The organism is Lysobacter solisilvae, from assembly GCF_016613535.2.
Taxonomy (GTDB): Bacteria; Pseudomonadota; Gammaproteobacteria; order Xanthomonadales; family Xanthomonadaceae; genus Agrilutibacter; species Agrilutibacter solisilvae.
Window position 1 is genome coordinate 1,874,863 of record NZ_CP071518.1, and the last position, 112,965, is coordinate 1,987,827.

General features: G+C 67.6%; 100 protein-coding genes, 5 tRNA genes and 12 pseudogenes (1 of these 117 only partly in view). 90 read left to right on the plus strand and 27 right to left on the minus strand.

The features are described from left to right. Positions 1–1,223: the 5' portion of a winged helix-turn-helix domain-containing protein gene (locus I8J32_RS08235; protein WP_200610594.1), read on the minus strand. The gene continues 1,744 nt to the left of window position 1, outside the view; 1,223 of the gene's 2,967 nt are visible here — the first part of the coding sequence; it begins with the start codon at positions 1,221–1,223; its stop codon lies beyond the left edge, outside the window. A gap of 468 nt (positions 1,224–1,691) precedes the next feature. On the opposite strand from I8J32_RS08235, the gene I8J32_RS08240 reads away from it, so the two are divergent. From I8J32_RS08240 to I8J32_RS17630, 10 genes and pseudogenes are all read left to right on the plus strand, one after another. Beyond that, positions 1,692–3,572: a S8 family serine peptidase gene (locus I8J32_RS08240; protein WP_200610596.1), complete on the plus strand. Its 1,881-nt coding sequence runs from the start codon at positions 1,692–1,694 to the stop codon at positions 3,570–3,572. A gap of 234 nt (positions 3,573–3,806) precedes the next feature. Next, positions 3,807–5,555 (plus strand): annotated as a pseudogene (locus I8J32_RS08245) (S8 family peptidase); the annotation flags it as partial. Then, positions 5,535–5,915: a proprotein convertase P-domain-containing protein gene (locus tag I8J32_RS08250; RefSeq protein WP_207526883.1), complete on the plus strand. Its 381-nt coding sequence runs from the start codon at positions 5,535–5,537 to the stop codon at positions 5,913–5,915. The pseudogene I8J32_RS08245 and the gene I8J32_RS08250, both read left to right, overlap by 21 nt. Before the next feature lie 108 nt (positions 5,916–6,023). After that, the gene (locus I8J32_RS08255; RefSeq protein WP_200610616.1) at positions 6,024–8,348 is read left to right on the plus strand and encodes a proprotein convertase P-domain-containing protein; all 2,325 of its coding nucleotides are present in this window, start codon (positions 6,024–6,026) and stop codon (positions 8,346–8,348) included. A gap of 145 nt (positions 8,349–8,493) precedes the next feature. Further along, positions 8,494–9,768: pseudogene (locus I8J32_RS17940) on the plus strand (M12 family metallo-peptidase); the annotation flags it as partial. Positions 9,769–9,774: 6 nt separating this feature from the next. Beyond that, positions 9,775–10,374, plus strand: coding sequence for a proprotein convertase P-domain-containing protein (locus tag I8J32_RS17945; protein ID WP_343225255.1), 600 nt, complete (start codon positions 9,775–9,777; stop codon positions 10,372–10,374). A gap of 546 nt (positions 10,375–10,920) precedes the next feature. Beyond that, positions 10,921–12,633: pseudogene (locus tag I8J32_RS08265) on the plus strand (S8 family peptidase); the annotation flags it as partial. Positions 12,634–12,816: 183 nt separating this feature from the next. Then, a pseudogene (locus I8J32_RS17625) lies at positions 12,817–12,996 on the plus strand (proprotein convertase P-domain-containing protein); the annotation flags it as partial. Between the two features lie 391 nt (positions 12,997–13,387). After that, positions 13,388–14,935, plus strand: a pseudogene (locus I8J32_RS08270) (S8 family serine peptidase); the annotation flags it as partial. 180 nt (positions 14,936–15,115) lie between these two features. Next, positions 15,116–15,667, plus strand: a complete 552-nt coding sequence (locus I8J32_RS17630) for a proprotein convertase P-domain-containing protein (RefSeq protein ID WP_245156503.1) — start codon at positions 15,116–15,118, stop codon at positions 15,665–15,667. A 726-nt stretch (positions 15,668–16,393) separates the two neighbouring features. Here I8J32_RS17630 and I8J32_RS08275 read toward each other — a convergent pair. The 4 genes from I8J32_RS08275 to wrbA form a co-directional block, all read right to left on the minus strand. Continuing rightward, positions 16,394–16,852 (minus strand): hypothetical protein, encoded by a 459-nt coding sequence (locus tag I8J32_RS08275; RefSeq protein WP_200610637.1) that lies wholly within the window; start codon positions 16,850–16,852, stop codon positions 16,394–16,396. A gap of 337 nt (positions 16,853–17,189) precedes the next feature. Next, positions 17,190–17,675 carry an asparaginase domain-containing protein gene (locus tag I8J32_RS08280; protein ID WP_200610640.1) on the minus strand — a complete coding sequence of 162 codons (486 nt, stop codon included), beginning with the start codon at positions 17,673–17,675 and terminating at the stop codon, positions 17,190–17,192. A 68-nt stretch (positions 17,676–17,743) separates the two neighbouring features. Beyond that, on the minus strand, positions 17,744–18,091 hold the full coding sequence (locus tag I8J32_RS08285; protein WP_200610643.1) for a DUF2069 domain-containing protein: 348 nt from the start codon (positions 18,089–18,091) through the stop codon (positions 17,744–17,746). A gap of 52 nt (positions 18,092–18,143) precedes the next feature. Beyond that, on the minus strand, positions 18,144–18,734 hold the full coding sequence (gene wrbA, locus I8J32_RS08290; RefSeq protein WP_207526866.1) for an NAD(P)H:quinone oxidoreductase: 591 nt from the start codon (positions 18,732–18,734) through the stop codon (positions 18,144–18,146). Positions 18,735–18,909: 175 nt separating this feature from the next. Here wrbA and I8J32_RS08295 point away from each other — a divergent pair, with 175 nt between their 5' ends. Genes I8J32_RS08295 through I8J32_RS08305 form a run of 3 tightly spaced genes read left to right on the plus strand, consistent with a single transcriptional unit; the run spans position 18,910 to position 21,047 of the window. Beyond that, complete coding sequence (locus I8J32_RS08295; protein WP_200610649.1) at positions 18,910–20,178, plus strand: YihY family inner membrane protein; 1,269 nt, start codon at positions 18,910–18,912, stop codon at positions 20,176–20,178. A gap of 4 nt (positions 20,179–20,182) precedes the next feature. Beyond that, the gene (locus tag I8J32_RS08300; protein ID WP_200610652.1) at positions 20,183–20,770 is read left to right on the plus strand and encodes a TlpA family protein disulfide reductase; all 588 of its coding nucleotides are present in this window, start codon (positions 20,183–20,185) and stop codon (positions 20,768–20,770) included. Between the two features lies 1 nt (position 20,771). Continuing rightward, positions 20,772–21,047 (plus strand): acylphosphatase, encoded by a 276-nt coding sequence (locus tag I8J32_RS08305; protein WP_200610654.1) that lies wholly within the window; start codon positions 20,772–20,774, stop codon positions 21,045–21,047. Positions 21,048–21,940: 893 nt separating this feature from the next. On the opposite strand, the gene ppk2 is transcribed toward I8J32_RS08305, so the two are convergent. The 6 genes and pseudogenes from ppk2 to hemA all read right to left on the minus strand — a co-directional run bounded on the left by ppk2 (position 21,941) and on the right by hemA (position 26,902). After that, a complete protein-coding gene (gene ppk2 / locus I8J32_RS08310; RefSeq protein WP_200610656.1) occupies positions 21,941–22,717 on the minus strand; it encodes a polyphosphate kinase 2 in 777 nt (258 codons plus the stop codon). Between the two features lie 39 nt (positions 22,718–22,756). Further along, positions 22,757–23,110: a helix-turn-helix domain-containing protein gene (locus I8J32_RS08315; protein ID WP_200610659.1), complete on the minus strand. Its 354-nt coding sequence runs from the start codon at positions 23,108–23,110 to the stop codon at positions 22,757–22,759. 79 nt (positions 23,111–23,189) lie between these two features. Further along, a complete protein-coding gene (gene moaB / locus I8J32_RS08320) occupies positions 23,190–23,717 on the minus strand; it encodes a molybdenum cofactor biosynthesis protein B (protein WP_200610662.1) in 528 nt (175 codons plus the stop codon). A gap of 88 nt (positions 23,718–23,805) precedes the next feature. After that, complete coding sequence (locus I8J32_RS08325) at positions 23,806–24,282, minus strand: GNAT family N-acetyltransferase (RefSeq protein ID WP_200610664.1); 477 nt, start codon at positions 24,280–24,282, stop codon at positions 23,806–23,808. Between the two features lie 102 nt (positions 24,283–24,384). Next, the gene (prfA, locus tag I8J32_RS08330) at positions 24,385–25,470 is read right to left on the minus strand and encodes a peptide chain release factor 1 (RefSeq protein WP_200610667.1); all 1,086 of its coding nucleotides are present in this window, start codon (positions 25,468–25,470) and stop codon (positions 24,385–24,387) included. 171 nt (positions 25,471–25,641) lie between these two features. Then, positions 25,642–26,902: pseudogene (gene hemA, locus I8J32_RS08335) on the minus strand (glutamyl-tRNA reductase). Positions 26,903–27,033: 131 nt separating this feature from the next. Between hemA and I8J32_RS08340 the strand changes: the two are divergent. The 63 genes and pseudogenes from I8J32_RS08340 (at position 27,034) to I8J32_RS08650 (ending at position 80,500) form a co-directional block, all read left to right on the plus strand. After that, positions 27,034–28,713 carry a tetratricopeptide repeat protein gene (locus I8J32_RS08340; protein WP_407061021.1) on the plus strand — a complete coding sequence of 560 codons (1,680 nt, stop codon included), beginning with the start codon at positions 27,034–27,036 and terminating at the stop codon, positions 28,711–28,713. After that, on the plus strand, positions 28,710–29,408 hold the full coding sequence (gene lolB, locus I8J32_RS08345; protein WP_200610697.1) for a lipoprotein insertase outer membrane protein LolB: 699 nt from the start codon (positions 28,710–28,712) through the stop codon (positions 29,406–29,408). The genes I8J32_RS08340 and lolB overlap by 4 nt, the downstream gene beginning before the upstream one ends. 138 nt (positions 29,409–29,546) lie before the next feature. After that, on the plus strand, positions 29,547–30,416 hold the full coding sequence (gene ispE / locus I8J32_RS08350; RefSeq protein WP_200610700.1) for a 4-(cytidine 5'-diphospho)-2-C-methyl-D-erythritol kinase: 870 nt from the start codon (positions 29,547–29,549) through the stop codon (positions 30,414–30,416). Positions 30,417–30,497: 81 nt separating this feature from the next. Then, positions 30,498–30,573: transfer RNA gene (locus I8J32_RS08355), tRNA-Gln, on the plus strand. A gap of 287 nt (positions 30,574–30,860) precedes the next feature. Further along, positions 30,861–31,820, plus strand: coding sequence for a ribose-phosphate diphosphokinase (locus I8J32_RS08360; protein WP_200610703.1), 960 nt, complete (start codon positions 30,861–30,863; stop codon positions 31,818–31,820). Positions 31,821–32,005: 185 nt separating this feature from the next. Beyond that, entirely contained in the window at positions 32,006–32,662 is a 657-nt protein-coding gene (locus I8J32_RS08365; RefSeq protein ID WP_200610706.1) for a 50S ribosomal protein L25/general stress protein Ctc, read from the plus strand. A gap of 56 nt (positions 32,663–32,718) precedes the next feature. Further along, complete coding sequence (gene pth / locus I8J32_RS08370) at positions 32,719–33,300, plus strand: aminoacyl-tRNA hydrolase (RefSeq protein WP_200610709.1); 582 nt, start codon at positions 32,719–32,721, stop codon at positions 33,298–33,300. Positions 33,301–33,372: 72 nt separating this feature from the next. After that, complete coding sequence (gene ychF / locus I8J32_RS08375) at positions 33,373–34,464, plus strand: redox-regulated ATPase YchF (RefSeq protein ID WP_200610712.1); 1,092 nt, start codon at positions 33,373–33,375, stop codon at positions 34,462–34,464. 130 nt (positions 34,465–34,594) lie between these two features. Next, positions 34,595–34,680: transfer RNA gene (locus tag I8J32_RS08380), tRNA-Tyr, on the plus strand. A gap of 134 nt (positions 34,681–34,814) precedes the next feature. After that, positions 34,815–34,888: transfer RNA gene (locus I8J32_RS08385), tRNA-Gly, on the plus strand. 44 nt (positions 34,889–34,932) lie between these two features. Further along, positions 34,933–35,008 (plus strand) — tRNA-Thr (locus I8J32_RS08390). Positions 35,009–35,141: 133 nt separating this feature from the next. Next, positions 35,142–36,334, plus strand: a pseudogene (gene tuf / locus I8J32_RS08395) (elongation factor Tu). A 132-nt stretch (positions 36,335–36,466) separates the two neighbouring features. Next, positions 36,467–36,542: transfer RNA gene (locus I8J32_RS08400), tRNA-Trp, on the plus strand. Positions 36,543–36,632: 90 nt separating this feature from the next. Next, positions 36,633–37,014, plus strand: a pseudogene (gene secE / locus I8J32_RS08405) (preprotein translocase subunit SecE). Positions 37,015–37,025: 11 nt separating this feature from the next. Continuing rightward, positions 37,026–37,607, plus strand: coding sequence for a transcription termination/antitermination protein NusG (nusG, locus tag I8J32_RS08410; protein WP_245156458.1), 582 nt, complete (start codon positions 37,026–37,028; stop codon positions 37,605–37,607). Positions 37,608–37,943: 336 nt separating this feature from the next. Then, the gene (gene rplK, locus I8J32_RS08415; protein WP_200610720.1) at positions 37,944–38,372 is read left to right on the plus strand and encodes a 50S ribosomal protein L11; all 429 of its coding nucleotides are present in this window, start codon (positions 37,944–37,946) and stop codon (positions 38,370–38,372) included. Between the two features lie 3 nt (positions 38,373–38,375). Further along, positions 38,376–39,074, plus strand: coding sequence for a 50S ribosomal protein L1 (gene rplA, locus I8J32_RS08420; protein WP_200610722.1), 699 nt, complete (start codon positions 38,376–38,378; stop codon positions 39,072–39,074). Positions 39,075–39,412: 338 nt separating this feature from the next. After that, positions 39,413–39,943 carry a 50S ribosomal protein L10 gene (gene rplJ / locus I8J32_RS08425; RefSeq protein WP_200610723.1) on the plus strand — a complete coding sequence of 177 codons (531 nt, stop codon included), beginning with the start codon at positions 39,413–39,415 and terminating at the stop codon, positions 39,941–39,943. A 59-nt stretch (positions 39,944–40,002) separates the two neighbouring features. Next, positions 40,003–40,371, plus strand: a complete 369-nt coding sequence (rplL, locus tag I8J32_RS08430; protein ID WP_200610725.1) for a 50S ribosomal protein L7/L12 — start codon at positions 40,003–40,005, stop codon at positions 40,369–40,371. Between the two features lie 423 nt (positions 40,372–40,794). After that, the gene (rpoB, locus tag I8J32_RS08435) at positions 40,795–44,964 is read left to right on the plus strand and encodes a DNA-directed RNA polymerase subunit beta (RefSeq protein ID WP_200610726.1); all 4,170 of its coding nucleotides are present in this window, start codon (positions 40,795–40,797) and stop codon (positions 44,962–44,964) included. 153 nt (positions 44,965–45,117) lie between these two features. Next, positions 45,118–49,338, plus strand: a complete 4,221-nt coding sequence (gene rpoC / locus I8J32_RS08440) for a DNA-directed RNA polymerase subunit beta' (RefSeq protein WP_200610728.1) — start codon at positions 45,118–45,120, stop codon at positions 49,336–49,338. Between the two features lie 400 nt (positions 49,339–49,738). After that, the gene (gene rpsL / locus I8J32_RS08445; RefSeq protein WP_187711356.1) at positions 49,739–50,113 is read left to right on the plus strand and encodes a 30S ribosomal protein S12; all 375 of its coding nucleotides are present in this window, start codon (positions 49,739–49,741) and stop codon (positions 50,111–50,113) included. A 68-nt stretch (positions 50,114–50,181) separates the two neighbouring features. Then, the gene (rpsG, locus tag I8J32_RS08450; RefSeq protein WP_200610736.1) at positions 50,182–50,649 is read left to right on the plus strand and encodes a 30S ribosomal protein S7; all 468 of its coding nucleotides are present in this window, start codon (positions 50,182–50,184) and stop codon (positions 50,647–50,649) included. Between the two features lie 144 nt (positions 50,650–50,793). Beyond that, positions 50,794–52,911 (plus strand): elongation factor G, encoded by a 2,118-nt coding sequence (fusA, locus tag I8J32_RS08455; RefSeq protein WP_200610738.1) that lies wholly within the window; start codon positions 50,794–50,796, stop codon positions 52,909–52,911. 86 nt (positions 52,912–52,997) lie between these two features. Further along, the gene (gene tuf, locus I8J32_RS08460; RefSeq protein ID WP_200610715.1) at positions 52,998–54,188 is read left to right on the plus strand and encodes an elongation factor Tu; all 1,191 of its coding nucleotides are present in this window, start codon (positions 52,998–53,000) and stop codon (positions 54,186–54,188) included. A gap of 469 nt (positions 54,189–54,657) precedes the next feature. Next, positions 54,658–54,969, plus strand: a complete 312-nt coding sequence (gene rpsJ / locus I8J32_RS08465) for a 30S ribosomal protein S10 (protein WP_027070119.1) — start codon at positions 54,658–54,660, stop codon at positions 54,967–54,969. A gap of 11 nt (positions 54,970–54,980) precedes the next feature. After that, complete coding sequence (gene rplC / locus I8J32_RS08470) at positions 54,981–55,637, plus strand: 50S ribosomal protein L3 (RefSeq protein WP_200610741.1); 657 nt, start codon at positions 54,981–54,983, stop codon at positions 55,635–55,637. A gap of 2 nt (positions 55,638–55,639) precedes the next feature. Further along, on the plus strand, positions 55,640–56,245 hold the full coding sequence (gene rplD / locus I8J32_RS08475; RefSeq protein WP_200610743.1) for a 50S ribosomal protein L4: 606 nt from the start codon (positions 55,640–55,642) through the stop codon (positions 56,243–56,245). Beyond that, positions 56,242–56,538, plus strand: a complete 297-nt coding sequence (rplW, locus tag I8J32_RS08480) for a 50S ribosomal protein L23 (RefSeq protein WP_200610745.1) — start codon at positions 56,242–56,244, stop codon at positions 56,536–56,538. The genes rplD and rplW overlap by 4 nt, the downstream gene beginning before the upstream one ends. Before the next feature lie 10 nt (positions 56,539–56,548). Further along, positions 56,549–57,376, plus strand: coding sequence for a 50S ribosomal protein L2 (rplB, locus tag I8J32_RS08485; RefSeq protein WP_200610747.1), 828 nt, complete (start codon positions 56,549–56,551; stop codon positions 57,374–57,376). A gap of 6 nt (positions 57,377–57,382) precedes the next feature. Further along, complete coding sequence (gene rpsS, locus I8J32_RS08490; protein WP_200610749.1) at positions 57,383–57,652, plus strand: 30S ribosomal protein S19; 270 nt, start codon at positions 57,383–57,385, stop codon at positions 57,650–57,652. A 10-nt stretch (positions 57,653–57,662) separates the two neighbouring features. Continuing rightward, the gene (rplV, locus tag I8J32_RS08495; protein ID WP_200610756.1) at positions 57,663–57,998 is read left to right on the plus strand and encodes a 50S ribosomal protein L22; all 336 of its coding nucleotides are present in this window, start codon (positions 57,663–57,665) and stop codon (positions 57,996–57,998) included. 14 nt (positions 57,999–58,012) lie between these two features. Then, positions 58,013–58,771 (plus strand): 30S ribosomal protein S3, encoded by a 759-nt coding sequence (gene rpsC, locus I8J32_RS08500; protein WP_200610758.1) that lies wholly within the window; start codon positions 58,013–58,015, stop codon positions 58,769–58,771. Positions 58,772–58,786: 15 nt separating this feature from the next. Beyond that, positions 58,787–59,200: a 50S ribosomal protein L16 gene (rplP, locus tag I8J32_RS08505; protein WP_200610771.1), complete on the plus strand. Its 414-nt coding sequence runs from the start codon at positions 58,787–58,789 to the stop codon at positions 59,198–59,200. Beyond that, on the plus strand, positions 59,200–59,385 hold the full coding sequence (gene rpmC / locus I8J32_RS08510) for a 50S ribosomal protein L29 (RefSeq protein ID WP_200610773.1): 186 nt from the start codon (positions 59,200–59,202) through the stop codon (positions 59,383–59,385). Before rplP ends, rpmC begins: the two co-directional genes overlap by 1 nt. A 12-nt stretch (positions 59,386–59,397) precedes the next feature. After that, positions 59,398–59,667, plus strand: coding sequence for a 30S ribosomal protein S17 (rpsQ, locus tag I8J32_RS08515; RefSeq protein WP_200610784.1), 270 nt, complete (start codon positions 59,398–59,400; stop codon positions 59,665–59,667). 15 nt (positions 59,668–59,682) lie between these two features. Then, positions 59,683–60,051 carry a 50S ribosomal protein L14 gene (gene rplN / locus I8J32_RS08520; protein WP_056136003.1) on the plus strand — a complete coding sequence of 123 codons (369 nt, stop codon included), beginning with the start codon at positions 59,683–59,685 and terminating at the stop codon, positions 60,049–60,051. Positions 60,052–60,065: 14 nt separating this feature from the next. Continuing rightward, positions 60,066–60,380 carry a 50S ribosomal protein L24 gene (gene rplX / locus I8J32_RS08525; RefSeq protein WP_200610786.1) on the plus strand — a complete coding sequence of 105 codons (315 nt, stop codon included), beginning with the start codon at positions 60,066–60,068 and terminating at the stop codon, positions 60,378–60,380. Between the two features lie 11 nt (positions 60,381–60,391). Then, positions 60,392–60,934, plus strand: coding sequence for a 50S ribosomal protein L5 (gene rplE, locus I8J32_RS08530; protein ID WP_200610788.1), 543 nt, complete (start codon positions 60,392–60,394; stop codon positions 60,932–60,934). 17 nt (positions 60,935–60,951) lie between these two features. Continuing rightward, positions 60,952–61,257, plus strand: a complete 306-nt coding sequence (gene rpsN, locus I8J32_RS08535; protein WP_200610800.1) for a 30S ribosomal protein S14 — start codon at positions 60,952–60,954, stop codon at positions 61,255–61,257. 115 nt (positions 61,258–61,372) lie between these two features. Continuing rightward, positions 61,373–61,768: a 30S ribosomal protein S8 gene (gene rpsH / locus I8J32_RS08540; protein WP_200610802.1), complete on the plus strand. Its 396-nt coding sequence runs from the start codon at positions 61,373–61,375 to the stop codon at positions 61,766–61,768. A gap of 17 nt (positions 61,769–61,785) precedes the next feature. Next, positions 61,786–62,313 carry a 50S ribosomal protein L6 gene (rplF, locus tag I8J32_RS08545; protein ID WP_200610805.1) on the plus strand — a complete coding sequence of 176 codons (528 nt, stop codon included), beginning with the start codon at positions 61,786–61,788 and terminating at the stop codon, positions 62,311–62,313. 44 nt (positions 62,314–62,357) lie between these two features. Continuing rightward, complete coding sequence (gene rplR / locus I8J32_RS08550; protein ID WP_200610808.1) at positions 62,358–62,714, plus strand: 50S ribosomal protein L18; 357 nt, start codon at positions 62,358–62,360, stop codon at positions 62,712–62,714. A gap of 172 nt (positions 62,715–62,886) precedes the next feature. Continuing rightward, complete coding sequence (rpsE, locus tag I8J32_RS08555) at positions 62,887–63,429, plus strand: 30S ribosomal protein S5 (protein WP_200610811.1); 543 nt, start codon at positions 62,887–62,889, stop codon at positions 63,427–63,429. After that, positions 63,422–63,622 carry a 50S ribosomal protein L30 gene (gene rpmD, locus I8J32_RS08560; RefSeq protein WP_200610814.1) on the plus strand — a complete coding sequence of 67 codons (201 nt, stop codon included), beginning with the start codon at positions 63,422–63,424 and terminating at the stop codon, positions 63,620–63,622. The genes rpsE and rpmD overlap by 8 nt, the downstream gene beginning before the upstream one ends. Further along, positions 63,622–64,065 (plus strand): 50S ribosomal protein L15, encoded by a 444-nt coding sequence (gene rplO, locus I8J32_RS08565; RefSeq protein ID WP_200613017.1) that lies wholly within the window; start codon positions 63,622–63,624, stop codon positions 64,063–64,065. Before rpmD ends, rplO begins: the two co-directional genes overlap by 1 nt. Positions 64,066–64,072: 7 nt before the next feature. Next, positions 64,073–65,430, plus strand: a pseudogene (secY, locus tag I8J32_RS08570) (preprotein translocase subunit SecY). 354 nt (positions 65,431–65,784) lie between these two features. Next, positions 65,785–66,141 (plus strand): 30S ribosomal protein S13, encoded by a 357-nt coding sequence (gene rpsM / locus I8J32_RS08575; RefSeq protein WP_200610824.1) that lies wholly within the window; start codon positions 65,785–65,787, stop codon positions 66,139–66,141. A gap of 13 nt (positions 66,142–66,154) precedes the next feature. Then, positions 66,155–66,550, plus strand: coding sequence for a 30S ribosomal protein S11 (gene rpsK, locus I8J32_RS08580; protein WP_056135964.1), 396 nt, complete (start codon positions 66,155–66,157; stop codon positions 66,548–66,550). Positions 66,551–66,564: 14 nt separating this feature from the next. Then, entirely contained in the window at positions 66,565–67,194 is a 630-nt protein-coding gene (rpsD, locus tag I8J32_RS08585) for a 30S ribosomal protein S4 (RefSeq protein ID WP_200610836.1), read from the plus strand. Positions 67,195–67,344: 150 nt separating this feature from the next. Then, complete coding sequence (locus tag I8J32_RS08590) at positions 67,345–68,343, plus strand: DNA-directed RNA polymerase subunit alpha (RefSeq protein WP_200610838.1); 999 nt, start codon at positions 67,345–67,347, stop codon at positions 68,341–68,343. A gap of 178 nt (positions 68,344–68,521) precedes the next feature. Continuing rightward, the gene (rplQ, locus tag I8J32_RS08595; protein WP_200610839.1) at positions 68,522–68,893 is read left to right on the plus strand and encodes a 50S ribosomal protein L17; all 372 of its coding nucleotides are present in this window, start codon (positions 68,522–68,524) and stop codon (positions 68,891–68,893) included. 311 nt (positions 68,894–69,204) lie between these two features. Then, positions 69,205–69,915, plus strand: a complete 711-nt coding sequence (locus I8J32_RS08600) for a hypothetical protein (protein WP_200610840.1) — start codon at positions 69,205–69,207, stop codon at positions 69,913–69,915. A gap of 66 nt (positions 69,916–69,981) precedes the next feature. After that, positions 69,982–71,652, plus strand: coding sequence for a phosphate ABC transporter substrate-binding/OmpA family protein (locus I8J32_RS08605; protein ID WP_200610841.1), 1,671 nt, complete (start codon positions 69,982–69,984; stop codon positions 71,650–71,652). 191 nt (positions 71,653–71,843) lie between these two features. Next, positions 71,844–72,650 (plus strand): ABC transporter permease, encoded by an 807-nt coding sequence (locus tag I8J32_RS08610; protein ID WP_200610842.1) that lies wholly within the window; start codon positions 71,844–71,846, stop codon positions 72,648–72,650. Beyond that, a complete protein-coding gene (locus I8J32_RS08615) occupies positions 72,647–73,528 on the plus strand; it encodes an ABC transporter ATP-binding protein (protein ID WP_207526867.1) in 882 nt (293 codons plus the stop codon). The genes I8J32_RS08610 and I8J32_RS08615 overlap by 4 nt, the downstream gene beginning before the upstream one ends. Positions 73,529–73,547: 19 nt before the next feature. Beyond that, positions 73,548–74,402: a hypothetical protein gene (locus I8J32_RS08620; RefSeq protein WP_200610854.1), complete on the plus strand. Its 855-nt coding sequence runs from the start codon at positions 73,548–73,550 to the stop codon at positions 74,400–74,402. A 1-nt stretch (position 74,403) separates the two neighbouring features. Further along, positions 74,404–75,261, plus strand: coding sequence for a hypothetical protein (locus I8J32_RS08625; RefSeq protein ID WP_200610856.1), 858 nt, complete (start codon positions 74,404–74,406; stop codon positions 75,259–75,261). A gap of 35 nt (positions 75,262–75,296) precedes the next feature. Further along, positions 75,297–76,004: a PspA/IM30 family protein gene (locus tag I8J32_RS08630; RefSeq protein ID WP_200610867.1), complete on the plus strand. Its 708-nt coding sequence runs from the start codon at positions 75,297–75,299 to the stop codon at positions 76,002–76,004. Positions 76,005–76,077: 73 nt separating this feature from the next. Further along, positions 76,078–77,904, plus strand: coding sequence for an ATP-binding protein (locus I8J32_RS08635; protein WP_200610869.1), 1,827 nt, complete (start codon positions 76,078–76,080; stop codon positions 77,902–77,904). A gap of 35 nt (positions 77,905–77,939) precedes the next feature. After that, positions 77,940–78,380 carry a tellurite resistance TerB family protein gene (locus I8J32_RS08640; protein WP_200610872.1) on the plus strand — a complete coding sequence of 147 codons (441 nt, stop codon included), beginning with the start codon at positions 77,940–77,942 and terminating at the stop codon, positions 78,378–78,380. Between the two features lie 43 nt (positions 78,381–78,423). Next, positions 78,424–78,936, plus strand: a complete 513-nt coding sequence (locus I8J32_RS08645) for a disulfide bond formation protein B (RefSeq protein WP_200610875.1) — start codon at positions 78,424–78,426, stop codon at positions 78,934–78,936. A 168-nt stretch (positions 78,937–79,104) separates the two neighbouring features. Next, positions 79,105–80,500 (plus strand): annotated as a pseudogene (locus I8J32_RS08650) (class II 3-deoxy-7-phosphoheptulonate synthase). 138 nt (positions 80,501–80,638) lie between these two features. Here I8J32_RS08650 and I8J32_RS08655 read toward each other — a convergent pair. From I8J32_RS08655 to typA, 4 genes and pseudogenes are all read right to left on the minus strand, one after another. After that, positions 80,639–82,212: pseudogene (locus I8J32_RS08655) on the minus strand (amidase). 251 nt (positions 82,213–82,463) lie between these two features. Next, positions 82,464–82,853 (minus strand): hypothetical protein, encoded by a 390-nt coding sequence (locus I8J32_RS08660; protein WP_200610880.1) that lies wholly within the window; start codon positions 82,851–82,853, stop codon positions 82,464–82,466. A gap of 16 nt (positions 82,854–82,869) precedes the next feature. Continuing rightward, the gene (locus I8J32_RS08665) at positions 82,870–83,415 is read right to left on the minus strand and encodes a DUF2127 domain-containing protein (protein WP_245156459.1); all 546 of its coding nucleotides are present in this window, start codon (positions 83,413–83,415) and stop codon (positions 82,870–82,872) included. Positions 83,416–83,461: 46 nt separating this feature from the next. Continuing rightward, complete coding sequence (typA, locus tag I8J32_RS08670) at positions 83,462–85,291, minus strand: translational GTPase TypA (protein ID WP_200610884.1); 1,830 nt, start codon at positions 85,289–85,291, stop codon at positions 83,462–83,464. A gap of 137 nt (positions 85,292–85,428) precedes the next feature. Between typA and I8J32_RS08675 the strand changes: the two genes are divergently transcribed. After that, positions 85,429–85,665 carry a hypothetical protein gene (locus I8J32_RS08675; protein WP_200610886.1) on the plus strand — a complete coding sequence of 79 codons (237 nt, stop codon included), beginning with the start codon at positions 85,429–85,431 and terminating at the stop codon, positions 85,663–85,665. Positions 85,666–85,758: 93 nt separating this feature from the next. Further along, complete coding sequence (locus I8J32_RS08680) at positions 85,759–86,253, plus strand: peptidylprolyl isomerase (protein WP_200610888.1); 495 nt, start codon at positions 85,759–85,761, stop codon at positions 86,251–86,253. A 118-nt stretch (positions 86,254–86,371) separates the two neighbouring features. On the opposite strand, the gene I8J32_RS08685 is transcribed toward I8J32_RS08680, so the two are convergent. The 4 genes from I8J32_RS08685 to I8J32_RS08695 all read right to left on the minus strand — a co-directional run bounded on the left by I8J32_RS08685 (position 86,372) and on the right by I8J32_RS08695 (position 88,750). Then, the gene (locus I8J32_RS08685) at positions 86,372–86,977 is read right to left on the minus strand and encodes a hypothetical protein (protein ID WP_200610890.1); all 606 of its coding nucleotides are present in this window, start codon (positions 86,975–86,977) and stop codon (positions 86,372–86,374) included. Continuing rightward, positions 86,974–88,143: a M48 family metallopeptidase gene (locus tag I8J32_RS08690; RefSeq protein WP_200610909.1), complete on the minus strand. Its 1,170-nt coding sequence runs from the start codon at positions 88,141–88,143 to the stop codon at positions 86,974–86,976. The genes I8J32_RS08685 and I8J32_RS08690 overlap by 4 nt, the downstream gene beginning before the upstream one ends. A 124-nt stretch (positions 88,144–88,267) precedes the next feature. Further along, positions 88,268–88,402 (minus strand): hypothetical protein, encoded by a 135-nt coding sequence (locus tag I8J32_RS17870; RefSeq protein ID WP_284691301.1) that lies wholly within the window; start codon positions 88,400–88,402, stop codon positions 88,268–88,270. Positions 88,403–88,408: 6 nt separating this feature from the next. Beyond that, the gene (locus I8J32_RS08695; RefSeq protein WP_207526868.1) at positions 88,409–88,750 is read right to left on the minus strand and encodes a hypothetical protein; all 342 of its coding nucleotides are present in this window, start codon (positions 88,748–88,750) and stop codon (positions 88,409–88,411) included. 448 nt (positions 88,751–89,198) lie between these two features. Between I8J32_RS08695 and I8J32_RS08700 the strand changes: the two genes are divergently transcribed. Both I8J32_RS08700 and I8J32_RS08705 read left to right on the plus strand, forming a co-directional pair. After that, positions 89,199–90,404, plus strand: a complete 1,206-nt coding sequence (locus tag I8J32_RS08700) for a pyridoxal phosphate-dependent aminotransferase (RefSeq protein WP_200610914.1) — start codon at positions 89,199–89,201, stop codon at positions 90,402–90,404. Between the two features lie 135 nt (positions 90,405–90,539). Next, on the plus strand, positions 90,540–91,523 hold the full coding sequence (locus tag I8J32_RS08705) for a malate dehydrogenase (protein ID WP_200610916.1): 984 nt from the start codon (positions 90,540–90,542) through the stop codon (positions 91,521–91,523). Between the two features lie 318 nt (positions 91,524–91,841). Here I8J32_RS08705 and I8J32_RS08710 read toward each other — a convergent pair whose 3' ends face one another. Then, a complete protein-coding gene (locus tag I8J32_RS08710; protein ID WP_200610918.1) occupies positions 91,842–93,167 on the minus strand; it encodes a dicarboxylate/amino acid:cation symporter in 1,326 nt (441 codons plus the stop codon). 311 nt (positions 93,168–93,478) lie between these two features. Here I8J32_RS08710 and prpB point away from each other — a divergent pair, with 311 nt between their 5' ends. Then, the gene (prpB, locus tag I8J32_RS08715) at positions 93,479–94,363 is read left to right on the plus strand and encodes a methylisocitrate lyase (protein WP_200610920.1); all 885 of its coding nucleotides are present in this window, start codon (positions 93,479–93,481) and stop codon (positions 94,361–94,363) included. 146 nt (positions 94,364–94,509) lie between these two features. Continuing rightward, the gene (gene prpC / locus I8J32_RS08720) at positions 94,510–95,661 is read left to right on the plus strand and encodes a bifunctional 2-methylcitrate synthase/citrate synthase (protein WP_200610922.1); all 1,152 of its coding nucleotides are present in this window, start codon (positions 94,510–94,512) and stop codon (positions 95,659–95,661) included. A 233-nt stretch (positions 95,662–95,894) separates the two neighbouring features. Here prpC and I8J32_RS08725 read toward each other — a convergent pair whose 3' ends face one another. The 3 genes and pseudogenes from I8J32_RS08725 to I8J32_RS18080 form a co-directional block, all read right to left on the minus strand. Further along, the gene (locus I8J32_RS08725; RefSeq protein WP_200610924.1) at positions 95,895–96,272 is read right to left on the minus strand and encodes a hypothetical protein; all 378 of its coding nucleotides are present in this window, start codon (positions 96,270–96,272) and stop codon (positions 95,895–95,897) included. A gap of 626 nt (positions 96,273–96,898) precedes the next feature. Next, complete coding sequence (locus tag I8J32_RS08730) at positions 96,899–98,065, minus strand: putative bifunctional diguanylate cyclase/phosphodiesterase (protein WP_207526508.1); 1,167 nt, start codon at positions 98,063–98,065, stop codon at positions 96,899–96,901. 55 nt (positions 98,066–98,120) lie between these two features. Next, positions 98,121–99,890 (minus strand): annotated as a pseudogene (locus tag I8J32_RS18080) (GAF domain-containing protein); the annotation flags it as partial. Between the two features lie 526 nt (positions 99,891–100,416). Between I8J32_RS18080 and I8J32_RS08740 the strand changes: the two are divergent. The 7 genes from I8J32_RS08740 (at position 100,417) to I8J32_RS08770 (ending at position 106,497) form a co-directional block, all read left to right on the plus strand. Continuing rightward, positions 100,417–101,259: a right-handed parallel beta-helix repeat-containing protein gene (locus I8J32_RS08740; protein ID WP_200610928.1), complete on the plus strand. Its 843-nt coding sequence runs from the start codon at positions 100,417–100,419 to the stop codon at positions 101,257–101,259. Between the two features lie 61 nt (positions 101,260–101,320). Next, positions 101,321–102,196, plus strand: coding sequence for a right-handed parallel beta-helix repeat-containing protein (locus I8J32_RS08745; protein ID WP_200610930.1), 876 nt, complete (start codon positions 101,321–101,323; stop codon positions 102,194–102,196). A 48-nt stretch (positions 102,197–102,244) separates the two neighbouring features. Then, positions 102,245–103,123: a right-handed parallel beta-helix repeat-containing protein gene (locus I8J32_RS08750; protein WP_200610933.1), complete on the plus strand. Its 879-nt coding sequence runs from the start codon at positions 102,245–102,247 to the stop codon at positions 103,121–103,123. A gap of 65 nt (positions 103,124–103,188) precedes the next feature. Then, on the plus strand, positions 103,189–104,091 hold the full coding sequence (locus I8J32_RS08755) for a right-handed parallel beta-helix repeat-containing protein (protein WP_207526509.1): 903 nt from the start codon (positions 103,189–103,191) through the stop codon (positions 104,089–104,091). Positions 104,092–104,150: 59 nt separating this feature from the next. Next, positions 104,151–104,972, plus strand: coding sequence for a right-handed parallel beta-helix repeat-containing protein (locus I8J32_RS08760; protein WP_200610938.1), 822 nt, complete (start codon positions 104,151–104,153; stop codon positions 104,970–104,972). A 50-nt stretch (positions 104,973–105,022) separates the two neighbouring features. Further along, positions 105,023–105,898 (plus strand): right-handed parallel beta-helix repeat-containing protein, encoded by an 876-nt coding sequence (locus tag I8J32_RS08765; RefSeq protein ID WP_200610940.1) that lies wholly within the window; start codon positions 105,023–105,025, stop codon positions 105,896–105,898. A gap of 110 nt (positions 105,899–106,008) precedes the next feature. Further along, positions 106,009–106,497 (plus strand): hypothetical protein, encoded by a 489-nt coding sequence (locus I8J32_RS08770; protein WP_200610943.1) that lies wholly within the window; start codon positions 106,009–106,011, stop codon positions 106,495–106,497. A gap of 1,094 nt (positions 106,498–107,591) precedes the next feature. On the opposite strand, the gene I8J32_RS08775 is transcribed toward I8J32_RS08770, so the two are convergent. Further along, positions 107,592–109,286 (minus strand): SulP family inorganic anion transporter, encoded by a 1,695-nt coding sequence (locus I8J32_RS08775; protein WP_200610945.1) that lies wholly within the window; start codon positions 109,284–109,286, stop codon positions 107,592–107,594. Between the two features lie 278 nt (positions 109,287–109,564). Between I8J32_RS08775 and I8J32_RS08780 the strand changes: the two genes are divergently transcribed. Then, positions 109,565–110,053 (plus strand): potassium channel family protein, encoded by a 489-nt coding sequence (locus I8J32_RS08780; protein WP_200610948.1) that lies wholly within the window; start codon positions 109,565–109,567, stop codon positions 110,051–110,053. Between the two features lie 20 nt (positions 110,054–110,073). On the opposite strand, the gene I8J32_RS08785 is transcribed toward I8J32_RS08780, so the two are convergent. The 3 genes from I8J32_RS08785 to I8J32_RS08795 form a co-directional block, all read right to left on the minus strand. Beyond that, positions 110,074–110,226, minus strand: a complete 153-nt coding sequence (locus I8J32_RS08785) for a hypothetical protein (RefSeq protein WP_200610950.1) — start codon at positions 110,224–110,226, stop codon at positions 110,074–110,076. A 403-nt stretch (positions 110,227–110,629) separates the two neighbouring features. Beyond that, positions 110,630–111,238, minus strand: a complete 609-nt coding sequence (locus I8J32_RS08790) for a glutathione S-transferase N-terminal domain-containing protein (protein ID WP_200610953.1) — start codon at positions 111,236–111,238, stop codon at positions 110,630–110,632. A gap of 799 nt (positions 111,239–112,037) precedes the next feature. After that, positions 112,038–112,496: a cell wall hydrolase gene (locus tag I8J32_RS08795; RefSeq protein ID WP_200610955.1), complete on the minus strand. Its 459-nt coding sequence runs from the start codon at positions 112,494–112,496 to the stop codon at positions 112,038–112,040. Positions 112,497–112,965: the final 469 nt, after the last annotated feature.

Below are 112,965 nucleotides of genomic sequence, written 5' to 3' on the forward strand. Positions count from 1 at the left end.
GCGCGCGCCAGGCGCGAATACGCGGTGGCCAGCTGCAAACGCGCCAGGCCGAAGCGCGGCGCGCGCTCGGTCACGTCCTGCAGGATCTTGGAGGTGGCCACCCAGTCGCGGCGGTCCAGCGTTTCCAGGCCTTCGGCATACCGCTGCGCGGTGGCCGTATCCAGCGCCAACGCGGGCCAGCGGGCGTGCGCGCGTGCGGGAACGAGCTTGGCGAGCAGTTCCAGCGAGAGGGCGTCGATCAGTTGCGGCAACTGGGCGCGCGTCCCCTTCTGCTCCAGGCTGTGCTCCTTGCCGCCTTCGTCGAAGCGCGCGCGCACGAACACCCGCGTCGGGTCGCGACTGTCGATGCCCGAGCTGAGGAACACGATCCGCGGCGAAAGGTGGCGGGCGTCGGCCGCCAGGTGCGCCTCGGTCATCAGGGTGATTTCGGGCAGGCTCTCCAGCTTCCAGCCGACCCACGAATGCAGCACCTTGACCGGCCAGCGGGCGTCGCCCGGGGCGGCCTTGTCCTCGACGTCGATCAGGGCGATCGCCAGTTGCGGCGAGGCCTGTGCCGTGGCCGCGGCCGGCGCGCGCGCGCGATGCAGCCACAGCGCCGAGCCGCCCACCGCCAGGATCACCAGCGCCGCGGTCGCCAGCCAAGCGGCGATGCGCGGACGCCGCGGGCGGGCGGTGACGGCGCCGGCCGGCGGGTTCGCCGCGGTCATGCCGGGCAGGGAAGCGCCGGCCGGGGAAGCACCGGGTAGGGACGGGTCGGAAGCGGCCAGGGGCGTGGACGCGGGTGTCGGGTCCGGCGCCAGGGGCGCCAGCGGCGTCGGCCCGGCCGTGACCTTATTAGTAGGTGTGTCCGCCGGGGCGACGGTCGCCGCGGGTTCGATCGCGGTCACCGGCTGCGGCGGTTCGAAGACGTAGCCGCTCTTGGAGACCGTGCGGATCCAGTGCTTGCGCGACTCGCCCAGCGCCTTGCGCAGCATCCATACGCTCTGGGAGAGATTCGCATCCTCCACGATGACGCCCGGCCAGACCCGGGTGAACAGGTCGGCGCGGCTGTGCAGGACGTGCGGTTCGGCGAGGAACAGCAGCAGCAGGTCGAACATGCGCTGCGGCAGTTCGGACTCGTGTTCCGGGCGCACCACCCGTCGATAGCGCAGGTCGATCTGCACATCGTCGACCTGCAGCAGCCGTGTTCCGGCTGGCCAGGAAGGGTGGAGGGGTTCCGCCAACGTCGTGTCCTCGAAGGCCCGGACCGCGAATCCTATCGTTGACTGTGCGCCAGTTCGTGCTGCAGTGCAGCGGAAAATGCGGGATCTGGCACGCAAATTGCGCATTACGGGTCCCGGCCGGTATCCCTGCCAGCGGCTGAACGGCGTGGCGAGGCCGCCAAATAGCCGCTTGAGGTTACAGAACCGTTAAGAATCACGGTGAACGTCGCATCCCGAACAGGATTTGAGAATTTTTTGACATGACGGAAGAAGCCGGGAAGGCCTCCCCGGCCCTCTTATCGGTCCCGTCGAAGCGGAGGCCCACCGCGCCGGCTAGCCCCGCTTCCGGATTCACGTCCGGAAGCGGGGCTGATTCGTTCAGGGGGTGCCAGGACGGCACCCGGTCGCCCCAGGCGACCCACCACCGACGTACCGCCCGCCGGAATGCGACGCGAAACCCGGAAGAACTTCCACCCACCGGGACGCCCGATGAAGCGACCGCCGCGCCTGCCGCCGACCCTGCTCGCCGTCGCCATCGCGGCGATCGCAGCGACGGCCGCGCCGGCCCGGGCCGGCGAACTGCGGCGCGCCCGGGGTGACCGCATCGACGGCCAGTACATCGTGGTCCTGAAGGAAGCCGCCGCCCGGCTGGCCGATGAGCGCCAGGCGCGACCCACCACCGCCACGATCGCCCGCGAGATGGGCCGGGCCCACGGCGTCCTGGTCCGGCAGAGCTACGACCGCGTGCTGCGCGGCTACGCCGTCCAGGCCGATTCCCGCGCCCTGGCGCGGCTGCTGGCCGACCCGCGCGTTGCCTACGTAGAGGAGGACGCGGTGGTGTTCGCCGACGCGACCCAGTCCCACGCGACCTGGGGCCTGGACCGCATCGACCAGCGCGACCGGCCCTTCAGCCAGAGCTACACCTACGACACGACCGCGGCCGGCGTCCACGCCTACGTCATCGACACCGGCATCCGCGCCACCCACGCCGACTTCGGCGGCCGGGTGGGCGGCGGTTACACGGCGATCGGCGACGGCAACGGCACCGCCGACTGCAATGGCCACGGCACCCACGTCGCCGGCACCCTCGGGGGCGCGACCTGGGGCGTGGCCAAGGCCGTGCGCCTGCACCCGGTGCGGGTCCTGGGATGCCAGGGGTCGGGCAGCAATTCGGGCGTGATCGCCGGCATGGACTGGGTGGCGCGCAACCACATCAAGCCCGCCGTGGCCAACATGAGCCTGGGGGGTGGGGCGTCCACCGCCACCGACGACGCCGTCACCCGCCTGGTCGACGCCGGCGTCGTGGTCGTGGTCGCGGCCGGCAACGACAACGCCAATGCCTGCAACTACTCCCCGGCGCGCGCGATCCAGGCGATCACCGTCGCCGCGACGACCTCGTCGGATGCGCGCTCCTCGTTCTCCAACTACGGCGCCTGCGTCGACCTGTTCGCCCCGGGTTCGTCGATCACGTCGGCCTGGTGGACCGGCGACACCGCGAGCAACTCGATCAGTGGCACGTCGATGGCCTCGCCGCACGTGGCCGGGGTGGCGGCGCTGCAACTGGCCAGCAATCCCTCGGCGACGCCGGGCGCGGTGGCCACCGCGGTCCTCGACCAGGCTTCGGCGGGGAAGGTCGGCGATGCCGCCGGTTCGCCCAATCGCCTCGCCTACGCGCTGACCGGCGGTGGCGGCGGCTGCAACAGCACCGGTGGCGCGCTGGCCAACGGCGTGCCGGCCGACCAGCTGTGCGCGGCGACTGGCGCGGCGCTGCATTTCACCCTGCAGGTGCCCGAAGGTGCGAGCGGCCTGAAGTTCGCCACCCGCGGGGGCAGCGGCGACGCCGATCTGTACGTGCGCTACGACGCGGCACCGACGCAGTCGGGTTTCCATTGCCGGTCCGAGGGCGGCCGCAATGCCGAAACCTGCACGATCGCCCGCGCGCAGGCGGGCACCTGGCACGTGCTGCTCAAGGCCTACGCCGCCTTCTCCGGCGCGAGCCTGACCGCCAGCTACGGCAGTGCCCGCGGCGGCGGCACCGGCGCCAATGCCACCCACTACCCGATCGGCGACCACGCCACGGTAGACAGCCCGATCGCGATCGCCGCCACCGGCGCGGCCTCGTCGACGGCGCAGGTCAACGTGGACATCCGCCACCCGTTCCGGGGCGACCTGCGCGCGGACCTGGTCGCCCCCGACGGCACGACCTACCTGCTCAAGAACCGCAACGACAGCGACAGCGCCGACAACGTCGTGGCCACGTACACCGTCAACCTTTCCTCCGAATCGAGAACCGGCACCTGGAAGCTGCGCGTGAGCGACAACGCAGCCGATGACGTCGGCCATCTCGATGCCTGGAGCCTGTCTCTCTAGCAAGTCGACCAGGAGCGGTACGGACAGGATGTCCGGCATGGATGCACCCATTTCACCCGAGGGGCGGATGGTCCCGGCCACGCGCCGGGACCTTTCGGGGCGGGGCCCGCGTCGACGGACGCGGTTCCCGCGGAAACACCGCCCAGTGCAGTGCCATGGATGCAGGGCCAGCGTCCGCTTTACAGCCACGCCGCCGACGGCGGCGTCCATCAGCACTTCTCGAGGGTTTACACGATGTCTGTTGTTTCCAACGGCACCATCCGCATGAACTGCCTTGCCGCCGCCACCGCGCTGGCGCTGTCGCTCGTCGCCGCCCCGGCCTTCGCCGGACGCGCCGATGTGTCCGGCCTGAAGTCGGCGGAAGAATTCGACCAGTTCATCGTCAAGTACAAGGAAGGCTCGGCGGCCCGGCGCGATGTCGCCGCACTGAACCTGGGCCTGCAGGACGCGGTCAATCGCACCAGCAAGGCCAAGGGCCGCAGCTTCGCCGTCAGCCACAAGCGCCGCATGTCGATGGGCCTGGATGTCGTGCGCGCTTCGCGCAAGCTGGGCCGCGCCGACGCCGAGGCGCTGATGCGCCAGATCGCCGCCGACCCGAACGTGGAATACGTCGAGGTCGACGTGATGATGCGCGCGCTGGTCGTGCCCAACGACCCGATGTACAACGGCGCCACCGACAAGCAGTGGCATTACTTCGACGCCACCGCCGGCATGAACCTGCCCGCCGCGTGGGACAAGTCGACCGGCAGCGGCGTGGTCGTGGCCGTGGTCGACAGCGGCATCATCGCCCACAACGACCTGAGCGCGAACATCCTGCCCGGCTACGACATGATCAGCGCCGCGGGCACCGGCCAGGGCCAGTCCGGCGACGGCAACGGCCGTGATTCGGATCCGACCGACGTGTCCAACGTGCAGCACGGCACGCATGTCGCCGGCACGATTGCCGCCGTGACCAACAACAACCTCGGCGTGGCTGGCGTCGCCTATGGCGCGAAGGTCGTGCCGGTGCGCGTGCTGGGCAACCAGGGCTACGGCAGCACCTCCGACATCGCCGACGGCATCATCTGGGCCGCGGGCGGCACGGTCACCGGCGTCCCGGCCAATGCCAACCCGGCCGAGGTCGTGAACCTCAGCCTGGGCGGCCAGAGCACCTGCAGCACGACCTACCAGAACGCGGTCAACAGTGCCGTGGCCAACGGCGCGGCCGTGGTCATCGCCGCCGGCAACAGCAACATGGACGTGGCCAACTTCACGCCGGCCAACTGCAACAACGTGATCGCGGTGGCCTCCACCGACATCCACGGCGACCGCGCGTGGTACTCCAACTACGGCGCCAAGATCGACGTGGCCGCCACGGGCGGCGAGACCTGCGAGCCCAACGCGACGTCCACCGGCTGCGGCACCGTCTCCCATCCCAAGGAAGGCGTGCTCTCGACCGTCGCCAGCAACGGCTACGCCTACTACCAGGGCACCTCCATGGCGGCCCCCGCACGTCGCGGGCGTCGTCGCCCTGATGCAGGCCGCCGCTCCCAGCCCGCTGACCCCGGCCGATGTGGAAGCCAAGCTCAAGGCCTCCACGCGCGCCATCCCGGGCAGCTGCACGCAGGGCTGCGGCACGGGCCTGGTCGATGCGCTCGCGGCGGTGAATTCGGTGCTGGGAACGCCCCCGGGCGGCGGCACCGTGCTCACCAACGGCGTGGCCAAGACCGGCCTGGCCGGCGCGGCCGGCAGCAGCCAGTCCTTCACCCTCTGGTCGTTCCGTCCGGTGCGAGCAACCTCAAGTTCGTCACCACCGGCGGCACCGGTGACGCCGACCTGTACGTCAAGTTCGGCTCGGCCCCGACCACCACGGTGTACGACTGCAAGTCCGACGGCGGCACGACCGCCGAGACCTGCAACATCGCCACCGCGCAGGCCGGCACCTACCACGTGCTGATCAAGGGCTACTCGGCGTTCTCCGGCATGAGCCTGACCGGCAGCTACACCACCGGTGGCGGCGGCACGCAGACCTACAGCAACACCACCGACTACACGATCAACGACAACGCGACGGTGGACAGCCCGATCACCGTATCGGGTCGCAGCGGCAACGCGCCGAGCAACGCCTCGGTCACCGTCGCCATCGTGCACACCTACATCGGCGACCTGAAGGTCGACCTGGTGGCGCCGGACGGCAGCCTGTACACGCTGCACAACCGTTCCGGCGGCAGCGCCGACAACATCAACCAGACCTACACGGTCAACCTGTCGACCGAAGCCCTCAACGGCACCTGGAAGCTGCGCGTCAACGACAACGCCGGCGGCGACGTCGGCTACGTCAACAGCTGGAGCGTCACGTTCTGATCGTGTGAGTTCGACGCGTGAGTTCGACGCGTGCAACCGCGCAGCCCCGGCTCCGGCTGGGGCTGCGCTTTTCAACCGGAAGAAACCCTGGCCCTTAAGGAAGACTCCATGAAACGACTGATTGGCACCGCACTACTGCTGGTTTCAGTGTCGGCGATGGCCGCACCCGGCACCCATCGCCCGGCCACGTTCCAGCAGCGCGCGATCGCGCAGCTGGGGGGCGTGGAACTGCGGCAGATGCCCGCCGTTAACAGCGCCGCGCTGCGGCTCGAGGATGCCCGCAACACCGGCCGGACCGGCCCGCGCCGCTTCGCCAAGCCGCTGGACGTCAACATGACGCCGCTCGATGCCGGCATCTGGGAAGAACTCGATGCAGGCCACATGGTCTGGCGCCTGCGCATCGCGTCCAGGGACGCGCGTTCGCTCAACTTCGGCTTCAGCCAGTACCACATGCCCCAGGGCGGTTACCTGCTGGTGTATCCGGCCAACCAGTCGACCCGCGACCTGCGCACGCTCAACGAATACACCGCCGCCGACAACAAGCCGCACGGACAGCTGTGGACGGCGATCGTGCCCGGCAGCGAGGCCGTGATCGAGGCCGTCGTGCCGCGCGACAAGGTCGGCCAGTTCAAGCTGCGCCTGAGCAAGGTCAACCACGACTACCTGGGCTTCCTCAACGTCGCCAAGGACGACAAGATCGGCGGCGATACGTCCGGCGCGTGCAATGTCGACGTGGCCTGCCCGGACGGCGACGGCCACCGCGACCAGATCCGCGGCGTGGGCGCCTACACGCGCGCCGGCGTGGACTACTGCAGCGGTTCGCTGATCAACAACGCCGCCAACAACCGGAAGATGTACTTCCTGACGGCCAACCACTGTTCGATGAACACCGCCTCGGACGCGGCGAGCATCGTGGTGTACTGGAACTTCCAGAACACCTTCTGCCGCACGCCGGGCAGCAGCGCCAGCGGCGGCGTGGGCGACGGACGCCTGGACCAGAACCAGGGCGGCGCGCAGTTCCGCGCGACCTCCGCGGCCTCCGACTTCACCCTGCTCGAACTCGATACCCCGGCCAACCCGACCTACAACCTGTACTGGAGCGGGTGGGACCGCAGCACCGGTGACTTCTCCGGCGCGCTGGGCATCCATCATCCGGCCGTGGCCGAGAAGCGCATCAGCATCTCCACCAGCGCCACGACGACCACCAGCTACAACAACCCCACCGTGCCCGGCAACGGCAGCCACATCCACGTGTTCTGGCAGGCCACCGGCGGCATCACCGAGGGCGGATCGTCGGGCTCGCCCCTGTTCTCGCCGCAGAACCGCATCATCGGCCAGCTGCACGGCGGCCCGTCCTCGTGCAGTGCCACCGGCGGCAACCGCAGCGACTACTACGGTCGCCTGTCGGTGTCCTGGACCGGCGGCGGCACCAGCGCCACGCGCCTGAGCAACTGGCTCGATCCCGCCGGCAGCGGCGTGATGACCCTCGACGGCCTGGACAACGGCGGCGGCGGCAACTCGGCCCCGGTGGCGAACTTCACCTCCAGCGTCAGCGGACTGACGGTGGCCTTCACCGACACCTCCACCGACAGCGACGGCACCATCGCCTCGCGCAGCTGGAATTTCGGTGACAGCACCACGTCGACCGCGACCAACCCGAGCAAGACCTACTCGGTGGCCGGCACCTACACCGTCACCCTGACCGTGACCGACAACGGCGGCGCCACCAACACCAGGACCGCTTCGGTCACGGTGGGCTCCACCGGCGGCACCGTGCTCACCAATGGCGTGGCCAAGACCGGCATCGCCGGCGCGGCCGGCAGCAGCCAGACGTTCACGCTGGCCGTTCCGGCCGGGGCGAGCAACCTGAAGTTCGTGAGCGCCAGCGGCACCGGTGACGCCGACCTGTACGTCAAGTTCGGCTCGGCCCCGACCACCACGGTGTACGACTGCAAGTCCGAAGGCAGCACCAACGCCGAGACCTGCAACATCGCCACCGCGCAGGCCGGCACCTACTACGTGCTGATCAAGGGCTACGCCGCGTTCTCCGGCCTGAGCCTGACCGGCAGCTACACCACCGGTGGCGGCGGCACGCAGACCTACAGCAATGGCACCGACTTCACGATCGCCGACAACACCACGGTGGACAGCCCGATCACCGTGTCCGGCCGCACCGGCAACGCGCCGAGCAACGCCTCGGTCACCGTCGCCATCGTGCACACCTACATCGGCGACCTGAAGGTCGACCTGGTCGCGCCGGACGGCTCGCTGTACAACATCCACAACCGCACCGGCACCAGCACCGACAACATCAACAAGACGGTCACGCTGAACCTGTCGACGGAAGCCCTCAACGGCACGTGGAAGCTGCGCGTCAACGACAACGCCGGCGGCGACACCGGAAAGATCGACAGCTGGAGCGTCACGTTCTGAGCCGCTTTCATTGAGCAATCCTGCTGAAGCCCCCGGCCATCCGGCCGGGGGCCTTCGCGGTGCGGAGCGGTGCGCGACCGCCCGCCGCGATGCCCGTTCGCGCATGCAAGGCCCTTCAACCAACGTCACCGTGGAGCACCGACGAATGACTCGTAAACGGACTTTCCTCACTCTCGCCCCGCGCCTGCTCGCCGCTGCAGGCGCGCTCGTGCTGAGCACCTCGGCCCTCGCCGGCCAGCCGCTGTTCGTCGGCCAGGCCAACCCCGCCGCCGAGGGCGCACGCACCGCCGCCCGCCTGACGGCCAAGGCCGACACCGCCGGCCTGCGCGTGGTCAAGGCCAATCCGGACGTCGTATCCGCCCGCACGGGCGAGATCGAACTCGACCTGGGCGGCCGCCGCGTCAACCTCATGCTGGAGAAGACCTCGGCCACGCCGACCGGCAGCCTGGTGTGGACCGGCCACGTGCGCGAAACCGCGCCGCTGCGCGCCATGACCGCGCGCGAGGTCAAGCACGACGCGAACAACTCGGCGATCCTGGTCCGTCGTGGCCAGGGCGTCACCGGCAGCGTCCGCGTCGACGGCAAGCTCTTCCGCATCCGGCCGATCGCCGGCGGCCAGCACGCCGTGATCGAAGTCGACGAAACCCGCATGCCGGCCGAGCATCCGGTCCAGTTCAACCGCATTCCGCAGGTCCGCATGGCCGCCCGCGAGGCGCGTCCCAGCAAGGCCGGCACCGTCGGTGCCCTCGCCATCGATCCGGGCCCGACCGCAACCATCCGCGTCATGGTCGTGGCGACCAACGATGCCATCGCCGCGTACGGCGGTGACATGCAGGCGCTGGTCGAACTGGCCGTGGCCGAGTCCAACCAGGGCTACGTCAATTCCAATGTCGGCATCAACATGGAACTGGCCAGCTACACGACCACGTCCTACGCCACCGCCGGCATGAGCACCGACCTGTCGCGCTTCCGCAGCACCAGCGACGGCATCATGGACACCATCCATGCCACGCGCGACGCCAGTGCCGCCGACGTGGCCATGCTGGTCGCCAACGACTCCAGCTCCTGCGGCTTGGCCTCCAGCATCGGCTCCACCGCCGCCACGGCCTTCGCGACGGCCTACTGGGACTGCATCACCGGCTACTACAGCTTCGCCCATGAAATCGGCCACCTGCAGTCCGCGCGGCATGACCCCGCCACCGACGGCAGCACCTCGCCCTACACGTACGGCCACGGCTACCGCGCGCCGAACAATGCATGGCGCACGATCATGGCCTACAACTGCAGCCCGAGCTGCCCGCGCATCAACTACTGGTCGAACCCGGACGTGACCTACAGCGGCCAGGCGATGGGCACCACCGACACCAGCCACAACCAGCGCGTGCTGGTGAACACCAAGGCCACGGTCGCGGCCTACCGCGGCGGCGTGGCCAACGCGGCGCCGACGGCCAACTTCACCTCCAGCACCAGCAACCTGACGGCCAGCTTCACCGACACCTCCACCGACACCGACGGCACGATCGTGTCGCGGGCCTCGAACTTCGGCGACGGCGCGACCTCCACCGCGACCAACCCCAGCCGCACCTACGCGGCGGCCGGCACCTACACCGTCACGCTGACGGTCACCGACGACGACGGCGCCACGAACACGAAGACGGCCTCGGTGACGGTGTCCAACAGCAATGTGCAGACCTACACCAACAGCGCCGACTACACGATCAACGACAACGCCACGGTCAGCAGCCCGATCGTCGTGTCCGGCCGTACCGGCAATGGCCTGAGCAGCACCCAGGTGACGGTCAACATCCTCCACACCTACATCGGCGACCTGAAGGTCGACCTGGTCGCGCCCGATGGCTCGGTCTACGTGCTGCACAACCGCGCCGGCGGCAGCGCCGACAACATCAACAAGACCTACACGATCAACCTGTCGTCCGAGGCCCTCAACGGCACCTGGAACCTGCGCGTCAACGACAACGCCAGCGCCGACACGGGCAGGATCGACAGCTGGAGCATCCGCTTCTGATGCCGCACGGCGCCGCGTCCACGTGACGCGGCGCCGTAGCGTCCGGGCCGTGCGGCTCTGGCCGGCATGTTTCCTGTCGGCTCTTCGGCCCGGCTTCTTCGGTCCGGTTTCTTCGGCGCGGTTCTTCGGCGCGGCTCCGGCGGTTCCGGTTCCGGTCGGCCATTTGCGCCCCGGCGCTCCCGCGGGAACACGCCTTCGGGCCGGACGCGCAGCGCAGCCTGCGCGCGTGCGTCCCGCGCGGCCGCGGAAGATCCGCCATGAAAGCGTGACGCACGCCGCGCTTTCGCGCTGAGTGGTTCAGGCAAGGCACGTCCGCACCCGAAAAAACTTTGCCGAATTGCTGCACTTGCAGCATGTATTCGACCATGACTTTTGGTACATCTTGTGCAGGACGGCTGAGGATGCGCCGTCCTTTTCTCGTCAGCGGCAGCCTTCGCGCAAAAGGGCCCCGGCATGGAGCCGGATGCGCGACTCATCGCCATCGACAACGCACCCACCCGGAAGGGCGGGACGCGCTTCCTTTTTCCCGTGAGAGGTCCAGTCAAGATGTCCGCACGTTCAAACCGCAATCGTGTGCACGCGCTTTCCGCCGCCACCGCCCTCGCCCTGGGCCTGCTGGCCGCCCCGGCCTTCGCCGGCCAAGTCAACCTCGCCGGCCTGCAGTCCACGCAGGGCCAGGATCGCTTCATCGTGAAGTACCGCAGCGGCACGCCGGAGCAGGCTGACGTCGCCCGCGTCCGCGCCAAGCTGTCGGCCAAGACCTCCGCGGGCGGCAAGGCCGTCGCGCTGGGCCACGTGCGTCGCCTGGCCGTCGGTGCCGACGTGCTCAAGGCCAGCCGCAAGCTGGACCGCGTCGAAGCCGAATCGCTGATGCGCCAGATCGCCGCCGATCCGAACGTCGAGTACGTCGAAGTCGACCGTCTCAACAAGCCGATGTTGAGCCCGAACGACACCAATTACTCGCAGCAGTGGGGCTTCAACGGCACCTACGGCATCAAGGCGCCGCAGGCGTGGGACATGAACAGTGGCGCCGGCGCGGTCGTGGCCGTGCTCGACACGGGCATCACCAACCACAGCGACATCAACGCCAACATCCTGCCGGGCTACGACTTCATCATCGACACCGCGGTGTCCAATGACGGCAACGGCCGCGACAGCGACCCGAGCGATCCGGGCGACTGGGTCACCGCCAACCAGTGCGGCGGCACCCATGCCGCGCAGAACTCGAGCTGGCACGGCACCCACGTGGCCGGCACGATCGCCGCGGTCACCAACAACGCCAAGGGCGTGGCCGGCACGGCGTTCAACGCCAAGGTCGTCCCGGTCCGCGTGCTGGGCACCTGCGGCGGCTACGACTCCGACATCGCCGACGCCATCATCTGGGCCTCGGGCGGCACCGTCAGCGGCGTGCCGGCCAATGCCAACCCGGCCGAGGTGATCAACCTCAGCCTCGGCGGCAGCGGCGCCTGCGGCACCACCACGCAGGCCGCGATCAACGGCGCGGTCAGCCGCGGCACCACCCTGGCCATCGCCGCCGGCAACGACAACACCAACGTCTCCAACGCCTCGCCGGCCAACTGCGCCAACGTCATCGCGGTGGGTTCGATCACCAGCACCGGCGCGCGTTCGAGCTTCTCCAACTACGGCGCCGGCGTCGACATCGCGGCCCCGGGTTCGAGCATCACCTCGACCCTCAACACCGGCACCACCACGCCCGGCAGCGAGACCTACGCCTCGTACAGCGGCACGTCGATGGCGACCCCGCACGTCGCCGGCGTCATCGCGCTGATCCAGTCCTACGCCACCACGCCCAAGACCCCGGCGCAGGTCGAAGCCCTGATCAAGGGCAACGTCACCGCGTTCCCGTCGACCCCGTCGCAGCCGATCGGCACCGGCATCCTCAACGCCAAGGCCGTGCTCGACGCCACCAACGGCGGCGGTACCCCGCCGGCCGGCGGCGTGCTGACCAAGGGCGTCGCGGCGACCGGCCTGTCGGCCGCCACGGGTGGCTACGTGAAGTACACGATGGTCGTGCCGGCTGGCGCGACCAACCTGACCTTCACCACGTCCGGTGGCACGGGCGACTCCGACATGTACGTGAAGTTCGGCAGCGAGCCGACCGACACGGTCTACGACTGCCGTCCGTACGCGAACGGCAACGCCGAGACCTGCACCTTCGCGGCGCCGTCGGCGGGCACGTACTACATCAACCTGAAGGCCTATGCGGCGTTCTCGGGCCTGAGCCTGGTCGGCAACTACACCACCGGCGGTGGCGGCGGCGCGCAGACCTACAGCAACGCCAGCGACTACACGATCAACGACAACACCACGGTGGACAGCCCGATCACCGTGTCCGGCCGTACCGGCAACGCGCCGACCAACGCCTCGGTCACCGTCGCCATCGTGCACACCTACATCGGCGACCTGAAGGTCGACCTGGTGGCTCCGGATGGCTCGCTGTACAACATCCACAACCGCACCGGCACCAGCACCGACAACATCAACAAGACGGTCACGCTGAACCTGTCGACGGAAGCCCTCAACGGCACGTGGAAGCTGCGCGTCAACGACAACGCCGGCGGCGACACCGGCTACATCAACAGCTGGAGCGTCACGTTCTGATGCCTGCAGGCGGTTGAGTTCCACGCCTCGACAAAACCCCGGCTTCGGCCGGGGTTTTTCTTTGGAGGCCCGGCGGGGCAGGGTCGGGTCGCGGCCCTCCCACGCCCCGGGGCGGGGGCCGCCTGCTGCCCGGCGCCCTGCGCCGCACCCCAACCCTTCATCCGCGCAACGAAGTCCTCCGGCAATTTTCATCCCTCCATAAGATCCCAGCCGATAGCTTCGCCCGGCTGCGACGCGGTTTTCACGCCGCGGCCATCCGAAAACGGGTGCGCGTCGTCTGGGCCACGACGCGACACCGGTGACCAGGGGCGGATGCACATCCGGACGTGCGGGGCCAGCGGGCCTCTCCAACATCACTCGGGGGTACATCGTGAAAAGCAATCCAGTACGCATGCATGCGCTTGCTGTGGCGACCCTGTGCGCGCTCGCCGCCGCGCCGGCCTGGGCGGGACGGGTGGAACTGAGCGGACTGCCGTCCGCCGCGCAGCACGACCAGTTCATCGTCAAATATCGCCAGGGCAGCACGGCCCAGGCCGACGCGTCCCGCGTGCAGGGCGCGCTGGACCGGGTGACGGGGCAGGGCGCCGTGGGCGTGCCGGGCCTGCGCCACATCCGGCGGCTGTCGGTGGGCGCCGACGTCGTGCGCGTGGGGCGCAAGCTGGACGCCGCCGAGGCCGAGGCGCTGATGCGGCAGATCGCCGCCCAGCCGGACGTGGAATACGTCGAGGTCGACCGGCTGCTGCAGGCGGTGCTCACGCCCAACGACACCCGCTACAACGAACAGTGGCAGTACTTCGACGCCAACGGCGGCATCCGCGCCAACCAGGCCTGGGACAGCGCCACCGGCACCGGCGTGGTCGTGGCCGTGCTCGATACCGGCATGACCAGCCACAGCGACCTGGCCGCGAACGTGATCGCGGGCTACGACTTCGTCAGCGACGCCACCGCGGCGCGCGACGGCAATGGCCGCGATGCCAATCCCAACGACGAGGGCGACTGGTACAACGCCGGCGAATGCGGCCAGATCAGCGGCTCCAACTCGAGCTGGCACGGCACGCACGTGGCCGGCACCGTGGCGGCGGTGACCAACAACGCCAAGGGCGTGGCCGGCACCGCGTTCAACGCGAAGGTCTCGCCGGTGCGCGTGCTGGGCAAGTGCGGCGGCAGCATCTCCGACATCGCCGACGCCATCACCTGGGCTTCGGGCGGCACCGTCAGCGGCGTGCCCGCCAACGCCAATCCCGCCGAGGTGATCAACCTCAGCCTGGGCGGCGGCGGTTCGTGCAGCAGCACGATGCAGACCGCGATCAACGGCGCGGTCGGCCGCGGGACGACGCTGGCCATCGCGGCCGGCAACTCCAACGCCAACGTGTCCGGCTTCACACCCGCCAACTGCAACAACGTCGTCGCCGTGGGCTCGATCACCCAGAGCGGCGCGCGCTCGAGTTTCTCCAACTACGGCGCGCTGGTGGACATCGCCGGTCCCGGCTCCAGCATCCTGTCCACCCTCAACGCCGGCGCGCAGACCCAGGGCGCGGAGAGCTACGCCGTGTACAGCGGCACCTCCATGGCGACCCCGCACGTGGCCGGCGTGATGGCGCTGGTGCAGTCGATCGTCGCCACGCCCAAGACGCCGGCGGAACTGGAGACGCTGCTCAAGACCACCGCGCGCGCGTTCCCGTCCACGCCCTCGCAGCCGATCGGCAGCGGCATCGTCAACGCCAAGGCCGCGGTGGACGCCGCCGGCGGTGGCGGCGGCAACCTGCCGCCGACGGCCAACTTCAGCTTCACCACCTCGGGCCTGACGGCGAACTTCACCGACACCTCCGGCGACAGCGACGGCACCATCGTCTCGCGCAGCTGGAACTTCGGCGATGGCGGCACGTCGACGGCGACCAATCCCAGCCGGACCTACGCGGCGGCGGGCACCTACAGCGTCACACTGACCGTCACCGACGACGACGGCGCCACCAACGCGAAGACGTCGTCCGTCACCGTCAGCAGCGGCGGCGGCAACGTGCTCACCAACGGCGTGCCGGTCACCGGCATCGCCGGCGCCGCGGGCAGCCAGCAGTTCTGGACGCTGGCCGTGCCGGCCGGGGCCAGCAACCTGCGCTTCGTGACTTCCGGTGGCACGGGCGATGCCGACCTGTACGTGAAGTTCGGTTCCGCGCCCACCACCAGCAGCTACGACTGCCGTTCCTCGGGCAGCACCAATGCCGAGACCTGCAACATCGCCACCGCGCAGGCCGGGACCTACCACGTGCTGGTCAACGCCTATTCCGCGTTCTCGGGCATGAGCCTGACCGGCAGCTACACCACCGGCGGCGGACAGACCTACAGCAACGGCACCGACGTGGCGATCGGCGACAACACCACCGTGGAGAGCCCGATCACCGTCTCCGGGCGCAGCGGCAACGCACCGGCCAGCACGCCGGTGGCCATCGACATCCGCCACACCTACATCGGCGACCTCAAGGTCGACCTGGTGGCGCCCGACGGCTCGCTGTACAACCTGCACAACCGCACCGGCAGCAGCACCGACAACATCATCAAGACGGTCAACCTCAACCTGTCCAGCGAACCGCTCAACGGCACCTGGCGCCTGCGCGTGAACGACAACGCGAACCTGGACACCGGCTACATCAACAGCTGGAGCATCACGTTCTGAGGCAGGCGTTGGCCATCCCTTGAACGGAATGGCGCTTGCGAAACCCGGACCCCGGCGAAAGCCGGGGTCTTTTCGTTTGCCGGTCGCGCCAACGCGGGCAACCGCCGGCGCCTGCCGCGGGCGGCAATTCATAGGGCGGGTCTCGACCCGCCGCCGACGATGGCGTCGCGGGTCGCAGTTCATAGGGCGGGTCTTGACCCGCCACCGACGGGACGTCGCGGGTCGCAATTCATACGGCGGGTCTCGACCCGCCACCGACGGGACGTCGCGGGGTGCCAATTCATAGGGCGGGTCTTGACCCGCCGCCGACGGGGCGCCGCGGTGTGGCGGGTCAAGACCCGCCCTATGCGGTCGGCGGTGTGGCGGGGTGTCGGTATGACCCCGGCGCCATCATCTCCCACAATGCTTCAAAGCATTCCCCCCAATGCTCCAAAGCATCTTTGGAATCCTCCGGAGCATTCCCCCGAATGCTTCAAAGCGTTCCCCACAATGCTCCCGACCCTTCCGGAAACGCTTCAAAGCGTTCCGGAAACCCTCCGGAGCATTCCCCACAATGCTTCAGAGCATTCCCCCCAATGCTCCGGAGGGTTCCAAAGACCCTCTGGAGGATCTCCAGGAACGCTTTGAAGGATCTCCAGGAATGCTTTGGAGCATCTCCGGGAATGCTCTCCACGGGCACGCTAACCGACGCTCACCAGCCGCCCACCCCGCGGCAGGCGACACGGGTCAACCGCAGCGGGCCTGCTGGCGCGCCACCGGCGCCCGGAATGGCAGGTGCACCGTGCGCTGATCGGCCAGCCGGACTTCCACGGCGCCTTCCAGCACGCCGCCGTCGCGCAGGTCCGACTGGCTGACCTCGAAGACCAGCCCGGCCGGTGCTTCGCACGCCGCCTGCGCCCCGCTGCACCACTGGCTGGCGGCGGCATCGGACAGTTCCAGCCGGCGCTCGCCGCGTTCCAGGGCGCGCCAGTGTTCCGAACCGATGACGGCCACCAGCCGCGACTGCGCGACCTGGTCGTCGGGCGGCGTCGCCACGCTGACCACCAGCTCCACGTCATCGGTCGGCCCGCAGCGGAACTGCGCGGCGCCCAGCGGGGCCCGGGCGCCGGACGCGGACTGGCAGCCGATCGCCGCCAGCACCACGGCCAGGCCGAATCCACGGACACCACAGGTCATCAGGTTCATCCCGGCGCTCCAGCATTGGACAGGGCGACAGCATCGCCGGTCCGGCCGCGCGGCGGGCGTGAAAGCGCGCGGCGGTGGGATCAGCGCGGGACTGAGCGCGCTGATTGGATCAGGGAGACCGGATCACGCAAATCGGATCACGCGGATCGGATCACGCGGATCGGATCACGCGGATCGGATCACGCAAATCGGATCACGCAGATCGGATCACGCAAATCGGATCACGCAAATCGGATCACGCAAATCGGACCACGCTGATCGGATCACGCTGATTGGTTCATGGAGATCGGATCACGCCGATCGGATCACGCCGATCGGATCACGCGGATCGTGTCTGTCAGATCGGCTCGAACCGGTTGGCCGCCACGTTCTTGCGCACCTTCGCCGGATCCCACACGCGGCCGTTCATGGCGATGTACACGCCCGGCGGCAGCGACTGCACCGCGCCGACGGCGCAGCCCACGTTGAACTCCGCGTCCGAGCCGCGGAAGCGCGCCGGGCTGAGCGCGCCGGTGAGCACGATGGTCTTGTCGGTGAGCGAGGCGAGCACCTTGGCCGTCTCCACCATGGTGTCGGTGCCGTGCGTGACCAGGATGTGGCGCGCCGGCTGCGCGGCGATGGTGGCGCGGATCAGCTCGCGGTCCTCGGCGCTGATGTGCAGCGAGTCCTTGCGGATGATCGGGATGACGGTGAACGGAAAGGCGACGCCCAGTTCGCGCAGGATGCTGCCGATCTGCGGCTCGCCGATCTGGTAGTCGGACTTGTCGTCGAAGTAGATCTTGTCGATGGTGCCGCCGGTGGTGACGACGCAGAGCTGGTCCATGGTCGCGAGGCAGTGGGGGACTGGCGGCATTGTAGGGCCCCATCCGGGCCTGCGCGGCCCCGGCGGCTTCAGCGCCGGCGGCCGAAGCGCGCCTGCATCCCGGGCAGGCTGACCGCCACCACGACCACCACGGCCAGCACGATCTCGATCAGCGCGAACACACGCTCGGGCGGCCGCGACCAGGCCACCATGACGCCGTGGCTGAACCACGCCAGCGCCAGCACGCCGGCCCAGAACGCGGCCTGGCGCGCGCCGCGCAGCGCGGCGACGGCGAGCACCGCGGGCGGCAGCGCGAAGACCGCCAGCGCCACCCACGGGCGGGCGGCCGTGCCGAACCACCACACGAACAGCGCCGTGAGCGCGATCAGCGCCGCCAGCAGCAGGCGTCGGGCAAGGACGGCCGCGGGCGTGCTCATGGGTGCGTGGCCTGCTCTGGAGCCGAACTTACGGGGCCGGACCGTGCAGACTTCATCCCAGCCTCGCGGCAACCGATGCCAGCCGGCGACCGAGCGCGCGCGCGAGCACGGTCTCCTCGTCGCTGGGCTGCGGATCGTCCTTCAGCCCGGCCACGTGGCTGGCGCCGTAAGGCGTGCCGCCCGTGCGCGTGGTGTTGAGCGCCGGTTCGGTATAGGGGATGCCGACCAGCAGGCAGCCGTGGTGCAGCAGCGGCACGTGCATGGACAACAGGGTCGCCTCGTTGCCGCCGTGCATGGTGGAGGTCGAGGTGAACACCGCGGCCGGCTTGCCCACCGGGGTGCCGCTGGCCCATTCGGCGCCCAGGCCATCGATGAAGTGCTTGAGCGGCGCGGCCATGTTGCCGAAGCGGGTGGGGCTGCCGAGCGCCAGGCCCACGCAGTCGGCCAAGTCGTGCCGTTCCACGTAGGGCGCGCCCTCTTCCGGCACGGGCGGCGCGCTGAGCTGGGTCACGGCCGCGACCGGCGGCACCGTGCGCAGGCGCGCCCGCATGCCGTCGACTTCCTCGATGCCACGCGCGACCAACCGCGCGAGCCGGGCGACCGAACCGCCGCGGCTGTAGTACAGGACCAGGATCTCGGGCATGCGATGGCAGGCGTGGCGTGAAGTGGAGGCAAGAGTACCGGATCGGCCCGCGGTGCCGGCGCGGCATGGGCGCAGGGCGTGTGCGGGCCGCCGCAGCGGCCACGAGCACCATCGACCGTGCACCCGGGCGGCGACGACGATTCCCGCTCCACGCCCCCTGGGCTACTCTGCCCGCATGGAACCACTGGATTCCCTCTACCGCTGGCTGGAGGTCGTGCGCGACCGCGCGCGGGCGCGCAGCTTCTACCGCTTCCTGGCCCACCGGTTCTTCGACGACAACCTGCTGCAGGCCGCCGGCGCGCTGTCGTTCACCACGGTGTTCGCGATCGTGCCGCTGTCGATCGTGGTCTTCGGGGTGCTGTCGGCGTTTCCGGTGTTCAACGTCTGGAGCGAGCAGCTCAGCGACTATGTCTTCGCCAATTTCGTCCCGTCGGCGGCCAGCTCGGTCAAGCAGAACCTGCGGGAGTTCTCCGAGAACGCCAAGGGCCTGACCGCCGCGGGCGTGGCGGCACTGGTGATCTCGCTGCTGATCACACTCAACAGCGTGGAGCTGGCCTTCAACCAGATCTGGCGGGTGAAGTCGCCGCGGCCCACGCTGGCCCGGTTCCTCGTCTACTGGACGGTGTTCACCCTAGGCGCGCTGATGGCCGCCGCCAGCCTGGCCATCTCGGCCAAGTTCTTCGACATGGCGGTGTTCAAGACCGCCGCCGGCTCCGCGCTGGAAGAGATGATGCTGCGCCTGGCGCCGATGACCATCGAGTGGGCCGCCTTCGCCACGATCTACAAGGTGGTGCCGCACCGCACGATCCAGTGGCGCCACGCGATGGCCGGCGCGCTGCTGGCCACGTTCGCCTTCGAGCTGGTGAAGTGGGGGCTGGGGATCTACCTGAGCACCTTCGGTTCGTACTCGAAGATCTACGGGGCGCTGGCCGCGGTGCCGATCTTCCTGATGTGGATCTACCTGAGCTGGGTGTCGGTGCTGCTGGGCGCTTCGCTGGCCTCGTCCATCTCCGCCTTCCGCTACCAGCCCATCGCGATGCGCCTGCCGGTCGGCTACGAGATGTACGGCCTGATCCGCCTGCTGGCCCGCTTCAACGAGTCGCGCCGGCAAGGCAAGGGCCTGCACATCGACCAGATCCTCCATCGCGAGCCGCTGCTCACCGACTCCCTGGCCCAGCAGCTGCTCGCCCAGCTGTGCGAGATCAATGTCGTGCGCCGTGCCGAAAGCGGCGAGTGGCTGCTGGCGCGCGACCTGGACGAACTGTCGATGGCCGAACTCTACGAGGCCTGCCAGCTGCGCATCCCGATCGCCGAGGCGCACCTGCCGTGTCGCGACGACGCCCTCGGCCGCGCCGCCGTCGAGGCCATGGACGAACTTCGCATTCCCCTGCGCGACCTGCTCAAGCGGCGCGTTTCCAGCATCCACGCCGATCACCCGGAGTAAGTCCATGCGCCTTCGTCCGCCCGCCCGTGTCGCGGCCTGTTGCCTCCTGCTCCTGGTGGGCGCATGCCGGCAGGAGAAGGCGCCCGATACCGCCGGTCCTGTAGCCGCGCCAACCGCGCCAACCGCGCCGGCCGCGCCGGCGGCTCCGGCCCGCGAGGCAGCCTCCGCCGACGCGCAGTTCCCTACGCTGACGCTGGCCACGCTCGATGGCGCGGCCTACGACCTCGCCGCGCACCGCGGCAAGTGGGTGGTGGTGAATTTCTGGGCCACCTGGTGCAAGCCCTGCGTCAAGGAAATGCCCGACCTGTCGGCGCTGGACACCATGCGCGAGCACGTCGAGGTCCTGGGCCTGGCCTACGACGATTCCGATCCCGATGCGATCCGCGGCTTCCTGGCCCAGCACCCGGTGTCGTATCCGATCGCCCTGGTCGACATGAACGATCCGCCCCACGACTTCGCCACGCCGCGCGGCCTGCCCACCACCTATCTCATCGCGCCCGACGGCAGGATGGTCAAGAAGTTCATGGGCCCGATCACCGCGAAGGAAATCGAGGCCGCCATCGCGCAGGCCGGCGGACCGGAGCCCGGCTGACATGACCGCCATGCGCTTCCTCGTCTCGGGCAAGGTGCAGGGCGTGTGGTTCCGCGCCGGCACGCGCGAGCAGGCGCACGCGCTCGGGCTGCGCGGGTATGCGCGCAATCTTCCCGACGGCCGGGTGGAGGTGCTGGCGGTGGGGGAGCCTGGCGCCATCGAGGCCTTGCAGCGCTGGCTGCATCACGGGCCGCCGATGGCGCGCGTGGATTCGGTGGAGGCGCAGGAGACGACGGTGGATGAGCTTGCGCTGGGGGCGCAGTTCGGGGCGGACTAGGGGTCAGCTCCTTCCCCCGCTTCGGATCAGCCCCTTCCCCCGCTCCGGATCAGCCCCTTCCCCCGCTTGCGGGGGGTGAGAGGACGCGCTTGCGGACCACGGGTCCGCGCTTCATCGAACGCCAGCAGGCTGTGCCTGCTGGCCGGGACGGTTGGGATGGGGGCAACGATCGCCGCGCCACTGCCCCTTCCCCCGCTCCGCGGGAGAAGGTTGGGATGGGGGCCAACGATCGCCGCGCTGCTCAACATCAAATGCAAAAGAGTGGACAGGCCAAGTCCAACGCTTGACCAGCTTCACTGTTGAAAAGCGCCTCGCCTGGCGGCGGGTCACTTTCTTTGCTCGCACACGCACGAAGTGCGAACGGCGAAGCCGGCCCCGAAGGGGTGAGCGCCGAAGGCGCTCATCAAGAAAAGTAACCAAAGAAGGTGCGGATAGTTCCAACTCCAACCGGCCGCATCGTTGACGCCGGGATTTTCCGACGCGCGCCACGACGCATAGGGCGGGTCTTGACCCGCCGGCAGCCTCGATGGTGCTCCGCTCCCGCACTGGAGCTGATCTGGATCCCGCGCCGAACTTCGTTCCCGGCAACCCCTGGCTTGTAGCCCGGGCACGGCTCCTGGTTGGCGACAAGGTGGCGGGTCAAGACCCGCCCTATGTGCTGTTGGCCTCACACCACCTGGTCGTCGAACGGACTTCAGTCTGCAAACTTCGGCAGCCTCGACGGTGCTCCGGTCCCGCACTGGAGCTGATCTGGATCCCGCGCCGAACTTCGTTCCCGGCAACCCCTGGCTTGTAGCCCGGGCACGGCTTCTGGTTGGCGACGCGACCAGGTGGCGGGTCAAGACCCGCCCTATGGGCTGTTGGCCTCACACCACCTGGTCGTCGAAGGGACTTCAGTCCGCAAACTTCGGCAGCGGCTTCACCACCCCGTAGCGTTCCTTCTTCGGCTTCCCGGGAAGCGGATCCAGCGTGACGCGGGCTGGCGGAACCTGCGTGTCGGGGAGGCGATCGAGCAGATCGCGGATCAGGGTCAGCCGGCCGCGCTTCTGGTCGTTGAAATCGACCAGCGCCCACGGGGCGTGCGCGGTATGGGTGGCCTTGAACATCGCCTCGCGTGCGCGGGTGTAATCGTCGTAGTGCTCGCGTGCCTTGAGGTCGATGGGCGACAGCTTCCAGCGCTTGAGCGGATCCTTGAGCCGTTCGGCGAAACGCTCTTCCTGCTTTTCCTGGTCGCAGGCCAGCCAGTACTTGAAAAGCACGATGCCGTCGTCGACCAGCAGCTTCTCGAACGCCGGCGCCTGTTTCAGGAAGGCCTTGACCTGCGCATCGTCCGCGAAGCCCATGACCTTCTCCACGCCGGCGCGGTTGTACCAGCTGCGGTCGAACAGCACGAGCTCGCCGGCGGCGGGCAGGTGCGGCACGTAGCGCTGGAAATACCATTGCGTCGACTCCCGCTCGGTCGGCCTGGGCAGGGCGACGACGCGGCAGGCGCGGGGGTTCATGTGCTCGGCGATGGCGTTGATCACGCCGCCCTTGCCGGCGGTGTCGCGGCCTTCGAGCAGGACCACCACGCGGCGGCCGGTGCCCTGCAGCCAGCGCGCCATCGCCACCAGCTCGTGCTGCAGCTGGTCCATGTGGGCTTCGTATTCCTTGCGCTTGAGCTTGGCCATCGGCGCGTCCTGGTCAGGAGGAGGGAAGAGCGCGGGCCGTCACGTCGGCCGGCGCTTGCGCGGTGCCCTGGGCGGAGCGGGCGCAATGCTGGACACCACTTCCAGCACGGCCGCCTGCTGCCTGGCGTTCATCGCGCGAAAGGCGGCGAGCAACTGGTGCTCGCCGCGGGTGCGCGAGGGATCCAGCGTGCTGGCCAGTTCGCTCAGCAGGGCGCCGGCGGGCACGCCGAAGGTGCGGGCCAGCGCATCGAGCTGTTCGCGGCCCGGCAGTTTCTCGCCCTGCAGCCAGGCGCTGACGGTGGCGGCCCCCGCGCGTGGGATCGCGGTGGCGATGTCGGCGGCGGTCAGGCCGCGGGCCTTGGCGAGCAGGCGCAGGGTGGTGGCCAATGGCATGTCGATCACTCCAGTGCTCCGCGCATGCGAACACGAACAGGTTTCCGCCGGCCGTCGTCGCGCCGCGGTGGGACGGGCCTCACGCGTCGCGTTCCCGGAGCCGGGGGCGCAGCGTGGCCAGGTTGCAGGGGCGCGTGCGCGCATCGAGCTGCGCCACGATGATCTTTTCCCAGGCCGTGCGGCAGGCCGAGGTCGAGCCGGGCAGCGCGAACAGGAACGTGCCGTTGGCCAGGCCGGCGAAGGCGCGCGACTGCAGCGTGGACGTGCCGATCTCCTCGAAACTCAGCGCCCGGAACAGTTCGCCGAAGCCTGGCATCTGCTTGTCCAGCAAGGGCAGCAGGGCCTCGGGCGTGGAGTCGCGGCCGGTGAACCCGGTGCCGCCGGTGACGAGGATGCCGTCGACGTCGTCGTCGGCGATCCACCGGGACACCTGGGCGCGCAGCTGGTAGCGGTCATCGCGCAGCAGCGCGCGCCCGGCCAGCTGGTGGCCGGCGTCGGCCAGCGCGGTGCACAGGTAGTCGCCCGAACTGTCCTGCTCCAGCGTGCGCGTGTCGGAGACGGTGAGCACGCACAGGCGCAGGGGCACGAAGTCGTGGGCGGAGGTCATGCCCGCAGTGTAGGGCGGGCTGGGCCGGCTTCAAAGGCCGGCGGAGCGTGAAGGAAACCACAGGCAGGACAGCGGCGAGTGCCGCCTCTCAGTCCTGGCGCTTCGCACCGGCGGCCTGATCCGTCAGGCCGCGCGAATACCACTGGCTGGCATCCTCGTGCCAGCCCGCGGCCCGGTACAGCGCGCGTGCCGTGGCGTTGTCGGTCGCCGTTTCCAGCGTGATCAACACCGCGCCGCTGTCGCGCGCGAAGTCCGCGGCCGCGTCGAGCAGGGAGCGGCCGGCCCCCAGCCGGCGTGCGCGCGCATCGACGAACAGGTCGTTGAGGATCCACATCGGTCCGGTGCGCACCGAGGAGAAGGTCGGAAACAACTGGGTGAACCCGATGGCGTCGCCGTCATGTTGCGCCAGCAGCACCACCGATTCCTGCCGCGCCATGCGCTGGGCCAGGAAGTCGCGGGCACGCGCCGGGTCGGAGGCCTGCTGGTAGAACACGCGGTAGGCGTCGAACAGCGGAACCAGGGCATCGAGGTCGTGGGTTTCGGCGCGGCGGATCGTGACGGACATGGCGGGTTCCGGTCTGGTAATCGAACAGGGTAGCCAGCGCGCCGCAGTGCGCCCACCCCCGCGCGTGTGCAGTGCTTGCCGGTTCGCGCGTGCCGCCGGGCCTCAGGTCTCGAGCGTCAACTGCGCCAGTTCGTCGGCCTGGTGCTCGTGCTGCAGGCGTTCGATGAGGTCGTCCATGCCGCCCTCGATCACGTGCGGCAGGTCGTACAGCGTCAGGCCTTCCACGCGGTGGTCGGTGATGCGGCCCTGCGGGAAGTTGTAGGTGCGGATGCGCTGGCTGCGGTCGCCGCTTCCGACCTGCAACTTGCGCATCGAGGCCTGCGCCGCGGCGGCCTTGGCCGCCTGCGCCTCGGCCAGGATCGCCGACAGCCGCCGCATGGCCTTGTCGCGATTGGCGTGCTGGCTGCGCTCGGTCTGGTTCTCAACCACGATCCCGGTGGGGACGTGGGTGATGCGGATCGCCGACTCGGTCTTGTTGACGTGCTGGCCGCCCGCGCCGCTGGAGCGGAACGTATCGATGCGCAGGTCGGCCGGATTGATCTCCACCGGCTCGCCTTCGGGTTCCACCGGGATGATCGCCACCGTCGCGGCCGACGTATGGATGCGCCCCTGCGATTCGGTGGCCGGCACGCGCTGCACGCGGTGCGTGCCCGATTCGAACTTCAGGCGCGAGTAAGCGCCGCGGCCTTCCACGCGGGCGATGATTTCCTTGAAGCCGCCATGCTCGCCGGGGCTGGCCGATTCGACTTCCACTTTCCAGCCCTGCCGTTCGGCGTAACGCGAGTACATGCGGAACAGGTCGCCGGCGAAGATGGCGGCCTCGTCGCCGCCGGTGCCCGCGCGCACTTCCAGGTAGATGTCGCCCTCGTCGCGCGGGTCCTTGGGGATCAGGTGCGCGAGCAGTTGCGCGTCCAGCGCGTCCAGCCGCGCCTGCGCGTCGGTGATCTCCTCCTCGGCCAGTTCGCGCATCTCCGGATCACCGCGCATGGACTGGGCCGTGGCCAGGTCCTGCCGGGCGCGCAGTTCCTCGGCCAAGGCCACGGCCACCGGTTCAAGCTGGGCGAACTCGCGCGAGCATTTGCGGAACCGCGCCGCGTCGCCGATCACGCCGGGGTCGGCGAGCAGCCGCTCGAGTTCCTCGCGCCGTTCGGCCAGGGCTTCGAGTTTGCGGCGCAGGGACGGAGTCATGGGGCAGGCGTGGTCGCGAAAGTTGAGGAGGGGATGCAGCGGCAGCGTAGCCGGAGGCCTGGCGTAGAGCCATGAAAGCAGGCGGCCGGCGCAAACCACCGGCGGCATGCGTGCGCCGACAGTGTGACCGAGTCGGCGCTGGCCAGTGAGGCAGGCCGCGGGCCGATGCCTCTATTGCTCGTCGCCGACTCCGGCGTCGAACAGCTTCTCCGCTGCCCGGGCGAGTTCGGCGTTGCCGTTGATGGCGGCCTCGCGCAGTGCGACGGTCGGCGCATGCAGCAGCTTGTTGGTCAGCGCATGGGCGAGGAACTCGAGCACCGCTTCGGGATCCTCGCCGGCGGCGAGCTGCTGGGCGCGCGCGCGCCAGGGCCTGGCTCTTGGCCGCTTCGCCATGGGCCCGCAGGCGCTTGAGCGGCTGAGTGCGCGAACTGGCGGCCAGCGTCTGCACGTAGTGGGCGACCTGCATCTCCACGATCGCCTCGGCCTCGTTCGCGGCCTCGCGCCGGCTGCGGCGGTTGTCCTCGATCGCGCGTTCCAGGTCGTCGACGGTGTAGAGGAAGACGTCGCGCAGGCCCGCCACGTCGGCGGCGATGTCGCGCGGTACCGCGAGGTCGAGCAGCAACATCGGCCGGTGACGGCGGGAGGCCAGGGCGGCGGCGACCTGTTCGCGGTGCAGGACGGGATTGCGCGCGGCGGTGGCCGAGATCACCACGTCGGCCTCGGCCAGGTGCCGGTCCAGTTCGGACAGTGCCAGTGCGTAGCCGCCGTGGCGCGTGGCCAGGTCCTGCGCGTGCGCGAGGGTGCGGTTGGCGATCAGCAGCCGCTTCACCCGGGCCTGCACCAGGTGCCGGGCGGCCAGTTCGATGGTCTCCCCGGCGCCGATCAGCAGCACCGTGGATTCGTCCAGGCGCGCGAAGGAATCCTGCGCCAGTCGTACCGCGGTGGAGGCGACCGATACCGGGTTGGCGCCAATGCGGGTATCGGTGCGCGCGCGCTTGGCGGTGACGAAGGCGTGCTGGAACAGCCGGTCCAGCTGCTGCCCCAGGCTGCCGGCGCTGCGCGCGGTGGCCCAGGCGTCCTTCACCTGCCCGAGGATCTGCGGTTCGCCCAGCACCAGCGAGTCCAGCCCGGTGGCGACACGGAACAGGTGGCGCACGGCGTCGGCGTCGGCGTGCCGGTACAGGTAGGCCTGGAGGTCGCCGGCATCGTCGGGATGCGTGGCCAGCCACTGCGCCAACGCGGCGCCGTCGTCGTCGGCCACGCCGTACAGTTCGGTGCGGTTGCAGGTCGACAACAGCGCGACTTCCCGCACCTGCGGCAAGGCGCGCAACGACTGCAGCGCGGCCGGAATCGTGTCGGCGTTGAACGCCACGCGCTCGCGCAGGCTGACCGGCGCGGTCTGGTGATTGATGCCGAGGACGAACAATGTCATTGCGGGGCGGCGGCGAATGTCCCGTTCAGGGGCTTGCGCTAAGCTGGCTGCTGAAGGCCGCCATTCTACCGGCCGCTGCCCACGCAGGTACCGCCTTGCCGACGTCGCCCCGGTTCCGCACGCATCGTTTCATTCATGGGTGGGCCGGCATCGCGCTGGCCGCACTGCTGGTCGCGGCTCCCGCGTGGGGCTTCGCGCGCAAGGCCAAGGCCCCGCAGGATCCGACCGGCGCCTCGCTCGAGGCCACGCTGGCCGGCGAGTTCGCCCTGCAGGCCGGCAAGCTGGACGAGGCGGCCAAGGCCTATCTGGAAGCGGCCAAGGCCGCCAACGACGCGACCCTGGCCGAACGGGCCACCCGCATCTCCCTGCTGGCCAAGGACAACCGCCGCGCCGAGCAGGCGCTGGCGCTGTGGCGGCGCCTGGGGGGCGATCCCATCGCGCAGTCGGCGGCCCAGGCGTCCCTGGCGCTGCGCCGCGGCGATGAAGCGCAGGCGCGCCGCGAACTGGCCGTCCTGATGGCCGCCGATGATGGCTGGCAGCAGGTGGTCGGCGTGCTGAGCGTGGGCGCGCGCGACCCCGAGCAGTCGGCCCGCCTGCTCAAGGGCCTGGTGGACGACGGCGCGATCCCGCCGAAGCTGCAGGCCTGGCTCGCCTTCGGCGGCCTGGCGCAGAAACTCGACCAGGATGAACTGGCCGAACGCATCGTCGACGAAGTGGTCCGGCGGTTCCCCGGCGAGCCGCGGGTGGCCTTGCTCCGGGCCAGCCAGCTGCGCGAGGCCGGCAAGCCCGACGAGGCGCGCAAGGTGCTGGCCGAGCTCAACGCCAATCCGGCGCTGGCGCCGGAGCTGCGCATGCTGGTGGCGTCCGAGTACGACGAACTGGGCGATTTCCCCGCCGCCGCCGCGACCCTCGCCCAGGGCCCGCAGGATGAGCACACCTACGCCCTGCGCGCCTCGCTGCTGGCGCGTTCGGAGGACAAGACCGCGCTCGGCGCCCTGTACGAGGAGCTGCGCCGCGATGCCGGCAAGCCCGACCCGCAGCGGCGGCTGCTGCTGGGGCAGATCGCCGAGTTCCTCAAGCGCTTCGACGAGGCGCTGGAGTGGTACCGCGGCGTCCCCGGCGGCGACCAGAAATGGCCGGCCCGCCTGCGCACCGCCAACGTGCTGCATGAACTCAAGCGGGCACCGGAGGCCTACAAGTCGTTGCACGATCTCCAGGCCGACGCGGGCGCCCCCGAGGAAGCGCGCCGGGACGCGTACATCCTGGAGGCCGAGCTGCAGAACCGCGACAAGAGTCCCGACGGTGAGCTCGACGCCTACGCCCGTGGCCTGGCGGCCTTCCCGGACGATCCGGAGATCCTCTACGCCCGCGCGCTGGGCTGGGAGCGGCGGGACAACATCGCGCGCGCCGAGGCGGACTTCCGCAAGATCCTGGTCGCCGACCCGGACAGCACCGCGGCGCTCAACGCATTGGGTTACACGCTGGCCGACCGCACCACCCGCTACCAGGAAGCGCTGGAACTGATCGACCGCGCCCGCGCCGCCGAGCCCGACAACGCCGCCATCATCGACAGCTACGGCTGGGTGCTCTATCGCCTGGGCCGCACCGAGGAAGCGCTGGTGGAGCTGCGGCGCGCGTTGTCGCTGCAGAAGGATCCGGAAATCGCCGCGCACGTGGGCGAGGTGCTGTGGGAGCTGGGCCGCAAGGACGAAGCGCGCAAGTACTTCCGGCAGGCGCGCGAACTCGACCCGGAAAACCGCTCCCTCAAGCGCGTGCTCGACAAGCTCGGCCTGGACGACATCGGGCCATGACCTGGCTGCGTGGACCTGCACCGCGCTTCGCCGCGGTCGTTGCACTGGCGCTGGTGCTGGGCGCCTGTGTCTCCCGGCCGACGCGTACCGCGCCGCCGACCGCGCAGGAGGTGGCGACCGGGGAAGCCTGGCAGCGCGCGCGGCACGTTGCGCTGGAGGGCGCCACCCGGTGGTCGCTGAGCGGCCGCATCGCCGTGTCCGCCAACGGCAAGGGCGGCAGCGGACGCATCGACTGGACGCAGGATGGCGACCGGTTCGACATCGCCCTAGGTGCGCCCGTGACGCGACAGAGCTGGCGGCTGAGCGGCGACGCGACACTGGCACGCCTGGAAGGACTGGAAGGCGGTCCCCGGGAAGGGGCCGACGCGCAGCGGCTGTTGCAGGAGGCCACCGGTTGGCGGATTCCCGTGGGCGCCCTGCGCGACTGGGCGCGCGGGCTGCCCTCGACACAGGCGACCGGCGGCGTGGAGACCTATGGCAGCGACGGCCGCCTGGCGCGGGTGACGCAGTCGGGCTGGGTCCTCGAATTCCAGGACTGGCACCCGGCCACGGCCGAACGCCCGGACATGCCCAAGCGCATTTTTGCCCGTAGCGGCGACGCCACGGTGCGGCTGCTGATCGACGAATGGCAGCTGGTGGCGGCGGGCCCTGCCGGTGAGGCTCCCCGGTCGGGAAGCGACGCCGTACCCGAGTGAGGCCGTCCCGGGTCGCCCGGCGCGGTCTGCCGTGTCGACCGACCGGATTGGTTTCGTCCCAGCCTGGCCGCGTGCCCCGGAATGCCCGGTCGGTGCAGTAGTACCCTTGGCGGCCCCGTTCAGCCTGCCGTGCCAAGCATGATCGAAGCCGACGCCCCTGCCTGGTCGAGCTGGCCCGCCCCGGCCAAGCTGAACCTGTTCCTGCGGATCACCGGCCGGCGACCGGACGGTTACCACGCCCTGCAGACCGTGTTCCGGCTGCTCGACTGGGGCGACACCCTGCGCCTGCGGGTCCGCGCGGACGGCCGGATCGTCCGTCACGGCCTCTCCGTGCCCGGGGTTGGGGAAGCCGACGACCTTGCGGTCCGGGCTGCGAAGTCTCTGCAATTGGCGACCAACACGCCGCTAGGTGCGGATATCGTCGTCCAAAAGTCGATACCGGCAGGCGGCGGCTTCGGCGGTGGATCGTCCGACGCGGCCACCGTCCTGGTGGCCCTGAATGCCCTGTGGCGGACCGGGCTGACCCTGGATCGGCTGGCGGAAACAGGCCTGGCGCTGGGTGCGGACGTCCCCGTCTTCGTGCGCGGTGAGAATGCCTGGGCCGAGGGCGTGGGCGAGGTGCTGACCCCGCTGGAACTTCCGCCGGCCTGGTATCTCCTCGCCGACCCGGGGGTTCACGCGCCCACGGCGGCACTTTTCCAAGCCGCTGAATTGACTCGCAATGCTGCGCCCGCGAGAATATCGGACTTCGTTTCGGGAACCGTGCTCGGGAACGCGTTCGAGCCGATCCTGCGCGCGCGCGAGCCGGCCGTCGAGGCGGTGTTCGCGGCGCTGTCGCAGGTCGGTACGCCACGCCTCACCGGGTCGGGCAGCGGTTGTTTCGTCGAGTTCGCCACGCGCGAATCCGCCGAAGCGGCGCTGGCGGCTTTGCCGAAGGGCCTGCGGGCCTGGGTGGCGGCGGGGGCGGGCAGGTCGCCGCTCCTGGATGTCCTTGAAGCGGAGAGGTGAGTGGTCAGGAGTGAGAAACGAGAGCAAAGCGGTCCGCGCCCTCTATTTTTCTCACTCCTCACCACTCACTCCTGCCTTTACAGGGGCGTCGCCAAGTGGTTAAGGCACCGGGTTTTGATCCCGGCACTCGTAGGTTCGAATCCTTCCGCCCCTGCCAGCTTCAAGCCGGTGCTCGTCCAGCCGGTCGTCAGATCCAGTTCGATCAGCTCCAGCTCCATCCGATCCGGCTCGATCAGGTCCGGCTCGATCAGGTCCGGCTCGATCAGGTCCGGCTCGATCAGGTCCGGCTCGATCAGGTCCGGCTCGATCAGGTCCAGCTCGGTCAGGTCCAGATCGATCAGGTTTCACAAGGTGGTCCGATGTCCCGGTGAGAGCTGCATGCGCGCTTTCCCGTGACCGTCCGCCCGCTCCAACCCGGCTTCCTCCCTTTCGACTCGGCCTCCCATGCAAAGCGATCGCAATCTGCTGCTCTTCAGCGGCAACGCCAACCGCCCGCTCGCCGACGCCGTCTGCAAGGAGCTGGGCGTGCGCATGGGCAAGGCGCTGGTGAGCCGGTTCTCCGACGGCGAAGTCCAGGTCGAGATCGAGGAGAACGTCCGCCGCCAGGAAGTGTTCGTCATCCAGCCGACGAACGCCCCGAGCGCGGAAAACCTGGTCGAGCTGCTGGTGCTGATCGACGCGCTCAAGCGCGCCTCGGTGTCCAGCGTGACCGCGGTGGTGCCGTACTTCGGCTACGCCCGCCAGGACCGCCGCCCGCGTTCGGCGCGCGTGCCGATCACGGCCAAGGTCGCCGCCAAGATGTTCTCGGCGGTGGGCACCGACCGTGTGCTGACCGTCGACCTGCACGCCGACCAGATCCAGGGCTTCTTCGACCTGCCGGTCGACAACGTCTACGCCTCGCCGCTGCTGCTGGCCGACATCTGGCGCGCGCACGGCACCGACAACCTGATCGTGGTTTCGCCGGACGTCGGCGGCGTGGTCCGCGCCCGCGCCATCGCCAAGCGCCTGGATGACGCCGACCTGGCCATCATCGACAAGCGCCGTCCGCGCGCGAATGTGGCCACGGTGATGAACATCATCGGCGACGTCGCGGGCAAGACCTGCGTGCTGGTCGACGACATCGTCGACACCGCGGGCACGCTGTGCGCCGCCGCCGCCGCGCTGAAGGCGCAGGGCGCGGTGAAGGTCGTCGCCTACTGCACCCATCCGGTGCTGTCGGGTGCGGCCATCGACAACCTGACCAAGTCGCAGCTGGACGAACTGGTGGTCACCGACACCATCCCGCTGAGCGAGGCGGCCCGCGCCTGTGGCCGGATCCGCCAGCTGAGCGTGGCCGAACTGCTGGCCGAAACCATCCGCCGCATCGCGTTCGGTGAGTCGGTGAGTTCGCTGTACGTGGATTGAGGATTCAAAAGCGGGAACGGTTTCCACCGGATCCGCGGTTTCAAGGGTGGCAGCAAGGCAAGTGGCATGGCGCGGTGACCCCGCATCCTCCATTCCCTGTTTCCACCCTCCATCGGCTCTTCTGGTCGCGGAAGAGTCTTCAATCGCCGCGAGGCGATCTATCGCAACGAAGTGAGTAAGCAATCATGGCAACCGAACACAAGATCTCGGCCACTGGCCGCGAAGCCGCAGGGAAGGGTGCGAGCCGCCGCCTGCGTCGCGCCGCCAGCATCCCGGCCATCGTCTACGGCGGCTCCGCCGCCCCCCAGAGCGTCCAGCTCGACCACGAAAAGACCTGGCTGGCCAGCCAGAACGAGTGGTTCTACTCGTCGATCCTCGACATGGAGCTTGACGGCAAGGTGCAGAAGGTGCTGCTGCGTGACATCCAGCGCCATCCGTACAAGCAGATCATCATGCACCTGGACTTCCAGCGCGTGGACGAGAACCAGGCGCTGCGCGCCAAGGTGCCGCTGCACTTCCTGAACCAGGACAAGTCGCCGGCCGGCAAGACCGCCGACATCGTGGTCACCCACGAGCTCAATGAAGTCGAAGTCAGCTGCCTGCCCAAGGACCTGCCGGAGTTCATCGAGATCGACCTGGCGGACCTGGCCATCGGCGCCATCGTCCACCTGTCGGACCTCAAGCTGCCCAAGGGCGTCGAGCTGCCGGAACTCAAGCTGGGCAAGGAACACGACGTCGCCGTCGTGATCGCCAAGCACGGCCGCGTGGAGACCGAAGAAGCCGCTGCTCCGGAAGCGGCCGAAGTGCCGGCCGCGAAGGTCAGCAAGAAGGAAGAGAAGTAATCGTCCACGCCCGGTGCGCCGCCTGGCGCACCGGTGCGTAGTCGTTTGCGCCTTCGATGGCTGGTTTGCGCCTCATCGTCGGGCTGGGCAATCCCGGACCCGAGCATTCCCGGACCCGGCACAATGCCGGGTTCTGGTTTGTGGACGCCCTGGCGGAAAAGCTGGGCGGCCGTTTCGGGCTGGAAGCCAAGCTGTTCGGCGAGACGGCCAAGGTCGAGCTGGCCGGGCAGTCCCTGTGGCTGCTCAAGCCGGCCACCTTCATGAACCTCTCGGGCAAGTCGGTCACCGCGGCACTGCGCTACTGGAAGATCGAGCCGGAAGAAATGCTCGTGGCCCACGACGAACTCGATCTGCCGACGGGTACCCCGCGGCTCAAGTTCGACGGCGGCGCCGGCGGCCAGAACGGCATCCGGGACATCATGCGTCTGCTCGGCCATGGCAAGTTCGCGCGGCTGCGCGTGGGCATCGGCCATCCCGGCCACAAGGACCGGGTGACGGGCTGGGTGCTGGGCAAGCCGGGTCGTGACGACGAGGCGGGCATCCTGCGCGCCATCGACGACGCCATCGACGTGCTGCCGCTGGCGGTCGCGGGTGACTTCAACGAGGCGATGAAGCGGTTGAATACGGCCAAGCCGTGATCGGGGTTGCGTGATTGGGGATTGGGGATTCGCGCGAATCCCCAATCCCGAATCACGAATGACGGATCCATCATGGGCATCAAATGCGGCATCGTCGGCCTGCCCAACGTCGGCAAGTCGACCCTGTTCAACGCGCTGACCAAGGCAGGCATCGCCGCGGCCAACTTCCCCTTCTGCACGATCGAGCCGAACGTCGGCGTCGTGCCCGTGCCCGATCCGCGCCTGAACGCGCTCAGCGAGATCGTCAAGCCGCAGAAGGTGATCCCCACCGCGGTCGAGTTCGTCGACATCGCCGGCCTGGTGGCCGGTGCGGCCAGCGGCGAAGGCCTGGGCAACAAGTTCCTCGCGCACATCCGCGAAGTGGACGCGATCACGCACGTCGTGCGGTGCTTCGAAAACCCGGACGTCATCCACGTCAACAACAAGGTGGACCCGATCGCCGACATCGAGACGATCGACACCGAGCTGGCGCTGGCGGACCTGGAGTCCGTCGACAAGGCCCTGCAGCGGGCCGAACGCACGGCCAAGACGGGCGACAAGGACGCCAAGATCCGCGTCGAGGTCCTCGGCCGCATCCGCGCCGCCCTGGACGCCGGCAAGCCCGCGCGCGCGCTGGCGCTGTCGGACGACGACCGGGCCCAGGTCCGCGACCTGTTCCTGCTGACGCTCAAGCCGGTGATGTACGTCGCCAACGTCCTGGAGGACGGCTTCGAGAACAACCCGCACCTGGACGCCGTGCGCGCCCGCGCAGTGGGCGAGGGCGCCGAAGTGGTGCCGGTGTCGGCGGCGATCGAGGAAGAACTCAGCCAGCTCGACGATGAGGACCGCGATACCTTCCTCAAGGACCTTGGGCTGGACGAGCCCGGCCTCAACCGCGTGATCCGTGCCGCCTACAAGCTGCTGGGCCTGCAGACCTACTTCACCGCCGGCGTGAAGGAAGTCCGCGCCTGGACAGTGAAGGCCGGCTCGACCGCCCCGCAGGCCGCGGCGGTGATCCACACCGATTTCGAGAAGGGGTTCATCCGCGCCGAGACGATCGCGTACGACGACTTCCTTCGCTACAAGGGCGAGTCCGGTGCCCGCGACGCCGGCCGGCTGCGCCTGGAGGGCAAGGAGTACCGGGTGCAGGAGGGCGACGTCCTACATTTCCGCTTCAACGTCTGATCCGCCGCGGACGCGCGCCGTTGTGCGCAGCAGCAAGTCGTTCCCGGGCGGCGGTTGGTTTGCCCAGACAGGAAACTGAAAAACAGCGTTGACATCCTGCCGGACGAACACCAGAATAGCGGGCTCTTTTGGAGGGATACCCAAGCGGCCAACGGGGGCAGACTGTAAATCTGCTGGCTTACGCCTTCGGTGGTTCGAATCCACCTCCCTCCACCAGTTTTTTCGGGGCACGTGCCTCGAAAGCCTCGGGAAGCAGCTAGAATGCAACACCCCGGCGCCTTACCAGCGACCGGATGCTCCAAAGGCAGTGCGCTCCAAGGCAGTTACGAACCAAACCGGTTTCGTCCGGCGCGGGAGTAGTTCAATGGTAGAACTGTAGCCTTCCAAGCTACTAGCGCGGGTTCGATTCCCGTCTCCCGCTCCATTGAAGCTTGAAACTGTTCGTCGTAGCCACTGTCCGCACCACCTGCTCACGTAGCTCAGTCGGTAGAGCACCTCCTTGGTAAGGAGGAGGTCGAAGGTTCGATTCCTTTCGTGAGCACCATCTTCCAGGTCCCGCCTGTTGGCGGAACCCGAGGTTCCAGACCCCGCTCCGGCGGGGTGATAAAGGCATCGACCCCGCCCGGCGGGGTTTTGTCACGTCCCCCATCCAAGCAGCACAACGAGAAGCGACAGCCATGGCAAAGGGTAAGTTCGAGCGCACCAAGCCCCACGTTAACGTCGGCACGATCGGCCACGTGGACCACGGCAAGACCACGCTGACGGCGGCGCTGACCAAGGTGGGCGCGGAACGTTTCGGCGGCGAGTTCAAGGCCTATGACGCGATCGACGCGGCGCCGGAAGAGAAGGCGCGCGGCATCACGATCTCGACGGCGCACGTCGAGTACGAAAGCCCGAACCGCCACTATGCACACGTGGACTGCCCGGGCCACGCCGACTACGTGAAGAACATGATCACGGGTGCGGCGCAGATGGACGGCGCGATCCTGGTGTGCTCGGCCGCTGACGGCCCGATGCCGCAGACGCGCGAACACATCCTGCTGTCGCGCCAGGTGGGCGTGCCGTACATCGTCGTGTTCCTGAACAAGGCCGACATGGTGGACGACGCCGAGCTGCTCGAGCTGGTCGAGATGGAAGTGCGCGAGCTGCTGAGCAAGTACGACTTCCCGGGCGACGACACCCCGATCATCCACGGTTCGGCGCGTCTGGCGCTGGAAGGCGACCAGTCGGAGATCGGCGTGCCGTCGATCATCAAGCTGGTCGAGGCGCTGGACTCGTTCATTCCGGAGCCGCAGCGTGACGTCGACAAGCCGTTCCTGATGCCGGTGGAAGACGTGTTCTCGATCTCGGGCCGCGGCACCGTGGTGACCGGCCGTATCGAGCGCGGCATCATCAAGGTGGGCGACGAAATCGAAATCGTCGGCATCCGTCCGACGCAGAAGACGACGGTCACGGGCGTGGAAATGTTCCGCAAGCTGCTGGACCAGGGCCAGGCGGGCGACAACGCCGGCCTGCTGCTGCGCGGCACCAAGCGCGACGACGTCGAGCGCGGCCACAGGTGCTGTGCAAGCCCGGTTCGATCACCCCGCACACCGAGTTCGAAGCCGAGGTGTACGTGCTGTCGAAGGACGAGGGTGGCCGTCACACGCCGTTCTTCAAGGGTTACCGCCCGCAGTTCTACTTCCGCACGACCGACATCACGGGCGCCTGCCAGCTGCCGGAAGGCGTGGAGATGGTGATGCCGGGCGACAACGTGAAGATGGTGGTGTCGCTGATCAACCCGGTGGCGATGGACGAAGGCCTGCGCTTCGCGATCCGCGAAGGCGGCCGTACCGTCGGCGCCGGCGTGGTGGCGAAGATCATCAAGTAATATCCCGGCGCGGCTCCAGCCGCGCCAATCCACCCCGTGTCCGCCTGCGGATGCGGGGCGGGTCGCCGAAGGGGACAGGCAGGGCGGCGAGAGAGCCGCCGTTGCCTTTTCCGGAAACGACACAACATTCATGCGTCAGTAGCTCAATTGGCAGAGCAGCGGTCTCCAAAACCGCAGGTTGGGGGTTCGAGTCCCTCCTGGCGCGCCACATGGCAAGGCGGATCCGTCCGCAAACCGGTCGGGCGTCCCCAGTCGGACCACCTTTAGTGACGCGGATTCACGCCGCGCGATGGACGCAATGAACAGCAAGGTCGAACAACCCGGCTCGTCGGCTTCCGGCGGCGATATCGTCAAGTACGTGCTGGCAGTGGCGCTGGTCGCCGGCGGCATCTTCGCGTTCTACTGGTTCACGCAGTGGGCAACCGCCCTGCGGGCCCTGGCCGTGTTCGGTGGCCTTGGTGGCCGGCGCGATCGTGTTCATGACCACTCGCAAGGGTGTGCAGACCCGGGAGTTCCTGTCGGAAGCCCGCTTCGAGCTGCGCAAGGTGGTCTGGCCGACCCGTCAGGAAGCCCTGCGTACGACCTCGGTGGTGATGATCGCGGTGGTCATCATCAGTCTCCTGCTGGCGGGCATGGATGCGATCATCCAGTTCCTGGTCACCCGGCTGTTGGGCAATTGAGGGAGATGTCGGTGTCCGAGAGCAACGGTTCCAACAAGCGCTGGTACGTGGTCCACGCCTATTCCGGCTTCGAGAAGTCGGTGGCGCAGGCCCTGCGTGACCGTATCGTCCGCGCTGAGATGCAGGACCGTTTCGGCGACGTCCTGGTCCCGACCGAAGAAGTCATCGAGATGCGCGCGGGCCAGAAGCGCCGGTCGGAACGCAAGTTCTTCCCGGGCTACGTCCTGGTCCAGATCGCCACCCATGACGAAGCCGGCATCCCGCGCATCGACAACGAGAGCTGGCACCTGATCAAGGAAACCCCGAAGGTCATGGGTTTCATCGGCGGCACCGCCGACCGTCCCTTGCCGATCAAGGATTCCGAAGCCGACGCCATCCTCCAGCGGGTCCAGGAAGGCGTCGAGAAGCCCAAGCCGAAGGTCCTGTTCGAGCCGGGCGAGATGGTGCGCGTCACCGATGGCCCGTTCGTCGACTTCAATGGCGTGGTCGAGGAAATCAATTACGACAAGAGCCGCCTGCGCGTGGCCGTGCTGATCTTCGGCCGGTCGACCCCGGTGGAGCTCGAGTTCGGCCAGGTCGAAAAGGCGAAGTAGGCCCAGGACGCACCCACGCGCCGGTGCCCGCTGGGGCCGCGCCCGCGGCCAACGCTTTCCAGGCTGCAGCGGCTCGGCCCTCGAATCTGAACGCGGTAGCTTGGTTGGCACCGGCCGCAGCGGCGGCCTTGACACCCTCTTCGCTTTACCGCTGACCTTGCGCCCTGTTATAGTCGCGGGCTCGCCGCCGAAGGCGCGAACTCGTTCAGGAACCTCAGCCGCCGCTCTGGCGGCTGTTGGCGTCTGGAAATCCGCACAACGTGAAGCCGGGACACGCGATTTTCCCGGTCCGATGGGGAGCCTGCAAACCAGGCGCTAGCACCCGGAGAGAAGAAAATGGCAAAGAAAGTAGTTGGCTACATCAAGCTTCAGGTCAAGGCCGGTCAGGCCAACCCGTCGCCGCCCGTGGGCCCGGCCCTGGGCCAGCGCGGCCTGAACATCATGGAGTTCTGCAAGGCGTTCAACGCAGCGACCTCCAAGCTCGAACCGGGTCTGCCGACCCCGGTCATCATCACGGCCTATTCGGACCGTACCTTCACCTTCGTCACCAAGTCGACCCCGGCTTCGGTGCTGCTGAAGAAGGCCGCTGGCATCCAGTCCGGCTCCAAGCGCCCGAACACCGAAAAGGTGGGCAAGGTCACCCGCAAGCAGCTCGAGGAGATCGCCAAGGCGAAGGAAGCCGACCTGACGGCGGCCGATCTCGACGCGGCGGTGAAGACGATTGCGGGCTCGGCCCGTTCGATGGGTCTGGTGGTGGAGGGCTAAGTCATGGCAATGAACAAGCGACAGAAGGCCATCCTCGCCGCAGTGGTTCCGGGCAAGTCCTACGGTTTCGACGAAGCCATCAAGCTCGTCAAGACGGCCACCAAGGCCAAGTTCGTGGAGTCCGTCGACGTCGCCGTCCGCCTCGGCGTGGACGCGAAGAAGTCCGATCAGCAGGTGCGCGGCTCGACCGTGCTGCCCGCCGGTACCGGCAAGTCCGTCCGCGTGGCGGTGTTTGCCCCGGCTGGCGCCAAGGCCGATGAGGCCCTGGCCGCTGGCGCCGACATCGTCGGCATGGACGACCTGGCCGACAAGATGCAGGCCGGCGACCTGAACTACGACGTCGTGATCGCCACCCCCGACGCCATGCGCGTCGTCGGCAAGCTCGGCCAGATCCTGGGCCCGCGCGGCCTGATGCCGAACCCGAAGGTCGGCACCGTCTCGCCGAATCCGGGCGAAGCAGTCAAGAACGCCAAGGGTGGCCAGGTCCGGTACCGCACCGACAAGGCCGGCATCATCCACTGCACCATCGGCAAGGCTTCCTTCCAGGACGCCGACCTGAAGGGCAACCTCGAAGCGCTGCTGCACGACCTGATCAAGGCCAAGCCGGCGACCTCGAAGGGCCAGTACCTGCAGAAGGTTTCGATCAGCTCCACCATGGGCCCCGGCGTGACCGTGGACCAGGCGACGCTGGCGCTGAAGTAATTCGTTTCACGGTGGGTGGCGCGTTTGCCACCCGCCTTCGTTTTTGAGGGCATCGCAGGGATTCGTCCAGGCGATCGCCGTCAAAGACCGCAGGCGCGGTCAGCGCGTGGCGACGACGGGCAGGGAGGCTCGGACTGGCAGGGAATCGCCGTCGTCAACAGCGGGGCTGCTTAATCCGGCTTCGAGAGAAGTCAGGCCTGCGTAGATGGTGTAGCCCCCTCTGGAAATTTCCGGATGGGCCACCACCGGGACGCCCAAGCGTCCCCGGCGTCAAGGATGGCGCCGCCCAGGACCGCAAGCGGCAGGAGCCGTGAGCGGAATTCAATTGGAGGAGTGCAATGGCTCTCAATCTGTCCCAGAAGCAACAAGTAGTCGCCGAGCTGGCAGAAGTCGCAGGCAAGGCCCACTCCCTGGTCGCAGCCGAATACGCAGGCACCACGGTCAGCCAGATGACCGCGATGCGCAAGAAGGCCCGCGAAACCGGTGTGTACTTGAGGGTTGTCAAGAACACGCTGGCCGCGCGCGCCGTCTCCGGCACCGAGTTCGAGGTCGTCAAGGACGCCCTGACCGGTCCGCTGCTGTACGCGTTCTCGACCGAGGAACCCGGTGCTGCCGGTCGCCTGATCAAGGAATTCGCCAAGGGCAACGAAAAGCTCAAGGCCAAGGTCGTGTCGGTGGAAGGCAAGCTGCTGCCTGCCGCGCACGTCGAAGTCCTGGCATCGCTGCCGACCCGCGAACAGGCCCTGGCCATGCTGGCCCGCGTCCTCGCCGAACCGGCCTCGATGTTTGCCCGTGTCGTCAAGGCCGTGGCCGACAAGCAGGGTGGCGGCGAAGCCGCACCTGCCGAAGCCGCCGCCGAAACCGCCTGACGGTTTGACTCGCGCGAATACTTTCCAGAATCAAGATCAATATTCCAGAGGTTAATCAAATGTCCCTGTCCAACGAGCAGATCGTCGACGCCATCGCCACCAAGTCGCTGATGGAAGTGATGGACCTGGTGAAGGCCATCGAAGAAAAGTTCGGCGTCACCGCCGCCGCCCCGGTCATGATGGCCGGCCCGGCCGGCCCCGCCGTGGTGGAAGAAGAGCAGACCGAGTTCAACGTCATCCTGAAGGCTGCCGGCGAGAAGAAGGTCGAGGTCATCAAGGCCGTGCGTGCCATCACCGGCCTGGGCCTGAAGGAAGCCAAGGACCTGGTCGAAGCGACCGGCGTGGTGAAGGAAGCCGTGTCGAAGGACGACGCCGCCAAGATGAAGAAGGACCTCGAGGCCGCTGGCGCGACCGTCGAAGTCAAGTAAGCAGTACTTGCTCCGCCAGTTCCTCATGGCGAGCACCTAAGGCTGGGGACGTAAGTCCCCGGCCTTTGGCCGTTGTTGAAGTGACGCAGCAGTTCAGCCAACCGGGGTCGGCTTCGTTCCCCGGCTGGATAGTGGTCCACGAAGCAGAAAACCAACCGAGTTGGTAGTTGGAAGCAGCACCAGAGGGCGTGCGGGTGCCGGCAATACCCGCGGCTTCCAACTGACAGTTCAAATCTCTCCCCAGGGATTTGTGATGCGAGACCAGCAATTCGCCAAGGCAAGCCATGCCCGACCCTGCGCAGGGCGAGGGCCATGGCGCCAGTCAACTCCGAAACGCGGCCCGCCGCTGTGTCGGATTGGGCAGAACGCGAATCCCGGTCTGTGCTTCACCAGTCCCAGCTCCAACAGAGGCGGTAGCTCCCCATGACGACAGCTTCCAAAACGAACTATTCGTTCACCGAGAAGAAGCGCATCCGCAAGGACTTCGGCAAGCGCCGGACGATCCTCGAGGTGCCCTTCCTGCTCGCGATCCAGGTCGATTCCTACCGCGAATTCCTCCAGGAACACGCCGAACCGTCCAAGCGCGACGACAAGGGCCTCCACGCCGCCCTGAAGTCGGTGTTCCCGATCGTCAGCTACAGCGGCAACGCCGCCCTGGAATACGTCGGCTACAAGCTGGGCGATCCGCCGTTCGACGAGCGTGAATGCCGCAACCGCGGCCTGTCCTATGGCGCCCCGCTGCGCGTCACCGTGCGCCTGGTGATCTACGACCGCGAGTCGTCGACCAAGGCCATCAAGTACGTGAAGGAGCAGGAGGTCTACATGGGCGAGATCCCGCTCATGACCGACAACGGCACCTTCATCGTCAACGGCACCGAGCGCGTCATCGTCTCGCAGCTGCACCGTTCGCCGGGCGTGTTCTTCGACCACGACCGTGGCAAGACGCACAGCTCGGGCAAGCTGCTGTACAGCGCCCGCATCATTCCTTACCGCGGCTCCTGGCTGGACTTCGAGTTCGACCCGAAGGACGCGCTGTTCACCCGTATCGACCGTCGCCGCAAGCTTCCGGTGACCGTGCTGCTGCGCGCGCTCGGTTACAACAACGAAGAAATGCTGCGTGAGTTCTTCGAGATCAACACCTTCCATATCGATCCGAAGGAAGGCGTCCAGCTCGAGCTCGTCCCCGAGCGCCTGCGCGGCGAAACCCTCGACTTCGACCTTGCCGATGGGGACAAGGTCATCGTCGAGGCCGGCCGCCGCATCACCGCGCGCCACGTCAAGCAGCTCGAAGCCTCCGGCATCGCTGCGCTGTCGGTGCCGGACAGCTACCTGGTCGGCCGCATCCTCTCGCACGACGTCGTGGACACCAACACCGGTGAGCTGCTGGCGATCGCCAACGACGAGATCAACGACGACCACCTGGTCAAGTTCCGCAAGGCCGGTGTCGCTGCCGTCGGCACGCTGTGGGTCAACGACCTGGACCGCGGCGCCTACCTGTCGCACACCCTGCGCATCGATTCGACCAAGACGCAGCTCGAAGCGCTGGTCGAGATCTACCGCATGATGCGTCCCGGCGAGCCGCCGACCAAGGATGCCGCGCAGAACCTGTTCCACAACCTGTTCTTCACCTTCGAGCGCTACGACCTGTCGGGCGTGGGCCGGATGAAGTTCAACCGCCGCATCGGCCGCAAGGAAGTGACCGGCGCCGCGGTGCTGTACGACGCCAAGTACTTCGCCGAGCGCAAGGACGACGAGTCCGCCCGCCTGCGCGGCGCGCTGGGCAACTCCTCCGACATCCTCGACGCCATCCGCGTGCTGACCGAGATCCGCAACGGCCGCGGCGTGGTGGACGACATCGACCACCTGGGCAACCGTCGCGTGCGTTCGGTCGGCGAAATGGCCGAGAACGTGTTCCGCGTGGGCCTGGTCCGCGTCGAGCGCGCGGTCAAGGAGCGCCTGTCGATGGCCGAGTCCGAGGGCCTGACGCCCCAGGAACTCATCAACGCCAAGCCGGTGGCCGCCGCGATCAAGGAGTTCTTCGGCTCCTCGCAGCTGTCGCAGTTCATGGACCAGAACAACCCGCTGTCGGAAGTCACCCACAAGCGTCGCGTCTCCGCGCTGGGCCCGGGCGGCCTGACCCGCGAGCGCGCCGGCTTCGAAGTGCGCGACGTGCACCCGACCCACTACGGCCGCGTGTGCACCATCGAAACGCCTGAAGGCCCGAACATCGGCCTGATCAACTCGCTGGCCGTGTTCGCCCGCACCAACCGCTACGGCTTCCTCGAGACGCCGTACCGCAAGGTCGTGGACGGCCGCGTCACCGACGACGTCGAGTATCTGTCGGCGATCGAGGAAAACGAGTACGTCATCGCCCAGGCCAACGCGCCGCAGGATGCCAACCGCAACCTCACCGCGCCGTTCATCGACTGCCGCTTCCAGGGCGAGTCGCTGCTCAAGCCGCCGAGCGAGATCCACTTCATGGACGTCTCGCCGATGCAGACCGTGTCGGTCGCCGCGGCGCTGGTGCCGTTCCTCGAGCACGACGACGCCAACCGCGCGCTGATGGGCGCCAACATGCAGCGCCAGGCCGTGCCGACGCTGAAGGCGCAGAAGCCGCTGGTCGGCACCGGCATCGAGCGCGCCGTGGCGCGCGACTCGGGCGTGACCGTGAACGCCCTGCGTGGCGGCGTGATCGAGCAGATCGACGCGGCCCGCATCGTGGTCAAGGTCAACGAGGTCGAGATCTCCGGCGAGCACGATGCCGGCGTCGACATCTACAACCTGATCAAGTACACGCGTTCCAACCAGAACACCTGCATCAACCAGTCTCCGCTGGTGAAGGTGGGTGACGTGGTCGCGCGCGGCGACGTGCTGGCCGACGGTCCGTCGACCGACATCGGCGAGCTGGCCCTGGGCCAGAACATGCTGGTCGCGTTCATGCCGTGGAACGGCTACAACTTCGAAGACTCGATCCTGCTCTCCGAGCGCGTGGTCGAGGAGGATCGCTACACCACGATCCACATCGAAGAGCTGACCTGCGTCGCCCGCGACACCAAGCTCGGCCCGGAGGAAATCTCGGCCGACATCCCGAACGTCTCCGAACAGGCCCTCAACCGCCTCGACGAGTCGGGCGTGGTGTACATCGGCGCCGAAGTGCGCGCCGGCGACATCATGGTCGGCAAGGTCACGCCGAAGGGCGAGAGCCAGCTGACCCCCGAAGAGAAGCTGCTGCGCGCGATCTTCGGCGAGAAGGCGTCCGACGTGAAGGACAGCTCGCTGCGCGTGCCCCCGGGCATGGACGGCACCGTCATCGACGTGCAGGTCTTCACCCGCGACGGCATCGAGAAGGACAAGCGCGCCCGCCAGATCGAGGAATCCGAGATCAAGCGCGTCAAGAAGGACTTCGACGACCAGTTCCGCATCCTCGAGGGCGCCATCTACGACCGTCTGCGCGGCCAGCTGATCGGCAAGACCGCCAACGGCGGCGCCGGCCTGAAGAAGGGCGACACGGTCACCTCGCTGGTGCTCGACAGCCTGCCGAAGAAGGAATGGTTCACCCTGCGCATGAAGGACGACGACGCCGTCGAGGCGATCGAGCGCGCGCAGAAGCAGATCGAGGCCCACGAGAAGGAATTCGAGCGCCGCTTCGCCGACAAGCGCGGCAAGATCACCCAGGGCGACGACCTTGCCCCGGGCGTGCTCAAGATGGTGAAGGTGTTCCTCGCGGTGAAGCGCCGCATCCAGCCGGGCGACAAGATGGCCGGCCGCCACGGCAACAAGGGTGTCGTGTCGACCATCGTGCCGGTCGAGGACATGCCGTACATGGCCGACGGCCAGACCGTCGACATCGTGCTCAACCCGCTGGGCGTGCCGTCGCGTATGAACATCGGCCAGATCCTCGAGGTGCATCTGGGTTGGGCCGCCAAGGGCCTGGGCCAGAAGATCCAGCGCATGCTGGAAGCACAGCAGAAGGTCTCCGAGCTGCGTGCCTTCCTGGACGAGATCTACAACCACGACCGCACCACGCACGCCGAGCGCGTCGACCTCACCCAGTTCACGGACCAGGAACTGCTGACGCTGGCGCACAACTTGATCGACGGCGTGCCGATGGCCACTCCGGTGTTCGACGGCGCCGCCGAGTCCGAGATCAAGAAGATGCTCGAGCTTGCCGAGCTTCCGCTGAGCGGCCAGACCATGCTGCACGACGGTCGGACCGGCGAAGCCTTCGAGCGTCCGGTGACCGTGGGCTACATGCACATGCTGAAGCTGAACCACCTGGTCGACGACAAGATGCACGCGCGTTCGACCGGCCCGTACTCGCTCGTCACCCAGCAGCCGCTGGGCGGCAAGGCGCAGTTCGGCGGCCAGCGCTTCGGCGAAATGGAAGTCTGGGCGCTGGAAGCGTACGGCGCGGCCTACACCCTGCAGGAAATGCTGACGGTGAAGTCCGACGACGTGCAAGGCCGCAACCAGATGTACAAGAACATCGTCGACGGCGAGTACGAGATGGTCGCCGGCATGCCGGAGTCCTTCAACGTGCTGGTGAAGGAAATCCGCTCGCTCGCGATCAACATGGAGCTGGAAGAGAACTGAGTAAGGCAGGGAATGAAGGGAATTGGGGAATGACGGGATTGGAAGTGCGCCAGAGCGCCTGAAACCCGACATCCCCCACATTCCCGGCCTTCCATTCCCGTCCTTCACTCCTGCTCCAGCCCTTCGACGAATTCCTCCTTCCGGAGAAAGAAAATGAAAGACCTGCTCAACCTCTTCAACCAGCTGCGCCCCGCGATCGACTTCGACGCGATCAAGATCGCGCTGGCGTCGCCGGACCTGATCCGTTCCTGGTCCTACGGCGAAGTGAAGAAGCCGGAAACCATCAACTACCGCACGTTCAAGCCCGAGCGTGACGGCCTGTTCTGCGCGGCGATCTTCGGCCCGATCAAGGACTACGAGTGCCTGTGCGGCAAGTACAAGCGCATGAAGCACCGCGGCGTGGTCTGCGAGAAGTGCGGCACGGAAGTGACGCTGGCCAAGGTGCGCCGCGAGCGCATGGGCCATATCGACCTGGCCTCGCCGGTGGCGCACATCTGGTTCCTCAAGTCGCTGCCCTCGCGCATCGGCCTGATGCTGGACATGACCCTGCGTGACATCGAGCGCATCCTGTACTTCGAAGCCTACGTGGTGACGGAGCCGGGCCTGACGCCGATGGAACGCGGCATGCTGCTCAACGAAGAGCAGTACATGCAGGCGCGCCAGGAGCACGGCGACGACTTCGAGGCCGCGATGGGCGCCGAGGCGGTCTATGACCTGCTGCGCACCATCGACCTGCAGTCGGAGATGATCCAGCTGAAGGAGGACATTGCCTCCACCGGTTCGGAGACCAAGCTCAAGCGACTGACCAAGCGCATCAAGCTGGTCGAGGCGTTCCTCGAGTCGGGCAACCGCCCCGAGTGGATGGTCATGACCGTGCTGCCCGTGCTGCCGCCGGACCTGCGTCCGCTGGTGCCGCTGGATGGCGGCCGTTTCGCGACCTCCGACCTGAACGACCTGTACCGCCGCGTCATCAACCGCAACAACCGCCTGCGCCGCCTGCTGGAACTCAACGCGCCCGACATCATCGTGCGCAACGAGAAGCGCATGCTGCAGGAGTCGGTGGACGCACTGATGGACAACGGCCGTCGCGGTCGTGCCATCACCGGCACCAACAAGCGCCCGCTCAAGTCGCTGGCCGACATGATCAAGGGCAAGCAGGGCCGTTTCCGCCAGAACCTGCTGGGCAAGCGCGTCGACTACTCGGGCCGTTCGGTCATCGTGGTCGGTCCGACGCTGCGCCTGCACGAATGCGGCCTGCCGAAGAAGATGGCGCTCGAGCTGTTCAAGCCCTTCATCTTCGCCAAGCTGCAGCGTCGCGGCCTGGCCACCACGATCAAGGCCGCCAAGAAGCTGGTCGAGCGTGAAGAGGCCGAGGTGTGGGACATCCTGGAAGAGGTGATCCGCGAGCACCCCGTGCTGCTGAACCGCGCGCCGACCCTGCACCGCCTGGGCATCCAGGCGTTCGAGCCGGTGTTGATCGAGGGCAAGGCCATCCAGCTGCACCCGCTGGTCTGCACCGCGTTCAACGCCGACTTCGACGGTGACCAGATGGCCGTCCACGTGCCGCTTTCGCTGGAAGCCCAGCTGGAAGCGCGTGCGCTGATGATGGCGTCGAACAACATCCTGTCGCCGGCCAACGGCGAGCCGATCATCGTGCCGTCGCAGGACGTCGTGCTCGGCCTGTACTACATGACCCGCGCCCTCGAGAACAAGGCGGGCGAGGGCATGGCGTTCGCCAACGTCGCCGAGGTCAAGCGCGCCTACGACAACCGCGTGGTGCAGCTGCACGCCAAGTGCAAGGTCCGCATCTCGGAGACCGTGGTCGCCGAGGACGGCTCGCGTTCGAAGAAGACCTCGATCGTCGACACCACCGTCGGCCGCGCACTGCTGCGCGAGATCCTGCCGGACGGCCTGCCCTTCGCGCTGGCCAATGTCGAGCTGACCAAGAAGAACATCAGCCGCCTGATCAACTCCTGCTACCGCATGCTGGGCCTGAAGGACACGGTCGTGTTCGCCGACCAGCTGATGTACACGGGCTTCGCCTACGCCACGCGCGCCGGCGTGTCGATCGGTATCGACGACATGAAGATCCCGCCGGAGAAGAAGGGCATCCTGGCCGAGGCCGAGAAGGAAGTCCTGGACATCCAGGAGCAGTACCAGTCCGGCCTGGTCACCGCCGGCGAGCGCTACAACAAGGTCGTCGACATCTGGTCGCGCACGAACGAGCGCGTGGCCAAGGCGATGATGGACACCATCGGCACCGACACCGTCGTCAATGCCGAGGGCAAGACGGTGCCGCAGAAGTCGATGAACTCGATCTACATCATGGCCGACTCGGGCGCCCGCGGTTCGCAGGCCCAGATCCGCCAGCTGGCCGGTATGCGTGGCCTGATGGCCAAGCCGGACGGCTCGATCATCGAGACGCCGATCACGGCGAACTTCCGCGAAGGCCTGAACGTCCTCCAGTACTTCATCTCGACCCACGGTGCGCGAAAGGGCCTTGCCGACACCGCGCTGAAGACCGCGAACTCCGGTTACCTGACCCGTCGTCTCGTCGACGTCGCGCAGGACGTGGTGATCACTGAAACCGACTGCGGCACGCTCGAGGGTCTGACCATGACCCCGATCGTCGAAGGCGGCGACGTGGTCGAGCCGCTGCGCGACCGCGTGCTGGGCCGTGTCGTGGCCGAGGACGTGTTCCTGCCGGGCAACGACGAGGATCCGATCGTCACCCGCAACACCCTGCTCGACGAAGCGTGGGTGGCCAAGCTCGAAGACGCCGGCGTGCAGTCGATCAAGGTGCGCTCGACGATCACCTGCCGCTCGTCGTTCGGCGTGTGCTCGCACTGCTACGGCCGAGACCTTGGCCGCGGCCACCTGGTCAACCACGGCGAAGCGGTCGGCGTCGTCGCCGCGCAGTCGATCGGCGAGCCGGGTACCCAGCTGACCATGCGTACGTTCCACATCGGTGGTGCGGCATCGCGTGCCGCCGCCATCGACAACGTGACGGTCAAGACCACCGGTACGCTGAAGTACAACAACCTCAAGTTCGTCGAGCACAACCAGGGCCACCGCGTGGCCGTGTCGCGCTCGGGTGAACTGTCCGTGCTCGACGGTCATGGCCGCGAGCGCGAGCGTTACAAGGTGCCCTACGGCGCCACCATCGCGGTCAAGGACGGCGCGGAGATCAAGGCCGGCCAGCAGATCGCCAACTGGGATCCGCATAACCACCCGATCGTGTCGGAAGTCGCCGGTTCCATCCGCTTCATCGACTTCATCGACGGCGTCACCGTCATCGAGAAGACCGACGACCTGACCGGCCTGGCGTCGCGCGAGATCACCGATCCCAAGCGTCGCGGTTCGCAGGGCAAGGACCTGCGCCCGATCGTCCGCATCGTCGACAAGAACGGCAAGGACCTCGCGATCCCGGGTACCGACCTGCCGGCGCAGTACATGCTGCCGCCGCGCTCGATCGTGAACCTGCAGGACGGCGCGCCCGTGGGCGTGGGCGACGTGGTCGCCAAGATCCCGCAGGAAGCGTCGAAGACCCGCGACATCACCGGTGGTCTGCCGCGCGTGGCCGACCTGTTCGAGGCGCGCAAACCCAAGGACCCGGCCATCCTGGCCGAGATCTCCGGCATCGTCTCGTTCGGCAAGGACACCAAGGGCAAGCAGCGCCTGATCATCAAGCCGATCGATGGCGAAGAGCACGAAGAGCTGATCCCCAAGTACCGCCAGATCATCGTGTTCGAAGGCGAGCACGTGGAGAAGGGCGAGACCGTGGTGGACGGCGAGCCCAGCCCGCAGGACATCCTGCGTCTGCTCGGCGTCGAGCCGCTGGCCGTGTACCTGACCAAGGAAATCCAGGACGTCTACCGCCTGCAGGGCGTGAAGATCAACGACAAGCACATCGAGGTGATCGTTCGCCAGATGCTGCGCAAGGCCGAAATCACCGACGCTGGCGACAGCAAGTTCCTCAACGGTGAGCAGGTCGAGCGCCAGCGCCTGGTCGAAGAGAACGCCCGACTGCAGTCGAAGAACGAGCTGCTCGCCAAGGCCGACCCGGTCCTGCTGGGCATCACCAAGGCTTCGCTGGCCACCGAGTCGTTCATCTCGGCGGCGTCGTTCCAGGAGACCACCCGCGTCCTCACCGAGGCGGCCGTGCGCGGCACGCGCGACGGGCTGCGCGGTCTCAAGGAGAACGTGATCGTGGGTCGCCTGATCCCGGCCGGTACCGGCCTGGCGTACCACACCCAGCGCCGCCGCAACGCCTCGGGCTTGACCGAGTCCGAGATGGAGACGCTGTCCGGTGGTCCGGTCGAGGTTGCGGCGCCCGTCGCAGCAGCGGCCGAGGCCGATTCCGGCGAAGAGTGATCGGCCGCCGGCCCTCGGGCCGGCCCCGAACCCGGCCCCGCCGCTGGCGGCGGGCGCCGGCCTGGAGCGATCCGGGGTTACATCCATGTCGATTGCGGGTATAATTCCCCGCTTTCCGACGGCCTTCGGGCTGTCCAGATCACCAAATGAGGCGCATGGAGCGCCTCGTGTTGGGCCCAGGGTAGGGCGGGATCGCTGCGTTTCCAGGTGTGCCCGCATGGCGTGGCGCACCCGGTTCGGATAGTCCGCGTTGACGGTAACGTCAAGCGCGGGCTATACTTTTTTGTCTCGGCGGGCCGGATCCTCGGCTTGCCGTTCGTTTTTCGGCATTGCCGCAAGCTGCACCGCAAAGATTCACCCCTTTCGTTCAAGGCTTCGGCCTTCACACAAAGAGTCACAGATGGCGACGATCAATCAGTTGGTGCGCAAGCCGCGCAGCCCTGAAACCTACAAGAGCGCCTCGCCGGCGCTGGCGAACTGCCCGCAGCGTCGCGGCGTTTGCACCCGCGTTTACACCACCACCCCGAAGAAGCCGAACTCGGCCCTTCGCAAGGTGGCCAAGGTTCGCCTGACCAACGGTTACGAAGTCATTTCGTACATCGGCGGCGAAGGCCACAACCTGCAGGAACACTCGGTCGTGCTGATCCGCGGCGGCCGCGTCAAGGACCTGCCGGGCGTGCGCTACCACACCGTGCGTGGCTCGCTCGATGCCGCCGGCGTGACCAAGCGTCGCCAGAGCCGTTCGAAGTACGGCGCGAAGCGGCCGAAGTCGTAAGCATCCCTAGGCGCCGCCGCCCTTCGCGGCTGCGCTCCTGACAAAAGATACAGAGAAAGGTACGCACCATGTCGCGTAAAGGTTCCACCCCGCAGCGGTCGGTCCTGCCCGATCCCAAGCACGGCAGCGAGACGATCGCGCGCTTCATCAACATGGTCATGCAGAGTGGCAAGAAGTCGATCGCGGAAAAGATCGTCTACGGCGCCATGGACGTGATCGGCGAAAAGAACCCCAATGCCGTCGAGCTGATCGAGAAGGCGCTGGGCAACGTGTCCCCGGCCGTCGAAGTGAAGTCCCGTCGTGTCGGCGGCGCCACCTACCAGGTGCCGGTCGAAGTGCGCGCTTCGCGCCGCCTGGCCCTGGCGATGCGCTGGCTGATCGACTCCGCGCGCAAGCGTGGCGAGAACTCGATGCCGCGCAAGCTGGCGGCCGAGCTGCTCGACGCTTCCGAGAACCGTGGTGGCGCGATCAAGAAGCGCGAAGAAACGCACCGCATGGCGGAAGCCAACAAGGCGTTCGCCCACTACCGCTGGTAACCGGCGAGCCGCGCCCGGCGCGGCCTGCGAACCAGCACATGTGCCGTGGCGGCCCGTCCGCCCGGCAAATCGGAGGCCGCCCACGAGGCGGCATCCGGCCATCTGCAGATCGATCCAGATCGCAAAAAACAAAGAGAGTGTCCCGTGGCTCGCACCACTCCCCTCGAGCGTTACCGCAATTTCGGCATCATGGCCCACATCGATGCCGGCAAGACCACCACGTCTGAGCGCATCCTTTTCTACACCGGCGTCAGCCACAAGATCGGCGAAGTGCACGAAGGTGCCGCGACGATGGACTGGATGGAGCAGGAACAGGAACGCGGCATCACCATCACGTCCGCCGCGACGACGGCGTTCTGGAAGGGCATGGACAAGTCCCTGCCGGAACACCGCTTCAACATCATCGACACCCCCGGGCACGTCGACTTCACCATTGAAGTCGAGCGTTCGCTGCGCGTGCTCGACGGCGCGGTGTTCGTGCTGTGTGCCGTCGGTGGCGTCCAGCCGCAGTCCGAGACCGTCTGGCGCCAGGCCAACAAGTACTCGGTGCCGCGCATGGCGTTCGTCAACAAGATGGACCGCACCGGCGCCAACTTCGACAAGGTCGTCGAACAGCTGAAGGCCCGCCTGGGCGCCTACGCCGTGCCGATGCAGGTGCCGATCGGCGCCGAAGACGGTTTCGAGGGCGTGGTCGACCTGCTGAAGATGAAGGCCATCCATTGGGATGTCGCCTCGCAGGGCACCAAGTTCGAGTACCGCGACATCCCCGCCGAGCTGCAGAGCAAGGCCGAGGAAGCGCGCGCGTTCATGATCGAGGCCGCCGCCGAGGCGACCGAAGAGCTGATGGACAAGTACCTCAACGAGGGCGAGCTGAGCGAGGAAGAGATCGTCGATGGCCTGCGCACGCGCACGCTGAAGGTTGAGATCGTCCCCGTGTTCTGCGGTTCGGCGTTCAAGAACAAGGGCGTGCAGGCGATGCTCGACGGCGTGATCAACCTGCTGCCGTCGCCGGCCGACCGTCCGCCGGTCCAGGGCCTTGACGACAACGACAAGGAAGACACCCGCGTCGCCGACGACAAGGCGCCGTTCTCGGCGCTGGCGTTCAAGATCATGACCGACCCGTTCGTGGGTTCGCTCACGTTCTTCCGCGTCTACTCGGGCGTGCTCAACTCCGGCGATCAGGTGTACAACCCGGTCAAGTCGAAGAAGGAGCGCGTGGGCCGCATCTTGCAGATGCACGCCAACCAGCGCGACGAAATCAAGGAAGTGCGCGCCGGCGACATCGCCGCGGCCGTGGGCCTGAAGGATGTGACCACCGGCGACACGCTGTGCGCCCAGGACCACATCATCACGCTCGAGCGCATGACCTTCCCGGAGCCCGTCATCTCGATGGCGGTCGAGCCCAAGACCAAGTCCGATCAGGAAAAGATGGGCATGGCGCTGGGCCGCCTGGCGCAGGAAGATCCTTCGTTCCGCGTGCGGACCGACGAGGAATCCGGCCAGACCATCATCGCCGGCATGGGCGAGCTGCACCTGGACATCATCGTCGACCGCATGCGTCGCGAGTTCAACGTGGAAGCCAACGTCGGCAAGCCGCAGGTGGCCTACCGCGAGACGATCCGCAAGTCGGACGTCAAGTCGGACTACAAGCACGCCAAGCAGTCGGGTGGTAAGGGTCAGTACGGTCACGTCGTGATTGAGCTGTCGCCGATGAACGAAGCCGACCGCGCCAACCCGGACGTCGAGAACGACTTCCTGTTCGTCAACGACATCACCGGCGGCGTGATCCCGAAGGAATTCATCCCGGCGGTCGAGAAGGGCCTGCGCGAGACCATCACCAGCGGTCCGCTGGCGGGGTTCCCGGTCGTGAACGTCAAGGTCAAGCTGGTCTTCGGCTCGTACCACGACGTCGACTCGTCCGAAATGGCGTTCAAGCTCGCCTCGTCGATGGCGTTCAAGGAAGGCTTCCGCAAGGCCGACCCGGTCCTGCTCGAGCCGATGATGAAGGTCGAGGTCGTCACGCCCGAGGAATACGTCGGTGACGTGATGGGTGACCTGAGCCGTCGCCGCGGCCTGCTGCAGGGCCAGGACGACACGCAGTCGGGCAAGACCATCAATGCGATGGTGCCGCTGGGCGAGATGTTCGGTTACGCGACGACGATTCGTTCGCTGACCCAGGGCCGCGCCACTTTCACGATGGAATTCGACCACTACGCCGAAGCGCCGAACAACATCGCCGAAGCAGTGATCAAGAAGGGCTGATCGGGCGGGGTCGGTGCTCCGGCCCCACCTCCGGCTCAGACGACGTTTTCCAGTTCCAAAACATCGATATTTGAAGAGAGACAACCATGGCTAAGGGTAAATTCGAGCGCACCAAGCCCCACGTTAACGTCGGCACGATCGGCCACGTGGACCACGGCAAGACCACGCTGACGGCGGCGCTGACCAAGGTGGGCGCGGAACGTTTCGGCGGCGAGTTCAAGGCCTATGACGCGATCGACGCGGCGCCGGAAGAGAAGGCGCGCGGCATCACGATCTCGACGGCGCACGTCGAGTACGAAAGCCCGAACCGCCACTATGCACACGTGGACTGCCCGGGCCACGCGGACTACGTGAAGAACATGATCACGGGTGCGGCGCAGATGGACGGCGCGATCCTGGTGTGCTCGGCCGCTGACGGCCCGATGCCGCAGACGCGCGAACACATCCTGCTGTCGCGCCAGGTGGGCGTGCCGTACATCGTCGTGTTCCTGAACAAGGCCGACATGGTCGACGACGCCGAGCTGCTCGAGCTGGTCGAGATGGAAGTGCGCGAGCTGCTGAGCAAGTACGACTTCCCGGGCGACGACACCCCGATCATCCACGGTTCGGCGCGTCTGGCGCTGGAAGGCGACCAGTCGGAGATCGGCGTGCCGTCGATCATCAAGCTGGTCGAGGCGCTGGACTCGTTCATTCCGGAGCCGCAGCGTGACGTCGACAAGCCGTTCCTGATGCCGGTGGAAGACGTGTTCTCGATCTCGGGCCGCGGCACCGTGGTGACCGGCCGTATCGAGCGCGGCATCATCAAGGTGGGCGACGAAATCGAAATCGTCGGCATCCGTCCGACGCAGAAGACGACGGTCACGGGCGTGGAAATGTTCCGCAAGCTGCTGGACCAGGGCCAGGCGGGCGACAACGCCGGCCTGCTGCTGCGCGGCACCAAGCGTGACGACGTCGAGCGCGGCCAAGTGCTGTGCAAGCCCGGTTCGATCACCCCGCACACCGAGTTCGAAGCCGAGGTGTACGTGCTGTCGAAGGACGAGGGTGGCCGTCACACGCCGTTCTTCAAGGGTTACCGCCCGCAGTTCTACTTCCGCACGACCGACATCACGGGCGCCTGCCAGCTGCCGGAAGGCGTGGAGATGGTGATGCCGGGCGACAACGTGAAGATGGTGGTGTCGCTGATCAACCCGGTGGCGATGGACGAAGGCCTGCGCTTCGCGATCCGCGAAGGCGGCCGTACCGTCGGCGCCGGCGTGGTGGCGAAGATCATCAAGTAATACCTGCTGCCGGGGCGCGCGCAGCGCGTCCCGGACGGTGGAGCCCCCTGCGCAGGCGGGGGGGGGCAGCGCCCGATCGGCCCAGGCCGGCAGGGTTGCCGGAAGTCCGGCTTGGACTTGCAAAGTCCGGGCCTGACCCGTTAGAATGTTCGACTCTCGCGGCCCTTTCCTCAGGAAGGGGTCACGAACCAGCGAAATGAGGTGCAGGAAGCCCTTCGTTTTCGCCAGACAGGGAAATGTCGCGCGGCAGCGCTCCGTCCGTTCCGAAAGATAGTTCGGGACACATATGACGGGGCCGTTCGTGCGTTCATGACTTCCGTCTGGGCGGACCGGGAAACCGGTCTGCCTTTGCTTTTGAGGGGCTTCGGGGCGGTGCGATCCGAAGCGGGTATCAAGCACCACATCAGTCCAGGGGCCCGGCACACCCAGTTGCCGGACCCGTCGCTCTTTAAACGAAGGAGTTTCCGCCATGGCGGACCAAAAGATCCGGATTCGGCTCAAGGCGTACGATCATCGACTGATCGACCGCTCGGCCAGCGAGATCGTCGAGACGGCCAAGCGGACCGGCGCGCAAGTGCGCGGCCCGATCCCGCTGCCGACCAAGATCGAGCGTTACACCATCCTGGTGTCCCCGCACGTCGACAAGGACGCGCGTGACCAGTATGAGACCCGCACGCACAAGCGCGTGCTCGACATCGTCGACCCCAACGACAAGACCGTGGACGCGCTGATGAAGCTCGAACTCGCGGCGGGCGTCGACGTGCAGATCAAGCTGACCTGAGGCACGCCACCATGACCGCGAAGAAATATTCGTTGGGCATTGTCGGTCGCAAGGCCGGCATGAGCCGATTCTTCACCGCCGACGGCAAGTCGGTTCCGGTGACCCTGATCGAAGCCACCCCGAACCGCATCACGCAGATCAAGACGGTTGACACCGACGGCTACAGCGCCGTGCAGGTCACCGCCGGCGTGAAGCGCGCCTCGCTGCTGAGCAAGCCCGAAGCCGGCCACCTGGCCAAGGCCAAGGTTGAAGCCGGCCGTGGCTTGTGGGAGCTGCGCGTCGAAGCCGACCAGATTGGTGGTTTCGAAGTTGGCGGCGAGATCAAGGCTGACATTTTCGAAGCCGGCCAGATCGTCGACGTCCAGGGCGTGACGAAGGGCAAGGGCTTCCAGGGCACGATCAAGCGCTGGAACTTCACCATGGGTGATGCCACCCACGGTAACTCGCTGTCGCACCGCTCGCCGGGCTCCATCGGCCAGCGCCAGACGCCGGGTCGCGTGTTCCCGGGCAAGAAGATGTCCGGTCACATGGGCGATGTGCAGCAGACGACGCAGGGCCTGGAAGTGGTCAAGGTCGATGCCGAGCGCGGCCTGATCGCGATCAAGGGTGCTGTTCCGGGTGCTCCGGGCGGCGACGTGATCGTGCGTCCGTCGAGCAAGGGAGTCTGATGATGGAACTCACCATTACCAATAGCACCAAGACGCTGTCGGTCTCCGACGCGATCTTCGGTCGCGAGTTCAGCGAAGACCTGGTCCACCAGGTGGTCGTTGCCTACCGCAACGCCGGTCGTTCGGGCACCAAGGCCCAGAAGACCCGTTCGGAAGTCAACGGCACGACCAAGAAGTCGAAGAAGCAGAAGGGCGGCGGTGCGCGTCATGGCGCGCTGACGGCTCCGATCTTCGTCGGCGGCGGCGTGACCTTCGCGGCCAAGCCGCGCAGCTTCGCGCAGAAGGTCAATCGCAAGATGTACCGCGCCGCGATGGCCGCGATCCTGTCCGAGCTCAACCGCCAGGGCCGCATCATGGTGGTCGAATCCTTCGACATCGACGCACCGAAGACCTCGGGCCTGATCGCCAAGCTCAAGGGCCTGGAAGTCGGCAAGCGTCCGCTGATCGTCACCGAAGAGGCGACCGAGAATCTGTACCTCTCGGCACGCAACCTGCCGTACGTCGAAGTGCGTGACGTCCAGGGCCTGGATCCGGTCGCCCTCGTCGGCGCCGACTCGGTCGTGGTCACCACCGACGCGGTCAAGAAGATCGAGGAATGGCTGGCATGAACGACGCCAAGCTCTACAACATCATCCGTGCGCCGCGCGTGTCCGAAAAGACCGCGCGACTGCAGGAAGTTTCCAACCAATACGTCTTCGAAGTCGCGACGGACGCTACCAAGGCCGACATCAAGGTCGCCGTGGAAAAGCTGTTCGCCGTCAAGGTCGAGGCAGTCAATGTGGTCAACGTGAAGGGCAAGAACAAAGCCTTCAAGAACCGCATGGGCCGTCGCGGCGACTGGCGCAAGGCGTACGTGACGCTGGCCGAAGGCCAGTCGATCGACGTGATGGCCACGGCCTGAGGACTGATCCATGGCATTGATGACTTTCAAGCCCACCTCGCCCGGCCGTCGCAGTGCGGTCCGCGTGGTTACGCCTGGCCTGCACAAGGGCGCGCCGCACGCGGCCCTCGTTGAGGCCAAGAGCAAGACTGGTGGCCGCAACCACCATGGCCGCATCACCACCCGTCACATCGGTGGTGGCCACAAGCAGCATTACCGCATCATCGACTTCAAGCGCGACAAGGTCGGCATCCCCGCCCGCGTCGAACGCATTGAGTACGATCCGAACCGCACCGCGCACATCGCGCTGCTGTGCTACGTCGATGGTGAGCGTCGCTACATCATCGCCCCCAAGGGTCTGAAGGATGGCGACCAGGTGATCGCGGGCCGTGATGCCCCGATCCGCGTCGGCAACACGCTGCCGCTGAGCAACATCCCGGTCGGCACCACCGTGTGCTGCGTCGAGATGAAGCCGGGCAAGGGCGCGCAGCTGGCCCGTGCGGCTGGCGCGAGCGTCTACCTGGTGGCGCGCGAACAGGGTTACGCGACCCTGCGCCTGCGTTCGGGTGAGATGCGCAAGGTTCCGGTCGAGTGCGGCGCCACCATTGGCGAAGTCGGCAACGACGAGCACAACCTCGAGAAGCTGGGCAAGGCCGGTGCCAAGCGCTGGCGCGGCATCAAGCCGACCGTCCGCGGCGCGGCCATGAACCCGGTCGACCATCCGCACGGCGGTGGTGAGGCCAAGGCTGGCCAGGGTAACCCGCACCCGGTCACCCCCTGGGGTGTGCCGACCAAGGGTTACAAGACCCGCAAGAACAAGCGCACGACGCAGTTCATCGTTCGCGATCGTAGGAGCTAATCGGCAATGGCACGTTCACTGAAGAAAGGCCCGTTCGTCGACCACCACCTCATGAAGAAGGTGGAGACGGCTGGCAACAACAAGAAGCCGATCAAGACCTGGTCGCGTCGTTCGATGATCCTGCCGGAGATGGTTGGCTTCACGCTCGCCATCCACAACGGCAAGAACCACATCCCGGTGCTGGTCAACGAGAACATGGTTGGCCACAAGCTCGGCGAGTTCGCCCTGACCCGTACGTTCAAGGGTCATGGCGGCGACAAGAAGTCCGGGAAGTAAGGAGATGACCATGGAAGCGAAAGCCATCCTGCGCAGCGCGCGCATCTCCGCCCAGAAGGCCCGTCTGGTCGCTGACCAGGTCCGCGGCCTGTCGGCCGAACGCGCCGTCAACCTGCTGAAGTTCTCGGACAAAAAGGCAGCCGCGATGATCCGCAAGGTCGTCGAGTCGGCCATCGCCAACGCCGAGAACAACCAGGGCGCCGACGTCGACGACCTCCGCGTCAAGACCATCACGGTGGACGAGGGTCCTTCGCTGAAGCGCTTCATGGCGCGTGCTAAGGGCCGCGGCACCCGTATCCTCAAGCGCACCAGCCACATCACTGTGGTTGTGGGCGCGGGCAAGTAAGGCGGAGCATAGATATGGGTCACAAAGTACATCCGACCGGCATCCGTCTGGGCATCTCGAAGGACTGGACGTCGAAGTGGTTCGCTGGCAAGAAGCAGTACGCCTCTTTCCTGGCGGCCGACCTCAAGGTTCGCGAGATGCTGCGCAAGAAGCTCGCGCAGGCAGGTATCTCCAAGATCCTGATCGAGCGTCCGGCCAACAACGCCCGCGTCACTATCCACACCGCCCGTCCGGGCGTGGTGATCGGCAAGCGCGGCGAGGACATCGAGAAGCTGCGTAAGGAAGTCAGCGACGTGATGGGCGTTCCGGCGCACATCAACGTCACCGAAGTCCGCAAGCCCGAGCTCGACGCCCAGCTGGTTGCCGAGTCGATCGCGCAGCAGCTGGAGCGCCGCATCATGTTCCGTCGCGCAATGAAGCGCGCTGTCGGCAACGCGATGCGCCTGGGCGCCCTGGGCATCAAGGTGAATGTCGCCGGCCGCCTCAACGGCGCCGAAATCGCGCGTTCGGAGTGGTATCGCGAAGGTCGCGTGCCGCTGCACACCCTGCGTGCTGACATCGATTACGGCTTCGCTGAAGCCAAGACGACCTACGGCATCATCGGCATCAAGGTTTGGGTCTACAAGGGCGAGATCTTTGATTTCTCCCAGGTTGGTCAGGAGAAGCAGGACGATTCCGCGGCCCCGCGCGCTGAGCGTGGTGACCGTCCGGACCGTGGCGACCGCAAGGATCGCAACGACCGTCCCGGCCGTCCGGCCCGCCCGGCCCGCTAAACGAGGTAATTGACCATGTTGCAACCCAAGCGAACCAAGTATCGCAAGATGCACAAAGGCCGCAATGACGGCCTGAGCTGGAATGCGAACGCCGTCAGCTTCGGCGAGTACGGCCTGAAGTCGACCGCGACCGGTCAGCTGACCGCTCGCCAGATCGAGGCCGCGCGCCGTTCCATCAGCCGCTACGTCAAGCGTGGCGGCAAGATGTGGATCCGCGTGTTCCCCGACAAGCCGATCACCAAGAAGCCGATCGAAGTCCGAATGGGCTCCGGTAAGGGCAACGTGGAGTACTGGGTCGCCCAGATCCAGCCCGGCCGCATGATCTACGAGATCGAAGGTGTTGACGAAGCCACGGCGCGCGAAGCGTTCCGTCTGGCCGCCGCCAAGCTTTCGGTGACCACCACTTTCGTGACCCGTACGGTGCGCTAATGGAACTTAAAGACCTCCGCGCGAAGTCGGCTGATGAGCTGAAGGCCCACCTGGCCGAGCTGCACAAGGAGACGTTCGCTCTCCGCATGCAGAAGGCCACCGGCCAGCTCGCCAAGACCCACGAAACCCGCCGCGTGCGCCGCGAGATCGCTCGCGTCAACACGCTGCTTGGGCAGAAGAAGTAAGGACCCGCAGTCATGACCGACAACAAAACAGAGAAGGCGCTGCGCACGGTTGAAGGCCGGGTCGTTAGCAACAAGATGGACAAGACGGTGACGGTGCTCGTCGAGCGCCAGGTCAAGCACGCGCTGTACGGCAAGTACATCCGTCGCTCGACCAAGCTGCATGCCCACGACGCCGAGAATTCGTGCAACGAGGGCGATGTCGTCCGCGTGGCCGAGTGCGCCCCGATGTCCAAGACCAAGAACTGGCGCGTGGTGCAGATCGTCACCCGCGCGGCCGAATAAGAGGAGGACTGACTCATGATCCAGATGCAGAGCTACCTCGACGTGGCTGACAATTCCGGTGCCAAAGAAGTGATGTGCATCAAGGTGCTGGGCGGCTCGAAGCGCCGCTATGCCGGCATCGGCGACATCATCAAGGTCACCGTGAAGGACGCCATTCCGCGCGGCAAGGTGAAGAAGGGCGACGTCTACGACGCCGTCGTGGTCCGCACCCGCAAGGGCGTTCGTCGCCCCGACGGTTCGCTGATCCGCTTCGATGGCAACGCCGCCGTTCTTTTGAACAACAAGCAGGAACCGATCGGTACCCGCATCTTCGGGCCAGTGACCCGCGAGCTGCGTACCGAGAAGTTCATGAAGATCGTCTCGCTGGCACCTGAAGTGCTCTGAGCGGAGGAATTAAGATGAACCGTATCCGCAAGGGCGACCAGGTTGTCGTCATCGCCGGCAAGGACAAGGGCAAGAAGGGTGACGTTGTGCGTGTGGCCGGCGACAAGATCGTCGTGTCCAACATCAACATCATCAAGCGCCACACCAAGCCGAATCCGCAGGCCGGCCAGCCTGGCGGCGTGATCGAACGCGAAGCGCCGATCCACATTTCCAACGTGATGCTCTTCAACCCGGCTTCGGGCAAGGGCGAACGCGTTTCTTTCAAGATGCTGGAGGATGGACGCAAGTTGCGTGTGTTCCGCTCCAGCGGTGAGGCGGTTGACGCCTGAGGAATGCTCAAATGACCACCCGTCTCGAAAAGTTCTACAAGGACGAAGTCGTCCCGGCCCTGACCAAGAAGTTCGGTTACACGAACCCGATGGAAGTGCCGCGCCTGTCCAAGGTCACCATCAACATGGGCGTGGGCGAAGCTGCCACGAACAAGAAGATCCTGGAGAACGCGGTCGCCGACCTGACCAAGATCGCCGGCCAGAAGCCGATCGTCACGAAGAGCCGCGTCTCGGTGGCTTCGTTCAAGATCCGCGATGGCTGGCCGATCGGCTGCAAGGTCACGCTGCGTCGCGCCCAGATGTTCGAGTTCCTGGACCGCCTGATCAACGTCTCGCTGCCGCGCGTGCGCGACTTCCGTGGCGTGTCCGGCCGTTCGTTCGATGGCCGCGGCAACTACAACATGGGTGTGAAGGAACAGATCATCTTCCCGGAAATCGACTTCGACGCTGTCGACGCGGTCCGCGGCATGGATATCGCCATCACCACCACCGCCAAGACCGACGCCGAAGCCAAGGCGCTGCTCGAAGCGTTCCGCTTCCCGTTCCGCAACTGATTTCAGAGACTTAGATCATGGCCAAGACCTCGATGATCAACCGCGAAATCAAGCGGAAGAAGCTCAACAAGCAGCACGGCGCCAAGCGCCTGGCGCTGAAGAAGATCATCTCCAGCACGACTGCGTCGTACGAAGAGAAGATCGAAGCGGCGACCAAGCTGCAGAAGCTCCCGCGTGACTCGTCCGAGAGCCGCCAGCGCAACCGTTGCGCACTGTCCGGCCGCTCGCGTGGCGTCTACAAGAAGTTCGGCCTGGGCCGCAACATGCTGCGTAAGGCGACCATGAACGGGGACGTCCCGGGCCTGCGCAAGGCCAGCTGGTAAGCGACAAGGCCGGCAAGTCTGCTAGACTTGCCGGCTTGCTTCACGCGTCGGGGTCCCGGCGCGACAACTGTATTCGCAATTCCGCGGATATCGGTGCACTCATAGGTGACTTTTAATGAGCATGACTGATCCCATCGCCGACATGCTGGTCCGCATCAAGAATGCGGCGGCTGTTCGGAAGCCGACGGTGAAAATGCCGTCCTCCAAGATCAAGAGCGCGATCGCCGCCGTCCTGAAGGACGAGGGCTACATCGCCGACTTCCGCGTGACCCAGAACGGCGCCAAGGCCGATCTCGAAGTCGTGCTGAAGTACTACGAAGGCAAGCCGGTGATCGAGCGCCTCCAGCGCTACTCACGTTCGGGTCTGCGCCAGTATCGCGGCAAGGATGAACTCCCCAAGGTCCTCGGTGGCCTCGGCGTCGCGATCATTTCCACCTCCAAGGGCATCATGACCGATGCGCAGGCGCGCCAGCAGGGCGTCGGCGGTGAAGTCCTGTGCTTCGTGGCCTAAGCGAGGAGCCTAGACCCATGTCTCGTGTAGCCAAGAAGCCGGTCGCCCTGCCCAAGGGCGTCGAAATTTCCGTGCAGGCCGACAGCATCAACGCCAAGGGTGCCAAGGGCACGCTCAGCGTCCCGAAGCCGGCCGGCATCAACGTCAAGATCGAAGACGGCCAGGCCGTGTTCTCGACCGAGGACGCCGCGCTGATCCCGCTGACCGGTACCCTCCGTGCCATCCTCGCCAACATGGTGAAGGGCGTTTCCGAAGGCTTTGAGCGCAAGCTCGAGCTGGTGGGCGTCGGTTACCGTGCCTCGATGAGCGGCAAGGACCTCAACCTGTCGCTGGGCTTCTCCCATCCGGTGCTGTTCCAGACCCCGGAAGGCATCACCATCGCCACGCCGACGCAGACCGAGATCCTGGTTTCGGGCGCGGACAAGCAGCGCGTCGGTGAAGTTGCCGCCAAGATCCGCGGGTTCCGTCCGCCGGAGCCCTACAAGGGCAAGGGTGTGAAGTACGCCGGCGAAGTCATCATCCGTAAGGAAGCGAAGAAGGCCTGATCCTGAAAGGGATCACCGGGTTTTCGGCTTCGAGGAATCACATCATGAGCATCAAGAACACCGCCCGCCTGCGTCGCGCCAAGTCGACCCGCGCCCACATCCGCAACCTGGGTGTGCCGCGCCTGACCGTCCTGCGCACCGGCCAGCATCTGTACGCCCAGGTCTTCACCGCCGACGGTTCCAAGGTCCTGGCTGCCGCCTCGACCACCCAGGCCGACGTCAAGGAAGGCCTGAAGAGCGGCAAGAATGCCGAGGCCGCCGCCAAGGTCGGTCGCGCCATCGCCGAGAAGGCCAAGGCCGCGGGCGTCGAGAAGGTCGCATTCGACCGCTCGGGCTACCGCTTCCACGGTCGCATCAAGGCCCTGGCTGACGCCGCACGCGAAGGCGGCCTGCAGTTCTAAGCCCTCCGGGGCCGGCTTGAAGGCGTGGGGCTGCGTCCCCATGCCTTGGCCACCTGCCGACGCGGGCTGCGTCGGGCGCGGAGCACGGATTGCCGGTTTCGCGGATCACCCGATGTAACCCACAACGATAAGCGGCCACGCCGCAAGCATCCTCAACTACCGAGTATTCGAAATGGCAGAAGAACAACGTGCACCGCGGGGCCGCGATCGTGATCGCAACCGCGAGGAAGCCGATGACGGCATGATCGAGAAGCTGATCGCGGTCAACCGCGTCAGCAAGACGGTCAAGGGTGGTCGCCAGTTCACCTTCACGGCCCTGACGGTCGTGGGCGACGGCAACGGCAAGGTCGGTTTTGGTTACGGCAAGGCGCGCGAAGTGCCGGTCGCGATCCAGAAGTCGATGGAATATGCCCGCAAGAGCTTCATCAACGTCGATCTGAACAACGGCACCCTGTGGCACGCGGTGAAGTCCGGCCACGGCGCGGCTCGCGTGTTCATGCAGCCGGCTTCCGAAGGTACCGGCGTCATTGCTGGTGGCGCGATGCGCGCCGTCCTCGAAGCCGTGGGCGTCAAGAACGTGCTGGCCAAGGCCGTGGGTTCGCGCAACCCGATCAACCTGGTGCGCGCCACGCTCGCCGGCCTGGGTGAAATGCATTCGCCGGCCAAGATTGCGGCCAAGCGCGGCAAGAAGGTGGAGGACCTGAACCATGGCTAAGAAGGAAGCTTCCGCTGCCGGCACCGTCAAGGTGCGTCTGGTCAAGGGTCTGCGTGGTACCCAGGCGCGTCACCGTTTGTCGGTGAAGGCGCTGGGCCTGAACAAGCTCAACGATGTGCGTGAACTGAAGGACAGCCCGTCTGTGCGCGGCCTGATCAATCAGCTCCACTACCTCGTTCGCGTCGAGGAGTAATCAACATGCGTCTCAACACTCTGCAACCCGCCGACGGCGCCCGCACCGACCGCAAGCGCGTCGGCCGTGGCATCGGTTCCGGCCTGGGCAAGACCTGCGGTCGCGGCCACAAGGGTTCGTTCGCGCGCTCGGGCAAGGGCAAGATCAAGGCCGGCTTCGAAGGCGGCCAGATGCCCATGCAGCGTCGTCTGCCGAAGGTCGGCTTCCGTTCGCTGATCAAGAAGGACACGGCCGAAGTCCTGCTCTACGCACTGGACAAGCTCGACGCCGGTGACATCGACCTGGCCGCCCTCAAGGCCGCCAAGCTCGTGCCGCCGAACGCCAAGCAGGCCAAGATCGTGAAGAAGGGCGAGCTCACCAAGAAGTTCGTGCTCAAGGGCGTGCTGGCCACGGCTGGCGCGAAGGCCGCGATCGAAGCGGCTGGCGGAAAGGTCGGGGAGTAATCCGCGAATGGCGAAGAGCAGCAACGCAATGGCCGGCCTCGGCGGCGGACTCGGCAAATTCACCGAGCTCCGTCAGCGGCTGCTGTTCGTCGTCGGCGCCCTGATCGTCTTCCGCATCGGCTGCTACATCCCGGTGCCGGGTGTCAATCCGGACGCGATGATCGAGCTCATGAAGAGCCAGCAGGGCACCATCGTGGACATGTTCAACATGTTCTCCGGTGGCGCTCTGTCGCGCTTCAGCCTGCTGGCTTTGAACGTGATGCCGTACATCTCGGCATCCATCATCATCCAGCTGCTCGTGCAGATCCTGCCTAGCCTGAAGGCCATCCAGAAGGAAGGCGAGTCGGGCCGGCGCAAGATCAACCAGTGGTCCCGCATGGGCGCCATTCCCCTGGCCGTGTTCCCAGGCCTGGGGCATCGCTACGGCGCTGCAGAGCGGCGCCGTCAGCCAGGGCATCGCGGTGGTCTACAACCCGGGCCCCGGGCTTCGTCCTGACCGCGGTGGTGGCACTGACCGCCGGCACGATGTTCCTGATGTGGCTGGGCGAGCAGATCACCGAGCGTGGCATCGGCAACGGCGTGTCGCTGATCATTTTCGCCGGCATCGTGGCGGGTCTGCCTTCCGCGGTGCTTGGCATGATCGAGCAGATCCGCAACGGCAACATGAGCGCCCCGGCGGCCCTGGTGATCGTCGCGCTCGTGGTGGGCTTCACCTACCTGGTGGTGTTCGTCGAGCGCGGCCAGCGCCGGATCACGGTCAACTACGCACGCCGCCAGGGTGGCCGCAGCGCGTACATGAACCAGTCCTCGTTCCTGCCGCTCAAGCTCAACATGGCCGGCGTGATCCCGCCGATCTTTGCCTCGAGCATCGTGATGTTCCCGGCGACGGCGGCTGCCTGGTTCAGCCAGAGCAACCAGTCGGGCTTCCTGCAGCGCCTGGCGCAGATGCTGAATTCCGGCGAGCCCCTGCACATGATCCTGTATGCGGGTCTGATCATCGGCTTCGCGTTCTTCTATACGGCGCTGGTGTTCAACTCGCAGGAAACCGCCGACAACCTGAAGAAGTCGGGCGCGCTGATTCCCGGTATCCGTCCTGGCAAGGCCACCGCCGACTATGTCGACGGCGTGCTGACCCGCCTGACGGCCGCCGGTGCGATCTACCTGGTCATCGTCTGCCTGCTGCCCGAGATCATGCGCACGCAGCTGGGCACGTCGTTCTACTTCGGCGGCACTTCGCTGCTGATCGTGGTCGTGGTGGTGATGGACTTCATCGCGCAGATCCAGGCGCACCTGATGTCGCACCAGTACGAGAGCCTGTTGAAGAAGGCGAACCTGAAGGGTTCGCGCGGCGGCATCGGCCGCTGACAATGGACAACGTGGGTCCGGCCAAGGCCGGACCCGCCGGCGGACCGGGTATCACCCGGCCGCTTCGAACCCCGGGATCTACCCCGGAGTTCAGATGGGCGACCTGGGCGGCGGTCTCGCGCGCGGGTGGTTCCGGGCCTTTCGCGCGCCAGAGTAGCGCGCGGGGCAGGGCAGGGCGGTTCTTCCGCACTGTCCCGCCAGTCCGGAACTGTCGCCGGAGCATGGGCACACTCCCCATGCCGGGTACTGCGGCCTCGGCCGCGGTGCTTCCAAGTAACCCGAGACCCTGTTAAAATCTCATGTTCACTCCGCCGGGTTAACCCTTGGCGGCCAAACCAGTTGGAGAATCGCGTCATGGCGCGTATTGCTGGCGTCAACCTGCCTGCCCAGAAGCACGTCTGGGTCGGGCTGCAAAGCATCTACGGCATCGGCCGTACCCGTTCGAAGCAGGTCTGTGATTCGGCTGGCGTCACGCAGTCGACCAAGATCCGCGACCTGTCGGAACCGGAAGTCGAGCGCCTGCGCTCCGAGATCGCGAAGTTCGTGGTCGAAGGCGACCTGCGTCGTGAAATCGGTATCGCCATCAAGCGTCTGATGGACCTGGGCTGCTACCGCGGCCTGCGTCACCGTCGTGGCCTCCCGCTGCGTGGTCAGCGCACCCGTACCAATGCACGTACCCGCAAGGGTCCGCGCAAGGCCATCAAGAAGTAAGGGGTAGACAACCATGGCCAAGCCGGCCGCTGCTGCCAAAACCAAGAAGAAGATCAAGCGAGTCGTCACCGACGGCATCGCCCACGTCCACGCTTCTTTCAACAACACCATCATCACGATCACCGACCGCCAGGGCAACGCGCTGTCGTGGGCGACTTCGGGCGGCGCGGGTTTCCGCGGTTCGCGCAAGTCGACCCCGTTCGCCGCGCAGGTCGCCGCCGAAAAGGCCGGCCGCGCTGCGCTCGACTACGGCGTCAAGTCGCTGGAAGTCCGCATCAAGGGCCCCGGCCCTGGTCGCGAATCCGCCGTTCGTTCCTTGAACAACGTCGGCTACAAGATCGTAAACATCATCGACGTCACGCCGATCCCGCACAACGGCTGCCGTCCGCCCAAAAAGCGTCGCGTCTGAGGAGCTGAAGACACATGGCTCGTTATATTGGTCCCAAGTGCAAGCTCTCCCGTCGCGAAGGCGCCGACCTCTCTTTGAAGTCGCCCGTCCGCGCGCTGGACTCGAAGTGCAAGCTTGAACAGAAACCCGGTCAGCATGGCCCGACCGCCCGCAAGGGCAAGTTGTCGGACTACGCCACCCAGCTTCGCGAGAAGCAGAAGGTCAAGCGCATCTACGGTCTGCTGGAGCGGCAATTCCGTAACTACTACAAGAAGGCCTCGAACAAGAAGGGCAACACGGGTGAGAACCTGCTGCAGCTCCTCGAGACCCGGCTGGACAACGTCATCTACCGCATGGGTTTTGCGGTGACCCGCCCGGCCGCGCGCCAGCTGGTCTCGCACCGCGGCGTGACGGTCAACGGCAAGTCCGTGAACCTGCCGTCGTTCCAGGTCAAGGCCGGTGACGCGATCGCGCTGTCCGAGCGTGCCCAGAAGCAGATGCGCGTGCAGGAATCCCTGAACGTCGCTGCGCAGATGGACCTCTCGCCGTCGTGGATCGAAGTCGATGCCAAGAAGTTTGCTGGTGTTTTCAAGGCTGTGCCGGATCGTTCCGACCTGCCGAGCGACATCAACGAAGCGCTGATCGTCGAGTTGTACTCGAAGTAAGGCCGGGCCGGCCCCTCTGGGCCGCCTCCGCCTAATCCCAGGCTGGTGCGTTCTGCGCACCGGCCTCTCCCGCCAAACGGTGGGAGCTCCAAAAGCCTAAAAGCCGTCGTTTCCCCCACGAGCGATGGCATTGCAGGAGAACGTTACAACATGACGGTTACCGCCAACCAGGTACTGCGCCCGCGTGGTCCCCAGATCGAACGCATCTCCGGTCATCGTGCCAAGGTTGTGATCGAACCGCTGGAGCGCGGATACGGCCACACCCTCGGCAACGCGCTGCGCCGCGTGCTGCTGTCCTCGATCCCCGGCTTCGCCATCACCGAGGTCGAGATCGACGGGGTACTCCACGAGTACACCACGGTCGAAGGCCTTGAGGAGGACGTGCTGGAAGTCCTGCTCAACCTCAAGGACGTCGCCATCCGCATGCACACCGGCGAGAGCTCCACGCTGTCGCTGAGCAAGCAGGGTCCGGGTGTCGTCACCGCCGGTGACATCAAGACCGACCACAACGTCGAGATCCTCAACACCGAGCATGTCATCGCGCACCTGACCAAGGACACCGCGCTGAACATGCGTCTGAAGATCGAGCGCGGTTTCGGCTACCAGCCGGCCGCCGCCCGCCGTCGTCCCGACGAAGAGACCCGCACCATCGGTCGTCTGATGCTGGACGCCTCGTTCTCGCCGGTCCGCCGCGTCGCCTATGCGGTGGAAGCCGCACGCGTCGAACAGCGCACCGACCTGGACAAGCTGGTCCTGGACATCGAGACCAACGGCACGATCGACGCCGAGGAAGCCGTGCGCACCGCCGCCGACATCCTCAGCGACCAGCTGTCGGTCTTCGGTGACTTCACCCATCGTGACCGTGGCGCTGCCAAGCCGCAGACCGGTGGCGTGGACCCGATCCTGCTGCGTCCGATCGACGACCTCGAGCTGACGGTGCGTTCGGCCAACTGCCTGAAGGCCGAGAGCATCTACTACGTCGGCGATCTGATCCAGAAGACCGAAGTCGAGCTGCTCAAGACGCCGAACCTGGGCAAGAAGTCGCTCACGGAAATCAAGGAAGTCCTCGCCCAGCGTGGCCTGTCCCTCGGCATGAAGCTCGAGAACTGGCCGCCGGCCGGCATTGCCTCGCACGGCATGATGGGCTGAGCAACACCCGGCCCCCGCCTGACGGCGGGGGTCGTTGCAACACATCGCCGACGGGCCTGAAGGCTCGCGGCACGCCGCCCAGGGAGGGTCGGCTCGGACCATCCGCAGTCCACAGTGCCAACGCCATGAAGGCGACAGAGAAGTCCAACAGTTACAACATTCAACAGGAACCACAGTCATGCGCCACCAGAAAGCCGGACGTCGTCTCAGCCGTACCACTGCCCATCGCGAAGCGATGTTCAGCAACATGGCTGCGTCCCTGATCAAGCACGGCCTGATCCGCACCACCCTGCCCAAGGCCAAGGAACTGCGCCGCGTCGCCGAGCCGCTCATCACGCTTGCCAAGGTCGATGGCGTTGCCAACCGCCGCCTGGCCTTCTCGCGCCTGCGCGACAAGGAAGCCGTCGGCACGCTGTTCACGACGCTGGGCCCGCGTTACCAGTCCCGTCCGGGCGGCTACCTGCGCATCCTCAAGTGCGGTTTCCGCGCTGGTGACAATGCGCCGATGGCCTACGTCGAACTGGTCGACCGCCCCGCAGCGGCGGAATAAGACGCTCCCCGGCTTGCGCCGGGTCGCTCGCACAAAAGCCTCGGCATGTTGCCGGGGCTTTTGCGTTTCTGGAGGGGGCGGGTGTGGCCTCCGGACGGTCCGCTTCGCTTCGCGGCGGACCTCCTGAGGTCTTGGCGGGCTCACCTGCGCATGCTCGATGCCAGGCGCATCGACTGGCCAACGCCCCGGAAGGGCAAAGCTTCCCGGCAGAACGTGCACCGCCCAATCGATGCATTAAGATGCGATGAAGGTCGTATTCACGAACCGCGCGGCGGTCTCGGGCTGCGACGGGGCGCCACGGGAGGGGGTCGATGGGCAAGTTGCTGCGGGGCCTGCACAAGCTGGGCCTGGTCGAGTTGGACGAGGGCGAGCGGCCTATGGATCCCGGGTCCGTCGATGACCTGGCCGCGCCCGCGGAGGAGACTGCGGCGTCAACGACTCCGGCCGACACCGGCCCGCCTGACCTCCCGCCCTTCGTGCCCGAGGTTCCCAGCCAGGTCGCCGAGAACCGGGCCTTCGAGGACATCTACGGGGAGCACCGAATCCCGCCGTCGCCGTACTCGGCCGAGAAACTGGTCAAGGTGCTCGAGGGCCTGCGCGCGATGCAGCCGGAGATGCGCCGGACCGCCGTGATGGCGATCGACAGCGCCGACGACAGCTGGGCCGTCGAGGACGCCGTGCTCGACGCGCAGCGCAAGATCAAGGCGCTGGAGGCCGCCAAGCAGGGCCTCCTGCAGGCCGCGCAGGTGGCGGCGTCGCAGGCGCATTCCGACCTCGAGGCGCGTGAGAAGCAACAGCAGGAAACGATCACCCACATCCGCGGCCAGATCAGCGAACTCGAGGCGATGCTCGCGCGCGAAGTGGAAGGCGCGGCCCGCGACAAGGCCGAGATCCAGGCCGCCAAGCGCGCGACGGAAGAAGCCTGCCTGCGCGAACGCATGCGGCTGGATTCGCAGATCGACGTGCTCCAGGAGATCCCACGCACGTTCGGCGCCGACAGCACGCCCTCCGCGAGCCCGTAAGCGCACCCATTTCCCGTCGCGGCGCCACGCCTGCCGCGCAATCGAATCACAAGGAGACCGCAATCCATGGCCAAACTCACCCCGCTCGCCAAGGGCCTGATCACCGTCGCCATCCTGGGCGTCGCGGCCGCAGGCGCCTGGCATCTGGGCCTCAAGAAGATCATGGACAAGGGCGAGGGCGCGGACGTCGCCGCCGGTGCTTCAGGCGATGGCGCCGCGAAACCGGCGACTCCGGCCGCGGCCACGAGCGGGTCGGGCCCCCTGGGTTCGGCCGGCAACCCGCTGAAGGTCAGCATCGTCAGCTTCCACGGCTATGCGCCGGCGCTGGTGGCCAACGGCAAGTCGCTCAAGACCCAGGCCGGTTCGATCTTCGAACGCAATGGCGTCAATGTGGAACTGGTCATCCAGGACGATATCCCGACCCTGTCGACGATCTTCGAGTCCGGCGCAGCGCATTGCGCGTGGCGCACGTCCGATTTCTGGGCGCAGGAACAACCCAACCTGCGCAATGCCCGCCTCGATGCGCGCGCGGTGATGATCGTGGACAACACGCAGGGCGCCGACGCGATCATCGCGCGCGACCCGCAGATCAACCGGGTCGAGGACCTGGCCGGCCGCAAGGTCGCGATGCTGCAATACACGCCTTCCGATGGCATGACCATCGATGCCGTCGACAACTCCAGCCTGAGCGCGCGCCGCAAGGAGTCGGTGAAGTACGTCTACATCAATGCCGAGGAAGGCACCGCGGGCGTGCGCGCCGCGCTGGAGTCGGGCAACGTCGACGCCGCCGCGCTCTGGGATCCGGACCTGTCGCTGGCGCTGAAGAACATTCCCGGCGCGCACGTCGTCTACTCCACCAAGACCGCCACCAACCTGATCTACGACGTCATCGTGTGCGACAGCCGGGTGCTCAATGACGCTGCCAGCACCGACGCGGTGCAGGGCCTGGTGACGGGCTGGATGGAAGGCGTGGAAGCCGCCAAGCGCAATCCGGACGATGCCGTCGACGCGCTGGTGAAGACCGAGGAGTTCTTCACCCTGTTGGCCAAGGACGAGGGGCGGCCCTTCGTCAAGCAGCTGTTCTCCAACCTGGTCTGGACGGGGCTGGACGACAACGCCCGCATCCTGGGTCTGGCGGGCGGCACGAACCACTACGAGCGCGTGTACCGCCGATTTGACCAGATCTATCGCAAGGCCGGTGCGCTGGCCAACCCGAACTCGCCGGTGATCACCCCGCAGGATTCGTTCGACTACCGCTTCATCCGCAAGCTGCTGGAGAAAAACCAGGCTGCCCAGCAGGCTGCCGCGAAACCCGAGTTCACCTTTACCGCCACCGAGCGCGCGGAGGCCGCGGAGACCGAGGCGGCGGTCACCAAGCCGGTAACGGTCGGCTTCCAGAGTGGCAGCGGTGCGCTGACCAAGCGCGCTGAGAAGACCATCAACGAGGAGATGGTGCCGTTCATCGAAAACAACGGCTCGGCCTACTTCGAGATCTCCGGCAACACCGACTCGACGGGTGCACACGACACGAACATGCGCCTGTCCCGGCAGCGTGCGCAGGCGGTCGTCGAGTACCTGGTGTCGCAATGGGAGTTTGACCGCAACCGCTTCAGCGTGGTCGGAAACGGTCCCGACAAGCCGCTGTGCGACGAAAGCAACCCGGGCAGCGAAGGCCTGAGCCTGGAAGACTGCCGCGCTTCAAACCGCACGACCCGCATCGGCGTGCATACGCGCTGAGCGTTGCCCGTGGTCGAACCCCTGCTCACCATGCCGGCCTCGCGGCTGCAGCGATTCCGCTGCCGGCAACGGCCCGTTTCCACGATGCCTGCCAGACTCGGCAGCCGCCTGCGCTTGGCGCGTTCATGGAAGCGGACAATGCAGGCTGCATCGATCCTTCTCCCTAATCGTCGAGCGCCTTCCTGATCCGAATGGACAGCACCTTCTGGAATCCCTACGCATCGCTCCCGCCCGCACAGCGTCGCGGTTTGGGCATTGGCGCGGTTGTCGCCGTGCTCGCGATCTGGGCCGTGCTGGCCGGCCTGTCCATCGTCAGTCCCAACAAGCTGCCCGCGCCATGGGACGTCGCCAAGGCCATGGCCTACCTTGCCTGGGACGGCGAGAACGGTCGCAGCCTGCTGCTCAACGCGACGATCTGGTCGGTGGGGCGCATCCTCGCCGCCGGTGCCCTGGTGGTCGCCATCGGCATCCCGGTGGGCGTGATCATGGGCGCCTCGCCGCGCATCAACGCGATGTTCTCCCCGCTGGTGGATCCCTTCCGTTCCGCTCCCGTCGTCGCGCTGCTGCCGATCATGGTGATGTGGTTCGGCATTGGTGAGTGGATGAAGGTGCTGTTCCTGTATGCCGGCGCCGTGGTCTATCTGGTGCCGATGGTGCGCGACGCCGTGCAGGCCGTGCCACAGGCCTATTGGGTGAGCGCCCGCGACCTGGGCGCCACGCCCTGGGAGGCCGTCCGCCACGCCGTGCTCCCAATGGCGATGCCTCGCATCGCCGACGCGGTGATCGTGGCCACCTCGGTGATGTGGACCTACATCACCGTGGCCGAGTACGTGAATGCCCGCGAGGGCCTGGGCCAGATGATCCAGAACGCGCGCCGGTTCTCGGCGATGGACCAGGTGTTTGCCGGCATCATCGTGATCATCGCCTTCGCCCTGATCACTTACCAGTTGATGCGCTACGCCAAACGCCGCCTGTATCCGTGGGAGACCGAAGCATGAGCACGCCGGCCTCCGCCGCGACATCGGCAACGGGAAGCGCCGCTACGGCGCCCGCCGCGGTCAGCCTGGAACTGCGCGAGATCGTGCAGGAATACCCGACCGCCGACGGCAAGGGCGTAACCCGGGTCGTCGACAGCCTGAGCCTGCGTTACGACCGGCCCGGCATCAACATGCTGCTCGGGCCTTCCGGCTGCGGCAAGTCGACGGTGCTGCGCATGATGGGCGGCGTCCGTCCGATCGGCGTCGCCACGCCGACCTCGGGCACGGTGCTGATCGACGGCGCGCCCTGCGTCGGCGCGCACGACGATTCGGTAATGGTGTTCCAGCGCTACGCGAACCGCCCGGACCTGAGCGTGTGGGACAACGTTGCGTTTCCGTTCCGCCTGGGCCTGTGGCGCAAGCGCGTCGCCAAGGCGCAGTGGTCCGCGCGGGTCGATGACATCCTGAAGGCCGTCGGGTTGTGGGAGCACCGTGCGCTGCGCCCGGCGCAGCTTTCCGGCGGCCAGAACCAGCGTGTCGCGCTGGCCCGTGCGCTGGTGCTGGAGCCACGCATCCTCCTGATGGACGAGCCCTTCGCCGCCCTCGACGCGCAGACGCGCGTGGAGATGCAGCAGCTGCTCAACGACCTCTACGTACGCCGGCCCTGCCTGATCGTGTTCGTGACCCACGACGTCATCGAGGCGCTCGCACTGGGAGATCGCGTCACCGTGTTGTCCACGCAGCCGGCGCGGATCGCGGACGAATTCACCATCGATGAGCCGCGCCCGCGCAGCGCCACCTGGCAACGCGCCACCGACACCGTGAAGCTCGAGGAGCGCGTCCTGAACCAGCTGCACGCCAAGAGCGCCGGCCGCGGCACCGTGGCGGTCTCGATATGATGCGGTGGCAGGCGACGAAGTGAATTCCCTGGATCCCAGAGCGCCGGTCAACCAGAAGCCGTCCTACCTGGGCGAGATGCTGACCAGCCCGATCAACGTGAACATCGGCCTGGTGTCGGTGATCACGGCGACCGTGCTTTCGTTTCCCTTCGGCCTCGCGGGCGCGGCGCTGCCCCTGATCGCGTTCGGGGCCGGCGAGGCCATCGCTGCGTTGTTCATCCCGTCCTCGCCCACGTTCCGTGACAGGGTCGATCGCCGCCATCGTGTGCGCCAGCGCGAGGCCCGCATCGCCCAGTTGCGCGAGGAGATCCTGCAACGCGCCGGCGACGAGCACGACAACTGGGAAACCTTCGCCCGCCTGCGCGAACGGGTGGCCTCGGTAACCGAACTGCTGCGGCACCGCAGCACGTCCCTGGAAGCCCACGAACTGGAAAAGCTCGAAGACGCCACGGCCGACTACCTGGGCCTGTGGCTGGGCGAGTTGAGCATGGCCGAGCGACTGGAATCGGCGGATGTCGGCCAGCTGCAGCGCCGGGCCGCCGACCTGGGCAAGAAGATCGCCGGCGACGACGCGGATCGTCGCAGCCTGGTCAAGGCCAAGGCCGACCTCGAGGAACTGATCCAGCGCCACCGTCGCCTGGCCAGCCGCAAGGCTGCCGTCGACGCCGCGTTGCTTTCGTTGCCCGATACCGTCGAGGAGATCTACCAGACCCTCATCACCACCCCCGCGGCCGGGGATGCCCGCGGCCAGCTGCAGGAAGCGATCGAGCGCCTGCGCCTGGAAGAAGAACTCGATACTTCCTACACCGTCGAACTGGACCAGGCGTTGCCACAGCGAGTAGTCCGCGCCGCCGCCCAAACGCAGAAGCACTGACATGAGCACCGTCACCACCACCGAACTCCAGCAGCTCTGCGATTTCCGGCAGCACCAGGACGCCGTGCGCGATACGCTCGCCGCCGCGCTGGCCCATCCGGTTTCGCGCCTGCGCTTTCTCGGCCGCTATTCGAGCTGGAACGGCTTCTTCGGCTCCGGCGTGGCCACGCTCGCCGGCAAGATCGGCCGTGCCCGCGGTTGCTTCGTCGATGCCGCGCAGCCGATCGCCGCGATCGCCGACCGCAGCGTCTACGTCGCGAGTTTCTTCTTCGACGCGGCGCGCGACGAGTTCGACGACCGCGATACCGTCCATCGCGACACCCACCGCTGCCTGGCGCAGTCCATGCTCAAGGGCGCCATCGACCACGCACGGCAGGCGCAGGCGATGGACGACAACGCGCTCGCCGGCGTGTTGTCCGACCCGGCCTGGCTCAGCGCGCTCAACGCACGCGTGGCGGCGGGGTACGGCAACGGCACGCCGGACGATCTGCCGCACCTGTTCGCCGGCATCGGGTATCACCTGGGCTCGGAACTGCTGGCCGACCAGGAGTTCTCGATCATCGATCGCACCCTGCACGAACTGGCGCCGGAACTGGTGGCGTACCTGAAGGATGCCCGCGTCAACATCGCGGGGCAGGAACACCGCGCATACCAGTGGATCGCGATCCACTCCGGGCACGGCGGCGGTGCCGAGGCCGATCACTTCGAGTGGGCAACCCAGGGCGTCCGGCTGGCGTTCCGCTTCGTGCCGCAGGCGCAACACGACGGCCTGCGCGACCACCTGCACCGCGGCTTCCGCGAATTCGCCCGCGACCACCGCGAATTCTTCCAGCGCGTCAATTCCGACGCGACCCCCTGATCCTCTACGCACGAACAAGCAAAGGAGTAGACCGAATGTCCTCTGTCAACCTGATGGCGCGCCTGGCCAACCTGTGGCGGGGTTTCGTCTCGCTCTGGGTCTCCGACATCGAGAAGAACCATCCCGAGATCGCCTACGAGAACGCGATCCGCGGCATGGTCGACAAGTACACGAAGCTGCGCAGCGCCACCGCCGCGATCGTGCGTCGTCGCGAGGAGATCGACGCCCGCCTCACCAGTGACCAGCGCGCCCTGGACCAGGTCAACCGCGACCTCGAGGCGGCGCTGGCCACCCAGCAGGACGACATCGCGCTGATCCTCATCCAGAAGAAGGAAGCGCTGGACGCGGCCATCGCCGAGCTCAACCAGGACATGCAGCAGGCCAACGGCGATGCCGAGGAAGCCAAGAGCGCGCTGCTGTCGGTCAAGAGCGAGATCGACAAGCTCAAGGCCGAACGGGACCGCATGCTGGCGCAGATGAAGAGCGCCCAGGCCCGGCTGGCGATCCAGGGGCAGCTGGACGGCCTGTCCGTCGACGCCGAGGTGCAGGCGCTGGACAAGGTGCGCGACCACATCAAGAACACCGTCTCCGAGGCCAAGCTGGCGCGCGAACTGCATGAGTCCGATCTCGACGTGCGCCTGAAGAAGCTGCAGAGCCAGAGCGGCAACATCACCGCCCAGGCCAAGCTCGACGAGCTCAAGCGCCAGCGCGCCGCGCAGGCGTCCACGCAGCGCCAGATGTAAGGGCAGGGCGGGGCGACGCCGCCGCCGCCGCCGTCGCGTTTCTCAGTCCCCTCCTTCGAGCTACCCGCCGCCCGTGACGACCGCACCCGCCGACAAGCCCGCACTGCCCGCCTGGGCCGAAACGGTCCGCCGCAAGTACCTGGGCGGCGAGACCGGCATGTTCGTGCTGTATCGCAACGTCTTCGACGAGATCCTCTACGACGGGCGGCAGTACGACGTGATCGAGTTCCTGTCGCAGGTGCTGCTGGCCGGCAACAAGCAGCATGTCATCGCCTATGACCCGTCGGAAGGCCTGCGTGCGGTGGGCGAGGACCGGACGGTTGCCGAGCCCGCGCTGCGCGCCATGGCCGAGGGCGGCGATCCGCTGGCCTTCATCGAGCGGCGCCTGTCGGGCGGCGTGCACCATGCGGTCATCATCAACTACGCCGGCAGCGTGGCGCCCGCGGGCGAGGAGAACCTGCTCGCCCAGCAGGACCGCATGAACGCCATCCGCCTGCACCGCTGGTCGCAGAGCCAGTGGCTCACCGGCGGCGACAACATCGTCTTCCTGCTCAGTGAATCGCTGGCCGAGCTCAACGCCAAGCTCGTGGCCAATCCGCGGATCGCGGCGATCGAAGTTCCGCTTCCCGACGCCGCCGAGCGGGCGGCGATCATCCGGCATTGCGACCCGGACATCGACGACCCGCACGTCGCGCGCCTGGCCGAACACAGCGCGGGCCTGCGCGCCGTGCAGATCGCGCAGATCCTGCGGCCGCGCCTGGACAAGGGCATGGACGAGGCCGAACGGCGCGCGCTGGTCCTCTCGTTGCTGGGCGACAGTGCCAACGCTGCTGCGCGCGCCGACAAGCTGACGGCGGTCACCGCGGGCATGGAGGCGCAGGAGATCCGCAACCTCATCAATCCCGAGCACCCGCTGCCCGAGCACGACGACCGAGATCCGTACGCCGATGTGATCGAACTGGTCCACCGGCGCAAGCGCGAGATCATCGAGAAGGAATGCGCCGGGCTGATCGAGTTCGTCGACGCACGCCACGGCCTGGATGCCGTCGGCGGCAACGAGGCGATCAAGGCCGAGCTGCTGCGCGTGGCCGAAGCGCTCAAGTCCGGCGACCGGCTGCGCGCGCCGATGGGCATGCTGTTCGTCGGCCCGATGGGAACCGGCAAGACCTTCGTCGCCAAGGCCTTCGTCAAGACCTCCGGCCTGAGCGCGGTCACGCTCAAGAACTTCCGCTCCAAATGGGTCGGCTCGACCGAGGCCAACCTGGAGAAGGTTCTGGGCATGGTGAAGGCACTGGGTCCGATCATCCTCATCATCGACGAGGGCGACCGCAGCTTCGGCAGCCAGAGCGAGGATGGCGACGGCGGCACGTCCTCGCGCGTGGTGGCGCGCATCAAGGAGTTCATGAGCGACACCGACAACCGTGGTCTGGTCCTGTTCGTCCTGATGACCAACCGCCCCGACAAGCTCGACATCGACATCAAGCGCGCGGGCCGCCTGGACGTGAAGATCCCCTTCTTCTACATGGACACCCGCGAGGATGTGGCCGCCGTGCTGGGTGCGCTGTGCCGCCGTTACCAGCTGCCGATTCCTGAAGCCGACCTTGTCGCTTCGCCTGTCGTCGAGAAGCTGATCGGCTACTCGAACGCCGACCTCGAGGCCGTGGTGCTGCAGGCGCTCGCCGTCGCGCAGCGCGACGGCGTGGACGCGGGCTGGAAGCACTTCGAGGAAGCCGCAAACGACTACCTGCCCTCGCGCGATGCGCGCATGCTCGAGTACATGGAGCTGCTGGCCGTGTTCGAATGCTCGCGCCGTTCGATGTTGCCCGCCAAGTACCGCGACCTGCCGTCCGTGCAGCTGCGCGACGCCCTCGCGCAGATCAAGCGCGAACTCCACCTGTGATCCAGGCCGAACCCGGCCCCACCGAGGATTCCCCCATGAACGACCTCACTCCGCAACAGGCCCGCATCATCGCCCACGGCCTCTACGACCTGGCCAACACCGACGGCGTGCATCCCGCCGAAACCATGCTCGTGCAGGAGTTCTACGGCGCCGCGCAGGGCGAATTCGGCGGCGCAGGCGACCTCTCGGTGCTGGCCGCAACGCCCTTCGACATCGCCCAGGCCGCGCAGGTGCTCGACTCGATCGAACTGCGCGGCGTGTTCGTGCATTCATGCGTGCTGCTGGCCTACGCCGACGGCCGTTATTCCGCCGCCGAGCGCGCCCGCGTCGCGGCGCACGCGCAGGCGCTGGGGCTCTCGGCCGAGCAGCTGGCCACCATCGAGGACGGCGTGAGCGACCATCTGATGCAGCAGATCGCGCGCATCGAGAACATCGACGCCCTGGGCGAAGTCGCCCGGGAACTCAAGCAGTCCTGAAGCACACCAAGCCCCCATCCTTCCATCGTCGAAGCGTGCCTGCATGAATCCCAATCCCCTTGCCTGGTCCTTCCGCGCGCAATGCGCCCTGGGTCTGGCCACCTGCGCCGCACTGCTCGGCTTCGCGTTCTACACGCAGTTCCGCGACGTCAATCCGCTCGACCCCTGCAATCTGTGCATCCTGCAGCGGGTCGCCTTCGCGGCGACGGCGCTCGCGTTCCTGCTCGGGGCGCTGCACGCGCCCGGCGGGGCCGCGGGCCGGCGCGTGTACGCGGGACTGGCCCTGCTCGCGTCCGCCGTCGGCGCTGCGATCGCGGCCCGCCATGTCTGGATCACCACGCTGCCCGAGGACGCCCGCCCCAGCTGCGGCGCGCCGCTTGAATTCATGGTCCAGGCCAGCGGCTATCTCGATGCCGTGCGCAAGGTGCTGACCGGCTCGGGTGAATGCGGCAAGGTCGACTGGACGTTCCTGGGCCTGTCGATGCCGGCCTGGAGCTTGGTCTGGTTTGTCGCATTGCTGCTGTGGGCGGGCTACGTGGGATTTCGCCGCCGCTGACGGCGCGCCCGCCGTGGCCGCTCGCGCGCGGTCACAGCGATCATGCAAACCGGGAATGAGCGGTTGCGGCTGCAACCGTTGCAGGGCCTGCTTTTCGGGGACATGATGGGGTTCGCTGCATCGCAGCATCCCCTTTCGCCCCCTCCAGGTTTTCAGGTTGCTTTCGCCATGTCCGCTTCCGACCGCTCCGTCCGCGCCGTTCACCTGCCGTCCGAATGGTCGCCGTCGAGCTGGCGCCAGCGCACCGCGCTGCAGATGCCCACGTATCCCGACGCGACCGAGCTCGAAGGCGTGCTGCAGGAGCTGCACGCGCTGCCGCCGCTGGTGACGTCCTGGGAGATCCTCGCGCTGCAGAAGCAGGTCGCCGAGGCCCAGGAAGGCAAGCGCTTCCTGCTCCAGGGCGGCGACTGCGCCGAGGTGTTCGAAGGCTGCACGCCCGAGGTGATTTCCAACCGCCTCAAGGTGCTGCTGCAGATGAGCCTGGTGCTCGTGCATGGCCTGCGCCTGCCGGTGGTGCGCGTGGGCCGGTTCGCCGGGCAATACGCCAAGCCGCGGTCGGCCGATACCGAGACCATCGACGGCGTCACGCTGCCCAGCTACCGCGGCGACATGATCAACGCGCCGCCCTTCACCGCGCAGGCGCGCACGCCCGATCCGCGCCGCATGATCAAGGCGCACGCGCGCTCGGCGATGACGATGAATTTCGTCCGCTCGCTGATCGACGGCGGTTTCGCCGACCTGCACCATCCCGAGTACTGGAACCTCAGCTGGGTCGGCCATTCACCGCTGGCCGACGAGTACCAGCGGATGGTCGACGGCGTCGGCGACGCGGTGCGCTTCATGGAGACGCTGTCTGGCAGCGAGGTGCACAACCTCAACCGGGTCGACTTCTACACCTCGCACGAGGCACTGCTGTTGCCCTACGAGGAATCGCAGACGCGGCAGGTGCCGCGCCAGTGGGGCTGGTTCAACCTCAGCACGCACTTCCCGTGGATCGGCATGCGCACCGCACAGCTCGACGGCGCGCACATCGAATACTTCCGCGGCATCCGCAATCCGGTCGGCCTGAAGATCGGTCCCTCGGTGACGCCGGACCAGCTGCTGCGCGTGGTCGACGTGCTCAATCCGAACGACGAGCCCGGCCGACTGACGCTGATCCACCGCATGGGCGCCGCAGCCATCGCCGACCGCCTGCCGGCGCTGCTGGAGGCCGTGAAGCGCGAAGGCCGCCGCGTGCTGTGGATCTGCGATCCGATGCACGGCAACACCGAGAGCACCAGCAACGGCTACAAGACCCGCCGCTTCGCCAACATCCGCGGCGAACTCGAGCAGGCCTTCGACCTGCACGCCGCGGCCGGCACGCGCCTGGGCGGCGTCCACCCTGGAGCTGACCGGCGAAGATGTCACCGAATGCCTCGGCGGTGCGCGCGAGCTCACCGAAACCGACCTGGAACGCGCCTACCTCACCTGCGTCGATCCGCGCCTGAACTACGAGCAGGCGATGGAGATCGCGATGCTGATCGTCCGCAAGCAGGCGCGCCTGGGGATGCCTGGCGGCGGGTAGGGCAGGGCGGAGGCGTGGCGCGCCTCCACGCGTTGTGCGGTTCTGGCTGCTTTCTTTGCGAAGCAGCGGCGGCGAAACCATTTGCTGCCGCAGTGGCTCGGCGACCCGCGCGAACGCGGGTCGTCGGCGAACACCTGGCTACTGCTTGGCCAGCGTCGGCAGAAACGTCGGTGCCTTGCGCGCCCGCGTCCTCTGCTCGAAGGCGTAGCCCAGCTGCAGCAGCTTCGGTTCGCTCCACGCAGTGCCCATGAAGACCACGCCCAGCGGCAGGCCCCCGGCTGTCTCCCATCGGAACAGTGAGGCTCGGATACCCCGCCACGGCCGCGGCGCCGTACCCGGCCGGCACGGAGGGGTCGCCCACCGCCTGGTTGACCGTCCACGCCGGGGCCATCGTCGGCGCGATCAGCGCATCCAGCCGCTGTTCGCCCAGCGCGGCGTCGATGCCCTCGACACCGGCCATGCGGCGGATGGCGCTGCGCGTGTCCAGGTAGACCGGATCGCCGAGTTCACCCTTGGCGTTGGCCAACTCGAACAGGTCCTGCCCGAAGTGCGGCATTTCCTTGCCGGCATGGCGCTTGTTGAATTCGATCAGCTGCGCCAGCGTGCGCACGGGGGCCTGCTGTCGTGCGAGGTAGTGCTCCAGTCCGTACTTGAACTCGTACAGCAGCACGTCCAGTTCGCCGGCGCTCCACTGGCCTTCGGTCGGGATCCGCGCGTCGACGACCACCGCACCGGCCGCGCGCATCGTGGCGATCGCGCGTTCCATGGCGGCGTCGATGTCGGGGTTGACGCCCATCTTGTCGCGCAACACGCCGATGCGTGCGCCGCGCAGGCCATCGGCGCGCAGGTGCTGCGGGTAATCGAACACCGCCCGACCCACGCTGTGGCCGGTGAGCGGATCGGCTTCGTCGCGCCCGACCATCGCCGCCAGCAGGATCGCGGCGTCAGTCACGCTGCGCGCCATCGGGCCCGGCGTGTCCTGGCTGTTGGAAATCGGGATGATCCCGTTGCGGCTGACCAGGCCCACCGTCGGTTTCAGGCCGACCAGGCCGGCGACCGACGCCGGGCACAGGATGCTGCCGTCGGTTTCGGTGCCGACGCCGGCACCTGCGAGGCTGGCCGCGATCGCGCTGCCGGTGCCGGAGCTCGAGCCACAAGGGCTGCGGTCGAGGACGTAGGGATTGCGGGTCAGGCCGCCGCGTGCGCTCCAGCCCGACGTCGAACGGGTGGAACGGAAATTCGCCCATTCGCTCAGGTTGGTCTTGCCCAGGATGACCGCGCCGGCGGCGCGCAGTCGCTGCACCACGAATGCGTCCTGCCGCGGCTTGTGCGAAGCCAGGGCGAGCGAGCCGGCGGAATTCACCATCGGCGTGGCGTCGATGTTGTCCTTGAGCAGGATCGGAATGCCGTGCAGCGGCCCGCGCACGCGCCCGGCGCGGCGCTCGGCATCGCGCGCGTGCGCTTCGCTGAGGGCTTCGGGATTGAGTTCGATCACCGCATTGAGCGTGGGACCCGCATCATCGATCCGGGCGATGCGGTCCCAGGTAGGCGCGCGTCAGCGTGCTGCTGTCCAGTTCCCCCGCCCGCATCCGCGCGGCCAGCGTCGAGATGTCCACTTCGGTGACGTCCAAGCTGGCCTTGGGCGCTTGCGGCGCCCCGGACAGGCCCAGGCGGTCGCAACTGGCCGACAGGGCCAACAGGGGCAGGACCATCGCCGCGACCAGCAGGCGGCTGCGGCCGTGGAGACGGCTCGGATTCGACATCGGTTTTTCCCCGGACATGCAGTGCATGGCCGCGCCAGGCGCGGACGCGGCAGCATGGCGCGGCGCGTGACGTGCAGACAAGGGGCGGGGGGAGGGGGCAAGCGTGTCGGTCGTCACGCTGCCGCGAAATCACGCGGCCTGCGGTTCGGCAGGGCCGATGAGCGGTGGCGCGGCCCGTCACTGCCGCGCGCGCGAGCCCGTCAGGCGCGCCGGACGAACCAGGGAATGCTGGAGCGCGCGAACAGTAGCGAGGCGCCGCCGACATGCAGCAGCAGGGGCAGCAGGCCGAGCAGCTGGACGGAAGTGGACTCCACCGCCAGCAGGGCCGGCAATGCGCGCGCCAGCCCCATCACCACCATCAGCGCGCAGACCCAGCGCGCCCAGTTGTGTCCGCGCCAGATGGCCACCAGCACGCCACCCATGACCAGGAAGCCGATCGACAGCACGGCGTGGATGAGTGTCACCAGCGGCGCGGGCGGGATCCTCTGCAGGATCTGCAGGGAGAACAGCAGCACGCTCGACAGTCCGACCGCCAGCATCAGCACCGCGATCACCACGGTACGGGGTCGGAATGGTGTCGAAGCTTTCATGGCGTCGGTCCGTGCCTCAGGCGTGGCGGGAGGACTGCAGGTCGTATCCGTGCATCGTGGCGGGTGGCGACGACGCGCGGCTGGCCCGACGCCGCGTCATCAGGTCGCGTGCCAGCACCCAGACCACCCACACGTTGACCACCAGCACGCCGACCAGCAGGGCGCCCGGGTGGACGACCAGCGCATACAGGTCGAACGGCAGGTACACGGCCGCGCCGATGCAGCCCAGCCACGAAGCCCACGCGCGACCACGCCACAGGCCCAGCGCCTCGACCAGGCGCATGGCGGCGTAGAGCACGGCGATGCCGGCGGCGAGGTGGATCGAATCGGGATTGAGCGCCTGCGACAGCGTCGCGATGGCTTCGTCGCGGGCGTCCAGGCCCAGCGCGGCGGCGGCGGTGTGGACCCACCCGCGCAGCACCAGCGGGCCGATCATTTCCAGCCCACCGGCGGCCAGCAGGGCGAGCACGCCCTTGAAGAACTCGAACAGCGCGACCGCGTGCAGGCCCGTCCGGGCCTGCGTGGCGGTGGCCGGGACCTCGCACAGGGCGAGGTCCGGCACGGGACCCATCATCGTCACCGCGTCACAGCGTCCGATGCAACGGCGATCAGGCGGCGCGCGAGGCGCGCTTGCGATCGCTTTCGGTGAGGAACTTCTTGCGCAGGCGGATTTCCTTCGGGGTGACTTCGACCAGCTCGTCGTCCTCGATGAAATCCAGCGCCTGCTCCAGCGTGTACTTGATCGCCGGGGTCAGCTTGATCGCGTCGTCCTTGCCCGAGGCGCGCATGTTGGTCAGCGGCTTGGGCTTGATCGCGTTGACGGTGAGATCGTTGTCCTTGGAATGGATGCCGATCAGCTGGCCTTCGTACACCTGGTCGCCTTCAGCGGCGAACAGGCGGCCGCGCTCTTCCAGCGGGCCGAGCGAGTAGGCCGGCGTCGTGCCCGCGGCATTGGCGATCATCACGCCGTTGATGCGCTTGGCGATCGCGCCGGTTTCCTTCGGGCCGTAATGGTCGAACACGTGGAACAGCAGGCCCGAACCCTGCGTCAGGGTGCGGAACTCGTTCTGGAAGCCGATCAGGCCGCGGGCCGGGATCATGTAGTCCAGGCGCACGCGACCCTTGCCGTCGGACTCCATGTTCTTCAGCTGGCCCTTGCGGGTGCCCAGTTTTTCCATGACGCCGCCCTGGTGCTGCTCTTCGATGTCGACCACCAGCTGTTCGATCGGCTCCATCAGCTTGCCGTCGATTTCCTTGATGATGACTTCCGGACGCGACACCGCCAGCTCGAAGCCTTCGCGGCGCATGTTCTCGATCAGCACCGACAGGTGCAGCTCGCCGCGGCCGGAGACCAGGAACTTGTCCGGGTCGGAACCTTCTTCAACCTTCAGCGCCACGTTGTGCAGCGTCTCGCGCTCCAGGCGCTCGCGCAGCTGGCGGCTGGTGAGGAACTTGCCGCCGCTCAGGTCCTTGTTGCCGGCGAACGGGGAATTGTTCACCTGGAAGGTCATGCTGATCGTCGGCTCGTCCACGGTCAGCGCCGGCAGCGCTTCCGGGGCGTCCAGCGCGCAGACGGTGTCGGAGATCGACAGGTCGGCGACGCCCGAGATGGCGACGATGTCGCCGGCCCCGGCTTCCTCAGCCTCGATGCGCTCCAGGCCCATGAAGCCGAGCACCTGCAGGACCTTGCCCTGGCGCTTCTTGCCTTCACGGTCGATCACGCTCACCGGCATGTTGCGGCGGACCTTGCCGCGCTGGATGCGGCCGATGCCGATCAGGCCGACGAAGTTGCTGTAGTCCAGCTGGCTGATGCGCATCTGGAACGGGCCGTCCTCGTCCACCTGCGGCGGCGCGACGTGCTTCATGATCGCTTCGTAGAGCGGGGTCATGTCGCCGTCGCGCGCGCTGTCGTCGAGGCTGGCGTAGCCGTGCAGCGCCGAGGCGTACACGATCGGGAAGTCGAGCTGCTCGTTGGTCGCGCCGAGCTTGTCGAACAGGTCGAACACCTGGTCGATCACCCAGTCCGGACGCGCGCCGGGGCGGTCGATCTTGTTGACCACCACGATCGGCTTGAAGCCCATCGCGAAGGCCTTCTGCGTCACGAAGCGCGTCTGCGGCATCGGGCCGTCCATCGCGTCGACGAGGATCAGCACGGAGTCCACCATCGACAGCACGCGCTCGACCTCGCCGCCGAAGTCGGCGTGGCCCGGGGTGTCGACGATGTTGATGCGGTTGCCCTGCCAGGTGATGGCGGTGTTCTTGGCCAGGATCGTGATGCCACGTTCCTTTTCCTGGTCATTGCTGTCCATCGCGCGCTCGGCCAGCACCGTGCGTTCGGACAGGGTGCCCGACTGCTTGAGCAGGCAGTCGACTAGGGTGGTCTTGCCATGGTCGACGTGGGCGACGATGGCGATATTGCGCAGGCGTTCAATGGACATGCGGGGATGGGCACCGGGGAACGGCGCCTGGGCAGCGGAAGGAAGCCGAAAATTATAGCCCGGACCGGGTACCCGCGTCCCGTCTCCCCGGCGGCCTGCGGTATCCTTCCCTGAATGTCCCGGCCCGAGGCCCTCCCATGACGCGCATCCGGACCGGATGGAAGCCGCCCCTGTGGCTGCTGGCGGTCGACGCGGTCGGTATCGTCCTGTTGGGCCTGGGCCTGTTCATGCAGTACAACCCGCAGGCCCCGCTGGCCCAGGGTGCGCTGGCGGTGCTGAGGCTGCCCCTGCTCGTGGCCGGTGGTGCGGCCTGCCTGCTGGGTGCGCTCGCGGCCGCCTGGCTGGCCGTGGCCCACCTGCGCCAGGTGTCCTGAACAGGCCGTCGGCTACATGCTTCCCGCTGTCCCGGGCCGCGCCGAGCTGAATGGTGCGCCCAGTTCCAACCATCCCCCGCAAGGAGTATCCCGATGTCCCTGATTGCCAATTTCGAGACCGACCGCGGCCTGATCCGCGTCGAACTGGCCGCCGACAAGGCGCCCCTGACCGTCGCCAACTTCGTCAACCTGGCCCAGCGCGGCTATTACGACGGCCTGAAGTTCCACCGCGTCATCAACGATTTCATGGTCCAGGGTGGCTGCCCGCTGGGCACCGGCACCGGCGGCCCGGGCTACAAGTTCGAGGACGAGGCCAACAACGGCCTGGGCCACGAGCGCGGCGTGCTGTCGATGGCCAATGCCGGCCCGAACACCAACGGCAGCCAGTTCTTCATCACCCACGTGCCCTGCGGCTGGCTGGACGGCAAGCACACCGTCTTCGGCAAGGTCCTGGAAGGCATGGACGTGGTGGACAACATCAAGCAGAGCGACCACATCAACAAGATCCGCATCGAAGGCGACGCCGACGCCGCCCTGGCCGCCAAGGCCGACCGCGTGGCCGAGTGGAACCGGATCCTGGCCGCCTGATTCGCGGCCTGGTCAGCGGTAAAGATCAGCGGTAGCGATCAGCTCCGACGATCCGCGGTAACCAGACGGGGCGCCCTGCGGCGCCCCGTCTGCATTTCCGGTCCCGGCGGCGCGCGCTTCAGTTGGCGCCCTGGTTGAACCGCATCCCGTCCAGCATCGCGTTGACCGAGGCCACGTCGCGGCCGTGGTAGTGCTCCTTGGGCGCCATCCATACCAGCACCGTCAGGCGGCCCTCGCGCTCGGCCACGGCCGCGGTCCCTTCGTAGATCAGGCCATCGGGGTTGGTCATGCGCAGGTCGAAGCGCACGCCTTCCACCGTGCCGAAGCGATGCGGCCGCAGGCCGCTGGCGTCCACGCCCACCCATTGCTGGTCGGCCAGCCCATCCACCACGAGCTGCTGCAGTTCATCCAGCCGCATGCCCACGCGGTACCACGGGCCGTCCGGACGCGAGCGCCGCTCGCGCGCGAGCTGGAACACGTGCTCGCCAGGCTTGACCCGGGAATACACCAGCAGCCGGTTCAGCAGCACCCCGTCGACGGTCCACAGTTCCTGGCGGTGCGACTTGATGCGCGCCCAGTCGAGCGGCGTCTCCAGCGTCATGTCGAACACCTCGGTCTCGCCCTTGACCTGCAGCCGGCCCCCCGGCCCCGAGGCGCAGGCCGCGAGCAGGGCGAATACGAGCGACAGCAGCAGCGCGCGAGCGCGCGGGGTGGTCAACATCATCGGGGAGACTCCATCCGGGTCACGTAATGCTGCACCACGGCCGCGTCGTCGGCCTGGGGCGCCAGGGTGAGGTAGCGGCGCAGCGACACGACGGCCGCGGCGGTCTGGCCTTTCTCGCGCAGCTGCATGCCGTGTTCGCGCCAGGCCGCGGGCGGCGCGCCGGGCTGCGTGGTGGCGCGCGCGAACAGCGTCGCGGCCCGGGCGGCGTCGTCCTTGTGGTTGCGGCGGCGGTGGGCCTCGCCGAGGTAATAGGTGTAGAGGCCCTTGTACTCGGGCGCCGCGTCGGCCTCCAGCTCGGTGAACACCTGCACGGTCATGTCGTAGGTGCGGCGGGAGAGCTCGCCGGCCATCCATTTTTCCTGGAAGGGCGCCATCGCGGCGCGGTACTCGGCCAAGTGCGTGATGGCGGTGCCGGACGCCGGAATCGCCGCCGCCGCGGCGCGGATGTCGGCGATGCGTTCTTCGCTCTGCGGGTGGCTGGCGAACACCACGCGGTTGCGATGGGTGCGGTCGGCCTGTTCCTCGCGGCGCAGCCGTTCCCAGACGCGCACGCCGGCCTGCGGGTCGTAGCCCTGCGCGACCGCCGTGGCGAAGCCCAGCGCGTCGGCCTCGCGCTCGTTGTCGCGCGACTGCTTGAACAGCGTGCCGATCCCGCCCAGTGCCGCCAGCTCACCGGCGATGGGCACGCCGAAGGTCAGCGTCACCAGCCCGAAGGTATTGAGGAACGCGCTGGTGCGCTTGGCCGAGTTCCAGCCCTCCAGCGAGTGCCGGGCCTTGTAGTGGGCGAACTCGTGGCCCAGCACCACCGCCAGTTCCGACTCGTCGCGCATGCGCAGCAGCGCGCCGGTGAACAGCAGGGTGGCGCCGTTGGGGGCCATCGATGCGTTGAACACCGGCACGTCGACGATGTAGACGCGCATCTCCTTGCAATGGGGGCCGGCCACCTTGCACACCACGTCTTCCACGTAGGCCTGCAGGGAGGCGTCGCGCACGACATAGGGCGACTGGCGGATCTGCTTTTCCGCCTGGTCCATGCCGTACCACAGCTCGGCCTCGGTCGTGCCGGGGGCGGGGCGCTGGCCCGGTTGCAGGTGGGCCAGCGGCGGCGCCGCGCCGGCCGTGCCGGCGAAGAAGAGGGACAGCGCAAGGCTCAGTTTCCGGACCATGGCGATCTACCTGCGTGACCTGGGACGGGCACCACTGACAGGGTCAGTGGCGGTGTCGCCGCGTGCCCCGGGAACATCGGCGTCACGAGGGCATTCTCGGACGGGCAGGGCAGGAATGCGTGATTTACAGCGGCAGTTTCCGCAGCATTCGCTGAACCGTTTCCTCGGCGCCCTTCTGGTCGCGCAGGTCGCCGGACTGGTTGGCCAGCAGGTTGTACCAGACGACCTGGCCGGTCCGCAGATCGACCAGGGTCGCCACGCCCACCTAGGCGCCGCCCCCGATGTCCATGTAGCCGCCCAGCGCCACCCCGACGACGATGCCCAGCACGCGCAGGGCCGTGCGGCCGCTGCTGGCGTAACTGTCGCGGACATAGGTGAACAGGGCGTAGTCCGCGCCCGTGGCCTCGCGCAGCGCCGCCACGCCCGGACCCAGGCTCCAGTCCATCCGGCTGCGGCCGTGGCTGTCGCGCTTGGTGGCCAGGCCACTGCCGCCGACCGTGTACTGCGTGATGCTGATCGCCACCGCCTGGTTCAGGCGCAGGATCTGGCCCAGCTGGGAGGCCGGATCCAGGTCGTCGGCGACGTCGTAATCCGGCTTGAGCTCCACGTTGCGCCCCCGCCAGCTGGGCGTGCACCTGCTGCGGGAAAAGTCTGCGCGCGGCCTCGGACCATTCCCGGCGCGGCTCCTGCATGCCGCCGGCGGTCAGCAGGGACAGTTCGATGTCCGGTTCGACCAGCACGATGCTGCCGTCCACGCGGACCAGATGGCCACCGCTGTCGGTGGCGATCCGGGTGCGGTTGGCGGCGTCGGCCGGGGCTGCCGGCAGGCACAGGGCCAGCGCGAGCGCGATGCCTGCGCCGAAGGCCAGGAAGGGACGCCCCGTGCGTCCGCGGAACACTGCATTCATGCGAGCTCTCCCCCGGAAGGACCCGTCAGCGCGGCGTGCGGCCCGGGTATTCCGGGCCTGGGCCCGGGGCTTATAACCCAGGACGCAGGCTGCGATGCCGCAGCCGCGCCGCTACAATACCCCCGCTCCCCCATCAGGTCAATGTCAATGCCCCAGCTTGCCCGGCGCATCGGTCGCGCCAAGCCCAGCGCGATCATGCAGGTGGCCGAAAAGGCCAAGCGTCTCAAGGCCGAAGGTCGCGACATCATCAGCTTCTCGATCGGTGTCCCCAACTTCCTCCCGGGCGAGCACGTCTACGCCGCCGCGCGCGAGGCGCTGCAGAAGGACAGCGGCCAGTACGGCAGCAACCGCGGCAGCGACGCACTGCTCGACGCCTTCCTCGCGCACATGCACAAGATCGGCCTGGATGGCTACGGCAAGGTCAACATCGCCACCGGCATCGGCGCCAAGCACGTGATCTACAACCTGGCCGAAGCGCTGCTGGACGAGGGCGACACCATCGCCTTCCCGACGCCGTACTGGACCAGCTACCTCGACATCGCCGAGATCGTCGACGCCAAGATCGACCTGCTGCCGTGCCCGCCGTCGCAGGACTACAAGGTCACCCCGGCCCAGCTCGACGCCGCACTGGCGAAGAAGCCCAAGGTGTTCCTGTTCAACAATCCGTCGAACCCGACCGGCATGGTCTATTCGAAGGAAGAGATCACCGCGCTGGCCGACGTCGTGGCCAAGTATCCGGACACCTGGATCATCACCGACGACATCTACAACCGCATGGTGTTCGACGAGGTCGGCTACCACAACTTCGTGCACGTCCGCCCGGAGCTGCGCGACCGCGTGATCTTCATCGACTCGCTGTCCAAGACCTACGGCATGCCCGGCTGGCGCGTGGGCTTCATGGCCGGTCCCGAAGCGGTCGCCCAGGCGATCGTGACGATGAACTCCAACCACATCACCAACCTGCCCGAAGTCACCACCGCCGCCGCGGTCGCCGCGATGTGCGGCCCGCAGGACGTGCCGACGCAGAAGAACGCCGAGTTCCAGGCCAAGCGCGACCAGGTGATGGACGTGATGAGCTCGCTCAAGGGCGTGGTCTGCCCGCGTCCGCAGGGCGCCTTCTACGTGTTCCCGGACATCTCGGTGGCCTTCGGCAAGACCCACGGCCCGAGCGGCAGGAAGGTCGAGAACGACGTCGACTTCTGCAACATGCTGCTGGAAACCAAGGGCGTGGCCTGCGTGCCGGGCTCGGCCTTCGGTGAACCGCGCGCGCTGCGCATCAGCTACACCTGCCCGACCCCGCAGCTGGCCCCGGGCCTGCAGCGATTCGCCGAGTTCTTCAACGAGCTGGCCTGAGCACAGGGCGGGTCCCGACCCGCCGTGCTGCACCCGTACACCGCAGGGGTGGGCCCAGGCCCACCCGCGTCGTCTTCCCCGGCGCCCGCGGCTTTTTCGAATCACCCGTCACGAATCCCGAACCACGGAGTCCCCATGAAAACCCCCGTCCGCGTTGCAGTCACCGGCGCCGCCGGCCAGATCGGCTACGCCCTGCTGTTCCGCATCGCCTCCGGCGAAATGCTCGGCAAGGACCAGCCCGTCATCCTGCAGATGCTCGAGCTGCCGATGGAAAAGGCCCAGGCCGCGCTCAAGGGCGTGATGATGGAGCTGGAGGACTGCGCGTTCCCGCTGCTGGCCGGCATGGTCGGCACCGATGACCCGAAGGTCGCCTTCAAGGACGCCGACTACGCGCTGCTGGTCGGCGCGATGCCGCGCGGCCCGGGCATGGAGCGCAAGGACCTGCTGCTCAAGAACGCCGAGATCTTCACCGTGCAGGGCAAGGCCCTGAACGAAGTCGCCTCGCGCAACGTCAAGGTGCTGGTCGTCGGCAACCCGGCCAACACCAACGCCTACATCGCCATGAAGTCGGCGCCGGACCTGCCGGCGAAGAATTTCACCGCGATGCTGCGCCTGGACCACAACCGCGCGCTGTCGCAGCTGGCCAGCAAGGCCGGCGTGGCCGTGGCCGACATCGAGAAGATGGTGGTCTGGGGCAACCACAGCCCGACGATGTACCCCGACTACCGCTTCGCGACCGTGAACGGTGCGTCGCTCAAGGACCGCATCAACGACGCCGACTGGAACGCCAACACCTTCATCCCGGTGGTGGGCAAGCGCGGCGCGGCGATCATCGAGGCCCGCGGCCTGTCCTCGGCCGCCTCGGCCGCCAACGCCGCCATCGACCACATGCGCGACTGGGCCCTGGGCACCAACGGCAAGTGGGTGACGATGGGCGTGCCGTCCGACGGCAGCTACGGCATCCCGGAAACGGTGATGTACGGCGTGCCGGTGACCTGCGCCAACGGCGAGTACACCCGCGTGGAAGGCCTGCCGGTCGACGAGTTCAGCCGCGCCGCGATGGACAAGACGCTGGCCGAGCTCGAGGAAGAGCGCGCCGGCGTCGCGCACCTGCTGTAAGCCGGCGCGCAGCTCCTGCCACGCAACAAGACGAAGGCGGCCTCGGCCGCCTTCGTCGTTTCCGGAAGACCATAGGGAGGGTCTCGACCCGCCATCGGGGGAACAAACGTCGGCGCGACCGTTGACCGACGGTTTTCCCAGGCAACTCGCGGCAACGGCATGGCGATGGTGGGCCGAGGCCCACCCTATATGCGGATGGGCCATAGGGCGGGTCTCGACCCGCCATCGCGGGAACAAAGTCGGCGCGACCGTTGACCGACGGTTCTCCCAGACAACCCCTCGCGTCAACGGCAGGGCGATGGTGGGCCAAGGCCCACCCTATGGGGGGCTTTCCACCGGCTCTTCGAGTTCCAGCAAGCTATGCGGATTCTGCAGCTCCCGCTGCAGCGTCTCCCGATCCAGTTCGTTCTCCCACCGCGCCACGACGATCGTCGCCACGCCGTTGCCGATCAGGTTGGTCAGCGCGCGCGCCTCGCTCATGAACCGGTCGATGCCCAGGATCAGCGCCAGCCCCGCGACCGGCACCGACGGCACCACGGCGAGCGTCGCCGCCAGCGTGATGAACCCCGCGCCGGTGACGCCCGACGCACCCTTGGAGGTCAGCATCGCCACCGCGAGCAGGGTGATCTCCTGGGTCAGCGTGAGATCCACGTCCAGCGCCTGCGCGACGAAGATCGCCGCCATCGTCAGGTAGATGTTGGTCCCGTCCAGGTTGAACGAATATCCGCTGGGCACGACCAGCCCCACCACCGGGCGCGAACAGCCCAGGCGCTCGAGCTTGCGCATCAGCGGCACCAGGGCCGACTCGGACGACGAGGTGCCCAGCACCAGCAGCAGTTCGTCGCGGATGTAGCGGATGAACTTGAGGATGCTGAAGCCGGTGAGCCGCGCGATCGCGCCCAGCACGATCAGCACGAACAGCGCGCAGGTCAGGTAGAAGCTGCCCATCAGCTTGGCCAGCGGCCCCAGCGCGTCGACGCCGTACTTGCCGATGGTGAAGGCCATCGCCGCGCCCGCGCCGATCGGCGCCAGCTTCATGATGATCCCCATCATCCCGAAGAACACCTTCGAGGCCGACTCGAACAGCGACACCACCTGGTCGCCCAACCGTCCCAGGCGCAGCAGCGCGAAGCCGAACAACACCGCCAGCAGCAGCACCTGCAGCAGGTCGCCATCGGCGGTGAAGGCGTCGGTGAAGGTCTTGGGGATGATGTGCAGCAGGAACTCGGTGGTGCTGCGTTCCTGCGCGGCCGTCGCGTAGTTGGCCACCGCCGCGGCATCGAGCGTCGCCGGATCGGCATGGAAACCGGCGCCCGGCTTGAGCGTGTTGACCACCAGCAGGCCGATCAGCAGCGCCACGGTCGAGACGACTTCGAAATACAGGATGGCCTTGACGCCCACCCGACCCACCTTCTTCACGTCCGACACGCCCGCGATGCCCAGCACGACCGTGAGGAAGATGATCGGCGCGATCAGCATCTTGATCAGGCCGATGAACCCGTCGCCCAGCGGCTTGAGGGCGACGCCCACGTCCGGAAAGAAGTGGCCGATCGTGCCGCCCACCGCGATCGCGGCCAGCACCCAGAGGTAGAAGCGCGCGCCGGAGGGCCTGGAAGCGGGCAGGGCGGGGGAGTTCGGGGTCATGGGCGGCCGTTGGTAGTGAGGACCGGATCGGCAAACCCTGACCGGCAAGCCGCGATGGTAGCGGGTACTGCCTCCCCGCTATGCGGGACCCTCCGTAGCCCGGGCTTTCAGCCGCGAAGCTGGTCAAGCGAAGCGCACCCGGGGCTCTCCGGACAAATCGTCCGCCCCCCACTTTGCCGAAGCTGCCATCCGTGGCCACCGCACAGGCCTCGCCAGGGCTGCCGGGACGCCGGCCGCCCGCGCGGCATCATTTCCGCCGCAGGCGAGCCGTCTCGCGGGCGGCTAAAATGTCCTGTCCACCAGGAGCCCCCATGACCTCGAAGCTCTCCGCCGGCGCCCGCTTCCGCGCCGCCGTCCAGGAAGAAACCCCGCTGCAGGTGATGGGCGCCATTACCGCCTACGCCGGCCTGATGGCCAAGCGCGTGGGCTACAAGGCCCTGTACCTGTCCGGCGGCGGTGTCGCCGCCAATTCGCTGGGCATGCCGGACCTGGGCATCAGCACCATGGAGGACGTCCTCACCGACGCCCGCCGGATCGTCGACGCCACCCAGATGCCGCTGCTCGTCGACATCGACACCGGCTGGGGCGGCGCCTTCAACATCGGCCGCACCATCCGCTCCTTCATCAACGTCGGCGTCGGCGCCGTCCACATGGAAGACCAGGTTGGCCAGAAGCGCTGCGGCCATCGGCCCGGCAAGGAAGTGGTCACCCGCGAGGAAATGGTCGACCGCATCAAGGCCGCCGTCGATGCGCGCACCGACGACAGCTTCGTGATCATGGCCCGCACCGACGCCGCCGCCGTGGAAGGCATCGACGCGGCGATCGAGCGCGCCGTGGCCTACGTCGAGGCCGGCGCCGACATGATCTTCCCCGAGGCGATGCAGACGCTCGGCGACTACCGCCGGTTCAAGGCCGCGGTGAAGGTGCCGATCCTGGCCAACCTCACCGAGTTCGGTTCCACGCCGTTCTTCACCACCGACGAACTGCGCCAGGCCAACGTCGACATCGCCCTGTACTGCTGCGGCGCCTATCGCGCCATGAACAAGGCCGCGCTCAACTTCTACGAAACCGTGCGCCGCGAGGGCACGCAGAAGAACCTCATCGACACCCTGCAGTCGCGCGCCGACCTCTACGATTACCTGGGCTACCACGCCTACGAGGACAAGCTCGACGCGCTGTTCTCCCAGAACAAGTAACGGCACGGCACGGCCCGCCGGAAGGCGGCCGGGCCGGCGCAGCTTCAAGTCAGATGACGCACGCGGCAACTGACGCGCAAGACACATGACGCGGCCCGCAGAAGCCGCGCATCCCCACAGGAATGATCCACGCGAGGAGTTTTCCGATGTCCGACACGACCCCCGTACTTCCCAAGGTCAAGAAATCAGTCGCCCTGAGCGGCACCGCCGCGGGCAATACCGCGCTGTGCACCGTCGGCCGCAGCGGCAACGACCTGCACTACCGCGGCTACGACATCCACGACCTCGCCACGCGCTCGACCTTCGAGGAAGTCGCCCACCTGCTGGTACACGGCGCGCTGCCCACCCAGAGCCAGCTCGGCGCCTACCGCACCAAGCTCAAGCGCCTGCGCGGCCTGCCGGCCATCGTCACCGAAGCCCTTGAACTGGTGCCGGCCAACGCCCACCCGATGGATGTGCTGCGCACCGGCTGCTCGGTGATGGGCACCGTGCTGCCCGAGCGCGAAGGCCACCCGGCCTCCGAGGCGCGCGACATCGCCGACAAGCTCATCGCCAGCTTCGGCTCGATGCTGCTGTACTGGTGGCACTTCACCCGCAACGGCCGCCGCATCGAGGTCGAGACCAACGACGACTCCGTCGCGGCCCACTTCCTGCACCTGCTGCACGGCGAGAAGCCCAGCAAGCTGCACGCCGACTCGCTCGACAAGTCGCTGATCCTCTACGCCGAGCACGAGTTCAACGCGTCCACCTTCACCGCCCGCGTCATCGCCGGCACCGGCAGCGACCTGCACTCCTGCCTCACCGGTGCCATCGGCGCCCTGCGCGGACCCAAGCACGGCGGCGCCAATGAAGTGGCGATGGACATCATCAGCCGCTACACCAGCGCCGACGAGGCCGAGGCCGACATTCGCGCGCGCATGGAGAAGAAGGAAATCATCATCGGCTTCGGCCACCCGGTCTACACCATCGGCGATCCGCGCAACCCCATCATCAAGGAACTCTCGCGAAAGCTGTGCGCCGAGGGCGGCAACCAGACGCTGTTCGACGTGTCCGAGCGCATCGAGACGCTGATGATGGACACCAAGAAGATGTTCCCGAACCTCGACTGGTACAGCGCGTCGGCTTACCACATGATGGGCATCCCGACCCCGATGTTCACGCCCCTGTTCGTGATCGCCCGCACCACCGGCTGGAGCGCGCACGTGATCGAACAGCGCGAGGACGGCAAGATCATCCGCCCGAGCGCGAACTACACGGGACCGGAAGATCGGGAGTACGTGGAGATTGCCAAGCGCTGAGTCGCTTCGGATGGACATCACAGGCCGCCTTCGGGCGGCCTTTTTCTTGGAGGGTTGAGCCCAGGCGCCTCGCCGCTTTGGCATGGCGATGGCGGGTCAAGACCCGCCCTATTCGGGACGCCCGGATGCGCGAACGCAGTTGCGCAAGTTCGCAGTAGCGGACCCGCAAACGCCGGTTCCATGCACGGCATGAAAAAAGGCCGCGCAATTGCGCGGCCTTCTTCGTTCGTGTCTCAGTTGCCCGGCTCGGGCGGCTGGTAGACGACGCGCGTCGCCACGCATTCCACGTTGGACTCCTTGTGGGGTCCGACCACGGAGGCCAGGTGCAGCGGCGGATCGTAGATGCCCCAGGCCCAGCCGTCGCCATGGGCGAGGTGGGCGGCGAGTGCACTGCTGGAGTTGGCGCCGATCAGGATCCCGAGGAACTGGTCTTCGGTGAACACGATCGTCGAGCCGTTGGGCATGATGAAAGTGCAGAAGCCGGTGGCTTCGCAGTTGGCGCCCAGGTCGCGCGGTCCGCCGATGTTGTGGCAGAGGCGTTTTTCTTCGGTCCCGCCGGCGAGGGCGGCGCCGGCGATCAAGGTCGCGCTGACGGTCAATGCGGCCGTCATCAGTGCTCTTCTGCTTCGGTGGTTCATGGCAATCCCCTTGGGTAGGGTGGCGGGAACTCGGCTAGATGCGGCATCGCGGTCGCTTCTGTCGCACCCTTCACGCTGCCAGAGCGGGCGCGGTCGAACTATTCCACTAAGGGGGTAGATCTCACTCCGATGGGGGATGAGGCGCCTGACGACGACACCAGTGCATAGGGCGGGTCTCGACCCGCCGCCGTGGACGCCCGGCCGCATCGATCCGGCTTCCGTCCCGCCATTCGGCATTACGTGCGTCGAAGTGAGCGATCGACTGGGCAGGCCTGCGGGAGCGATCTGGCGAGCGTGCGTGAGCACGGCCGATGGCGACGATGGCGGGTCGAGTCCCGGCGCATCGCCGCATTGGCATGGCGGTGGCGGGTCGAGACCCGCCCTATTCGTGACGCGGACTGCCAGGTGCAGCGCATAGGGCGGGTCTCGACCCGCCGCCGTGAGCGCCGTAGTCCGGCTTAGCGCGGCGCACCGGGAGACGTCGCGGAGAACTGGCCGGAGAGCCAGGTGCGCTTGGCTTGACCAGCTTCGCTGTTGAAGGCCCGGGCTACGTGCCTGGCGGATTCCCGGTTCGCAGCGCGCCGCGGCGCGTTCAATGCCTACCGCGGGTGCCCGTTGCCGGTGGCGCGCCAATGCCCCGCCGCGTGCGGCCGTCCGAACAGGAAGCCCTGGCCGTAGGTGCAGCCCATGTCGATCAAGGCCTGCCGCTGTGCCGGGGTTTCGATGCCTTCGGCGACCACGTCCAAGCCCAGCGATCCGGTCAGCGCGATCACCGCTTCCACGATCGCGCGGCTGCGCTGCGTGTCCTCGCCGCCCAGCGGCTCCACGAAGGAACGGTCGATCTTGATCATCTTCAGCGGGAAGCGGTGGATGTAGCCCAGGCTGGAATAGCCCGTGCCGAAATCGTCCAGGGCGATCTGCACGCCGGCCGCGTGCAGGTGGTGCAGCACGCGCGTCACCGCTTCGGGGTCACCCAACAGCGTGCCTTCGGTCACTTCGATGCGCAGTTGGGCCGGGTTGAAGCCGGTCTGCGCGGTCAGTGCCAGCAGGCGAGGGGCGAAGTCCTCGTTGCGGAAATGGCGCGGGGAGATGTTGAGGGTGATGAAGCCGCCGTCGCGCACCAGCGCCGTCGCCGCGGTGCAGGCCAGGCGGTACATGTGCCAGTCGATGTCCTCGATCATGCCGCTGTCCTCGGCGACCTGGAGGAAGTCGGCCGGCAGCAGCAGTCCGCGTTCGGGATGCTGCCAGCGGATCAGGGCCTCGTAGCCGACGGTGTGGCCGTCGACCAGGCACACGATCGGCTGGAAGAACGGTTCGAACTCGTCGTTGGCCAGCGCACTGCGCAACTGGCGCTCCAGCTCCAGGATGTCCAGCGCGGTCTGCTGCAGCGAGTCGTCGAACAGCACGAAGCGCTGCCGGCCCGCGTCCTTGGCCCGGTACAGGGCGATGTCGGCGTCGTGCAGGATGCGGTCGATGTGCTGGTGGCGCGCTTCGCTCACCGCGATCCCGATGCTGGCCGACAGCTGCAGTTCGCGGCCGGCCACCTGCAGCGGCGCGCCCAGCGCGCGCTGGATGCGCTGGGCGACCTTGCACGCGTCCTGCGGGGTGGCGCATTCCTCCAGCAGGATGGCGAACTCGTCGCCGGACAGGCGGGCGACGATGTCCGGCTCGCGCACGCACTGCTGCAGGCGGGTGGCGACCGCGTGCAGCACCTCGTCGCCGGCCAGGTGGCCCAGGCTGTCGTTGAACAGCTTGAAGCGGTCCACGTCCAAGGTACATGAGGGCGAACTGGCGCTCCGGGTGGCGCCGCAGCTGCGCGATCGCGTGCTCGAGGCGGTCGCGCAGATACACGCGGTTGGGCAGCCCGGTGAGGGCGTCGTGCATCACCTGGTGCTTGAGCTGGGCTTCGATGCCCTCGCGCACTTCGATCTGCTGCCGCAGTTCGCGCGTGCGCTCCAGCACGCGCTGTTCCAGCTCGACGTTGAGCCGGTGCAGTGCCTCGGCCTGCGCGCGACGCAGCAGGGTGTTGGCGATCTGGTAGGAGACGAAGGTCAGCAGTTCGGCGTCGCCGGCGTCGTACAGCAGGTCGGAGCGGTAGCTCTGCACCGCCACCACGCCGATCACGCCGTCGGCGCCGCGCAGCGGCACGCCCAGCCAGCACTGCGACAGCTGGCCGTAGGTGCGCGAGTAGTCGAAGTCGCCGGTGGCGATCATTTCCTGCATCAGGGCCTGGTCGGCCAGCAGCGTGGCGCCGGTCCGGATGACGTACTCGCTCAGGCCGCGCGCGAACGGGCGCGCCTGGTTGCGTTCGATCTTGGCGTCGACGTAGTACGGGAATTCCAGCATCGCGCCGTCGTCGGCGACCAGGGCGATGTAGAAGTTGTCGGCGTTGAGCAGCTCGCCGACCGCCTCGTGGATGCGGCGGTAGAAGCGCTCGGTGCTCTCTTCGTGGTTGGCCAGCGCGGCGATGCGGTACAGCGTGGCCTGCAGGTGCTCTGCGCGCTCGCGCTCGCGGATCTGCTCCTGCAGCACGCGGTTGGCGTCGGCCAGCTTGCGCGTGCGGTCCTCCACGCGCCATTCCAGTTCCTGCCGGCCCTTCTTGCGCTCCACCGCGTTGAGCACGTGCTCGGCGACGAAGGACAGCACCGCGCAGTCGGAGGCCGTGTAGCGCTCGCCCTCGCGATAGGTCTGCACGACCAGCGCGCCCACTGTCTGGCCGGCACGGATCATCGGCACGCCGATGAAGTCCACCGCGGGCGTGCCCAAGCCGATGCCGCCGGGCACGGCCAGGATCTCGGCCACCTCGCGCGCGGAGCCGTGGACGACGCGGCCGTGGCGGATCAGGCCCAGGGTCAGGCTGTTGCCCATCTTCGCGGCGGGCAGGTCCTCCTCGGGGTCGTACATGCCCGGGTCTTCGTCATCGGCGAAGTACACGAAGCGCAGCGCGTCGCGTTCGGGCGCGTAGAGCGCGATGTAGAAATTCTCGGCGTACATCAGCTCGCCGATGATGTCGTGCAGGCCCTTGAGCAGGCTGGGCATGTCGCGGTCGGAGCCGGCCATGTCCGCGATGGCGAACAGCGCGCGCTGCAGCTGCTCGGCGCTGGCCGACACCGAGACCGCGCTGCGCAGGCCGAGCAGGGTGGACAGCTCGGCCAGCCGGCGCTTGGCCAAGGTGGTCAGGCGGACTTGCGCGGGAGTGAGCGGGGGCAGGGGACGGCCGTGCAGGGTGACCAGTTCCGCCCGTCCCTTCTCCTGGCTGTCATGCAGTTCGAGCACGCCGCCGGCGGACACAGCCGAATGGGGTGCGCGCGCGACGGGGCCGGCGGGCACGAGCCTGACGGCGCCCTCGCGGTGCAGGGCGACGGCCACGTCCGCCAGCCCGTGGCCGGACAGGCCGCGGACCAGCGCCTCGCCCACTTCCTCGGCCGTCTCCCCGCACAGGATGGCCACGGCGTGCTCGGCCAGCGGCGCGGCGGGCGCCTCGTCGCCATCGAAGGGCGCATTCGCGCTCTCGAGCGGGAAGCCCGGGTGTCCAGCGAGTCGACTCTCGGCGGCCATTGCAGTTCCAGACGCGGGTGAGGCGGGCTGCATGGATTCCGGGCTCGCCGTCTCCCGGAGCGCAGGCCGTGAAGAACACGGCCACCGGAAGCGGCATGGAAAATGCAGCGGTTCCCCGCGATATCGGCGCGCGGCGACGGGGCTTGACCGGAGATTCCTGAATGTCGGCGAGAAGGATGCGCCACGACAGGAGGCGGCCGAAGCCTGCAGGAGGCATGGGGCGGGTCTCGATGCGCCGCCGTCCGATTGGGCCGGGGGGCTTTGGGATGGCGATGGCGGGTCGAGACCCGCCCTATTCGGGATGTCCGGCCGCGCCGGGAAGCGCTTGCCTCGCGGCTTTGGGATGGCGATGGCGGGTCGAGACCCGCCCTATTCGGGATGTCCGACCGCGCCGGGGGCGCTTGCGTCGCGGCCTTGGGATGGCGATGGCGGGTCGAGACCCGCCCTATTCGTAAGGGCGGGTCTCGACCCGCCGCCCCGCCGCACCCTTCCTGTAAAATCCGGCCACGATCCGGACGGCGGCCGCGCGTTGGCCAGCGGATCGACAGGGGAAATCCACATGGTTCGACTTCTTGGCCTGGCTGCACTGGCAGCCGGCATCCTCGCTGCGCCCGCGCACGCCGAACTGCATTCGTGCACCCAGATCGGTTCGCTGCCCGCGACCATCAGCGCGCCGGGGGCCTACTGCCTGAAGCAGCATCTCTCGACCGGCATCGCGGCCGGCGCGGCCATCACGATCGCGGCGGACGACGTCACGCTCGACTGCAACGGCTACAAGATCGGCGGCCTCAACACGACGGCGGACACGCTGGCCGTCGGCGTGCAGGCGGTCGACCGCGCCCAGGTCGTCGTGCGCGGCTGCAACGTGCGCGGTTTCCACACCGGCCTGGCGCTCAGCGGCCGGCGCCTGCTGATCGAGGACAACCTGGTCAACGGCAGCCGTTCGACCGGCATGCGCCTGTCGACGCAGCAGTCGATGGTCCGCGACAACCGCATCCACGACATCGGCAGCACCACCGCAGCCGCCGCCTACGGCCTGCGCCAGGACGTGAGCGGATCGACCGTGATCACCGGCAACCACATCTCGGGCATCGTCAGCAACGGGCCGAGCGTGGGCATCTGGAGCACCGGCGCGCTCGACGTGATCGCCGGCAACCGCATCTTCGCGATGGTCGGCGGCGTGGCCGGGCAGGCCATCGGCATCCATGCCAGCGCACGCGCGGTCGACATCCGCGGCAACCACCTGATCGCGCCGTATTCCACCAACAGCTACGCGGTGCAGCTGGGCGACCACGGGCACGAGGGTTCACCCACCGTGTGCACGGGCAACACCGCGGTCGGGTTCACGTTCTCGCCGGTGTACAGCACCTGCGTCCTCAACGTCGGCAATACCACCCATTGATGGCCCGCCGGCTGCGCGCGCGTTCCGGCGCCGCCCCGGCTTCCGCTTCCAGGATCCCAGCATGCTTCGCACCCTGACCCTCCTCGTACTGGCCGCGGCCGGCGTGGGCACGGCCCACGCCGAGTCGTCCGTCTGCACACCAATCACCTCGCTGCCGGCGGTGATCACCAGCCAGGGCGTGTACTGCCTGGCGGTCGACGCCAACATCACCCTGTTCCAGGGCACGGGCCTGCGCATCGCCGCCGGCAACGTCACCGTGGACTGCAACGGCCACCGCATCACCGGGCCCGGCGCGGCCAATGGCATCGAAGCGACCGACGTGGCCAATGCGACGGTGCGCAACTGCGACATCCGCGGGTTCCAGACCGGCATCCTGCTCGGCGGCAAGGGCACCAGCAGCCCACGCGTGGAAAACAACACCATCCAGGCCAGCACCCTGCGGGGCATCCACGTCGAAGGCACCGGCGCGCTGATCCGCGGCAACCGCGTATTCGATACCGGCGGCTTCCAGTCCTCGGGCACCGCCGGCATCTCGGTGACGGGCGACGAAGTGCGCGTGGAAGGCAACCAGGTGGCCGGCGTCCACAGCGCCAGCTACAGCGCGGTGGGCATCAGCATTTCCGGCATCTACTCCACGGTGACCGACAACGCCATCAGCGACCTGGTGTCCGGTGACCAGTCGCCGGTCGTGGTCGGCATCGGCGTTTACGGGGATGGCTGGTACTGGGCGGTGCAGGGCTCCGTGCAGGGCAACTCGATCATGGCCGGGGCCGCGGCCACGCCGGCCAACGGGTTTCCCGTCGTCGCCGGACGGATCGGCACGCGGCCGTATTCGGCGGTGGTGTGCAAGGACAACGTCATGATGGGTTTCTCCGTGCCCAACGGCGGTACCGCCCTGGGCAAGTGCAAGGACGGCGGCGGCAACCTCGCGAACTGACGCGCCCCGCGGCACCTGCCCACCCCTCTACCGGACCGAGCCCGAGCCATGACCCGTTTCCTCCTGCCCGTGCTGCTGGCCTGCGCGGCCCTCGCGCCGACGCCGTCCCGCGCCGCCCAGAGCTACGACAGCTGCAAGGGTTTCATCGACTCGCTGCCGGCCACGCTCTTCCAGGAAGGCACCTACTGCCTGCGCGGCAACCTCAGCACCAGCCAGATCGACGGCAGCGCGATCCTGGTGACCGGCAAGAACGTCACCATCGACTGCCACGATTTCAGGATCAGCGGCCTGGGCGCCGGCGCGGCCACCCAGGCGCGCGGCATTGCCAGCGAGTACAACGGCACCAACCTGCGCGTGCGCAACTGCCAAGTGCGTGGCTTCGCCTTCGGCGTGCATGCCCAGGGCAGCGGCACCACGGTCGAGGACAGCCGGCTGGACCGCAACACGGTGTACGGCCTGTACAGCACCACGAAGGCCATCTACCGCCGCAACCGGGTCACCGCCACCGGCGGCTCCACCGTGGCCTCCACGGCGGCGGGCATCGCCGGTGCGGCCGACCAGGTCCGCGACAACCTCATCGACACGGTGACCCCGCGCCCGGACCTCAGCGGCAACAGCACCGGCTACGGCATGCACCTGGCCCCCGACGCCTTCATGGTGTCCACCGTCACCGGCAACCGCATCCGCGGCGTGACCCGCGCCGGCCTGGGCGTGGCCAGCGGGATCGTCGTCCGCGCCGGCGGGCGCGCGATCATCCGCGACAACGACCTGGATGGCGACCACAGCGGCCTGGGTCGCGGCCTGGTCTGCGCCAGCAGCGACTACTGGGCCAAGGACAACTACGTGCGCGAGTACCACGTGGGCATGGAGGGCTGCATCGACGGCGGCAACGTGATCGTGCCCGCCGCCGCGGTGTACCCGAACTGATCGCACCGATCGAATTGATCCAACCGATCGCACCCACGAACCGCGACTGCACAGGAATGACCGCCATGACCTGCCGCCTGCCCTTGCCGGCCACCAGCCTGCTGGCCACCACCCTGGCCCTGGCCTGCGCCAGCCTGCCGGCGTGGGCCGCCCGCAGCTACGACAACTGCACCGGTTTCATCGAATCACTGCCGGCCACGCTCTCCACTCCGGGCAACTGGTGCATGCGCAAGGACCTGGGCACCGCCGTGGGTTCGGGCAATGCGATCACGGTGGCCGCCGACGACGTCGTCATCGACTGCAACGACTTCAAGCTCGGCGGCATGTCCGCCGGCGCGGCGACCACGGCCCAGGGCATCGGCGCCTGGGACCGCCGCAACATCACCGTGCGCAACTGCAACATCCGCGGATTCGCCACCGGCGTGGCGCTGCTGGGCACCCAGGGCGGCGCCCATGTGGTGGAGGACAGCCGCTTCGACGGCAACACCTCGATGGGCCTGCGGGTCGAAGGCGATGCCTCGATCATCCGCCGCAACGTGGTGGTCCGCACCGGGGGCTCGCAGGCGCCCAACAAGGCCAGCTTCGCCAGCGGCATCGAGACCTATGGCCGCGTGGACGTGCTGGGCAACACCTTGCGCGGGCTGGTGACCTCCGATCCCTACCATGGCTACACCATGGGCATCTTCGCCGGCACCGACGTGTCCACCGTTGCCGACAACCACATCAGCGGCCTGACGTCCCGCGGCGACGGTTACGCCATCGGGATCTTTGCGCAGGGCAGCGTGCTGATGCGGCGCAATGTCGTCAGCGGGGCGTGGCTGCCGCAGTCGACGGGCGTCTACTGCGATTCCGACGCGCGCATCCGCGGCAGCGTGATCACCGGCTTCCAGACCGCGCTGATCAACTGCCGCGACGACGGCAACACGCTGGTGGAACCGCCGCCGGTCGAAACCCCGCCTTCGCCCTGACCGCCCGGCCCCCCATTCCTACGGTAAGCCCCATGCCTTCCTGCTTCCGATCCTGCCTGATGCCCCTCGCGTTGCTGCTGCTGATGGCGGCGGCGCCTGCCCGGGCCGCGCACAGCTACGACAACTGCACCGGCTTCATCGATTCGCTGCCCGTGACGATCACCACGCAGGGCACCTGGTGCCTGCGCAAGGACCTGAGCACCTCGATCAAGTACGGCGTGGCCGTGCAGCTGGCCACCAACAACGTCACCCTGGACTGCAACGACTTCAAGATCGCGGGCAGCGCGGCCTTCATCGACTACGTCCCCGATGGCATCCAGGCGCAGGACCGGCTGAACATCACCGTGCGCAACTGCCGCGTGGAGGGCTTCACCCGCGGCCTGTCGCTGGCCGGCGCCGCCGGTGGCGGCCACGTGGTCGAGGACAACCGCTTCACCGCCAACACCTTCGTCGGCATGCTGGTCGAAGGCGACGGTTCGGTGGTCCGCCGCAATTTCGTCGGCGGCACCGGGCGTTCGATGACGCCGCCCTACGACACCCACGCCTACGGCATCGTCACCGCCCAGGACGTGGACATCGTCGACAACGAAGTGTCCGGCGTGCAGCCCTACCAGTGGAGCACGGGCAACGCCTTCGGCATCGTGACCCGCGGCAGCAGCGCCACCGTCGCGCGCAACCGGATCAGCGGGGCGCATTACGGCATCTCCGACAGCGAGTCGACGCGGATCGTGATCCGCGAGAACGAAGTGCTGCTGTCCGGCGGCAGCGACACCGGGATCACCTGCGCCAGCCCGCTGGGGCGTGCCGAGCGCAACGTGATCGTGCGTGCGGGCACGCCGCTGGTCACCTGCAGCAGCCTCGGCAACGACGTGCTGCCGTGACCCGCGCCGCCTTCCTTTCGATGCCAACCCCCGTGCACACCGGAGCGCCCATGGCCCGCCCCCTGTTCCTGTTGCTGGCCGTTGCGGCAGTGGCCACCTGCATGCTGCCGGGCGCCGCGCGCGCCGCGCGGGCCTACGACAACTGCACCGGCTACATCGATGCCGTGCCGGCGGCGATTGCCACCCAGGGCACCTGGTGCCTGCGCAAGGACGTCTCCACCGCGGTGGCCAATGGCGCCGCGATCGAAGTGAAGACCAACAACGTCATCATCGACTGCAACGACTTCAAGATCGGCGGCCTGGGCGCGGGCACCGGCACCTCGACCTTCGGCATCTACGCCGCGGCGCGGGTAAACGTCACCGTGCGCAACTGCAGCCTGCGCGGCTTCCGCTACGGCGTGGCGCTGCTCGGCGCCGCCGGCAGCGGCCACGTGGTCGAGAACAACCGCCTGCAGGGCAACACCCAGGCCGGCGTGGTGGTGGAAGGCGACGGCTCGAGCGTGCGCAACAACCTGGTCACCGACACCGGCGGCTCCACGCTGTACACCGGCAGCGCCGCCGGCGTGCGCACCCTGGGCGCCGTGCACGTGCAGGACAACATCGTGTCCGGCGTCGCGCCCAGCGCCGACGCCGACGGCCACGCCGGCGCGATCGGCATCCACAGCCTGGCCAACGACAACGGCGCCCTCCAGCGCAACCGCGTGCGCGGCCTGCTGCCCGTCGGCGCAGGCACGGCCGTGGGCGTGCGCATCGAAGGCGACACCACGCTGGTGCTGGAAGGCAACGACGTGATCGGTCCGGCGTCGGGCACCGGTCTGCTGTGCGACGCCGGCACCGTCCTGGCCACCGGCAATGCCGTCCTCGGCTTCGCCACGGCGATCGATACCTGCGTCGATGTGGGCGGGAATGTCGTTGACGCGGAGTGAGTGACGGCGGGCCGACATGGGTCGAGACATAGGGCGGGTCTCGACCCGCCGCCGTCCGATTCGGCCGGAGTCGAGTTTCAAGGGTTAGAGAAAGGGTCAGGGGAGTGCTAATGGAAGGGGGGCCGTCGCAGCTCGAATTGCGCAGCGCGAAGTTCACGTACGCGGTCTTCATGCTGCCTGCCGCCGTCCTCGCCCTGTTGGCCGTTTCGGCTGAGTTGAACAATGGCGGGGCCTGGCTTGCCACGGCTGCGATGGGTTTGCTCGCGGTTGCCGTGCTGGGGCTTTGCATTGGATTCAACCGGATCCGGCTGGACGGTCAGACACTCTCGTTCCGTGGCACGCGGCGTGCGTCATTTCGGATCGACGAAATCCGGGTGACGGCGAAGGGAAAGCAGGTAAACGGACGCTCGATGGTGGTTCCCGTATTGATCGTGCACCGACGGGGACAGCGGGCCGCCTGTTTCGTGAAACCGATCAAGGCCTTCGGGAGAGAGGACCTGGTCAGGCTGCTCCTGGAGCTTCGCCAGCAGGGCGTCCCGGTAGTGGTGAAGCCGAGTTCCGGATTGTCCGTGCCGCAATGCAATCCGGCCGGCGGCTGAGGCTGGATTCCGCGGAGTCTTCACGCGTTCGCTCGTTGGGCCGGAAAGTCATTATTCCGGGGCAGGTGAGCCGCAGCGTTGGGGCTCGCAGCTGCGTCGTTGAGGCTTGAAGCCTTTCCTCCACGAGGCTGGCAGCTCAATCGTCGGCGTCGGAAGCCCTGGTCGTGGGACTTCTAGCCTCAAAGTCCGGTCGGGGATGCTTCGGCGCCGCGGCAATTCGGCCCGTGTTTCGGATCGATTGCCCCGGGATTTGGGCTCGTTTCACTCGTGATTACGGCGCGGCGGGGATCCGGAAGGGTTCGACGGCGCAAATACGACGCCGGGTGGCCGACGTGCGACCAAGGCGCGGTGTCCGGAGAGAGGCCGGAATCTGACTGACAGCCTTCGGGTGTCTGCAGCGAGCCGAACGAGCCTGGCCGAAGGGCGCCCGACCCTGGCGACGAAGTCCGGAACCTTGGCGATGGGGTTCGGAGCCTTGGCAGTGAGGTTTCCTGACCTTGGCGATAAGGTTCGGAACCTTGGCGATGAGGCTCGAAGCCCTGGCGATGAGGCTCAAAGCCTTGGCGATGAGGTGGCGAACCTTTCCGGCAAGGTTCTGGGCCTTTCGGGTGAGTGAAACGAGCCTTGCGCGCAGGGCTCCGGGCTTTGGCGATAAGGTCCGGAACCTTGGCGATGAGGCTCAGAGCCTTGTCATTCGGGTCGACAACCTCGTCGAATGACCCCGCGTCCGGGAAACGAGCCCCGGACGACCCCGTGCACGAGGCTTTCAGCCTCATCGCCAAGGCTTTGGGCCTTGGCGGCAAGGCTCTTGAGCCTTAGCGAAATGACTCGGAGCCTCATCGGGCAAACGCGTGAAGGCGTCGGCTTAAGCTCCTTCCCCCGTTTCACGGGGGAAGGTTGGGATGGGGGCGGACGATCGCGACGGTCATGACGGGGCTGGTTCGAAAGGCACGAGATATCGGCTCTCTGGCGATCTGCCGCCCCCACCCCAACCGTCCCGGCCAGCAGGCACAGCCTGCTGGCGTTCGATGACGCGCGGACCAGTGGTCCGCAAGCGCGTCCTCTCACCCCCCGTGAAACGGGGGAGGGAGCCGTCAAGGCTGCCAATCCACCGCATGCTCGTCGAGGTACACATGCACGGCTTCGCCGATGGTGGGATGGATCGGGCCGAAGCGTTCCAGGATCTCGAAGCGTTCCAGTTTGTCCTTCACCGGGTCCTTGAGCTCGGCCAATCGCAGCTCGATGCCGGCCGCCTGCAGCTGTCGCACCAGTTCGGCCAGCATGTCGGCCGAGGTGACGTCGATGCTGGTGACCGGTTCGGCGGCCACCACCACCCGCCGCACCGGGGTGGGCGATTGCGCCACGGCGGCCAGCACCCGCTGGTGGAACAGTTCGGCGTTGGCGAAGAACAGGGGCGCATCCCAGCGGAACAGGACCAGGCCCGGGACCCGCCGTGCGTGCGGATAGCGCTTGGTGTCGTGATAGCCGCGCAGGCCCTCGACCCGGCCCATCACCGCGTCGTGCGGCCGCCATGCATCCCAGAGGAACTCGATGACGGCGATCGTGATCGCGATGCCGATGCCCGGGATCACGCCCATCACGGCCACGCCCGCGAAGCAGGCCATCGAGAGCCAGAACTCCCAGGGCTGGATGCGAAGGATTCGGCGCAGGTCGTCGAACTCGAACAGGCCGATCGCCGCGGCGATCACCACCGCCGCCAGCGCGCTGTTGGGCAGGTGCTGCAGCAGGTTCGGCGCCACCAACAGGAGCAGGGCCACGGTGACGGCCCCGACGACGCCGGTCAGCTGGGTTTTGGAGCCGGCTGCTTCGGCGACCGGAGTGCGCGAGGAGCTGCTGCTGATCGGAAAACCCTGGAACAGCCCGGCCGCGAGGTTCGCGGCGCCCAGGCCGATCATTTCCTGGTTGGGGTCGACCGTGGTGCCCATCCTGGCCGCGTACGTGCGTGACAGCACGCTGGTGTCGGCGAAGGCCACCATCGCCACCGCGCAGCCGCCGATCACCACGTCGCGCAGGTCGGCCAGGCCGATCCACGGCAGCACGAACGACGGCAGGCCCTGCGGCAGCGGGCCGAGCACCTTCACCCCGGCGTGGTCGTCCAAGCCGAGCGCGCCGACGACGATGGTCGCGGCCACCACGGCGATCAGCAGGCCGGGAATGCGCTTGTACGGTTTGAGCAGCAGGATCAGCACCAGCGTGCCGGCGCCCACGGCGAACGCGGTCCAGTTCGACTGCCCGTCCAGGAGGGCCTGGCCGATCCGCACGCTGTCGCGCAACGGTCCGGCGCCTTCGATCGAGAATCCGAACAGCTTGGGCAGCTGGCTGATCAGCACCGTGAGCGCGATGCCGTTCATGTATCCGTAGCGGATCGGCTTGGACAGCAGCTCGGTGACGAAGCCCAGGCGCAGGATGCCGATGAGCACGCACACCAGCCCCGAGACCACCGCCATCAGGCTGGCCACGAGCACGGCGCGCGCGGGGTCGCCGGCCGAGAGGGGCAGTACGACCGCGAGGATGACCGCCGCCAGCGAGGAGTCCGGCCCCAGCACCAGGATGCGGCTCGGGCCGAACACGGCGTAGGCCAGCAGCGGCACGATCGTGGCGTACAGGCCGTAGATCCCCGGCACGCCGGACGCGACGGCGTAGGCGATGCCGACCGGGACCAGCATCGTGGTCAGCACCAGGCCGGCCACCAGGTCGTGCGGAAGCCAGGCCGCCTGGTAGCGGCGCAGGACCTGCAGTCCGGGTAACCAGCGCGTCCAGTCGATCATGCCCGTGGGCTCTCCTGCGGCGGGTGCGCTTGTGGGGGGGCGCTCGTGGCGAGTGCGATTGTGACGGCTGCGGTCTTGGCGCGCGCGGTGCATGCGTGCCGCGACGCAGGCAGCCCGCCGGCGCCGTGGTCGGCGCGTGCGCCAGGTCGCCGATGGGCTGTGCGGGGAGCCAGGCCGGCCATGGCCCTCGAGGCTCCACGCAGTCACCGGCGATCCGGATGGCGGGAGGCTTGGTAGGCTGGCCCGACCGACGCCGTCCTGCCTGACCGGAGGCCCCCTTGGATTGGTTGATACCGCAAGGCCTGTTCGCCGAGCACCTGATCGCGCTGATCGTGGCCCTGCTGGTGACGGGCCTGGTCGTGGTGATCCATTACGAAGGCGTGCACGCACTGGCGGCGCGTTATGCCGGGCGCACGCCCAAGCGCGATCGCGGCATCATGCTGCGGGTGATCTTCGCGCTGCTGGGCCTGCACGTGGTGGAGATCTGGTGCTACGGCCTGGCCTACTGGGGCCTGACGAAGGTGCAGGGCCTGGGGTTCCTGCACGGCGTGCACGGAGCCGACACCCTGTTCGACGCGGTGTACCTGTCGGCCACCACCTACAGCACGGTCGGGTTTGGCGACCTGTCGCCGGTCGGCGCGGTGCGCGTGGTCTCGGGACTGGAATCGCTCACCGGGCTGCTGCTGATCACCTGGTCGGCGTCGTTCACGTACCTGGAGATGTCGCGGCTGTGGAGCGATGGCGTGCCGGGCCGGAGACAGGACTGATCGGCGACGCGGGTAGCGCGCTATCCGTGCCGCTTGAAGTACTGGACTTCCCGCTCGTGCTTCTCCGCCGCCGCCCGCGTGGGGAAGGTACCCAGGTTGCGGCGCTTGCCGGTGCGCGGATCCTTCTTGCGCGAGTAGAGACGGTACCCGCCGGAGGGCAGCTTGCGGATCATGTCGGGGCTCGCAGTGGTGCGATGACATGAAGCCATGGCGGCCGTGATCCGGCCGTGGGGGATTGCTGGTGATCTGGCGGCCGTGGTCACGCAACCGCAACAGCAAATCGCAACAGCAACAGCCGCGACGCATAGGGCGGGTCTTGACCCGCCTGCGCCTCGGCGGTGTTCCGGCCTCCACTGGCGCTGATCTGGATCCCGCGTCGAACTCACACCACTTCGTTCAGTCCCGGTCGCGGCCAAGACGCGCCAGCGGAAATCGGCAAGCCTGGCTTGTAGCCCGGGCACACCTCCGTTGGCGACCAGGTGGCGGGTCAAGACCCGCCCTATGCACGGGTTGGCAGGTCAAAGGCCGCCCCGCGGGCGGCCTTTTCGTCTGATCGCTGCGGCTGAGGGAAATCAGCTAAAGGCCTTCGGCCTTCATGGCCGCCTGCACGCCGGCATCGGCCAGCAGGCGGTCGCGGAAGGCGGTGAGGTGGTCCAGGCCCGCCAGGTCGATGCCGACCTTGCCGGCCCACAGCGTGGTGATCAGCAGGTACGGGTCGGCGTAGCTGCGGAAGCCGGCGATCCACTCCTTGCCTTCCAGCTGCTCGTTGGCCCGTTCGAACAGGGCGCGGACGTTCCTGCGCGCCTGGTCCTTCACCGCGTCGTGCTGGCTCTCGTCGGCGATGTAGCGGCCTGGACCGAAGATCGGCTTGAACGCGGGGTGCACGTCGGAGTTGACGAAGGCCAGCCAGCGGTTGGCCTCGGCGCGCTGGCGGGCGCTGCCGTCGCCCTGCAGCTTGGCTTCGGGCCAGGTGTCGGCGATGTAGCCCAGGATGGCCGCGTTCTGGGTGAGGATGAAGTCACCGTCGCGCAGCGCCGGCACGGCGCCGGCGGGGTTGATGGCGAGGTATTCGGGCGTCTGCCGCTGTTCGCGGGTAAGGACTTCCACATCGAACTGGCCGCCCGTCCACTGCAGGACGATGTGGTCGGCGGTCGAGCAGGCACCGGGGGAGGTGTAGAGCTTCATGCGGAGTCCTTGCGGGCGGTAAGAGCCGGCGACTATGGACCGGTGCCAGTGATGCGCCAATCGGGCGGGGCGCAACGATGCGTGCCGTGGGGGGGCGGGGGGGCAGCCGATCGCTGCGGCTGAGCCCCTTCCCCCGCTTGCGGGGGAAGGTTGGGATGGGGGGCGCCGATCGCCGCGTTGCTCAAGATCAAATGTAAAAGAGTGGACAAGCCAGTTCCAAGGCTTGACCAGCTTCGCTGTTGAAAAGGCGCCTCGCCTGGCGGCGGGTTACTTTCTTTGCTCGCACACGCACGAAGTGCGAACGGCGAAGCCGGCCCCGAAGGGGTGAGCGCCGCGCTCATCAAGAAAGGTAACCAAAGAAAGTGCGGGTAGGTCCACTTCTAACCGGCCGTATCGCTGACGCGGGGATTTTCCGACGCGCCATCCATGGCGCGGCGGAAAACGTCCGGCATCCATGCCGGCCGCCCTGGCTTGCGTGAGAGCAAGGTCAGTAGCCCGGCGCACTCGGGGCCCTTCGGAATGATCGCGGTGTGCCCCGCATAGCGGGGGAAGGGGCTGAACGCGGCGACCGTTGGCCCCCATCCCAACCTTCCCCCGCGAAGCGGGGGAAGGGGCAGATTCGCGGCGACCGTTGGCCCCCATCCCAACCGTCCCGGCCAGCAGGCACAGCCTGCTGGCGTTCGATGACGCGCGGACCAGTGGTCCGCAAACGCGTCCTTTCACCCCCCGCAAGCGGGGGAAGGGGCTGATCGGGCGGATTCGCGGACGGGGTGAAGGGCCGGCTTGCGGCGGGCGAAACTCAGCCCTTGCGCGGCTTCAGCGCCTGCACCTTATAGAACGTGTGGTCGCCGATCGTGGCGACCTGGTAGGCGTTGCGCCAGGACGGGCTGGCGATGTCCAGGGCGGCGAAGTGGCTGGCGCCGGGGACGATCTCCTTGCGCTCGCCGACGGGCAGGGCCCAGTTGGTCTCGGCTTCCAGCGCGACGGTCACGGCCTTTGCCCAGGCCTCGGTGTTGCCCAACTGGGTGCCGGGGGAGACGATCGTCGGGGCGAACTGCTTGCGGGCGGTGACCACGTCGCAGAGGTTGTCGCCCCACAGGCCGCTGTCGCGGCGGCGCAGGGCCACTTCGGCCACGGCCTGCTGGCCACGGACCGACTGGTCGCGGGCTTCCAGGTACACGGTGGTGCTCAGGCACAGCGAGTCGGCGGTCTGCGGCGGCAGGACGGAGGCCAACCACAGGATCCAGGCCAGTTTCATACGTACTCCTTGCTCCGTTGGCCGGGCCGCACTTCAGCGTCGTCTTCCGATGAGGGAAGGCGGGGCACCTCGTGCGAAAACCGGTATGGCGTACTGGGGAGGGCGGCGCGCTCTGTGGCGTGCTTGGCCCGGGCATCGCCCGGCGCGGGGGCCGTGGCGGTGCAGGGGTGCCGCGTCAGGCGGCTGGAAAGTGGGCGCAAGGTAGCCGCGGTTTTCCCAACGTCGGCTGAATTGGTGACCCCCATCACGTATTGCCAAGGCCTGGCGGGGGTGCTATCCCCTCAGGCCTGTTCAGCCTTCCCACACGGCCGCTTGCCGGGCCGGCGACCTTCACGAAGCCGGCGGATACGGGGGCGGCCGCGCTTCAGGCGCCGACTTCTTCACCCACCGCGGAGCTGGCGAACGCATCGCCTCCTGCGCCGGCAGCGGCCGGTCGGTCGGCGAAACCTCGGGGACCGACCACATCCGG

What these genes read in the sequence shown, in the direction of transcription:
- I8J32_RS08240 (WP_200610596.1), top strand. Translation starts at nt 1,692, where the DNA reads ATGAAGCGACCGCCGCGCCTGCCGCCGACCCTGCTCGCCGTCGCCATC.
- I8J32_RS08250 (WP_207526883.1), top strand. Translation starts at nt 5,535, where the DNA reads ATGAGCCTGACCGGCAGCTACACCACCGGTGGCGGCGGCACGCAGACC.
- I8J32_RS08255 (WP_200610616.1), top strand. Translation starts at nt 6,024, where the DNA reads ATGAAACGACTGATTGGCACCGCACTACTGCTGGTTTCAGTGTCGGCG.
- I8J32_RS08275 (WP_200610637.1), bottom strand. Translation starts at nt 16,852, where the DNA reads ATGAACCTGATGACCTGTGGTGTCCGTGGATTCGGCCTGGCCGTGGTG.
- I8J32_RS08280 (WP_200610640.1), bottom strand. Translation starts at nt 17,675, where the DNA reads ATGGACCAGCTCTGCGTCGTCACCACCGGCGGCACCATCGACAAGATC.
- I8J32_RS08285 (WP_200610643.1), bottom strand. Translation starts at nt 18,091, where the DNA reads ATGAGCACGCCCGCGGCCGTCCTTGCCCGACGCCTGCTGCTGGCGGCG.
- wrbA (WP_207526866.1), bottom strand. Translation starts at nt 18,734, where the DNA reads ATGCCCGAGATCCTGGTCCTGTACTACAGCCGCGGCGGTTCGGTCGCC.
- I8J32_RS08295 (WP_200610649.1), top strand. Translation starts at nt 18,910, where the DNA reads ATGGAACCACTGGATTCCCTCTACCGCTGGCTGGAGGTCGTGCGCGAC.
- I8J32_RS08300 (WP_200610652.1), top strand. Translation starts at nt 20,183, where the DNA reads ATGCGCCTTCGTCCGCCCGCCCGTGTCGCGGCCTGTTGCCTCCTGCTC.
- I8J32_RS08305 (WP_200610654.1), top strand. Translation starts at nt 20,772, where the DNA reads ATGACCGCCATGCGCTTCCTCGTCTCGGGCAAGGTGCAGGGCGTGTGG.
- ppk2 (WP_200610656.1), bottom strand. Translation starts at nt 22,717, where the DNA reads ATGGCCAAGCTCAAGCGCAAGGAATACGAAGCCCACATGGACCAGCTG.
- I8J32_RS08315 (WP_200610659.1), bottom strand. Translation starts at nt 23,110, where the DNA reads ATGCCATTGGCCACCACCCTGCGCCTGCTCGCCAAGGCCCGCGGCCTG.
- moaB (WP_200610662.1), bottom strand. Translation starts at nt 23,717, where the DNA reads ATGACCTCCGCCCACGACTTCGTGCCCCTGCGCCTGTGCGTGCTCACC.
- I8J32_RS08325 (WP_200610664.1), bottom strand. Translation starts at nt 24,282, where the DNA reads ATGTCCGTCACGATCCGCCGCGCCGAAACCCACGACCTCGATGCCCTG.
- prfA (WP_200610667.1), bottom strand. Translation starts at nt 25,470, where the DNA reads ATGACTCCGTCCCTGCGCCGCAAACTCGAAGCCCTGGCCGAACGGCGC.
- lolB (WP_200610697.1), top strand. Translation starts at nt 28,710, where the DNA reads ATGACCTGGCTGCGTGGACCTGCACCGCGCTTCGCCGCGGTCGTTGCA.
- ispE (WP_200610700.1), top strand. Translation starts at nt 29,547, where the DNA reads ATGATCGAAGCCGACGCCCCTGCCTGGTCGAGCTGGCCCGCCCCGGCC.
- I8J32_RS08360 (WP_200610703.1), top strand. Translation starts at nt 30,861, where the DNA reads ATGCAAAGCGATCGCAATCTGCTGCTCTTCAGCGGCAACGCCAACCGC.
- I8J32_RS08365 (WP_200610706.1), top strand. Translation starts at nt 32,006, where the DNA reads ATGGCAACCGAACACAAGATCTCGGCCACTGGCCGCGAAGCCGCAGGG.
- pth (WP_200610709.1), top strand. Translation starts at nt 32,719, where the DNA reads ATGGCTGGTTTGCGCCTCATCGTCGGGCTGGGCAATCCCGGACCCGAG.
- ychF (WP_200610712.1), top strand. Translation starts at nt 33,373, where the DNA reads ATGGGCATCAAATGCGGCATCGTCGGCCTGCCCAACGTCGGCAAGTCG.
- rplK (WP_200610720.1), top strand. Translation starts at nt 37,944, where the DNA reads ATGGCAAAGAAAGTAGTTGGCTACATCAAGCTTCAGGTCAAGGCCGGT.
- rplA (WP_200610722.1), top strand. Translation starts at nt 38,376, where the DNA reads ATGGCAATGAACAAGCGACAGAAGGCCATCCTCGCCGCAGTGGTTCCG.
- rplJ (WP_200610723.1), top strand. Translation starts at nt 39,413, where the DNA reads ATGGCTCTCAATCTGTCCCAGAAGCAACAAGTAGTCGCCGAGCTGGCA.
- rplL (WP_200610725.1), top strand. Translation starts at nt 40,003, where the DNA reads ATGTCCCTGTCCAACGAGCAGATCGTCGACGCCATCGCCACCAAGTCG.
- rpoB (WP_200610726.1), top strand. Translation starts at nt 40,795, where the DNA reads ATGACGACAGCTTCCAAAACGAACTATTCGTTCACCGAGAAGAAGCGC.
- rpoC (WP_200610728.1), top strand. Translation starts at nt 45,118, where the DNA reads ATGAAAGACCTGCTCAACCTCTTCAACCAGCTGCGCCCCGCGATCGAC.
- rpsL (WP_187711356.1), top strand. Translation starts at nt 49,739, where the DNA reads ATGGCGACGATCAATCAGTTGGTGCGCAAGCCGCGCAGCCCTGAAACC.
- rpsG (WP_200610736.1), top strand. Translation starts at nt 50,182, where the DNA reads ATGTCGCGTAAAGGTTCCACCCCGCAGCGGTCGGTCCTGCCCGATCCC.
- tuf (WP_200610715.1), top strand. Translation starts at nt 52,998, where the DNA reads ATGGCTAAGGGTAAATTCGAGCGCACCAAGCCCCACGTTAACGTCGGC.
- rpsJ (WP_027070119.1), top strand. Translation starts at nt 54,658, where the DNA reads ATGGCGGACCAAAAGATCCGGATTCGGCTCAAGGCGTACGATCATCGA.
- rplC (WP_200610741.1), top strand. Translation starts at nt 54,981, where the DNA reads ATGACCGCGAAGAAATATTCGTTGGGCATTGTCGGTCGCAAGGCCGGC.
- rplD (WP_200610743.1), top strand. Translation starts at nt 55,640, where the DNA reads ATGGAACTCACCATTACCAATAGCACCAAGACGCTGTCGGTCTCCGAC.
- rplW (WP_200610745.1), top strand. Translation starts at nt 56,242, where the DNA reads ATGAACGACGCCAAGCTCTACAACATCATCCGTGCGCCGCGCGTGTCC.
- rplB (WP_200610747.1), top strand. Translation starts at nt 56,549, where the DNA reads ATGGCATTGATGACTTTCAAGCCCACCTCGCCCGGCCGTCGCAGTGCG.
- rpsS (WP_200610749.1), top strand. Translation starts at nt 57,383, where the DNA reads ATGGCACGTTCACTGAAGAAAGGCCCGTTCGTCGACCACCACCTCATG.
- rplV (WP_200610756.1), top strand. Translation starts at nt 57,663, where the DNA reads ATGGAAGCGAAAGCCATCCTGCGCAGCGCGCGCATCTCCGCCCAGAAG.
- rpsC (WP_200610758.1), top strand. Translation starts at nt 58,013, where the DNA reads ATGGGTCACAAAGTACATCCGACCGGCATCCGTCTGGGCATCTCGAAG.
- rplP (WP_200610771.1), top strand. Translation starts at nt 58,787, where the DNA reads ATGTTGCAACCCAAGCGAACCAAGTATCGCAAGATGCACAAAGGCCGC.
- rpmC (WP_200610773.1), top strand. Translation starts at nt 59,200, where the DNA reads ATGGAACTTAAAGACCTCCGCGCGAAGTCGGCTGATGAGCTGAAGGCC.
- rpsQ (WP_200610784.1), top strand. Translation starts at nt 59,398, where the DNA reads ATGACCGACAACAAAACAGAGAAGGCGCTGCGCACGGTTGAAGGCCGG.
- rplN (WP_056136003.1), top strand. Translation starts at nt 59,683, where the DNA reads ATGATCCAGATGCAGAGCTACCTCGACGTGGCTGACAATTCCGGTGCC.
- rplX (WP_200610786.1), top strand. Translation starts at nt 60,066, where the DNA reads ATGAACCGTATCCGCAAGGGCGACCAGGTTGTCGTCATCGCCGGCAAG.
- rplE (WP_200610788.1), top strand. Translation starts at nt 60,392, where the DNA reads ATGACCACCCGTCTCGAAAAGTTCTACAAGGACGAAGTCGTCCCGGCC.
- rpsN (WP_200610800.1), top strand. Translation starts at nt 60,952, where the DNA reads ATGGCCAAGACCTCGATGATCAACCGCGAAATCAAGCGGAAGAAGCTC.
- rpsH (WP_200610802.1), top strand. Translation starts at nt 61,373, where the DNA reads ATGAGCATGACTGATCCCATCGCCGACATGCTGGTCCGCATCAAGAAT.
- rplF (WP_200610805.1), top strand. Translation starts at nt 61,786, where the DNA reads ATGTCTCGTGTAGCCAAGAAGCCGGTCGCCCTGCCCAAGGGCGTCGAA.
- rplR (WP_200610808.1), top strand. Translation starts at nt 62,358, where the DNA reads ATGAGCATCAAGAACACCGCCCGCCTGCGTCGCGCCAAGTCGACCCGC.
- rpsE (WP_200610811.1), top strand. Translation starts at nt 62,887, where the DNA reads ATGGCAGAAGAACAACGTGCACCGCGGGGCCGCGATCGTGATCGCAAC.
- rpmD (WP_200610814.1), top strand. Translation starts at nt 63,422, where the DNA reads ATGGCTAAGAAGGAAGCTTCCGCTGCCGGCACCGTCAAGGTGCGTCTG.
- rpsM (WP_200610824.1), top strand. Translation starts at nt 65,785, where the DNA reads ATGGCGCGTATTGCTGGCGTCAACCTGCCTGCCCAGAAGCACGTCTGG.
- rpsK (WP_056135964.1), top strand. Translation starts at nt 66,155, where the DNA reads ATGGCCAAGCCGGCCGCTGCTGCCAAAACCAAGAAGAAGATCAAGCGA.
- rpsD (WP_200610836.1), top strand. Translation starts at nt 66,565, where the DNA reads ATGGCTCGTTATATTGGTCCCAAGTGCAAGCTCTCCCGTCGCGAAGGC.
- I8J32_RS08590 (WP_200610838.1), top strand. Translation starts at nt 67,345, where the DNA reads ATGACGGTTACCGCCAACCAGGTACTGCGCCCGCGTGGTCCCCAGATC.
- rplQ (WP_200610839.1), top strand. Translation starts at nt 68,522, where the DNA reads ATGCGCCACCAGAAAGCCGGACGTCGTCTCAGCCGTACCACTGCCCAT.
- I8J32_RS08600 (WP_200610840.1), top strand. Translation starts at nt 69,205, where the DNA reads ATGGGCAAGTTGCTGCGGGGCCTGCACAAGCTGGGCCTGGTCGAGTTG.
- I8J32_RS08605 (WP_200610841.1), top strand. Translation starts at nt 69,982, where the DNA reads ATGGCCAAACTCACCCCGCTCGCCAAGGGCCTGATCACCGTCGCCATC.
- I8J32_RS08610 (WP_200610842.1), top strand. Translation starts at nt 71,844, where the DNA reads ATGGACAGCACCTTCTGGAATCCCTACGCATCGCTCCCGCCCGCACAG.
- I8J32_RS08615 (WP_207526867.1), top strand. Translation starts at nt 72,647, where the DNA reads ATGAGCACGCCGGCCTCCGCCGCGACATCGGCAACGGGAAGCGCCGCT.
- I8J32_RS08625 (WP_200610856.1), top strand. Translation starts at nt 74,404, where the DNA reads ATGAGCACCGTCACCACCACCGAACTCCAGCAGCTCTGCGATTTCCGG.
- I8J32_RS08630 (WP_200610867.1), top strand. Translation starts at nt 75,297, where the DNA reads ATGTCCTCTGTCAACCTGATGGCGCGCCTGGCCAACCTGTGGCGGGGT.
- I8J32_RS08640 (WP_200610872.1), top strand. Translation starts at nt 77,940, where the DNA reads ATGAACGACCTCACTCCGCAACAGGCCCGCATCATCGCCCACGGCCTC.
- I8J32_RS08645 (WP_200610875.1), top strand. Translation starts at nt 78,424, where the DNA reads ATGAATCCCAATCCCCTTGCCTGGTCCTTCCGCGCGCAATGCGCCCTG.
- I8J32_RS08660 (WP_200610880.1), bottom strand. Translation starts at nt 82,853, where the DNA reads ATGAAAGCTTCGACACCATTCCGACCCCGTACCGTGGTGATCGCGGTG.
- typA (WP_200610884.1), bottom strand. Translation starts at nt 85,291, where the DNA reads ATGTCCATTGAACGCCTGCGCAATATCGCCATCGTCGCCCACGTCGAC.
- I8J32_RS08675 (WP_200610886.1), top strand. Translation starts at nt 85,429, where the DNA reads ATGACGCGCATCCGGACCGGATGGAAGCCGCCCCTGTGGCTGCTGGCG.
- I8J32_RS08680 (WP_200610888.1), top strand. Translation starts at nt 85,759, where the DNA reads ATGTCCCTGATTGCCAATTTCGAGACCGACCGCGGCCTGATCCGCGTC.
- I8J32_RS08685 (WP_200610890.1), bottom strand. Translation starts at nt 86,977, where the DNA reads ATGATGTTGACCACCCCGCGCGCTCGCGCGCTGCTGCTGTCGCTCGTA.
- I8J32_RS08690 (WP_200610909.1), bottom strand. Translation starts at nt 88,143, where the DNA reads ATGGTCCGGAAACTGAGCCTTGCGCTGTCCCTCTTCTTCGCCGGCACG.
- I8J32_RS08700 (WP_200610914.1), top strand. Translation starts at nt 89,199, where the DNA reads ATGCCCCAGCTTGCCCGGCGCATCGGTCGCGCCAAGCCCAGCGCGATC.
- I8J32_RS08705 (WP_200610916.1), top strand. Translation starts at nt 90,540, where the DNA reads ATGAAAACCCCCGTCCGCGTTGCAGTCACCGGCGCCGCCGGCCAGATC.
- I8J32_RS08710 (WP_200610918.1), bottom strand. Translation starts at nt 93,167, where the DNA reads ATGACCCCGAACTCCCCCGCCCTGCCCGCTTCCAGGCCCTCCGGCGCG.
- prpB (WP_200610920.1), top strand. Translation starts at nt 93,479, where the DNA reads ATGACCTCGAAGCTCTCCGCCGGCGCCCGCTTCCGCGCCGCCGTCCAG.
- prpC (WP_200610922.1), top strand. Translation starts at nt 94,510, where the DNA reads ATGTCCGACACGACCCCCGTACTTCCCAAGGTCAAGAAATCAGTCGCC.
- I8J32_RS08725 (WP_200610924.1), bottom strand. Translation starts at nt 96,272, where the DNA reads ATGACGGCCGCATTGACCGTCAGCGCGACCTTGATCGCCGGCGCCGCC.
- I8J32_RS08740 (WP_200610928.1), top strand. Translation starts at nt 100,417, where the DNA reads ATGGTTCGACTTCTTGGCCTGGCTGCACTGGCAGCCGGCATCCTCGCT.
- I8J32_RS08745 (WP_200610930.1), top strand. Translation starts at nt 101,321, where the DNA reads ATGCTTCGCACCCTGACCCTCCTCGTACTGGCCGCGGCCGGCGTGGGC.
- I8J32_RS08750 (WP_200610933.1), top strand. Translation starts at nt 102,245, where the DNA reads ATGACCCGTTTCCTCCTGCCCGTGCTGCTGGCCTGCGCGGCCCTCGCG.
- I8J32_RS08755 (WP_207526509.1), top strand. Translation starts at nt 103,189, where the DNA reads ATGACCTGCCGCCTGCCCTTGCCGGCCACCAGCCTGCTGGCCACCACC.
- I8J32_RS08760 (WP_200610938.1), top strand. Translation starts at nt 104,151, where the DNA reads ATGCCCCTCGCGTTGCTGCTGCTGATGGCGGCGGCGCCTGCCCGGGCC.
- I8J32_RS08765 (WP_200610940.1), top strand. Translation starts at nt 105,023, where the DNA reads ATGGCCCGCCCCCTGTTCCTGTTGCTGGCCGTTGCGGCAGTGGCCACC.
- I8J32_RS08770 (WP_200610943.1), top strand. Translation starts at nt 106,009, where the DNA reads ATGGAAGGGGGGCCGTCGCAGCTCGAATTGCGCAGCGCGAAGTTCACG.
- I8J32_RS08775 (WP_200610945.1), bottom strand. Translation starts at nt 109,286, where the DNA reads ATGATCGACTGGACGCGCTGGTTACCCGGACTGCAGGTCCTGCGCCGC.
- I8J32_RS08785 (WP_200610950.1), bottom strand. Translation starts at nt 110,226, where the DNA reads ATGATCCGCAAGCTGCCCTCCGGCGGGTACCGTCTCTACTCGCGCAAG.
- I8J32_RS08790 (WP_200610953.1), bottom strand. Translation starts at nt 111,238, where the DNA reads ATGAAGCTCTACACCTCCCCCGGTGCCTGCTCGACCGCCGACCACATC.
- I8J32_RS08795 (WP_200610955.1), bottom strand. Translation starts at nt 112,496, where the DNA reads ATGAAACTGGCCTGGATCCTGTGGTTGGCCTCCGTCCTGCCGCCGCAG.